The organism is Micromonospora sp. DT68 (assembly GCF_049847245.1).
In the GTDB taxonomy this organism is placed as follows: Bacteria; Actinomycetota; Actinomycetes; order Mycobacteriales; family Micromonosporaceae; genus Micromonospora; species Micromonospora profundi.
Map to the genome: position 1 here is coordinate 224,820 of NZ_JBNCNZ010000003.1, position 90,368 is coordinate 315,187.

A 90,368-nucleotide genomic window follows, 5' to 3' on the forward strand; every position below is an offset into this window, starting at 1 on the left:
CAGCAGCGGCGCCCCGGGCCGCGCTCAGGAATGCCGCCCGGGTGGCTCCGGTCAGCTCCAACGCTGCGGCGAGCAGCTCGACTGTGGTGCGCTGCGGCCGGACCGACCGACCGCGTTCCAGGTCGCGTACCGTCCGCACGCCCACCCCGGCTCGGGATGCCAGCTCCGCCTGGGTCAGTTCGGCAGCACGCCGGTGCGTGCGGAGCAGCTCCGGCAGCCGGGTACGACCAGCCGGGCTCCGCGACCAGTCCGGATCCGGAGTCATGGGCACGAAGAGTACGGTTCGACGCCGACTGATGGCAGTCGACCGTCTGGCTCCCGACGCCCGCTCGCCGATACCCGACAGCCGAACGGGCAACTCGGCCTGGACAGGTGGCCGAACTGGTCGCCTCCGGATGCCGGCGCGGGTCAGAGGCCCAGATCGCGAGCGATGATCATGCGCTGCACCTCGCTGGTGCCCTCACCGATCTCCAGGATCTTGGAGTCCCGCCAGAACCGGGCGACCGGGTACTCGTTCATGAAGCCGTAGCCGCCGTGGATCTGGGTGGCCTCGCGGGCGTTGTCCACGGCGATGGTGCTGGCGTGCAGCTTGGCGATTGCGGCCTGCCGCTTGAACGGCTCACCGGCAAGCATCCGCGCCGCGGCGTCGTAGTAGGCCAGCCGGGCGGTGTGCGCCTTCAACTCCATGTCAGCGATCTTGAACTGGATCGCCTGGTTGGCGCCGATCGGCCGGCCGAAGGCCTGCCGCTCCTTCGCGTACTTGATCGACTCGTCGACGCAGCCCTGCGCGAGCCCCACGGCCAGCGCTGCGATGGCGATCCGACCCTCGTCGAGGATCCGCAGGAACTGGGCGAAGCCCCGGCCCCGCGCACCGAGCAGGTTGGCGGCCGGGACCCGGCAGTCATCGAAGGTCAGCTCGTGGGTGTCCGAGGCGGTCCAGCCCACCTTGGAGTAGCCAGGCGCCACGCTGAAACCGGGCGTGCCGGTGGGCACGATGATCGTCGACAGCTCCTTCGAGCCGTCCGGGTTCGTGCCGGTCACGGCGGTGACTGTGACAAGCGCCGTGATGTCGGTGCCCGAGTTGGTGATGAACGCCTTCGACCCGTTGATTACCCACTCGTCGCCCTCCAGCACGGCGCGCGTCTGGGTGCCGGCGGCGTCGGAGCCGGTGCCGGGCTCGGTGAGCCCGAAGCCGGCCAGCGCCTCGCCGCTGAGCAGCTTGGGCAGCCAGGTCGCCTTCTGCTCCTCGGTGCCGAACCGGTAGATCGGCATCGCGCCGAGCGACACCGCCGCCTCCAGGGTGATCGCCACACTGGAGTCGACCCGCGCCAACTCCTCAAGGGCCAGGCAGAGCGCGAAATAGTCGCCGCCCATTCCGCCGTGCTCCTCGGCGAAGGGCAGGCCGAACAGGCCCATCTTGCCCATCTGCCGGATCACCTCGTACGGGAAGGTGTGCTGCTCGTAGTGCTCGGCGATGACAGGGGCGACCACCTCGCGCGCGAAATCCCGCACGCTGGACCGCAGCGCCGCTTGTTCGTCGGTGAGCCGGAAGTCCATCTCAGTCCTCCTGTGTGGACGGCCGCTGTGCGCTCGTGACGCCGGCGGTCGCTGTGCGGGTGGTCGGGGATCAGACCGGGGTGACGCCGTGCCGGCGCCGAGAGAACGTACGGTCCTTCGTGCGTGCCGCCGCGAAGCGACGGATCAGCTCGGCGCGCAGGTCGTGCGGCTCGACGATGGCGTCCACCACAAGCTCGCTGGCGAGCCGTACGACGTCGATGTCCTGCTCGTACTCGGCCCGCTTGGCGGCCACGAAGGCGGCCCGCTCGGCCTCGTCCCCGATCGCCGCGATCTTGTTGGCGTAGACGGCGTTCACCGCCGCCTCGGCCCCCATCACCGCGATCTTCGCGGTGGGCAGCGCGATTGTGGCGTCCGGCTCGAACCCGGGGCCGGCCATGGCGTAGAGGCCTGCGCCGTACGCCTTGCGGACCACCACGCAGATCTTCGGGACTGTCGCCTCGGAGATCGCCGTGATCATCTTTGCGCCGTGCCGGATGATGCCCTGCTTCTCCACGGCGCTGCCGACCATGAAGCCCGGCACGTCGCTGAGGAAGAGCAGCGGCACGTTGAACGCGTCGCAGAGCTGCACGAACCGGGTCGCCTTGTCGGCGGAGTCGACGAAGAGCACGCCGCCCTTGAACATCGAGTTGTTGCCGAGCACGCCGACAACCTCGCCGTTCAGCCGGCCGAAGCCGATTGTCAGCTCCTTGGCCCAGAGCGCCTGGATCTCGAAGAACGAGCCCTCGTCGAGCAGGCCCTTGACGTACCGGCGCATGTCGAAGGCCTGCCGCTCGCTTGCCGGCACCAGCGCGGCCAGGTCGGCCTTCGCGGGCGCGTCGACCGCCGGGGCGGTCGGCGGCTGCTGCGTCCAGTTGGCCGGCAGGTACGACAGATAGGTCTTCACCACGTCGAGCGCGTCGGCCTCGGTCTTGCAGAGGAAGTGCCCGACGCCGGATTCGGCGGTGTGCACCTTGGCCCCGCCCATCGCCTCCAGCGTGGTCTTCTCGCCGGTGACCATCTCGACCATCCGGTCGGAGCCGAGGTACATGCTGGCGTTGCCGTCGACCATGGCGACCACGTCGCAGAACGCCGGGATGTAGGCCCCACCGGCGGCGCTCGGGCCGAACAGCGCGCAGACCTGCGGGATCGAGCCGGAGGCACGCACCTGGTTCCAGAAGATCTTGCCGGCGCCGCGCCGCCCGGGGAAGAGATCGACCTGGTCGGTGATCCGCGCGCCGGCCGAGTCGACCAGATAGACCATCGGGACGCTTGTGGAGTACGCGCGCTCGATGATCCGGATGATCTTCTCGACGGTGCGGGCGCCCCAACTGCCGGCCTTGACAGTTGAGTCGTTGGCCATCAGGCAGACCTGCCGGCCGTCGATGGTGGCGGTGCCGGTGACGACGCCGTCGGCGGGCAGCCCGTCGGCGAGCGCGTTGGCGTAGAGGCCGTCCTCGACGAAGGAACCCTCGTCGACAAGCAGCGCGACCCGCTCGCGGGCGAACAGCTTGCCCTTGGCGGCGTTGGCCGCGTGGTACTTGTCCGCGCCGCCGGACCGGGCCCGCTTGCGCAGTTGCTCCAGTGCCTCACCGTCGAGCGTCACGCCGACTCCCTCGCCGTACCGACCTGAACGATCGTTAGGCTATCGCATCCGCGCGCCCCTCGGCGACCCTCGCCATGATCAGGCGTTCTCTTGGGGTCAGACATTGAAAAGCGTTAATCTCTGGGGCTAGGCTCCTGACACCCCCTTCCGGATAGGAGTCAGCGATGACCTCACGACTCAAGCGGCTCGCGGTCGCGTCGCTCGCGACGGCGCTCGCCACCCTCGGCATCACGGTCGCCAACCCATCGCCCGCGTCCGCCGCCATGACCATCTGCTACAACACCAGCCAAGCGGGAAGCTACGCCAGCGTCGCCAACCAGGCCGCCACGATCTGGAACAACGCCACAGTCAACCTGACGCTCTCGGCGAACTGCGGCTCGAACCTGCGGATCTACCGGATCACCGGTGGCGGCTCGTACGCCGTGCGGACCAGCCTCGGCAACGGCCGGGTCTACATCGACACCCAGCAGGCCGCCCAGTACAGCGTGCTGCGGATCATGACCCACGAGATCGGGCACATCCTCGGGCTTCCGGACAACTACAACGGCAATTGCGCCCTCCTGATGTCCGGCGGCAGCGCTGGCACCAGCTGCACCAACGCGTACCCGAGCACCGCCGAGGCGAACCGGGTGAGCAGCCTCTTCGCCGGCACCTTCGCCGCCACCGAGCGCAGCGCCGACCGCGCCGGAGCGGACGTCTTCCAGGACAGCTGGCCGAGCATGCTCACCTCGGTGAGCTGACCTACCGAAACGACGGAGGGGCCGGCATCCTGCCGGCCCCTCCACCCTGTCGCGGCCCGTCAGCCCGGCATCGGCGTCAGTCGGGTACGCGGACCCGCCCGCAACACACCGGACGGCAGCTTCTTGCCGAGCAGCTCCTCGGCAAGCTCAGCCGCCTCGATCAGGGCTGCCAGGTCGATGCCGGTGTCGATGCCCATGTCGTGAAGCATGTGCACGGCCTCCTCGGTGGCCAGGTTGCCGCTGGCGCCCGGCGCGTACGGGCAACCGCCCAGGCCACCAACGCTGGCGTCGAACTCGGTCACCCCCAGCTCCAGTGCGGTAAGCAGGTTGGCCAGCGCGGTGCCCCGGGTGTTGTGGAAGTGCAGCAGCACCGGCACGTGCGCGTTGCGGTCGCGTACCGCTGTCAGCAGCTCGCGGACCCGACGCGGAGTGGCCATGCCTGTGGTGTCGCCGAACGCCACCCGGTCCGCGCCGTCGCGGACCACCCGGTCGACGATGCCGGCGACCCGCTGCGGGTCGATGTCTCCCTCGTACGGGCAGCCGAAGCTCGTCGCCACGATCACCTCGACCTGCGCGGAAGCACCGTGCAGCAGGTCGATCAGCTCGGCGATGTCGTCGAGCGACTCGTCAGTGGAGCGGTTGACGTTGCGCCGGTTGTGCGTGTCGCTCGCCGACAGCACCACCTCGATCTCGGTGAACCCGGCGGCCAACGCCCGCTGGGCACCCCTGCTGTTCGGCACCAGCGCCGAATAGCGCACCCCGTCGGCCTTCGTGGCCTGCCGCCACACCTCGTCGGCGTCGGCCATCTGCGGGATCGCCTTCGGGTGCACGAACGACACCGCCTCGATCCGGCGTACGCCGGTGCCGGAGAGCGCGTCGAGCAGCCGCACCTTGGCGTCGGTGGGGATCGGATCCTCGTTCTGCAGACCGTCCCGCGGCCCGACCTCACGGATCGAGACGGATTCTGGCAACTGGCTCATCGGTCACCTCGCTGTGACATCGGATCGGGACGGAGGGGCGGGTGCCACGCCGCCCCTTTGCACTGCTTCAACTGACGCACCACCGATCGTCCGGTATCCAGACATCCGGTGGTGCGTCCAGGTAAGCAGAGCCAAGGGCGGGGATGCCAGTGCCGCCGCGCCGGGAGGAGACAGCGCGGCGACCGGCCGAGGGTTCAGCGCATGCGGGAGACGATGGCCGTGTCGTAGGCACCGGAGAGGAACTCGTCGTTCTCCAGCAAATCGGCGAAGAAGGGCAGGTTGTTCTTCGGGCCGACGATCTGGAACCCGGCAACAGCGTCCCGCGCGCGGGCGATCACCTCGTCACGGCTGGCACCGCTGATGATCAGCTTGGCCAACAGGCTGTCGTAGAACGGCGTGACGGTGTTGCCCTCGGCGTAGCCGGAGTCCACCCGGATGCCCTCGCCGGTGGGCTCCACCCAGGTCGTGACCTTGCCCGGGCCGGGCAGGAAACGCTTCGGGTCCTCGGCGTTGACCCGCAACTCGATGGCGTGCCCGCGTGGCGACAACGCGTCCGGGTCGAACGTCGGCGCCAGGCCGGCGGCCACCCGCAACTGCTCCTCGACCAGGTCGACGCCGTAGACGTACTCGGTCACCGGGTGCTCCACCTGAAGCCGCGTGTTCATCTCCAGGAAGAAGAAGTCTTCGGAGTCAGGAACAGGGCCAGCAGCGTCCCGCTCGCGCGGGACCAGCAGGCACTCCACAGTTCCCGCGTTGCGGTAGCCGACTGCCTCACCGGCCCGCACCGCCGCCGCCAGGAGGCGGTCACGCAGCTCAGGGGAGACCGCCGGGGACGGCGACTCCTCGACCAGCTTCTGGTTGCGCCGCTGCACCGAACACTCCCGCTCGCCGAGCGCCACCACCCGGCCGTCGGCGAGGCCGAGGATCTGCACCTCGACGTGGCGTACCCGGGGGAAGAACCGCTCGATCAGCACCGAGCCGTCGCCGAACATCCGCTCGGCGAACGCGCGCACCTTGTCGTACTCGGTGCGCAGCGCACCTTCGTCGGCGGCCACGCCCATGCCCATGCCGCCGCCACCGGCGGCGGCCTTGACCATCACCGGATAGCCGATCTCCGCGGCGGCGGTGACCGCCGCGTCCAGGTCGGCGGCCGGGTCGGTGGTCCCGGGCGCGACCGGCACCCCGGCCGCCGCCATCAGGTTCCGGGCGTTGATCTTGTCGCCCATCGCGGTGATCGCGTCCGCGCCGGGCCCGACCCAGATCAGCCCGGCCGACTCGACGGTACGGGCGAACTCGGCGTTCTCCGACAGGAACCCGTAGCCGGGGTGGATGGCCTGCGCACCTGTGGACTTCGCGGCGGCGAGGATCGCCTCGGTGTTGCGGTAGCTCTGCGTCGGGTTCGGCGGGCCGATGAGGACCGCCTCGTCCGCCTCGACGACGAAGGGCAGGTCGGCGTCGGCCTCCGAGTACACCGCGATCGCGCGGATGCCGAGCCGCTTGGCGGTCCGGATGATCCGGCGGGCGATCTCGCCCCGATTGGCGACCAGCAGTGACTCGATCATGTTTCCTCCAAGTGTCCGAATGTCGGGACGCCTGTCAGGGAACCATGACCGGGCCGCTTCTGACGAGTCCGCTCAGGCGAGCAGCGCGGCGAGGGCGGCGTCGCGCAGCAACTCGGCCCGACGCTGCCGATCGACCTCGCCACCGAGGAACGGCGTCGAATTCATCAGGCCGAAAGCGGCGTGCGCCAGCACCCGTGCCTCACCGTCGGGCATGCCCGGGTGCAGCGCGGTGAGCACTGTCACCCACTCCTCGACGTAGAGCCGCTGGAGCCGGCGGATGCGCCGGCGCGGCTCCTCCGGCAGGCGGTCCAGCTCGTGCAGATGCAGCGCGATCACCGCCGGGTTGGCGAGCGCGAACTCGACATGGAAGTCGATAAGCGACTCCAGCACGCCGCGCGGGTCGTCCGGGTGCCCGGCGGAGCGTTCCCGCCCGCCAGCCAGCAGCCCCTCGCTGACCGGGATCAGCGCGGCGGCCAGCATCGCCTCCTTGCCGGCGAAGTGGTGATAGAGCGCCGGACCGGTGACCCCCGCCGCCGCGCCGATGTCGTCCATCGACACACCGTGGTAACCACGGGCGGCGAACAGACCGACAGCGATCTCCAGGATCTCGTCCTTGCGGGACCGGCGCCGGCCCGCACCCACCGCGCCCCGCGCCTGCTGCTCCACCTTCACGGGGCAAGCGTAGACCGCGAACCGCGCCGGTTGGTTACCGGTCAGTTGCGCCCACCGGCCGCCAGCCGCCCCTCGCCCGGCAGGGGCGGCCGGCGACGGTCAGTCCTCGTCCAACTGGTGCTCCGCGCGCACCGCGGCGGCCTCCGTCGGCCGGTCCAGCAGGTCCAACGCACGCGCCAGCAGCCAGGCCGTCTGGCGCACCGGCCGCGAGTCGGCAGGGAGCCCACCGAGCACGCGGCGCAGGAGCGGTTCGGCCTCCGCCGGCCGGTCCAGGCGTAACAACAGCTCACCGGCCAGGATCTCCACCTGGACGGCCTCACCGAACGCCTCGATCGACCGCAACCGGTCGGGCACGCCCGCGATGCGCCGCAGCGCCTCGTCCGGTCGCCCCTCACCGGTCAGCACCCGGGCGCCGACCTCGGCCACCATCGCCAGCTCGTAGGTCGCCGCCGGCTCCGTCCGCCCGGCCAGCTCCGCCGCCAGCGCGTCCACCAGCTCGACCGTACGTAGCGCCGCCTGCCGATCATCGGACCAGAACCAGGCGTACGCCTCCCGTCTGCGGGCCCGCATCTCGTCCAACCGCAGGTCGGCCAGCCGGTACGCAGTGGCGGCTGCGGCGAACCGCTCGGCGGCTGCGGCGTCCCGGTCGGCGTCGTAGAGGATCCCACCGGCCTCCTCCAGCACCTGCCCCCGGTGCGGGAGATTGTCCGGCCCGTCCAGGTTGTCGGCCAACTGGCCGAGCAGCGCCAGCGCCGGCTCGATCTCACCGAGCCCGGCATAGACACCGGCCAGCAGGTGCCGGCAGCGGTCCGCCTCCGACTGGGCACCCATCCGGGCCAGACCGAGCACCGCCTCCTCGGCGACCTCGGCCGCCTCGGAGAGCCGACCCACCGTCCGGTACGCGATCGCCAACTCCCAGCGCAGGAACGCGTCGCCCTCGGCGCCCCGCTCCACGCAGAGCGTCACTGCCTCGACGAAGTCGTCCACAGCGTCGGCGGCCCGACCGGCGGCGAGCAGCGCCCGAGCCCTGGCGACCCGCACCGGCAGCTCCGCTTCCGGCGGCGCCCACCGCAGCGCCTCGTCGCAGGCGACCACCGCCTCCGCCGGATGGTCGACCGTCCGCGCGTACGCCAGGCAGGCAGCCGTCCGCAACTCACCGACGCCCAACTCCTCGGCGATCCGGCGGGCCGCGTCGGCGGCGGCACGGGCCTCCTCGATGCGGTCCAACTGCTCCAGCAGATGCGCCCGGTGCAGCGCGATCCGGGTCGCCAGATGCTTGTCGCCGCCCGCGTCGGCCGGTGCCCGGCCGAGTGCCGCGAGGGCGTCCTCCCACCGTTCCCGGTGCAGCAACGCCAACGCCAGCCGGTCGTACCCGGCCGCCCGCTGTCCGGCGTCACCGAGCCGGTCGAGCACCTCGACGGCCTCCCGGACCAGCGACAGCCCCTCCTCGGCGGTCTCGTCGGAGTGCGTCAACAGCACGCCGAGCCGCCCGGCCACCACCTGGGCGGGCACCTCCTCGGCCGCCTCCCGGTAGAGCTCGAGCGCGGCGCGGTTGATCTCGATGGCGCTGTCGATGTCGTCCTCGTCGCCGCGCTCGGCCGCGCGCAGCGCCAACCGGCGTGCGGTAGTACCCGCCGGCAGGTCGGCAGCGCCGAAGCGGTCGTCGAAGGCGGCCAGCGCCGCCCGGAACGTTGCCCGCTCGTGCCGTCCCCAGCTCAGCTCCGCGAGATCCAGCAGGTCGTCCGGGCCCGCGTCGGCGGGCGGGTGCACGGCCGGCGGTTCGCCGGCCCGTACCTCCCTGCCCTGCTCACCGGAGGACGACGCACCGGTCTCCGCGTCGACCCCGGCCGGGCGGGCCGGGCGGCGGCGGACGCTCGCGGACAGCGGCAGATGCTCGCCGCTCGGCCGCACCGCGAGCCTCCTGGTGATCCACTCCGACTGGTGGGTGGTGCCGTTGCGGGCGTCGAAGCGGGCGGCCAGCCCGGTCGCGGTCTCGGCCAGCTCGTCGGCCAACACCGATGCCGGTACCTCGGCCGCCGGCCGACCCTCGGCTGCCCGGCGGTACACCGTCGACCCGCCGGCCTGGCGCAGCGCCGCGGCGGCGGTCGCCGCGAAGTGCATGGCGGCGGCCGGGGACGGCGGCCGGTCCAGCCAGTCCAGGTGCCGCTCGATCAGCTCGACCGCCCGCGCCTCGTTGCCGGTCAACGTGCAGAACTCGACATGGTCGCCGATGTCCCACAGGTCCGCGAGGTTGCCCCGCAGCCGCCGGTACGCCTCGCGGTGCGCGTCCCGCGCCGCCTCACCCCGCCCGGTCCGCAGGTACGGCAGGAGCAGCGCGGTGAGGATCGCCTGTGGCTGCTCGGTGCAGGTGAGCCGGCCGGCGAGCACCGGCTCGGCAAGCGCCACCGCATCCGCGTCCCGCCCCGTGTCGGAGAGGTAGCCGACCTGACTCGTCGGGTCACAACCCGCGCAGTCGGAGAGGTCGTCGCGGGGAGTGGTCTGCCAGAGCCGGTACCAGTGCGCGGCAGCCTCCGCGTCGCCCACATGGTCGGCCACCCGGAACCGGTGCTTGTGGACGGTCTGCAGGCTGTGCCCGCCCGCCCGGTAGCGCCGCTCCATGTCGTCGAGCACCGCGTACGTGCGGTCCAGTGGCACCTCGGGGAACTTCAGCAGGCCGGCCACCATGTACTTGAAGTGCCACAGCAACTGGTGCAGGTGCCGCTGGTGGTAGGGCTGCGGGTCACGATCGAATTCCGACAGGCACCAGGAGAAGGTCACGAACGACTTCGCCGGCTCCCCGCCGTAGACGTACCCGGTGGTGGCCTGCATCCGGGTGACGAAGGCGAGATGCCTGTCGTCGGCGGCGTCCACCCGGCGTAGCAACTGCTCCAGGGCGGCGATCTGCCCCGCCCCGTACGGCATGTCGGCGATGCCGCGCAGCACCCGCCACAGATCCTCGTCGCTCATGCTCACTCCCGTCCCGGCACGGCCCGGCCGAGCAGGCCGAGGAAGGAATCGTTCAACAGGGCGGCGTCGGCCGCGCGGATCGGATGGTGGCCGAGCAGCAACGCCTGCCCGTACAGCGCCTCGACGGCGAGCCCCACAAGCTCCGGATCGCTGAGCATGGCAACCCGGCGTACCAGCGGGTTGCGATGGTTGAGCACCAGTTGCGGGCGGTCCGGCGGGGCGGTCGCGGCGAGCGCATCGAGCACGCCGCCCCACAACTCGTCGGCCCGGTCCCGGCTGGCGGCGAGCTGGTCGTTGAACGCCGCCGACCGGCTGACCAGATAGAGCGCGGGCAGCGAAACCGGGTCGTACGCCCGGATGACCACCTCGCAGCCGGAACGCTCGACGGCCCGCTGCGCGGCGGTGAGGAACGGCCGCAACGCCAACTCCACCTGCGGGTCCAGTGCCTCGAAACGCGTTGTGAGATCGCTCGGCTCCAACCGCTCGATCAACACCGTGCGGTCCACAACCGGCAACCGCTCGATCAGCTCGGTGTCGTACGTGTAGCCGGCGTTCACCACCGCCAGGTCCTGTGCAGCGGCCACCGCGGCGAGCTGGCGGAACTCGTCGAGGCTCGCCGCGTAGCGGACCACGCCGTAGCGCTCCCGGAACTCGGCGAGGGTGAGCGTGCCGACGTTGGTGTCCATCGGCCACCACCTGTCGACAAGCCGCAGCATCTCGTCGTCGTGCAACGCCAGCGCCTTCACCCCGAGGTGATGCACCTGGAGGAACTCGGCAAGCCGGCGCGGTTCGTGCCGCGCCAACCGGACCAGCCAACCCCGGACCTGGTCGCCGAGCGCCTCCCGGGTCGCCGTCAGCAGGGTGTCCTCGTAGAGGGCCTCCCGGCTGGCGGTGGGGCGCAGTTCGGTCGCGTCCACGACGCAGTGCGCGAAGAACGCCCAGTCCGGCAGCAGCCCGTCGGCGGTCTCGGTGAGCAGCATCCGCTTGAGGTAGACCCGGTGCCCGGCCCGGGCCGCCGGGTTCACCGGGGTGGGCAGGATGAAGGCGACACCTGTCAGCCCGGCCTCCGGCACGGCGAGTGGTAGCACGTCGAACGGGTCCACACCGAGCGTCTCCCGGGCGTACCCGACGAGCGCGGCGCGATCCAGTGGCGCGCCGGGCGTGGTCGACCACGGCGGTTCGCCGGTGGTGGTGACCACGTCGCCGACCCGGACGGTGACCGGCAGCAGCGAGCCGAAGAGCCGCGCGAGGTCGGTGACCGTCGGAGTGGTGAACCACTGGTCGGCGTCGTGGCGGGGCACAAGCGTGACAGTGGTGCCCGGCTCGGCGCGGGCGGCCTCGGTCGGCGCCACGGTAACCGCGTAGCGGCCGTCGGCGTATCCGGTCCAGCGGACCGTCGGGTTGTCGTCGTGCCGGGTGAGCACGTGGATCTCGTCGGCCACCAGGAAGCAGGAGAGCAGGCCGATGCCGAACTGGCCGAGGAACTCGTGCCGGGAGAAGCCCAGCTCGTCGCGCTTCGAGCTGCGGCCGATGGTGGCCAACAGTTCGTGCACCTGCGCCTCGGTCAGACCGATGCCTGTGTCGTGGATCCGCAGGGTGCCGTCACCGGTGTGCTCCGGTGGTTCGATGCGGATCAGCGCGGGCGCTTCCGGGTCTGCGGCACGTCGCGCGGTGATCGCGTCCACCGCGTTCTGCAGCAGCTCACGGACGTAGACCCGTGGGCTGCCGTAGAGGTGATGACTGAGCAGGTCGACCACGCCACGTAGGTCGACCTGGAAGGTGTGGTCCACGCCTGGTTTCTCCCCGATCCCGGTGCCGGCGCTCACCGTACCGACGTTCACGGGCCGGCGCGGCCCCCCTTTTCGCCACCGGCGGCTTGACCCTCGACCCTGTTGAACCGGCACGGTCGCCGGCATGACCTCCTCCGCTCTGGGCCGGGACTTTCGGCTCCTGTGGTGCGCCGCTGTCTCGTCCCGGTTCGGCGACGCGCTGCGTACACCCGCTCTGGCCCTGCTGGCCGCGACGGTGACCCGTGACCCCCGGGTCATCGCGGCGGTCGCACTGGCCGGGCTGTTGCCGCCGCTGCTGTTCGGCCTGCTCGGCGGCGTGTACGCGGACCGCTGGGACCGGCGTCGGACCATGGCGTTTGTCGACGGGGTACGCGCGGTGGTGGTCGCGGCGCTTACGGTGGCGGTCGCCCTCGAACGGTCGCCCATCGCGGTGCTGCTTGTGGCGGCGTTCCTCCTCGCCGCGCTGGGGACGCTCTTCGACTCGGCCTCGTTCGCGCTGCTGCCCGTTGTGGTGCCGACGGCCGCACTGCCCCGGGCGAACGGGCGTCTCCAGGCCGGGAGCGCGGTTGCCGGCGGCTTCCTCGGCGCGCCGGCCGCTGGCGTCCTGTTCGCCCTCGCCCCCGCGCTCCCGTTCGCCATCGACGCCGTCAGCTTCGCCGTGGCCGCCCTGCTCGTGCTGGCTCTCAGCCCGCCTCCCGCCGTGGCCGCGGCGACCACTCCACGGCGCGGCTCGGTGTGGAACGAGATCGTCGAGGGAGTGCGATGGCTGCGAGGTCATCGGACACTGTGGCGGGTCACCCTGCTCACTGCCGCGAGCAACCTGGCGATCAGCGGCCTCCTGGCAGTGCAGGTGCTCTACGCGCTGGACGTACTGCGGGTGCCGCCTGCCGGGTACGGATTGTTCGTGGCGGGTGCCATCGTCGGCGGCCTGTCGGGGGCGCTCGGGGCGGGCCGGCTCGCCGCCCGGCTCGGCACCGTGTCCGCGCTGCGCGTGGTGCTCGCCGCGGAGACCGTCGCGCTGGTCGGGTTCGCGTTGGCCCGGCATCCGGTGCCGGGCGGGATCGCGTTGGCCGCCTTCGCCGCCGGCACCGTGGTGTGGAACAGCCTGTGGGCGTCGTACGGGCAGCAGCAGGTGCCGATCGGGTTACTCGGTCGGGTGGGTGCCGCCCAGCGGATCGTCGGTCTGCTCACCGCTCCGGTCGGGGCGGCGCTGGCCGGGTTCGTGGCCGCCGCGTACGGAACGGTGCCGGTGGCGGGCGGTGCAGCCGCTGTGTTCGCACTTGTCACACTGGCGGCGTGGTGGGCACTGCGGTCGACCGCACCGACGCCGACGGTCGCGCCCACCAGCGGCGGGACAGCAGCCCAGCCAGTGCCGCACCCGTCGCGTTGAGCAGCACGTCGTCCACTGACGACACCCGACCGAGGTCCAGCGCGTACTGGAGGAACTCGATAGTCAGAGAGCCTGCGGCACCGAGCAGGAAGACCCTGCTGACGCTGGTGAGGGCGGCGAAGCGTACCGGGGCGAAGAAGCCCAGCGCGGCGAAGACCAGCAGGTTGCCGACCACCTGCACCACGGCGGTCGCCGGTGGTGCGGTGAGCAGGTCGGCCAGGTCGCGCAGCGGCACCAGGTGGACGTCGCGGGGCGCGGGGCGCGGGGCGAGGGTCATCCACACCCAGGGCAGGGTGCCGGCGACGGCGCCCACCTCGGCGATGCCGCGTCGCCGTGCCGCGCGGTCGGAGGGTTCCCGCCGCGCGCGGGCGAGCCGCACGATGACAAGGACCAGCAGCGCAAGGCCGGCCAGCACGGTGAACAGCACGGCGCACCAGTCCCGCCAGACCTGATCCATCGGCGCAGACTAGCCCGGTGTCCGTTCCCTGTGGGACAGCCCGGACAGGCGCAGTGCGACATTCCGGCGGACCGGCGGCACTGCGCCGATCAGCCGGAGCAGCACGTCGCGGGCCGGCCGGCGCACCGGGGAGGCGGTGGCAAGCCGGGTCAGGCCGGCCGCGAGGCTCAGCACGTCCTCGGCCATCGGGCGCTGGCGGGCGCTGTAGTCGTCGAGCAGCGTCTCCGGGCCCCCGGCGAGCACGTCGGCCAGCGCGCTACCGGCGGCGACCGCGTCGCAGATGCCGAGGTTCATGCCCTGCCCACCGGCAGGGCTGTGGACGTGTCCGGAGTCGCCGGCCAGCAGCACCGGCCCGGAGCGGAAGGTGTCGGCGATCCGGTGGTGCACCCGGAAGCGGGAGCCCCAGAGCACGTCGGTCACCCGGTCGGGCCGCCGCGCCGGGCCGCGTTCGTCGAGCAGTGCCTGGAGGTACGCCCGGTCCGGGTTTCTCGGCGGCGTCGGCACGGCAGCGACGAGCCGGACCACCCCGTCCGGGAGGGGCGCCCAGACCAGCGGTCCGGAACGGGCGAGGAAGAGGGCCACCTCGTCGCACGGCAGCGAGCTGTCCACCCGCACGTCGGCGAGCGCGAAGGACTCCATGTCGCTGGGGCCTGTGAAGCCGATGCCGGCGGCCTGCCGAACGGTGCTGTGCAGGCCGTCCGCGCCGACCACGTACCGGGCTCGCAGAGGCTCCCCGTCCACCTGCGCGAGCACTCCGTCGCCGGTCCGGGCAAGGCCGGTAAGCCTGCTCGGTCGCCGCACCCGCACGCCGAGGTCGGCCAACTGCCCGGCGAGCACCTCCTCGGTGACGGCCTGGGAGACCAGCAGCGCGTAGGGAAAGCGGGACGGCAGGTCGTGGAACGGAACTCTCAGGAGCACCCGGTCCCGGTCGCGCACCGTGAAGCCCAGCGACCGCACACCTTGGGCGACAAGCGGCGCTGCGGCGCCGACCAGGTCCAGCACCTCGAGGGTGTACGCGTGCACGACCGCCGCGCGGGAGGTCATGGGCGGCTCGGCCTGTTTCTCGATCACTGTCACGTCGACCCCGCGGCGGGCCAGGGTCAGTGCGGTGGCGAGGCCGGTGGGGCCGGCTCCCACCACCAGAACGTCGGTGCTCATGGTCACCTCCGGATCGATTTGCCAACGATCGTTGGCAAACACTTGTTGGCAACGTTAGGGCCGAGGCCCGTTGAGTGTCAACAAGCGTTGGCATACAGTCGTTGACATGACAGCGCCGGCACCCCGGACCCCACCCCGCCGCTCGGACACCACCCGCGCGTCGATCCTGCGAGCCGCCCGGGAGCGGTTCGCTGCCGACGGGTACGAGCGGGCCACGATCCGGGCCATCGCCGCCGACGCGAAGATCGACCCGTCGATGGTCATGCGCTACTACGGCAGCAAGGAGGGGCTGTTCGCGGCGGCTGCCGAATTCGACCTCCGGCTGCCCGACCTCACCGCCGTACCGGCCGGGCAACTGGGCGAGACGCTGGTCCGGCACTTCCTCACCCGCTGGGAGGGCGACGAGACACTTGTGGCGCTGCTGCGGGCCGCCAGCACCAACCCGGGCGCTGCCGAACGCATGCGCGGGATCTTCGCCGACCAGCTCACCGCGGCCGTGGCCACCTTCGGCACCGACCCGGCGACAACAGCCCGACGCGCCGGCCTGGTCGCCAGCCAGATCCTCGGGCTCGCCTTCACCCGCTACATCGTTCGCCTGCCGCCCATGGTGGACCTGGCACCGGAGGAACTGGTTTCCTGGATCGCACCGACCCTCCAGCGCTACCTGACCGGAAAGGTCGAGAACTGACCCAACCTTTTGCCCCTCGCCATGCGTCTGCCAGGTGACGCACAGCGACAGCCGGGAGGGGGGCGGATGGCACCGACGGCGAACGACGGCCGCGACGGCTACCTCGCCTTCGTGGAGAGCCACCAGCACCGGCTGCTCCGCGCGGCGTACCTGATCTGCGGCAATCGACACCAGGCCGAGGACCTCCTCCAGGACGCCCTGCTGAAGCTGGCGCTGCGCTGGACCTCGGTACGCGACGGCGACCCCGCCGCCTACGTGCGGGCCATCCTCTACCGCGACGCCGTGTCCTGGTGGCGTCGACGACGCCGGGAATGGCTGAGCGCCGCGCCACCGGACCAGGCGACCCGCGACCGCGACGGCGCGCTGCGGTTGGCGCTGCACGACGCGCTCGGACAACTCCCGCCCCGGCAGCGGGCTGTCCTGGTCCTGCGCTACTACGAGGACCTGACCGAGGTGGCCACTGCCGAAGCGCTCGGCGTGACAGTCGGCACCGTGAAGAGCCAGTGCCACAGCGCCCTGCGCCGACTCCGCGAGGTGGCACCGGACCTCGCCCCGCCCACCCGAGCGCGCTCGGGCGACCTGGCAACCGGTGTGGAGGTGAACCCGTGAACGAACAGGACCTGCGACAACTGCTCACCGTCAGCGTCGAGAACGTCCTACCCAGCCAACCGGCGTCGGCAGGCTGGGATCGGGCACGGCGTACCCGGCGTACCCGGCGGGCTGTCGGCGCGGTCGTCATGGCCGTGGCGCTCGTCGGCGGCGGCACAGTCGCCGCGCTGCGCCCGTCCGCCAGCCCACCGCCGGGACACCCTGTGGCACCGACCGGCGAGCCGACCCACGCCGGTCCCGTGCAGCACCCACCGGCGGAGCTGACCTACCCACCCGATCCGCTGGCGCGGCTCGGTGACCAGGCGACAGTGCGGCTGTCCGAGCGTCCCGTCCAGCGGGCGCTGGCGCTGTACCAACCCCTTGACGACCAGTACCGCGCGGACGGCCCGGTCCGGATTCTCGGCGACGACGGCGTGGTACGCAGTCTCGACGTGGTGACGTTGGCGCCAACCCGGGACCGGGACGGCAACGAGGCGCCCGCCGCGAAGCCGGGTGCGCTGTCGCCGGACGGCCGATGGGCCGCCTTCGCGCAGACCAACGAGCTGATCATGGTCGACCTCACCAAGGCGGGCGTACGTCGCGTCCCGCTCGACGGCTACCTGGAGTTGGTGGTCTGGGCGAGCGACCGGGTGCTTGTCGGCGGCGACGGCCGGACGTACGCGGTACAGCGCGACACCGAGGCGGCGAGCACCATCGACGTGTCGGCCTGGGACCTGGCGGTACCCGACCCGGAGGCGGGGCGCGAGGCCGCGCTGATCGAGACGGATGGCCAACGGGACGGCCTGACGCTGCGCAGCCGGACCGCCCGCGAGGGTGCCCTCCGCTCGGAAGAACGCGTCACTGGCGAACTACTGCCCGCGCCCTACCAGGTGAACGAGTTCTACGGCCGGGGCTGGCTGCACGGCGACCGGGTGGCCCGCGCCGCCTGGATCACCAACGACCGGATCGACGGCGCCGAGGGAGTGGCGGTGCTGGACGCCCGCACAGGCGCGGTGGCCCACGTGCTCGACCTCGGCCGGGACCGGGCGAAGGGCTGCTGCGAGGTGCTGGGCTGGGACAAGCAGGGTGCAGTGCTGCTCCGCCTCGAACCGGCGGGCCTGGCACGGTGGCACCCGGAGACCGGCGAGGTCACCGGCGTGCTCCGCGACCGCGCCGGCATCGTGGCACTGGCAGGCTGACCCGCTCGTCCGGCCGGCTGGCGCGTGACAGCGCTCAGCCGGCCGGGTCGTCCACGCGTCCGCCCGCGCGGCGGGCTTGTTCAGGCGGCGATACCGCCGGGCTGGTCACCCTTCACGACAGGTGCCCGGACCAGGTTGCCCCACTCGGTCCACGAGCCGTCGTAGTTGCGCACCTGCGGGTAGCCCAGCAGGTGCCGCAGCACGAACCAGGTGTGGCTGGACCGCTCGCCGATCCGGCAGTACGCGATCACGTCGTCGTCCGGGCTGAGCCCGAGCTGGTCGGCGTAGATGGCCTTCAGCTCGTCGGCGGACCGGAACGTGCCGTCCTCGTTCGCGGCGGACTTCCACGGCTTGTTGACAGCGCCGGGGATGTGCCCGCCGCGCAGCGCGCCCTCTTGCGGGTAGTCCGGCATGTGCAGCATCTCGCCCGTGTACTCGCCCGGGGACCGGACGTCGACAAGCGGCCGCCCGACGGCGATGTGCGCCATCACCTGCTCACGGAACGCCCGCAGCGGCGCGTCGTCGCGCAGCGGCACCGGGTAGTCGGCGCGCGGCCGGTTCGGCTTGTCACGGGTCAACTCCCGCCCCTCGGCGACCCACTTCTGCCGGCCGCCGTCGAGCAGTCGCACGTCGACGTGGCCGAAGAGCGAGAACACCCAGAGGGCGTACGCGGCCCACCAGTTGAAGTTGTCGCCGTAGAAGACGACAGTGTCGCCCCGACCGATGCCCTTGGCGGCGCACATCTCGGCGAAGCGCGTGGCATCGAGGTAGTCCCGGGTCACCTGGTCGTTCAGGTCGAGGTGCCAGTCGACCTTGACGGCGCCGGGAATGTGACCGGATTCGTAGAGCAGCACGTCCTCGTCGGACTCGACCACGACGAGGCCCTCGTCGCCCAGGTGCTCGGCCAGCCACTCGGTGGTGACCAGCCGCTGCGGGTCCGCGTACGACTGGAGGCGGGGATCAGGATCGTTCGGCACAGACATGATCCCCAAACTACGCCGCGATGCCGCTCGGCAGAGGGCCATCGGGTGCGACGCGGCACACGTCGGGCGGACTCAGGCGCGACGGCGCGCGTCGGGTGGGCTCAGGCGCGTCGGTGCACGATCCGACCGGCGACCACTGTCACCAGGCAGGTGCCGTCGGCGTCGTGCACCGCCAGGTCGGCCCGGCCGCCCGGAAGCAGGTGCGGCGGCACGGGTGCGGAAAGCACGAGCAGGTCGCCACGGTCGACGGCGGCCCGCAGCGCCGGGTCGGTCAGGTACTCGGCCAGCGCCGCCGTCACCCCGTGCCGCAGCAGCGCGTGCACCCGCTCGCGCGGGGTGGGCGCCACGGGCAGCGGTCCGTCGTGCGTAAGCCCTGGCCCCAGCGTGCCGGGCCAACGGCGAACCCGCACACCGGCGTACGCCTCGATCAACTCGGCCAGCGGACCCACCGCCTCGACCCGGTCGCCACCGACAAGCACGGCGTGGCCCGGCACCGCCTCGCCGTCCGGGGTACGCCGCAGCAGGGGCGCGGTGTGCAGGGTGCGCACGTTCAGTCGACGATCGGCCCGAGCAGCGGGCGCTTCGCGGTGACTGTGTCGCCGGACGAACGGCCGGTGAGCCGTCGCTTGACCCACGGGGCCAGGTGCTGCCCGGCCCAGCGCAGATCCGCGGCGCGCGCGGCGAGCCACGGCGACGGGGCAGGGTGCGGCGGCACCATCAGCCACTCCTCGTCGCAGCCCACGCCGAGCGCGTTCAACACCTGCCCGGCGACCCGCCGGTGCCCGACCTCGCTCAGGTGCAGCCGGTCGGTGCTCCAGAGCATCGGGTTGAGAAAGGTGTCGTCGGCGTACAGGTCGACGAGGATGGCGCCGTGCCGCTCGGCGGTCTCACCGACAGCCTGGTTGAGCAGTTCCACCCGGGGGGCCACGAGGCGCTGGCCGGGAAGCCGGGCCATCACGTCGGCGAACCGGAAGAGCAGGACGTCCGCGCCGCCCGAGCGCAGTTGGCGAACCACGTCGTCGAAGCGGGTGACGATCCTTTCCGGGTCGAAGGTGCGGCGCAACACGTCGTTTCCGCCGGCCGCGAAGCTGATCAGGTCGGGCTTCATCGCCACCGCGGCGGGCACCTGCTCGGCGACCACGCTGGGAAAGAGGCGGCCCCGGATGGCCAGGTTCGCGTAGCGGAAGTCGGGGCCGGCCTCGGCTGCCAGCCGGGTCGCCACCAGGTCCGCCCAACCCCGGTAGGTGCCATCGGGGTACGCGTCGTCCATTCCCTCGGTGAAGCTGTCCCCGACCGCGACATAACTGCGCCAGCGCACCCGCGTCTCCCTCACGCCACCCCGTTGCTTGCGGCGACCAGTCTGTCACCGCTGACGCGACGGACGATGCCCCGGAGGGGCGACGTGGCGGACGTCATCCGTTCTGAGGATCAATGCGATGCCGGTCGGTGCGATGCCGGTCGGTGCGACCCGCCGGGAGCGCACCGGATGTGAGTCGACAATCCGGCTCGCGTCGGGTCGCCCCGGCTCGCATCCAGGGCTCACAATGGAGGGCCGGTCACCAGGCCGCGCAGCGGGAGGCCTAACTTGAGTCAGGCAAGCGAACCGAACCCCGCCGGGCCGGCCCCGGCGGACACCACCTCGCCACGCACCGCCCGGAGTCGCCAGATCCGCCTCGTGGGGCTCATTGTCGCGCTGGCCGTCCTGGTGGCGGCCCTTGTCCCGATCGTGCTCGCCGCAGGCCCCCCGACCCGCGACGAACTGCTCGAACAGGCCGGCATGAAAGGTAAGCAGCAGCTCGTCATCGGGGTGAAGGACGACCAGCCCGGCATCTCCCAGCGCTTCGGCAACAACGTCTGGAAGGGCTTCGACGTCGACATCGCGTACATGATCGCCGGTTTCCTCGGCTTCGATCATTCCCAGGTGCGGTTCCTGCCGATCGAAAGCGAGGACCGGGCCCGTCGACAGGCCCGCGACAACGACGGCTTCGTCACCGTCGACCTGGTCATCGCGTCGTACAGCATCAACGACAAGCGCGCGGAGGAGGGCGCTGTCTTCTCCTCCTCGTACCTGCACACCGAGCAGTCGGTGGTGACCTTGAAGAGCTTCAAGGGACAGGTGAGCAGCCTGGAGGACCTGAGCGGGCGGACGGTGTGCTCGCTCACCACGTCGACGTCAATCCAGCGCCTCGGTGAGGCCGGCGCCAAGCCGACAGGCCGTAACCGGATCAGCGAATGCATCCAGATGCTGTACGACGGCACGATCGAGGCGGTCACCACCGACGCGGCGATCCTCGCCGGCTTTGTCACCGGCGACCAGCCCGACGACAGCGGTCAACGCTTCCCGGTCACGCTCCGCAACGTCAAGCCGCTGCAGCACTGGGACATCGGCTCGTCTCCCCAGGAGAGATGGGGTGTCAACACCGGCCCCAACAAGGCGCTGCGCGACCTGGTCGACCTCGCGCTCTACGTCTCGGCCCACGACAAGGAGGACTCGACCTGGGAGGACGCGTACAACACCAACCTCCGCTGGCAGCAGGGATACAACCTCCCGCAGCCGGTCGCGGAACAGCAGCAACCCGAGGCGAGGAAGGTGGAGGTGCGACAGTGGCCGTGGGAGAGGATCGCGCTACCCGCCCCGGCGCACCCCGGATCGCCGGCAACCCCGCCAACGCGGGCCGTCCGCGTCGGATGGCGGGGGCGCGGCAGGCGCAGCAGTGGCTGCTGACCCTCCTGCCCGCGTTCCCCGTCCTGCTCCTGGTCCTGCGGCTGTGGCAGCTCAGCCGACAGGACATGTCCACGATGCTGCTGCTTGTGCAGTACGTCAGCCCGCTCGGCCTGCTCAGCGCCCTGTTGATCGCCCTGGTGTGGGCGTTCCCAGTTGTCGTGTTGACGTTCGGGGTGCTCGGCCGCCTGCTCCGGCTCAGCGCCCCTGACCGTTTCGACCCGGAACGGTCGCTGCTGGCTTCCCTGACGGCGCGTACCCCTGGTTGGGTGCTCACCGCAGCGGTCGCGCTGGGGGCGCTCACCTGGCAGCTCCGTTTCCTACCTGCGCTGCTGATGCTCGGTTTGTGGCTGCTCGCGCTGCGCACCCGCTACCTGCACCCGCAGGAACCGACGCGGATCCTGCTGGTCAGCGTGGCGCTGCCGCTGGCGGCGGCGGTCCTGGCGTACAGCCTGCTGGGTCCGGCGATCTGGACGGCGGTCCGGGAGGGCGAGTGGGCAACCGCCGCGCTGCTGGCGGTGCCACCCGCCACCACCGTGCTGGTCACCGGCCCGATCCCCGGCTGGATCGCCCCGGCGCTGACCCACGGTCTGGCGTTCACTGTCGCCGCAGTGCTTCCGCTGGTGATGGGCGCGGTCTTCCTCCGGGTGCCGCTGCTGCCCACCGCCGCGATCGAGGTGGCGCCGAAGGACGCGGTCGGGACGCCGCGCACGGAGGCCCCGGACCGAGCGGCGAGCCCACCGCCGGACCTCACGGCTGCCCCGCCGCCGGCCGCTGGAGCCGGTTCGGAGGTGGTGCTCGGGGCGCTCATCACAGTCACCGACACGTCGACAATCGTGCTGGACCAGACCGCCGGCGTGCGGTTCCTGCCGAACGGCCAGGTCCAGTCGCAGGTTCTCTGCCCACAGGCGGCAGCGGCGCCCTACAGCCTGGTGTCGGTACGCGGCTGGCCGGTGGAGGAGACCGCCCTTGAGTGGATGATGCCCCGACGACCGCTCACCGACCCGGACATGCGCTGCGCGGGCCGCCTTCCCGGCACCGGGTGAGCTGAATCCGGGACGCCCGGCGGCGACAGGAGGGACCGGCCACCCCCGTGAGCGGCCGGTCCCTCGTCGTACCCGGTGACGTCGCACCGGTGGCTCAGCCCAGCAGGCCACCCCGCGGCCCGCCGGTGGGCACCGCCGCGTCGGCCCGCACCCGGCCATCGGCGGCGTACCGGACCAGCCGGTACGCCGGCGCGTCGTCGGACGGCGTCGCGGTGTTGATCTGGACCACCAGGTCGCCATTGGCCGGAACGACAGCGCCGACGGCCTGTCCGTGTCCGGTCGGCCTGGTCCAGGTCTGGTCGAGCGGCGCCAACTCGGTGGCCCTCCCGCCTGCGGTGTCGACCCGGTAGTTGCGGAACTGCCAGCCGCAGGCACACCCACCGACGCTGGGCACATGGGTGCTGATCACCACTGTGCGGCCGTTGCCGGAGATCCCCGCCACCCCGTCGATGACGAGGCCGGTCGGTACGCGCGGGCTGATCGCACGCCACGCACCACGTTCGCTGCGGATACGCACCGTCCGGTCGGTGAACTGGGCGATCCATCCACCGGCCGCCGTCGGGCAGCTCGCCTGCCGGGTGGCGAGCACCTTACGGCCGGTGCCGTCGGCGTTGACGGCGACAAGTGTCCAGTCCTTCTCCCGGCCCAGGCCGTAGAGCACCCGCCTCGAGTCCAGCCAACCTGGCGCGCAGGTCTGCTGGCCCTGCGTCGGGACAGCGCGCTGCTTCGTGCCGGCGAGGTCGCTGATCACCAGCCGCTTTGCGGACGCCTCCATCCAGGCGGCCCGTCGGCCGTCCGGCGAGACCGCGATCTGCCCGGCCGCCACGCCGTTGCCGGGACGACCCGCCCGGACCAACTGCCAACTCCCACCCGGGGTACGCCGCCAGATCCGAGCCGGGTCGTTCTGCTTCTTGCCGTACTCCTGGGCGGTGTACCAGGTCAGCTGCGGCCACTGCGCCGAGCCGGCGGCGGGGCGGGTCGGTGCGGCGACCGGGGCCGCATCCGCCACCGGGCCGCCCGCGCCGCCGGCCGAGGTGTCGGCGGTCACGGGTACGGCGGTGCCGGTCTCGGCCGGAGCGGCAGCGCCGTCCGTGCCAGCGGTGCCACAGGCCGCAGCACCGAATGCCAGGCACAGCAGCGCTGCCGTACCGACGAGCGCGCGGGAACGGGAGGTGGACTGGGTGAGCGGACCGAGGTTCATGACGATGCTCCTGTAAATGGTCTGACCGATCGGGACACCAGCCAAGACGAGTCCCCTGCGGTGGCGAGTTGCCGTGCTCAAGGGCTGCTATCCGACAGTCGGATCCGCCTGGACCGGCAACCATTTCCGGTGGTCGTCAGTCCACGACGGCGAGGATCTGCATGTCCTTCAAAGCTGCGGGCTCGGCGGTCTCGGAGAGCTTCTTGCCGTCCTCGGCCACAAGCAGCAGGGCGTATCCGCTGCCGGCCTGGACGCGTACGACCATCGAGCCGTCGGGTTGGAAGTAGACCTGCCGCAGAGTGCGCCCGCCCAGCGGCAACGCGACCTGCTTGCCGCTGCGGGTGTCGAGCACGGCGTTGACCCAGAGTTCACGAGCGATGTCGCCGGCGTCCTCGCTGGCCTTCCTCCGGTGCAGGGCGATCCGGGAGCCGTCCGGCGAGAGGCTGGCAATGTCGTTGCTACGCCAACCGTCCAATGTGAAGCCCGGGACTGTTCGCTTCTTCGCGCCATCCTTGTCGTAGAGCGTGACACCAGCGTCGACGGTCATGGCGATGCTTCGACCGTCCGCCGACCACAGGGCGTGACAGCCGCCCGGCTGCTCGGTCCACCAGTTGACCTTTCCGCTGTCACCGCGGGTGTCCAGCACGCCGTACCGGCCGCCGCCACCCATCGCCTCCACCGCGCGGAACAACAGGTGCCGGTCGTCCGGCGACCAGACCGGGGTGAGGCACTGGGCATCGACGTCCGAGCGCAGCTGCTGCTTGTCGGAGCCGTCCGCGTTGGCAACGAAGAGGGTGCCGCCCTGGCCGCTGTCGTTGCTGGTCACCCAGGCGATCCGGCGGCCGTCCTGCGAGACACTCGCGGTGTTCAACGCCGCGATCGTGGGCAGTGCCAGCAGTCGTACCGGGTTGTCGCCGGGGTGCCAGGACCGCAGGTTCGTCGTCTTCGCGTCGGTCACCTCCGCCGGGCCGTAGAAGAGCTTGCCGATCTCCGCCGTCGGCGCGTTCGTGCCGGACCCTCCGCTGGGCGGCGAGCCTGGCGCGTCGCTGGTGCTGGTGGACGGCGTCGTGCTGGGCGTCGGAGCCGGCGTCGCCGTGACCGACGGGGGGTCGGCGGGCATCGGCGCGGGGGACCGGTCCGGGCGGATGGCGAAGGCGGTACCGGTGGCCACCGCGACCAGCACCAGCGCGGCGGCCGAGGTGGCCACCGCCCGCTGGATGCCGAGCCGACGGGACGTGCGCAACGTACGGTCCCGCAGGTCGACCGCTGTGACCTCGTCGGCAAGTGCGGCCAGGTCGAGCCGGAGACGCTTGTCGTTCATCGGGCGTTTCCTTCCAGGACGTACAGCTCGGCGAGTTCGGGTGCGACCGCGCGCAACTTGGCCAGTGACTTGGCTGTCTGGCTCTTGACGGTGCCGACGGTGACGCCGAGCAGCTCCGCGGCCTCAAGCTCGGTGCGGTCCTCGAAGAACCGCAGCACCAGCACGGCCCGTTGCTTCGGCGAGAGCTTCGCGAGCGCCGCCCGGAGGGTGAGCCGCAGGCTGGTCTGGTGCGCGTGGTCCGAGGCCGAGTCGCCTCCGCGTGGCTCGGGCAGGTCGCCCGGCATCGACTCGGGTACCCGGCGTCGGCGCCACCAGGACACCTGCAGGTGGTACATGGTCTTGCGGGTGTACGCCTCGGCGTTGCCGCTGTGGTGCAGCCGGCTCCACGCTCGGTGCGTACGGGCCAGGGCCGACTGGACCAGGTCCTCGGCAAGGTGCTGGTCCCCGGTGAGGAGGTACGCCGAACGCAGCAGCGCTGGCGTGCGGGTACGGACAAACGAGTCGAACTCACTCAGCAGAGGGTCCACACGGGCCAATCCTTCGGGTAGTGGTGGTGGTACATGAAGGAGTGATGCCTCTCCAGACGTCGCCCCGGGCAACAGTGGTTGCCGTTCCCGACAGGCATTTTCGGCAGTGCTGCCCGCTCGGGCCGACCGGTCGGTGACGCACCGGCGAATAGGGTCGCCGGGCGTGCTGCCACCGCCCTACGCTGCGCCCATGCTGCTGCGTATGTCGACCCTGTTGTTGCGGACCCTGCGCGAGGATCCGGCCGACGCGGAAGTGCCGAGCCATCGGCTGCTGCTGCGCGCCGGTTACATCCGCCGCGCCGCATCGGGCGGCTACACGTGGTTGCCGCTGGGCAAGCTGGTGCTGGACCGGATCACCGAGGTGGTGCGGGGCGAACTGTTCGCGATCGGCGACCAGGAGGTGCACTTCCCGGCGCTGCTGCCCGCCGAGCCGTACCAGACCAGCGGCCGGTGGGCGGAGTACGGCGACGACATCTTCACCCTCGCCGACCGGCGCGGCGCCGAGCACCTGTTGGCGCCCACCCACGAGGAGATGGCGGCGCTGCTGGTCAAGGACCTGTTCACCTCGTACCGGGACTTCCCGGTGACGTTGTTCCAGGTGCAGACGAAGTTCCGCGACGAGGCACGGCCCCGGGCCGGTCTGCTGCGTGGCCGGGAGTTCCTGATGAAGGACGCGTACTCCTTCGACCTTGACGACGAAGGGCTGCGGGAGGCGTACGCACGGCATCGAGCGGCGTACCGGCGGATCTTCGACCGGCTGGGCCTGGACTACACGGTGGTGCACGCGATGTCCGGCGCGATGGGCGGCTCGGCGTCGGAGGAGTTCCTGGCTACGACACCGGTCGGCGAGGACACGTTCGTGGGCTGCGCGACCTGCGACTACGCGGCGAACACCGAGGCGGTCGTCACGCGGGCACCGGCGGCCGGTGATCCGGTCGCGCAGCCTGCCGTCGAGGTGCACGACACCCCCGAGACGCCTACGATCGCCAGCCTCGTGGAGTTGGCCAACGCTCGCCGGCTGGCCGGCCGGGACGACTGGACCGCCGCCGACACCCTCAAGAACGTCGTGCTGACCGTGCGGCAGCCGGGCGCCGAGCGGGCCGAACCGCTGGTGATCGGGTTGCCCGGTGACCGGGAGGTCGACCTGAAGCGGGTCGGTGCCGCCCTGCACCCGGCACAGGTCGCCGTCTTCGACGAGTGGGCCGACCATCCTGAGCTGGTACGCGGCTACATCGGCCCGCAGGGGCTCGACAAGCTGGGCGTCCGCTACCTGGTCGACCCGCGGGTGATGTCCGGCTCGGCGTGGCTGACCGGCGCGAACGAGCCGGGTCGACACGCGACCGGCGTGGTGTCCGGGCGGGACTTCACACCGGAGGGCACGATCGAGGCTGCCGAGGTACGCGCCGGTGACCCCTGCCCCGACTGCGCCGACGGCGAGCTGACCATCCGGCGGGGCATCGAGATCGGGCACATCTTCCAGCTCGGTCGCCGTTTCACCGACGCGTTCGCTGTCGACGTGCTCGGCCCGGCGGGCAAACCCGTCCGGCCCACAATGGGCTGCTACGGCATCGGGATCTCCCGGGCGGTGGCGGCGATCGCCGAGCAGCACCACGACGACCGGGGGCTTCGCTGGCCAGCGGCAATCGCGCCGTGCGACGTACACCTGGTGGTTGCGGGTAAGGGGCCGCAGCTCGACGCGGCGCTGGAGCTCGGCGGACGCCTCGCCGCGGCCGGCGTGCGCGTGCTTGTCGACGACCGGACGCACGTCTCGGCCGGTGTGAAGTTCACCGACGCGGAGCTGATCGGCATCACGCGCAGCGTCGTGGTCGGCCGCCGCCTGACCGACGGGTACGTCGAGTTGCGTGCGCGTGTCGGCGACGACCGCGTGGAATTGCCGTTGGACGGTCTGGTGGAGCGCATCGTCCACGAAGTACACAGCGAACGTGGGAACCTGGGTGTAGCCGCCAGGTGACGGGGGTACGGCAGTTCGATCGGGCGGAAAAGTCTTCGGAGGAGCTCATGGCCGGTTACCGGGTCAGTGATGTGATGACCAAGCAGGTGGTCTATCTGCCGGTGGAGACCACCCTGGACGAGGCGGCCAAGGTGATGAAGGAGGCGGACATCGGCGACGTGGTGGTCACCGAGGGCGCCACTCTCGCCGGCATGCTCACCGATCGCGACATCGTGGTCCGGGCTGTGGCCGAGAACAGTTCACCGGCGTCCACCACCATCGGCTCGATCATCACCCGCGAGGTGGTCATGATCGAGCAGCACTGCACGGCTGGTGAGGCGGCGACGCTCATGCGGGACCGGGGCATCCGGCGGGTGCTCGTCTGCGACAGCGACCGCAAGCTCGTCGGGATCGTGTCGCTCGGCGACCTGGCCATGCAGCTCGACCCGACGAGCGCTCTCAGCGAGATCAGCGAGCAAACCCCCACCGTGTAAGGAAGGGCCCCTTCTTAACGCCTCGGGTATAGGAAGGGGCCCCTCCTAACGGCGGTAGCCTCGACGCATGGCTGACATGCCGGCCCGACTGGCCGAGATCGTCGACGAGTTCGCCGCCGCGCCGCGCGACCTGGTGCTGGAGATGCTCCTGGAGTACGCGGACGTCGTCCCACCACTGCCGGACGACACCGTGCGTGAGGGCATGGAGCAGGTGCCGGAGTGCCAGACGGCGTTCTTCCTGCGCGCCCAGGTGACGCCGGACGGGGTCGTCGACACCCTCTTCGACTGCCCACCGGAGGCACCCACCACGAGGGCGTTCGCCGGGATCCTCGCCGAAGGGCTGGCCGGCGCGAGCGCCGAGGAGGTGCTGGCCGTGCCGGACGACCTCTACCAGCGGATGGGCCTGGCGCAGGCGATCAGCCCGCTACGCGTACGTGGTGGCACGGCGATCCTGGGCCGGCTCAAGCGGCAGGTGCGGGAACAACTCGGCTGACCTGGCGGTTACCACCGATCATGGAGATCGAGATCTACGCCGACGTCGTCTGCCCGTGGTGCTACATCGGCAAGCGGCGGCTGGATGAGGCTCTGGCCCAGTACGAGGGCGAGGTGACGGTCCGCTACCGACCGTTCCAGCTCGACCCGTCGCCGGTGCCCGAGCCGCGGCCGACTGTGGAGGCGATGGCCGCGAAGTTCGGCGGGCCGGAGCGGGCGCGGCAGATGTTCGACCATGTGACCCAGATCGCGGCCGCTGACGGGCTACGACTCGACTTCGACAGCGCGCTGATCGCCAACACCTTCGACGCGCACCGGCTGGTCTCGTACGCCACCGACCACGGTCGGGCCGCCGAGATGGTCGAGGCGCTCTACCAGGCGCACTTCCAACAGGGCGTCGACGTCGGCTCCCGGGAGGCGCTGGCCGCCATCGCCGGCGGTATCGGCCTGGACGCCGCCGACGCGCGCCGGTTCCTCGAATCCGACGAGCGCGTCGCCGACATCACCGCGCAGTTGGCCACCGCCCGGGACCTGGGCATCAGCAGCGTGCCGACATTCGTCCTGGCCGGGAAGTACGCGGTTTCCGGCGCGCAGGAGACGCAGACGCTGCTGGCCGCTCTCGCCGAGGTCGAGCAGCGGGAGTCCGCAGCGAACTGACCCCGCACGCGATGTTTCACGTGCAACAGTATCGACAGGGGTCGCTGCTCAGGCAGGCTTGGCCAGGCCCTCGACGACCTGCGCACCAGGCAGGGCGCCGAGCGCCGGCCCCGGCAGCGCGATCTTGCTGTGCCGTACGCCGGACCCGATGATCACGTGCGGCGTGGCGATCACCCGAGCGTCGACGAGGATCGGCCACTGGGCCGGCAGCCCGATCGGCGTGATGCCGCCGTACTCCATGCCTGTCAACTCGACCGCGTCGTCCATCGGGGCGAAGCTCGCCTTGCGTACGTCCAACGCCCGCCGGGCCACCCCGTTGACGTCGGCCCGGGTGGTGGCCAGGACGACGCAGGCCGCGTAGCGGACCACACCTTCACGCTTGCCGGCCACCACCACACAGTTGGCCGACACCTCCAGCCCCACCTCGTACGCGGCGCAGAAGGCCGCCGTGTCGGCGAGATCGGCGTCGATCGGCGCGACAAGGACGCTGTCGACGTCCACCGGCGCCTCGGCGGGCCACTGGGCGATGGCCTCCGCCACCGGCGCGGCGAGCAGGTCCAGGCGGGCACGGGCCTGTTCGGTCTTCAGCGTTCCCATCACGGGTGCGATCCTCGCACCTGCCGTGTCGGGTTGCCCGCCGACCTCCGAGCCGTCCCGCGACGCCACCTGGTCGGGCTGCACAGGACCGCGACTCAGCTGCCGGAGAGGAAGGCGTTTTCGCGCATGAAGGTGCGGTCGCGCGAGGCGGCCAGCTCCTCGGCGCGACGGGCCTTGGCCCGATACAACTCCAGATCCTCCAGTGCGTGCCGGACACCGACCCGGATCACGCCGTAGAGGAAGACGAAACCAGCGACGTAGAGCATCACGGTGATGACGACAGCGAACATGGCGTCACCGTAAGGCGAACGTGAACGGCTGTCGGTCTCATTTCCTGCCGGTTCCCCCGTACGTGTCGGCGAGATGGTCGGCCCAGGTGCGTACGCCGTGCGGCAGGGCGTCGGTGAGCAGACCACCGGCGCGCAGCTCACGACCGAGCCGGCCGGGAATCCGCACCGGCAGCAACGGTCGGCGTACGCCCCGGGCCTCCCGCCAGGCGCGGGCCGCCTCGTCGAAGCGGAGCACCTGCGGCCCGCCGTACTCCTCGATTCCACCGAGCGGGCCGGCGACCAGCCGGGCCGCGAGCCGGGCCGCCACCTCGCCCGGGTCGACCGGCTGGGCGAGGACCGCCCGGTCGCCGATCACCGGGCCCAGCCGCGAGCTGGACGCCAACAGGTCGTCCAGGAACTGGGGGAACTGGGTGGCCCGCAGCACCGACCACGGCACCGGACCGGCCGCGATCACCTGCTCGGCGGCGAGCTTGTTCCGGTAGTACGGGATCGGCACCCGATCGACGCCGACGATCGAGACGTAGACCAGGTGCCGGACGCCGGCCGCGGCGGCTGCCACCACCACCCGACGGGTGCCCAGCACGTCCACCTGGTGTGTCCTGCCCCGGGGCGAGGACGCCAGGTGCAGCACCGCGTCCACCCCCGCCACCGCCTCGGCCACGCCGTCCCCGGTGGCCAGGTCGGCGACCACCCACTCGACGTCGGAGCCCTGACGCGCCCGCCGGCCGGTGGCCCGTACATCCACCCCGTCCTCGCGTAGCCGAGCCAGCGTCGGCCGACCCAGATGACCACCCGCCCCGGTGACAAGCACCTTCATCGTCGTCTCCCGTCCCGCCGCCATCCACGGCCAACACCGAGCCACCCGGCCCACGGCAGATGACGGCAGTAGAGGGCGACACGTGACCGGGGTGTGCGCCGCCTCACCCCGGGCGTACCAGGTCCAGCACTGTGAACAGCGCGAAGAACGCGATAAGCGCCTCGTTCACCACCCAGGCGTGCCCCTCGGACCACCGCCGCACTGCCGTCAACACCCGGGTCGCGCGACGCCCGAGCAGCAGCAACGCCAGCAACGGCAACGCCAGCAGGAACACTGTGACAAGCACGAACGGCAACAGATGCCACCACGGCAGATCGTGTCGGGCAACGCTCGCTCCGACGGCGGCCATGGCCAGGTCGTCGGTGGGTGCCACCACGACGAGCACCACACCCGCTCGCAGCGCCCAGCGCGGGTCGCCGTGCCCGACGCTGCCCAGCCACCCGGGTGGGCCGGCCCGGTTCCGACGCACCCAGACCAGCACGGCCAGCACCACCAGCAGGACGAGCACCACCACGTCGATGACCCGTCCCCGGTCGACGCGGCCCGCGACGGCGCTGGCGTCGGCGGTCAGCCCACCCACCCAGCGGGTAAGCAGCCAGCTCGCCGTCACCCCGGCGGCCACCACCAGTCCCACACCGGCGAGGAAACCAAGCGACGCTGCCCGGGGCCGGTCCGAAGAGGCGAGGAAGACCGCCACGATCAGCTTCGTCCCGGCGGCCACCACCACGGCCAGTGGCAGGACGGTCAGGAAGCTCATCGCCCGCCATCCTCCCGGCCCGGCCGCCCGTCACAGCGTCGAATCCGCGCGGATCACCCGCTTGGCCGCGTACGTCCGACGACCACCCGGCCGGCCAGCAGCGCACCGACCAGCGCCAGGCCGCCGGCCACCACAAGGGTCACCGTGTAGCTACCCGCACCCGGCGCGCTTCCGGCGGCCAGCACGGCACCGGTGAGCGCCAGCACGGTCGCCGCGAAAAGCGCGTCGCCCAGTTGCAGAGAGGAGCTGTTGCGGCCCTGCTCACCGGGTGCGGACAACTCAAGGGTCAACACCGACAGCGACGGATAGAGCAGACCCATACCCACACCTGCCGCGGCCCAGCCCAGCACCAGCACTGCCACCGGCACATCAGGTTGGACAGCGACCGCCACCAACGCGATGCCGACAGTGATGAAGGTCAGCCCGGCCCGAGGCAGGCTCGCCCGGGAGGCCGGCACCGGGACACGTCCCTGCACCCAGGAACCCACCGACCACGCCAACGCCCCCACGGTGAGGACCAGCCCGGCAGCCGTCGGCGAGAAACCGCGCTCCCGGGAGAGCAGCAGCGGGATGACCACCTCGGCGCCGACGAAGGCCGCCGACGCCAGGCCCCGCAGACCGATCACCGTGGGCAGCCCTCGGGCGGCCCGCAGGAACCCGGCCGGCAGCAGGCGGGGAGCGCAGACCAGCAGACCGGCCAGGGCGATGATGACGAGCACCACGGCGGCCGCGCCGCGCTGCTGTCCCCCGATGTGCAACAGCGCGGCGCTCACCCCCGCCCCGCACGCCCAGGCGATCCGGGCCACCGCCCCCGCCGGCACCCGGCTCGCGGCCGTGGCGCCGAACGACCGCAGGCCCGGGTGGATCAGCAACACCGCGGGAAGAGCCAGCGCCGGCACCGCCAGGAACACCCAGCGCCAGCCCAGGTGCTCGACGATCAGGCCGGCCAGCACCGGGCCGACAAGCGACGGCACGACCCACGCGGCGGCGAACGCCGCGAAGATCCGCCGATGCAGATCCTCCGGGTACGCCCGAGCGACGATCACGTACAGCGCCACCGAGAGCAGGCCCGAGCCGAAGCCCTGCACCACCCGGCCGACGACAAGGAACCCCATGAGCGGGGCCGTTCCGGCCACCACCAACCCGACGACGAACCAGCCGACGCCGTGCCACAGAGGTGCCCGGGGTCCTCGGGCATCGCACCAGATGCCGGACACCACCATGCCGATCACGCTGGCGGCGAACGCACCGCCGAACGCGATCCCGTACAGGGCGAGACCGTCAAGGCTGCGCGCCACAGTCGGCATCGCCGTACCGACAGCGAGCGCCTCGAACGCGATGAGCGAGATCAGCGCGACGCTGCCCACTGTCATGGCCCGCAGCCGAGGTGCCCACAACCCGGGCTCCGGCGAAACAGCTGTGGCGGTCACCGCCGAGCCGCCGTCGGAGCGTCGATCAGGCACGGGCGCGGGTTCGTTCTGCTCGGCATGGTCCAAGCCTGCGACCTCAACCCGAATTCAGGTCAACCGGGAGTGACCCGACTCTCGCCCGCCATCCACGGCGAGATTCCCCTCCTCGCGGGGCATAACGGATGCGACGTCGGGAAGCCAGCCCTTCCGGATCCGAGGCAGCGGGAGGGCACGATGGCCGACGGCAGAACCAGCAGCGGCAGGGAGCCGGGCGGGCACCACTGCAGCCGTACGCCTCGATGACGGCGGTGGGTCGCGCCGCCGGCCGTCTGCTGCCGTCCGTCAACGTGCCGCAGCTGGTCGGCGCGGCTTCGCGCACCGTCGGCGCGGCTTCGCGCACCGTCGGTCCGACCGCGACCCGGCTGGCCCGGCTGACCGGCCTGACCCGCCGCAAGGTCCGCTCTCGGCCCGGCCGGCACCACATCGAGGTGCACGGCGTCTGCCAGCCCGGCGGCGACAAGCTGGCCCGGCAGGTGGAGAGTGCGTTGGAAAGGCTGCCCGGGGTCGTCTGGGCACGCGTGAACGCGCCCTCGGGTCGGGTGGTGGTCGCGGTGCAGGCACCGGAGCCGGACCTGGGCGACCTGATCACGACGATCGAGCGGACCGAGCGGACCTGCGATCACGACCCCGATCCGGACGTCCCACCGCCCCATCCGCCAGAGGAGGGGCCGCGTACGCCACGCACCCTCGGAGCGCTCGCCTCCGACGTGCTGGGCCTGACCATCTCAGCGGCGACCCGGATCCTGCCGCTCACACCAGTGCCCGGTGAGGTGGTCGGACTCATCGGCGCTGTCGACCTGCACCCGAAACTGCACGCGCTCGCCGACCGGGGACTCCGCTCGGACCCGCGCGCCGAACTGCTGTTTCCGCTCACCGAGGCAGTGGTGCAGGGCCTCACCGGAGGCTGGATCGGCATCGTCCTGGACGGCGCACAGCGGATCGTGCAATGGGGCGAAGCCCGGGCACAGCTACGCGCCTGGGAACAGGCCGAACCGCGGTTGACCGGCGCACCGGACCGGGCCAGCGCGCGGTGGCACCCCGACGAACGCCCCCGACCGAAGCCGGATGGTCCGATCGAGCGGTACGTCAACGGCATGCTGATCGCCGGCGCGGCGGGAGCGCTGGCGGCCGTACCGATAGTCGGGCACAAACGCGCCGGATCGGTGGGCCTCTCCGCGCTGCCCAAGGCCCCCGGCAGTGGCCGCGAGGGGTACGCCGCGCAGCTCGGCCGGATCCTGGCCCGCCGGGGCGTGATCGCCATGGACCGCAGCGTGTTGCGGGAGCTGGACCGCATCGACACGCTGGTGCTCGACGCCGCCGTACTCGGCTCCGACCGGGGGGTCCTCGCCGACCTGGCACCGCTGCCCGGAGCGGACGTCGACCAGGTGGCCGAGCGGGCGTTCGCGCTGTTCGACCCCAGCGCGCCGGGCGCGTCGCGGGAGGTCGACGGCTGGCGACTCGGCCCGCTGGAGCAGCTGCACGCCGAGGACCCAGGCGACACCGCCGACAGCGGCCGGTTGCGCTCGGCCGGCGGCCAGGTGCTCGGCCTCGCGCACGGTGACCGGCTGGCCGCGCTGCTGCGTGTCGAGCCGGAACCCGCACCGGGCGTCGACGGCCTGCCGACCGCCGCACGGCACGCCGGGCTGCGGCTGGTGGTCGCGGGAGCGGACGACGAACGGTACGGCTTCGCCGACGCCCTGCTGCCCGGCGGTGATCAGCTCGCCGAGTCGGTGCGGACACTGCAACGCGACGGCGCGGTGGTGATGCTGGTGTCCGGCAACCGGGCAGGGCTCGCCGCCGCCGACTGTGGCCTGGGTCTGAGCGGGCCGGACGACCTGCCACCGTGGGGCGCGCACCTGCTGGTCGGCACCGATCTGCGGGTGGTGGCCCTGCTCGTGGAAGCGGCCGGGGTGGCCCGCCGGATGGCCGGGCAGAACATCCGCCTGGCGATGGCCGGCACCGGTCTCGGCGCACTGGGCGCCTTCACCGCCCCACGGACCCAGCTCCCCCTACGCGCCCTGGCTTCAGTCAATGGCGCGGCGGCGCTCGCCTTCGCCCACGGCGTGTGGCGGGCCGGCCGCGTGCCGGACCAGACGGACACTCCGGCACCGGTGGCGACAGCCTGGCATCTGATGCCCGTCGACGCGGTCCTGGACCGGCTCCACACCGGCCCGGACGGTCTGAGCAGCGCGGAGGCGTCCCGCCGGCAGAGCGGACACGGTACGCACGACAACAACGCCCCGGCCGGCGGGCTGCTGCGCGCCTTCGTGGACGAACTGGCCAACCCGCTCACCCCGGTGCTCGCCGCCGGGGCGGTGCTCTCGGCCTCGTTCGGGTCGCTCGTCGACGCCGCCCTGGTGGGAGGCGTGGTGGGCGGCTCCGCGCTCGTCGGGGCGGTCCACGAACGCAACACCGAACGGTCACTTGCCGAACTGCTGTCCCGCTCGGCGGTGACCGCCCGGGTCCGCCGGGACGGCACCGAACGGGTGGTCGCCGCGGAGGACCTGGTGCCCGGGGACCTCATCGCCCTCGAATCCGGTGACTCGGTACCCGCCGACTGCCGGGTGCTCGAATCGGTGGGGCTGGAGGCCGACGAGTCGTCGCTGACCGGCGAATCGCTGCCGGTGGCCAAGACCGACCGACCGGTGGTCGCCACCGCCCTCGCCGACCGGCACTCGATGCTCTACGACGGCACCACTATCGCCGCCGGGCACGGCACCGCTGTGGTCGTGGCGACCGGCGCCGACACCGAGGCAGGGCGCAGCATGGCGCTCGCCCGGCAGGCACCTCCGACCAGTGGGGTGGAGGCTCGGCTCGGTTCACTGACCAAGGCCGCCATCCCGTTGGCAGCCGGTTCGGCGATCGCGGTCGCCGGCGCGGGACTGCTGCGGGGCGTACCCCTGCGGGAGACGGCGGCGACCGCCGCGAACCTGGCCGTCGCGTCGGTGCCGGAGGGGCTGCCGTTTCTGGTAAGCGCGGCGCAACTGGCCGCCGCCCGACGGCTGGCCGAGCACGGCGCCCTGGTCCGCAATCCGCGCACGATCGAGGCGCTGGGCCGGGTGGACGTGCTCTGCTTCGACAAGACCGGCACCCTCACCGAGGGCCGGTTGCTGCTCGCCGGGGTCGGCGACGGCGCCGGTGACCGGTACGCGTCGGTGGACCGGCTGGACGACCGGCTGCGGTTGACGCTGGCGACGGCGCTGCGGGCGACGCCCGCGGCGGCCGATCCGGAGGAGCTGGCGTTGCAGACCGACCGGGCGGTCCGGCGAGGTGCGACCACTGCCGAGGTGGTGGAGCAGATCGGCGCCCCCGGGTGGAGGGCTGCCGGCGGGCTGCCGTTCGAGCCGTCCCGCGGCTACCACGCGAGCGTCGGGGAGACCGACGGTCGCCTGTTGTTGAGCGTCAAGGGCGCACCGGAGACGGTGCTGCCGCGCTGCGCGACCCGCCGTGTCGACGGCCACCAGGAGCCGCTGGACGACGCCGGACGCGCCGAGCTGCACCGGATGCTTGCCGACCGTGCCGGCGCGGGACACCGGATCCTTGCCGTCGCTGAATGCACAGTGACCAGCCCGGACGTCACCGACGACCAGGTCCGGGAGTTGACCTTCGTCGGCTTCCTCGCCATGGCCGACGGTGTCCGGGAGAGCGCCGCGCCGGCCGTACGCCGGATCCGGCAGGCCGGCGTGCACGCCATCATGATCACCGGGGACCACCCGGCCACCGCCGAGGCGATCGCCGCCACCATCAGCGAGCACGACGAGCAGCGGGTCGTCACTGCCGGCGAGCTGGACCAACTTGACGACGAGGCACTCGCCGAACGGCTCGCCCGCACGGACGTGGTGGCCCGCTGCACTCCGGCGCACAAGGTACGGATCATCCAGGCCCTGCAGAAGTGCGGGCGGACCGTGGCCATGACCGGCGACGGCGCCAACGACGCGCCAGCGATCCGGCTCGCCGACGTCGGTATCGCGCTAGGCCAGCGGGGCACCCCGGCCGCCCGAGCCGCCGCCGACCTCGTGGTCACCGACGATCGACTGGAGACCATCATCGCCACCCTGGTCGAGGGTCGGGCCATGTGGTCGTCGGTACGCCACGCGCTCAGCATCCTCGTCGGCGGCAACCTCGGAGAGATCGCGTTCAGCGTCCTGAGCGCCGCCGCTACCGGCCGATCCGCCCTCACCGGGCGACAGCTCCTACTGGTCAACCTCCTCACCGACCTGGCACCGGCGCTGGCCATCGCCGTCCGCCCACCTGCCGCGGGCAGCACCGACAGCCTGCTCCGGGAGGGACCGGACGCGTCGCTCGGAGTGACCCTCACCCGGGAGATCGGGCTGCGTGCGGCAGCCACCACACTGGGCGCGACCACCGGATGGACGCTCGCCCGGTACACCGGCCGCCGGCGGCGGGCCGGAACTGTCGCCCTCGTCTCCCTGGTCGGCACCCAACTCGGCCAGACCGTTCTCGCCGGAGGCACCAGCCCCATGGTGCTGGCGTCCACGGCGGCGTCACTGGGTGTGCTGGTAGTAGTGGTACAGACACCAGGGCTCAGCCAGTTCTTCGGCTGCACGCCGCTCGGGCCGGTCGGCTGGACCATCGGGGCCGGATCGGCGCTCGGCGCCACCTTCGCCAACGGCGCACTCACCAGGCTGGTGGAGCGCCTGCCGTCCACCGGCGACCGGCAACCACCGAGCGAAGGCTCGGAGGACTGATCGCCGTTGCGCCGCTTGGGCGCAACCGGCTGGGGTACCGCAGTCGGAGGAGGTGGACACAGTGGCCGAGCATCCACAGGTGACGTTCATCGGAACCGCGACGACACTGCTGCGGATCGGCGGCTTCACCCTGCTTACCGACCCGAACTTCCTGCACCGGGGCCAGCGCGCGTACCTCGGAAAGGGTCTGTGGTCGCGCCGACGCACGGACCCGGCGCTGCGGATCGCCCAGCTTCCCGCGCTGGACGCCGTGGTCCTGTCCCACCTGCACGGCGACCACTTCGACCGGGTCGCCCGCCGCGAACTGGACCGCCAGCTGCCCATCGTCACGACGCCCGCAGCGGAGCGCAAGCTACGCCGCTGGGGCTTCCGGGCCGCCGAGGGCCTGCCCACCTGGTCGTCCCGGGAACTGCACCGCGACGGTACGACAGTGCGGCTGACGTCCATGCCCGGCAAGCACGGCCGGGTGCCCTGGACCTGCTGATGCCCGACGTGATGGGCACGATGATCGACGTGGAGCGGGCGGGGCGGCGCGAGTTCCGGCTCTACGTCACCGGGGACACGTTGAACCGGCCCCTGCTCACGACCATCCCCGAGCGCTACCCGGACATCGACGCGATGCTGATCCACCTCGGCGGCACGAAGGTCGCCGGGATCCTGCTCACCATGGACGCCCAGCAGGGCGCCGACCTGGTGGAGCTGATCCGGCCGAAGCTGACAGTGCCGATCCACTACGACGACTATCCGGTGTTCCGCTCCCCGCTACGGGACTTCGTCGACGAGGCCCGCCGTCGTGGCTGGGTCAAGCAGGTACGCACCGTCGCCCGTGGCGAGACCGCCCCGCTCAACGCGTCCGCCTGACGGACGGCTCCTTTATCCCGCTGCCCGAAACGGATCGCGGGCCGGCGCCTGCTCCGCCCAGCAGAGGCCGCCGCGGAACTCCACACCGGGGATGCCGTCGACGAGACCGCTGATGTCCACGACATCAGCCAGGGAACTGGCAAGGTCGGCCCGCAACTCCTCGACGGCGGATTCGAGGTCGTCTTCCTCAGTGGACCAGTCGATGTCGGCGGCCCGAAGCTCTCGCACGGCGAGAGCGCTGACCGCCGCGGGATCGGTCACGATCACCTCCAGCCGGCAGTACACCTGCATCGTCACTGGTTTCTCTGTCATCCATTGATCATGCACTCCGGGCCCACCGAGACCGGAGACGGGCCGGCTCAGGCGAGAAACCAGCCAAACACCGGTGCGTCGTCATAGGTGGATCGGGCATCCCACGCCTGCTCCCAGGTGTCGTCATCGGCCTGAGCCCCGAACTGGCTGGCCTCCGCACGCACCTGAGCTGCCTGCTCGGCGGTGCCCTGTCCTGCCATCTGCAGTCGCCCGTCAGGCTGCCTCAGCCATCGATCGGATTCTCGGCAACAGGAGACGGCGCGAGCGCTTGGCTGTGCTCGACACCGAGATCAACCAGGGAAAGTGCTTGTGGAGCCCCGGGGACTCGAACCCCTAACCCCTGCCTTGCAAAGATCGAGCCCGTTGTCGGCTGGCGTCGGCTGGTGCGACTGACCTGCTCAACTCGTCGGTTGCCGTCGCTCGTCACCCACGCCTGTCGGCCAGCTTGGCTGTACCAATGGCTGTACAGCCCAACGGACGTGCGGCCCCGCGGGCAGCGGCCATCACCGGGATGCGGCCGACTTAACGTTCATCAGCTCAAGCACCTCGTCGCTGAGTCCGTGGATCGCGATGTCGTCACGGTGGCTCTCCCACCGTTCGCGGTCGAGCACCAGGTTGATCTGCTCCTGGCGGGCACCGTCGAAAGCCCGGATTGTGGTGCCGTTCGACTGATAGCCAAGCGACCACGAGACTCCCAGCGACGGCGCGTTGGTGGACCAGGCGGCGGACTCGGCGCGATCCGCTCCCAGCCCGGCGAACGCGAGGTGCAGGATGGCGCCCCGCATCTCCTTGCCGTAACCACGCCGCTGGAACCGCCGCGCGATCCATGACCCCGTCGAGACGGTCTTAGTGATCCCGAATTCCTGCGCGCCGATCTCCTGCACCCCGACGCACGCGCCATCGGCCTTCACAGCCATTACCAGGTTCCATCTGCTCGGCCGCCAGTCCGCTAGGGACGCCCAGTAGTACCGCAGGAACGACCACTCGGCCTGGGGTGACGGTCCCGACTCCCATCCCGCTACGGGCGATCGCGCCAGAAAGCGGCTCTGCGGATCGTAGATGCCGGCTGCCGCAAGGATCGCCAGCTCGGCAAGCTCGCCCTCACCCGGTACAGCCAGCTCAAGCACGGACGTCGTCACCCGCAGACGGCGCACGGGCCAGATCTCGGCCAATGTCATCCGAGCATCATGCCCTGTCCTGCCGTCTGCCGTCGCCCGAAGGTGTTGGCGATCCTTCATGATCTGGCTCGCGATGGGAACGGGCTGAACCGCCCTTACGTCCTTCGCGAGCATCCTCGCTTCTGCTGCCACACGGTGGGCCTCAGAGCCATCTCCGCCGTGAGTCCCACACACCGTGGAGTGGGCCAGGGGCCAGGGTGTCAAGGTGGAGCGCCCTACCGGACGAACGACCTTGGCACCCTGGCCCCTGGTCTGCTCGGCTCTGCCTGGGACTCATGGTGGAGATGGCGACCCGCGCAACCATCGACTACCGCACCGTCCGGACGGGCCTCCCCCATCTCTGTCGAAGATCCCCCGCCCGGAGGGCAAACAGCTCTTGCAATCCGCCAGCGTGGCCGGCTGGCCCGGCCGATGCCGGCCGGAGGTCGCCAGCAGGCCGGGGCCGGGCCGGCGCGGCCCGCTTGCGGGCCGCCTTGATCTGATAGAGGCCAATTCGGCAACTAGACCGGCCCTTCATACCTCGTTCCGGCAAGGGTGGCCCAATTGAAGCTCGCGTTGCTGTTGAACGTCGCCCTGTCGAACCAGGCGTCGCCGCTGAACGTCGCCCTGTCGAACCAGGCGTCGCCGCTGAACGTCGCCCTGTCGAACCCGGCGACACTGCCGAACGTCGCCGTGGTGAACACGGCGATGCTGTCGAACGTCGCCTTGTCGAACCCAGCGTCGCCGCTGAACGTCGCCTTGTCGAACCTGGCGACACTGTTGAACGCCGCTTCGGCGAACCCGGCGCTATCGCCGAACGTCGCCTCGCCGAACCCGGCGGCGCCGCCGAACTTCGCCTCGCCGAACGCGGCGACACTGCCGAACGTCGCCGCGGTGAACACGGCGATGCTGTCGAACGTCGCCCCGCCGAACCAGGCGAGGCTGTTGAACGTCGCCTTGTCGAACCCGGCCTGGCCATCGAACGTCGCCTTATCGAACCCGGCGATGCCGCCGAACGTCACCTCGGCGAACCAGGCTTCGCCATCAAATGTCGCCTCTGCGAACCCGGCGATGCCGCCGAACGTCGCCTCGCCGAACCCGGCGAGGCCATTGAACGTCGCCTTGTCGAACTTGGCGTCGCCGCCGAACGTCGCCCTGTCGAACCTCACCCCGTCGCTGAACGTCGCCTTGTCGAACTTGGTGATGCCGACTAAGTGGGTGTTGGTGAAGGTGGCGTTGTGGAGGTGGCAGCCGGTGAAATCGAGATCGGTGAGGACGGCTTCGGTGAGGTCGAGGGTCACCTTTGGGCCCCAGTAAAGGGGATGGGGTTGCTCTTCGGAGGTTGTTGGTCGTAGGTGGCGGGCGAGGATGCGTTGGGCGGCGAGGCGGACTTGGCGTTCTTCTCGGGGGTCCACGGTGAGTTTGTCGTTGTCACCGGTGGCGTCCGTCGGCGCGGCGGGAGCGGGGCTGTCTGCGGGTGGTTGCTCGCCGGCGTCCTGGGTGGGTTGGTTGTCGGGTGGGGTGTAGGGCATGCGTAGGTAGGCGCAGATCACCTCGACGATGCTCGGTCGGTGGGCGGGGTTGTCTTGGGCAAGGCGCTCCAGGGCGTACAGGCCGGCGAGGCGGACAGGGGCCTTGTCGGAGCCGAGTTGGTCGGCGGCTTTGACATACAACTCGGTCACGCGCTTTTCTCCGGCGTCGTACTCGGTGGCCTGCTGGGTGCGTTCGGCCAACTGCTGGCGGCGGAACGCCAGCAGCAGCGCGAACGCGGCGGTCACCGATGCGCCGATGGTCAAGCCGGTGCGGATGGACTCCACCCGCAACTGCGCCCGCTGCACCTGATCGCCCACCGTCGGCACCGAACCCTGCAACCGACCGACCGCGACCCAGGTGACCACTCCCACCAAGACGGCGCCGGCCGGGATCACCCACGACCGTAAGGGCCGCACCTGCCGATCCGGCGGCATCGGCGCGGCAGACACCTCATGCTTCCTGCCGTCCCGCCGCCACAGCAGCACCCCCGCGACCAGCACCGTCAAGCCGCCCGCCACTGGCAGCAGCACCCGCCACCCGGATGCCAGGACGCCCCACCACGACTGGGGGACCATCACTAGCGCGACCGACAGCAGAACCAACCCGCCGACCGCCATCAAAGCGACACTCAACCGTCTCGTCACACTGCGAATCGTGCCCGTACACGACAACCCCGTCGCAGATCAGCTGACGGATCACAGCACCGCGCCGCAGCGGCGGTACGATGGCGCACATAGAGTGCGGGTCTTTCCTCGGGAGGTTGCGATGTTTGCGCTGGTAGTCCGGTTCGATCTCAAAGATGAAGATGCGGCGGCGGGCTTCGACCAACTCATGGCAGAGACGCTGCCAGGCATTCAATCTCTCGAACCAGGGACGCTGGTGTACGCCACGCACCGGGTGGAGGGTGAGCCGCTGGCGCGGGTCTTCTACGAGGTCTACCGGGATCGTGCGGCCTTCGACGAGCACGAGCGGCAGCCGCACACCCTGCGGGCTCTGGCTGAGCGTGAGCAGTACCTGTCGGGAGTACGTGTGGAGTTCTTGGAACCGATGGGCATCAAGGGTGTGGCCTCGTGAGCGAGGACCCGAGCGCCGAGCGTGCGCTGGGGCGGCGGATTGCACTGCACCGTCAGCGGCGAGGGCTGTCGCAGCGGGAGTTTGCCCGTCTGATCGATCGGTCCGAGACGTGGCTGTCCCAGGTTGAGCGGGGCGCTCGAAAGATCGACCGGATGACGGTCCTTGAGCGTCTCGCCCAGGTCCTCGATGTGCCGCTGTCAGAGCTGGCCCCTGAGGCTCCGGTGATCGCTGCCGTGCACGAAGAGCCACAAGCCGCAACGGAGCTGAGCCTGGCGTTGAGTTCAAGTCACGCCTTGGCCGCCGTCCTCAGGACAGAACCGCCTCCCGTCGATATCGACGAGCTGTCGGATCGGGTCGAGCGAGCGTGGAGCCATACGCACGCGTCGGAGGTCACTCAGGTCGGCGAGCTGCTTGTGCAGTTGCTGCCGGATCTAGAGAGCGCGGCTCGTTCCACCGAAGGGGAAGGGCAGCGGGCCGTCTATGCGGCGCTTGCTCGGGCGTACCACGCCTGCGCGGCGGTGCTTTCCACGATTGGCGACTCGGGGGCTGCTTGGGTCGCAGCGGACCGCGCGATCGCTGCCGCCGAGCGTGCGGAGGACGTGCTCCTCATGGGCGAGGGCGCGTTTCGGCTTACGTTGGTATTCCAGGCCGCGCGACGGCTAGACCGGGCGCACCAGACCGCCAGTACAGCCGCAGCGGCCCTAGAGGACCGCGCGGACGTTGGCGAACCAGGAGCCTTGTCGGTGTCGGGCGCGCTGCATCTCCAACTGGCAGTCGTGGCGGCCCGGCAGAACGACGCCGAGCGGGCGTACCGAGAAATTGAGGCAGCGCGACGAGCTGCGGAACGCCTTGGCGAGGACCGCAACGACTACAACACGGAGTTCGGTCCCACCAACGTCGCGCTTCACGAGGTGGCTGTCGCGGTCGAGTTGGGCGATGCCGGCCTTGCTCTGCGAACTGCCGCCACCCTCGACCCATCAGGGCTCTCGCCTGAACGGCGGAGCCGGTACCTCATCGACATCGCTCGCGCCCATGGTCAGCGTCGCAATCTGGCCGCCGCAGTGGAGGCGCTGACGCAGGCCGCCGATTTGACGCCCGAGCGGGTGGCGGCACACCCGCTGGCGCGTGGGCTTGTTGCAGATCTACTGCGGATGGACCAGTCAGAAGATTCGGACCTGCGCGCGCTCGCCGAGAGGTTCGGCATGCGCTGACATCGAGGCGCCGCCTCTGCTCATAGTCACCACCACAAGTCGCCCGCTGCTGGCCCCTGCGCCAACGGCGGGCGACTTGTCTGTTTTCCCGTTCTCCGCATCCACCCGCACTCTAAGTATTGAGCCACACTAAAAGTACGGGTACCGTCCTTTGTGTGCGGCAAGGCCACACGAAGCGCCAAGTGCCGGCGACTGGCCGGCGGCGACTGAGAGGACGTGGAACCGATGGCGATTCCCAACACGATCAAGGTCCCCGTGCCGTTCGAGTACGTGTTCCCGCAGGGTGCGCTGTGCCTGGGTGTGGAGCCGGTGACGGACTTCGACAAGCGCGGCCAGGGCGACGACCAGGCCCGCGATAAGGACACGGGCGAGCGGCTGTGGGTGGTCAAGGTCCTGGACCTGGACCCGGAGGCGGGGAAGTTCGGCGGAACCAAGGAAGTCAAGGTGAAGATCGCCGCCCCGGTGCAACCGGTGCCGCCGGCGTCGAAGATCCCCGGCTACCCGCCGGCGGTGACGTTCACCGACGTGACCCTGACGCCGTACGTGGACTCGCAGCGGTGCAAGGGCTCGGGGAAGTGCCGGGCGCGTCAGGCGTGGTCAGTCCGCGCCGGGGCCATGACCGAACCCGCCGCTGTGAAGCAGGCGGCCTGACCAGATCTGGACGCGCGGGGCGGGAATCGTCTTGGCGGAGGAAGCCCGCCCCGCGCATCACCCGTTCTCCATGGAAGGAGTTGGGCTGATGCCCACGCTAGCTGACGCTGCCCGCATCGTCGGGAACCCGCGCCCCGCCCCCCACCGCCGCACTCACCGCCGCACGGTGATGCGCCTCGCCGGTCCCGGTATCCAGGCCGCCCGCGAGGTCTACACCACCGTCCCCTCCGACGCGGTCCGCGTGGCCGCACTGGTGGAGATCGCCGCCGCCGCTGCCGCTCTTGCCCGCACGGTAGTGAAGCTGCGCCACCTCGACCCGGACCTGATCGCCCCGCACGTCTCCGACCGCGTCGACCTGCGCGCCGTCCTCGGTCGGGGCCGGTGGCTGCCGACCATGACCCGCCACGTCCCCGCCCCGGAATCCGGACCCGTGAACCTGGCCGCGCTGCTGCCGACCCGGACGCCGGTCCGCCGCCGGGTCGTTCGCCGCGGTCCCGGTACGCCGGGGCAAGCCGCCCTGTTCGCCGCTGCGGGTGGGGAGGGCTGAGCCGTGCCGCTGGTCAACGTGATCCGGGGCGACCGGATCGACTCCGCTCCGATCAACGTCCGTACCCCGTTCATCCGCATCCCCATGTGGCTGGCCCTGACCTGGTGGACGCTCAAGGCCCTGGCCCGGTTGGTGTTCGTGGCGGTGCGGTTCTGGTACGTCACCGTCCCGGCGGTGTTCTTCGCCTGGCTCTACGGCCGGTTCGGGTGGGCCGGTCCGGTCGGCTTCGTCGCCCTGGTCGCCGCCGTCGCCGCCGGTTGGGCGTTCGGGCACCGGCCGTCGTTCCTGCGGTTCGGGTGGTGGCCGGTGCTGTCCTGCTACCGCCGGATGCTCTACCGCCGTAAGTGGATGGCGGCGATGGTGACCGCCAAGCTCGCCGTGTCCTTCGACGGGCACACCGTCCTGCCGGTGCTGCGGCGGGTGCGCTGCGGCGGCGGTGTCGACGTGGTGGTCGTGCGGATGGTGACCGGGCAGATCCCCGACGACTTCGCCCGCGTCGCCGAGAGGTTGGCGCACACCTTCGGTGTCCGGCAGGTCAAGGCCGCGCCCGGCCCGCGCCCGGATGTGGTGCTGCTGCATCTGTTCCGCGGTGACCCCCTCGCCAAGCTCGTCCGCCCGCTGCCGGTGCCGGCGGTGCCCGAGTTCACCGCTCTGCCGGTGGGCAAGCGTGAGGACGGCGACGGCTACGAGCTGCGCCTGTTCGGCACGCAGGTCCTCGTGGTGGGCGCGACCGGGTCGGGGAAGGGCTCGGTGATCTGGTCGGTGGTCCGCTCCCTCGCCGCCGGGGTCACCTCCGGGCTCGTGCAGATCTGGGGCCTGGACCCCAAGGGCGGCATGGAGTTGGGCATGGGTGCGCCGATGTTCAGCCGGTTCGCCCGCAAGGACTACACGGCGATGTGTGAGCTGATCGAGGAGGCCGCCACCGTCGCCAAGGACCGCGCCGGGAAGCTCTACGGCCGCACCCGCCAGCACACCCCGACCCCGGATGAGCCGCTGATCGTCCTGGTGATCGATGAGCTGGCGAACCTGACCGCCTACCTCACCGACCGGCAACTCAAGGACCGCATCAAGGCCGCCCTGTCCATCCTGCTCAGCCAGGGTCGCGCGGTCGGCGTGCACGTGGTCGCCGCGATCCAGGACCCCCGCAAGGAGGTGCTGCCGTTCCGGGACCTGTTCCCAACCCGCATCGGCCTCCGTTTGGCTGAGGCGGCTCAGGTGGACCTGGTGCTTGGCGAGGGGATGCGCGATCGCGGGGCGCTGTGTGACCGCATTCCGCAGTCCCTGCCCGGTGTCGGGTTCGTGGTCATCGACGGTGACCCGACCCCGATGCGGGTCCGCTTCTCCTACCTCAGCGATGACGAGATCCGCGACATGGCCCAGACCTACGGCCGGCTTCGCGTGATTGACGGCGAGATCCTGGACGGTGCCGCATGAAACCCCACCCCACCAACACTCGCGCCGACCGCATCGAGGGCCTGGTCCTCGTCGTCATCCTGCTCATCGTCGCCGGCTTCGCCGGGGCCGCGTCGTTCACCCACGTCAAAGACTGGACCCTCGACAACTCCCCGGCAGGCACCGGCGAGTGGTTCGGCTGGGCCAACGCCGTCATCTCCGAACTCATCCCCGCCGCCGCGCTGCTGACCATCCGCCGCCGACGCCGCAGCGGCGGGCCGATCGGCTACCCGATGTTCCTACTCGTCGCCGCCGTCGCCCTGTCCTTAGCCGCGCAGCTCGCCGTGGCCAAGCCCGGCCTGTCCGGATGGCTGCTGTCCGCCGTGCCCGCGCTGGCGTTCATCGGCCTGTCCAAGCTCGTCCTGTCCACCGCCCCCACCCCGACCCCCGCCGACAACGTGCCGGCCGGACCGGTCGAGCAACCCGCCCCGCCGGCTTCTGCCCCCATCGCCGCGCCGCCCGCGCCCGAGCCCGTCGCCCTGGTGCCCGTCCAGCCGGTCCGCCCGGCACCGGTCGCCCCGGTGTCGCCGGCTGCGTTCACCCGCCGCAATGGCGCCTCTCTGACCGGAGAGGTGACCCGATGACCATCGCCCCGACGCTGCCCGGCCTCGCGCCTGCCACCATGGAGGGTCCGAGACCGGGCTCCCGAGCCGCCCGGATGCTCATGCCCCGCTCGGTCGACGTGGTCAAGGACCTCGCCACCGACTACGGCGTCTGCACCCGCCCCGTCTCCCTGCGCCGCACCGACCTCGACTCTGGACAGACCGAAGTCATCGACATGCCCTGCGGCGCCACCCAAGAGGCCAAATGCCCCGCCTGCGCCACCCGCGCCCGCCGGCTGCGCCAGCAGCAAATCCGGGAAGGCTGGCACCGCGACGAGGAACCCGACCCCGGCCCGCAACCCGCCACCGACGCGCAACGCGGCCTGATCGTCGCCCGCGCTCACCTCGAATTCGCCCGCGACGAAGCCGCCCGGATCTCGCAGTGGGATCAAGTCGCGGACCTGGACGACGCAATCGAGGAGCTGGAAAGCCAGATCACCACCGAAGGCATGCGCGGCCGGCCCGCCCCACCGCACGCCACCGAGGACCAGGAGGACGGCGACGGCAAGCGGCGGGTCCGCTCCACCAAGCGGCGGCAGGACGCCCCGGACCTGCCCCGCCTGCCGGTCGAGAACCGAACCGTTGGGCGGACCTTCGACGGGCGCGGCGGGATGGTGTTCCGGCCGTCGATGTTCCTGACCCTCACCCTCGGCTCCTACGGCCGTGTCCACTCCGACGGGACACCGGTCGACCCGAACAGCTACGACTACCGGCGTGCCGCCTGGGATGCGGTGCACTTCCCCCGGCTGCTCGATCGGTTCTGGCAGAACCTGCGCCGCGCGGTCGGCTGGAACGTCCAGTACGCCGGGGCCGTCGAGCCGCAACGCCGGTTGGCCCCGCACGCGCATTTCGCCATCCGGGGCACCATCCCTCGGGCGCTGGTGCGTCAGGTTGCCGCTGCGACGTATCACCAGGTGTGGTGGCCGTCCGTCGACGTGCGGGTCTACGAACCGGGGCAGGCGCCGCAGTGGGACGCCGATGCCGCCGGCTACACCGACCCGACCACCGGGCGGCTGCTGCCGTCGTGGGATGACGCCCTGGACCTGGTCGACGCCGACCCCGACGCCGAACCCGTGCACGTCGCCCGCTTCGGTGTGCAGGTCGACGCCAAAGGCGTGCTCGCCGGCACCAAGGACGCTGACCGGTGCGTCGGCTACATCACCAAGTACCTCACCAAGCAGGCCACCGACTGCCACGACGTGACCACCGGCCGGCAGCGGGCGCACCTGGAACGGCTCTGGCAAGAGCTGCGGCACACGCCGTGCTCGGAGCGGTGCGCCAACTGGCTGCTCTACGGCGTCCAGCCCAAGAGGGCAAAGCAGGGCCTGCGACCCGGCAACTGCAAGAACAAGGTCCACAAGCGGGAAACCCTCGGCATCGGCGGGCGCCGCGTCCTCATCTCCCGCCAGTGGTCCGGCAAGACGCTCACCGATCACCGGGCCGACCGCCGCGACTGGGTGAAAGCCCTTCTGGGTGTCACCACCGACGCCGACACCGCGCCGGCCGGTGGCGAGCAACGGCATGCGTGGGAACTCGCCAAGCCAACCGACCCGGACGTGGCGCCGCTAGGGCATCGGGTCCTGCGGGCGATCTCCGAACGCATTCAGTGGCGCGTCCAACTCGACGCCGCAAGACGCGCGGCCAACCCGCCCGATGTTTCGGCAATCACCTCACGTCAGTCCGCAGGGCAGGAAGGGACCGGAGCATGAGTGAGCGGAAGAGCGTTCGCCCGGCTGAGGCTGCGGCCCTGCTCAGCGTCTGTCGGGACACCGTGTACGTCCTGATGCGATCGGGGCGGCTGCGTTCGATCAAGGCGGGTCGTGCTCGGCTGATTCCACTGTCTGCGCTGGATGAGTTCTTGGCGGCGGATGAGGAGTTCGCGGCATGACGGGCCGGCGTCGGCGTTCTCATGGTGAGGGCTCGGTGTACGAGCAGCGGCCGGGCGTGTGGGCTGCCGTGGTCGACCTCGGTTGGATCGACGGCAAGCGGAAGCGGAAGTACGTCTACGCCAAGAGCGAGGCTGAGGCAGTCCGGAAGCGAGACGAGCTGCGGCGTCAACTTCAGCTCGGCGTCGACCTCAGCGCACAGCCTCGGACCCTCGAAGCCTGGTTGACCGAGTGGCTGCGAGACGTGAAGGCACACGATGGCACCCGGCCGTCAACGCTGGTGCGCTACCGCCTGGCCGTGAGCAAGCACCTCGTGCCGGGCCTGGGCCGGGTGAAACTCGACCGGCTGACGCCTCGCGATGTGCAGCGGTTCCTCACCGGGCTGCGCGGCAAGCTCGCACCGGCCAGCATCATCAAGGTGCACGCAGTGCTGCGCGTCGCCCTGGCCGATGCCGAGCGGATGGACTTGATCCCGCGCAACGTCGCCAAGGCAGCCAAGCCACCAGCCCTCGGCAGAACCGAGCGGCGCGCTCTGACCCCCGAGGAAGCCAAGACCCTGCTGTCGGTGCTGACCGGGGACCGGCTGGAATCGCTGTTCGTCCTGGCGCTGGCGACCGGGCTGCGGCGGGCTGAACTGCTGGGCCTGCGGTGGTCAGATGTCGACCTGCCGGGAAGGGCGCTGTTCGTTCGGCAGACGCTCCAGCGAACGGATCACGGGTTGGAGTTCGTGCCACCGAAGACGCACCGGTCGGCCCGTCCGCTGCCGCTGTCGACGCTGGCTGTCCGGGCGTTGGAGGCACAGCGTGTGCGCCAGGCTAAGGAACGGCTCGCGGCCGGCGAGGTGTGGTCGGATCTGGGCCTGGTCTTCGCCAGCACGATCGGCACGGCGATGGAGCCGCGGAACGTGAACCGGCGCTTCGAGCAGCTCCGCGCGGCGGCCGGGCTGGACTGGCTGCACCTGCACGACCTGCGGCACGCCTTCGCCACGTTCATGCTCGATCAGGGCGAGGAACTGCGGACGGTGATGGAGCTGCTTGGGCACTCCACGATCCGGATGACGGCCGACACCTACGGCCACGTTCTGCCGGCACGCGCTCGTCAGGCTGCCTCGGCCATTGACCGGATTCTCGGCCAGGAGGGGACGGCGTGACCGGCTTGGCTGTACGGATGGCTGTACTCGGACCGAGGTCAACCGGGGAAAGTGCTGGTGGAGCCCAGGGGACTCGAACCCCTAACCCCTGCCTTGCAAAGGCAGTGCTCTGCCAGTTGAGCTAGGGCCCCGCGGGTGGCCGTGACAATCGCTCGTCGCGGCCGGATGTCAGCGCAGGTCAGGCGAGGTGGTCGCCTCGTGCCACAGCGCGCGCTCGTCGTTGGAGGCCTTGACCTTGTTGTAGACGACGGCGGCCACGCCGACGACGCCAGCCAGGATCAGCAGCTTCTTGAACATGGGGCGACCCCTTGCGCTCGACTACCGTCGGACGACATGCGGTGGGGCTAGCTGGAATCGAACCAGCGACCTCAGAGTTATCAGCTCTGCGCTCTAACCGACTGAGCTATAGCCCCGCGTTGCGACGAGCAAGATTAACCCATCCGCTCAGCTGGCCCCAAATCGGGGTCCAGCCCCGCGAGCCGGGCCATCGACACCTGGAAACCTACCCGAGTACGAGACGCCGGAGCGACCGCAATTACGCAGCGCCCCGGCGTCCCGGTCACTCAGTCCCGCTCGGCGAGCGTCAGCTCGATGCCACCGACCAGGTCGGCGCAGACGTTGTAGACGAACGCTCCCAGCGTGGCCAGCGCGGTGAACAGCACCACGTTGACCAGGCCGATGAGCGCCGAGCTGAGGATCACGCCCTTGGCGTTGATCTGGAAGCCGCTGGTGCTCTGCCCACCGCCTGCGTTCACCAGGTCGCTGAGGCTGTCGTTGACGCTCTGGAACACGCCCATCGCGTCCAACGCCAGGTAGAGCACCGAGGTGGCGACCACCACCACGATGAAGAGCACCACCGAGACGGCGAACGCGAACTTCATCACCGACCAGGGGTCGATCCGCTTGAGGTTCAGCCGTGCCCGGCGCGGCCCGCGGGACGCCGCCGAGCTGACTGAGCTACGCGCGGCGCGTACCGCCTCACCGACGCGAGCGGCCCCGACGGCGGACGCGTTACCGATGCCCGGAGGCAGGCCGCCACCGCTCGCCGGGCGGCCACCAGCGGCGGTACGCCCCGGATCCGGCCGGGTCATCCCCGGGGTGATCCGGGGCTGGGTGCCGGTGGCGCCGGTCGAGGACGCCTGGCCGGGGCGGGTGCTGATCGGCTGAGTCGTCGTCGGGCGAGCCGAGTTCGCGGCAGACGCCGCCGGGGCTGAGCCGGCGGACGTCGGCGCCTCGGTGGTGGGTTTCTCCGCCTTGCTCTCGCCCGATCCACCGTCGTCGCCAGGCTGCTCCGGTGGCGGCGTCATACCGGGAGCCCTTGTGAATTTCGGGGCAGGCGCGTCGGCGGGAACCGTGGCCCGGCCCACGGCCGCGCGGCCGGTCGCTGGTGTGCCGCTCTTGGCGGCCTCCTCGTCGACCGGGTTGGCCGAGGTCCCCGTGTTCCCCGACTTCGCCTGTGTCTCCGTCATTCAACTAGTCCTGTTCGTCAGGCTCGTCGGCATTGCGAGCAATCGCCACGATAGTCACGCCGTCCGGGAGGTCCATCAACTTGACCCCCATTGTGTTCCGGTCACGTGTACGGCGTACAGGCTTCACCGGAGTCCGGATGACACCACCGTTGCTGGTGATCGCGAACAGCTCGTCGTCCGGGTCGATCACCACCGCACCGACCAGACCACCGCGCCGTTCGGTGATCTTCGCAGTCAGCACGCCCTTACCTCCCCGGCCCTGCACCGGGTATTCCTCGATCGGGGTACGTTTCGCGTATCCCCCGTTAGTGGCCACCAGGACGTCCAAACCGTCCCGAACGACCTCCATGGCCAGCAGGACGTCGTCGTCCGTGAAGCGCATGCCGATCACGCCCGAGGTGGCCCGACCCATCGGCCGCAGCGCCTCGTCGGAGGCGTTGAACCGGATCGCCTGTGCCTTCTTGGAGACCAGCAGCAGGTCGTTCTCCGGTGCCACAAGCGCAGCACCGACCAGCTCGTCCTCATCGCGCAGGTTGATCGCGATGATTCCGCCGGAACGGTTGGAGTCGAACTCCTCGAGCCGCGTCTTCTTCACCAGGCCGTTCTTCGTGGCCAGTACCAGATAGGGGGCTACCTGGTAGTTCGGGATTTCGATGATCTGCGCGATCTGCTCGTCGGGTAGGAAGGCGAGCAGATTGGCCACGTGCTGGCCCTTGGCTACCCTACTGGCCTCCGGCAGCTCGTACGCCTTGGCCCGGTAGACGCGGCCCTTGTTGGTGAAGAACAAAATCCAGTCGTGGGTGGAGCATACGAAGAAGTGGCTGACAATGTCGTCCTGCCGCAGCGTGGCGCCGCTGACGCCCTTGCCGCCACGCCGCTGTGAGCGGTAGAGATCGACCTTCGTCCGCTTCGCGTAACCCGTTCGGGTGATCGTGACGACCACGTCCTCCCGGGCGATGAGGTCCTCCATCGAGACCTCGCCGTCGAACGGAATGATCTGCGTACGCCGGTCGTCGCCCCACTTCGCGACGATCTCGCCCAGCTCCTCCGAGACGATCCTGCGCTGCCGCTCCGGCTTCGCGAGAATGTCCTTCAGGTCGGCGATCTCGATCTCGAGCTTGGCCAGATCGTCAACGATCCGCTGCCGCTCCAGGGCGGCGAGCCGGCGCAGCTGCATGTCGAGGATCGCGGTCGCCTGGATCTCGTCGATCTCCAGCAGCCGGATCAGGCCCTGGCGGGCGTCGTCCACGGTTGGCGAACGCCGGATCAGCGCGATGACCTCGTCCAGCGCGTCGAGGGCCTTGCCGAGACCGCGCAGGATGTGCGCCCGCTCCTCAGCCTTACGCAGCCGGTACGCGGTCCGCCGGCGGATCACGTCGATCTGGTGCTCGACGTAGTAGCGGATGAACTGGGCCAGGTTGAGCGTGCGCGGCACCCCGTCGACCAGGGCCAGCATGTTGGCGCCGAACGTCTCCTGAAGCTGGGTGTGCTTGTAGAGGTTGTTCAGCACGACCTTGGCGACCGCGTCGCGCTTGAGCACGAGCACGATCCGCATACCGGTACGCCCGGAGGACTCGTCACGGATGTCGGCGATACCGGCGAGCTTGCCCTCCTTGATCAGCTCGGCGATGCGCTCGGCCAGGTTGTCCGGGTTGACCTGGTAGGGCAGCTCGCTGACGACCAGACACGGCCGACCCCGCTTGTCTTCCTCGACCTCCACCACTGCGCGCATCCGGATCGAGCCACGACCCGTGCGGTAGGCGTCCTGGATGGCCGTCGTGCCGACGATCAGACCGTGGGTCGGGAAGTCCGGACCCTTGACGATGCCGAGCAGCGCCTCGAGGGTCGTCTCCTCATCCTCTTCCGGGTTTTCCAGACACCACTGGACCGCCGCGCCGATCTCCCGCAGGTTGTGCGGCGGAATCTTGGTGGCCATGCCGACCGCGATGCCCTCGGAGCCGTTCACAAGCAGGTTGGGGATCCGCGACGGCAGGATCGTGGGCTCCTTGGCCCGGCCGTCGTAGTTGTCCTGCAGGTCGACGGTGTCCTCGTCGATGTCCCGCAGCATCTCCATAGCGAGGGGGTCGAGCTTGCACTCGGTGTAGCGCATCGCGGCGGCCGGATCGTTACCCGGCGAGCCGAAGTTGCCGTTGCCGTCGACAAGCGGGTAGCGCAGCGACCAGGGCTGCGCCATCCGGACCAGCGCGTCGTAGATGGCCGAGTCGCCGTGCGGGTGGAACTGGCCCATCACGTCGCCGACGACGCGGGAACACTTCACGTAGCCGCGGTCCGGACGGTAGCCGGAGTCGAACATCGCGTAGAGGATCTTGCGGTGGACCGGCTTGAGCCCGTCCCGGACGTCCGGCAGCGCACGACCGACGATGACGCTCATCGCGTAGTCGAGGTAGGAGCGCTGCATCTCCACCTCGAGCCCGACCGGTTCGATCCGGTCGTGCGCGACCACCGCGGCGATGGCCTCGGCGGGGACCTCGGGCTCGTTCGGTGTGGACTCGGGAGAATCGGTCACTGTATACCCTTATCAGACTCAGAGTCGTTTTCGTGCTGTGGATAACCGCTGTGGATACCGGCCAAGCTGTGGATAACTCTGTGGACCGGCGGATCGGTCGGGTGCGCCCGGCCGATCCGCCGCAGTCCGTCAGATGTCCAGGAACCGCACGTCCTTGGCGTTGCGCTGGATGAACGACCGGCGGGCCTCGACGTCCTCACCCATCAGCACGCTGAACAACTCGTCGGCGGTCGCCGCGTCGTCGAGAGTGACCTGACGCAGGGTACGCGTTGCCGGGTTCATCGTGGTTTCCCACAGCTCGGGGTAGTTCATCTCGCCGAGGCCCTTGAAGCGCTGGATGTCGTCCGGCTTGGCGTTCGGCTTCTTCTGCTGGCGCAGCGCGATCAGCCCGTCCCGCTCACGGTCGGAGTACGCGTACTGGGCGTCGTCGCCCTTCTTGTTCCACTTGATCTTGTAGAGCGGCGGGGCGGCCAGGTAGACGTGGCCCATCTCCACAAGCGGACGCATGAAGCGGAACAGCAGCGTGAGCAGCAGCGTCTGGATGTGCTGGCCGTCGACGTCGGCGTCGGCCATCAGCACCACCTTGTGGTACCGCAGCTTCTCCATGTCGAAGTCGTCGTGGATGCCGGTGCCCAGCGCGGTGATCAGCGCCTGGACCTCGTTGTTCTTCAGCACCCTGTCGATCCGGGCCTTCTCCACGTTGAGGATCTTGCCGCGGATCGGCAGGATCGCCTGGGTGCGCGGGTCGCGGCCCTGCTTGGCCGAGCCACCCGCCGAGTCGCCCTCGACGATGAACACCTCGGACTCGCGGGGGTCCGTTGACTGGCAGTCGGCGAGCTTGCCCGGCATCGAGCCGGACTCCAGCAGAGACTTGCGCCGGGCCAGCTTGCGCGCCTGCTGCGCGGCGATCCGTGCCCGAGCCGCCTGGGAGGCCTTCGTAATGATCATCTTGGCCTCGGCCGGGTTGCGGTCGAACCAGTCGACCAGCCGGTCGTTGCAGACCCGCTGCACGAAGCTCTTCACAGGGGTGTTGCCCAGCTTGGTCTTGGTCTGACCCTCGAACTGCGGGTTGGCAAGCTTGACCGAGATGATCGCCGCAAGCCCCTCGCGGATGTCCTCGCCGGAGAGCTTCTCGTCGCCCTTGAGCAGCTTCTTGTCGGTGCCGTACCGGTTGACCACGCTGGTCAGCGCGGAGCGGAAGCCCTCCTCGTGGGTGCCGCCCTCGTGCGTGTTGATCGTGTTGGCGAAGGTGTAGACCGACTCGCCGTACGACTCGTTCCACTGCATGGCGATCTCGAGTGACATGCCCTCCTCTTCGGCCTCGAACTCGACCACGGTCTTGTGGATCGGGCTCTTCGAGGCGTTGAGGTGCCGGACGAAGTCGGCGATGCCACCCTCGTAGAAGAAGGTCACCTCGCGCTGCCGGCCGTCCTCCTCCTCGGCCACCCGCTCGTCGAGCAGGTGGATGCGCAGGGCCCGGTTGAGGAAGGCCATCTCCTGCAGGCGTCGGTAGATGGTCTGGAAGTCGAAGTCGACGGTCTCGAAGACGTCCGGGTCGGGCCAGAAGGAGACCGCCGAGCCGCTGCGGTCGGTGGTCTCGCCCTTCTCGAGCGGGCTGGGCTTGGAGTTCTGGTACTGCTGCCGCCACACGAAACCGGACTTGTGGATCTCCACAGCCATCCGGGTGGAGAGCGCGTTGACAACTGACACGCCGACGCCGTGCAGACCGCCGGAGACCGCGTACGCCTTGCCGTCGAACTTGCCGCCCGCGTGCAGCACGGTCAGGGCGACCTCGACGCCGGGCTTCTTGAGCTTCGGGTGGAGGTCGACCGGGAAGCCACGGCCGTTGTCGGTGACGCGTACGCCGCCGTCGGCGAGCAGCACGACGTCGATGGTGTCGCAGTATCCGGCCAGCGCCTCGTCCACCGCGTTGTCGACGACCTCCCACACGAGGTGGTGCAGACCGCGCTCGCCGGTGGACCCGATGTACATACCGGGCCGCTTGCGAACGGCCTCCAGCCCTTCGAGAACGGTGATCGACTCTGCGCCGTACTCCTGCTTGTCCTGCGCTGCCACCCTCGGCCACTTTCTCGCGTCGTCCACGCCGGAAAGGGGCGCGTCGGGCGCGGGTTCGGCGGACAGGACGCGACGTCGGCGCGCGGACCGATGCCGGAGATTTCCGGACAGTGGGTCGAACGCACCGGTCGCCGCGGTTGCCCGCGGATCGCGATCGGCTCGACCCGACGTGGAGAATGATCCTGGGCCACCGGCCCCGTCCCGCACTCCGCACCGGGTCTTCGTCTCACTGTCAATCCTACTGTGCGCGGGGGACAGAACCGCCACTCGGCACCCTCAACAGGGCGGCTCAGATGTCCATAGCCGGCAGAACCCCGTTACCCACGACTCCCCCCACACGCCAGGCTCCGATCGCACGCGCCGCCGCCGGACGGGTTGACCCGCGGGCGGGCGGGTCGGGGGTCGCGGTCGGATCTCGGGTGTCGTAGGTTTGCGGCGCTCCGGAAGCGGCCTTGATCTTTACCGGCCGGAACCGGGACGATCGACCCGATCGTCCCGACACGTGCTCTTTAAGAGGTGACAGATGGGGCTGGACAACGTCGCGGTGCACTGGCCGCGGACCGGCCGCTTCTACGATCCGGTCGCGCCGGCCGAGTTCGTCGACTTCGGCGAGATCGTCGACGTACCCGGGATCTCGGCGCCGACGGCGGCCCTGGCGGAGCTGATCGCGAAGACCGGCACCATCCGCGCGACCGCGTACACCGAATTGGTGGATCTCCTGCTCGGCCTTGAGGGTGTGTTGTATGCCACAGACGCTGCGGCCGAGGACGAGGACCCGGTGATCGATCCGGACGGGTGTGCCTGGATCGCGGCCGGCATCGAACGGTTCGTGGCCGGCCATCGCGCCTACGGCGAGGCGGTCACCTTCGAGTCGGTGAGCACCGTGCTGCGTTCGCTGCTCGGTGACGGTCGCCTCGCCGAGCAGCAACTGCGGTGGCTGGAGAGCCGGCTGGACGCGATGCGCGACGAGAGTGGCGATCCGCCGCAGTGGAACTTCACCTGCCCCGAGTTGGGGGTGTTGGCGGCGTTCTACAGGCGCTGCGCCGATCGCGGCTTCGCCGTCTACGCCGATGCCTGACCGGGCGCCTCCGAGGGCTGCTCGCCGCCGGGCCGGTTGGCCGCGGTGATCACCTGGGTGAGCATCGCGTGCAGGTGCTGGAGGTCCGAAACCGGCAGCCCGAGCCGCCGCACGATCTCGGCGGGGATCAGCTCGGCCTGGCTGCGCAGGGCGGCACCGCTGGCCGTCAGGGTGATGGCGAGGCTGCGCTCGTCGGCGGCGTCGCGCTCACGGCGCAGGTAGCCGGTGGCTTCCAGCCTCTTCAGCAGGGGTGACAGGGTGCCCGGGTCGAGCTGCAACAGCCGGCTCAGGTCGCGGCCGGACAGCGGGGAGTGCTGCCAGAGCGCCAGCATGACCAGGTACTGCGGATGGGTCAGTCCCATCGGCTCCAGCAGCGGCCGGTAGACGGCCACCACGCTGCGCGCCGCCACCGACAGGGCGAAACAAACCTGCTGCTCCAGGGCCAGCGGGTCGACGTCCTCCGGCCGCTCGCTCATCGGTTGCCCTCCCCACGCATGGTCATTATCGTAGCGATCATTGGTGCACCAACCATTGGTAGCCCAATTACCTGTCGGGCGCGGCGAGAGAAGGCGACAGATGGCTGAGAACGGTGCGGCCCCCAAGTCTCCGGGCGAGGGCGGCCGGTTCCTGCGCTGGACCTTCCGCAACCTCGCCGGCCCGGCCGACGGTGTGCAGGGTGCGGTCCAGGGCGGCTCGACCGAGGCCCGCGAAGCGTGGAAACGCGACCTGGCCGAGCGCAAGCGCTACACCCAGGAGCAGCGCGAACGGAAGCGGGCCGCCCGCGAGGCCGGCCGGAACCGGGGAGGGTCGGCTCAGCCGTAGGTGTCCCGTGGCCCCCGGCCGCGTACCCGCCGCGGGCCCTTCGACCAGGACGGCGCGGCCGGGCCGTGGATGTGCAGCTTGCGCACCACGTTGTGGCCCACCTCCTGGGCGATCTGCTTGAGCAGCGAGCCGGCCAGCAGGCGCAGCTGGGTCGCCCACGCTGTCGAGCGCGCCTCCACTGTCAGCTCGCCGTTCTCCAGCTTGACCGGCCGGCTGTGCTGGGCGACCTCCGCGCCGACCACCCGTTCCCACGCACCGAACACCGTGGCCTCGGCCGCCGGCTGCTGCCAGCCACGCGCCTTCACGAGCCGGTTCAGCACCGCGCTGAGCGGCTGCGGGTCACGCGGGTCGGGACCGGGACCGGAGTAGCCACGCAGCCGCCGCCCCGAGCCGCCAGCACCGTCGCCACCGCCGCCCGAGGGGGTACGTCGTGCGCGGGCCGCAGCCTGCCGCCGGGACAGCGCCGCGTCGAGGACCGCACGGGCCAGCTCCGGCCCGCTCGCGGCCTCCGCCTGGCCGCCGGCTCCGCCGTCCGCGGACACCCCCTGGGTACGCGCGTTCGTGGCGTCACCGGCGCGCCGGTCGGTCCGGCCCGTGTCGTCCCCGTTGGCGCGTGGCTCATTCGACACGGCGTACAGCCCCCTCGCCGACCTGGTAACGGGTGCCGCGCAGGGCGGCCGGTACGTCGTCGTCCACAGCACAGGTGACGAGCAGCTGACTCGCTCCGCCGACAAGCTCGGCCAGCCGCTCCCGGCGCCCGGTGTCCAACTCGGCGAAGACGTCATCGAGGATCAGCACCGGTTCGATGCCGTCGGCGCGCAGCAGATCGTAGCCGGCCAGCCGCAGCGCGAGGGCGAACGACCAGCACTCGCCGTGGCTGGCGTACCCCTTTGCGGGCAGCGGGCCGAGGGCGAGGGCCAACTCGTCGCGGTGCGGGCCGACGAGGGTCGTGCCCCGTTCGATCTCGGCGGACCGTGCGGCGGCCAGCGCTGTGGTCAGCGCCTCGGCCAACGCGGCCCGGTCCAGTGTCGGCTCGGTCAGCTCGATCGAGGGCCGGTAGGCGATGCTGGCCGCACCCCGGCCGGCGGCCACCGCGTCGTACGCCTTGGCGACGTGCGGGGTGAGTGCCGCGACCAGCTCCAGCCGGCCGGCGAGGAGTTCCGCGCCGTGCTGGGCCAGGTGGGTGTCCCAGACGGCGAGGGTGCCGAGGTCGCCGCCGCGGGACCCGCCGGTCTTGCGGGCCAGGTACGCGGTGCGCAGCAGGGCGTTGCGCTGCTTGACGACCCGCTCGTAGTCGGCACGTACGCCCGCGTAGCGGGGCTGCCTGGTGACCAGCAGGTCGTCCAGGTAGCGGCGACGCTCAGCCGGATCACCCCGGACCAGCTCCAGGTCCTCTGGGGCGAAGAGCACCAGACGCAGGGCGCCGAGCACGTCACGGGCACGTCGTGCCGGAGATCTGCCCAGCCGGGCACGGTTGGCCTTGCCGGGCACGATCTCCAGCTCGACCAGCAGTTCCCGCCCCTCGTGTGCGACAGCGCAGCGGATCACCGCCGAGGAGGCGCCCATCCGGACGAGCGGCGCGTCCGTGGCGACCCGGTGCGAGTCCAGGGTCGCCACGTAGCCGAGCGCCTCGACGAGGTTGGTCTTGCCGACGCCGTTGGCGCCGACCAGGACGTTCGCCCCCGGTTGGAGGTCGACGGCGACCCGCTCGTAAGAGCGGAAGTCGACAAGTTCCAGCCGCTGGACGTACACAGGGTGTGGATACCGCTCAGCGCTTGTGGACGGCGTGGCCGCCGAACTGCTGGCGCAGCGCGGAGACCGCCTTCATAGCCGGTGAGTCGTCCTGGCGGGACGAGAACCGGGCGAACAGGGAGGCGGTGATGACGTTCAGCGGCACGGCGAGGCGGACGGCCTCGTCGACAGTCCACCGGCCCTCGCCGGTGTCCTCGGTGTAGCCGCTCAGCTCGGCCAGCTCCGGGTCCTCGTCGAGGGCCCGGTCCAGCAGGTCGAGCAGCCAGGAGCGCACGACGGTGCCCTCCCGCCAGGACTTGATGACCCCCGGCACGTTGGTCACCAACTCGGAGGCGGCCATCAGCTCGTAGCCCTCGGCGTAGGCGTGCATGAGGCCGTACTCGATGCCGTTGTGCACCATCTTCGAGTAGTGCCCCGCGCCGACCGGGCCGGCGTGCACGAAGCCGAACTCACCCTCGGGCTTGAGCGCGTCGAAGATCGGCATGAGCCGGTCGACGTGCTCCTGGGAGCCGCCGACCATCAGGCCGTAGCCGTTCTGGCGGCCCCAGACGCCGCCGGAGACACCGACGTCGATGTAGCCGATGCCCTGCTCGTTGAGCCGCTCCGCACGCGGAGCGTCGTCGCTGAAGCGCGAGTTGCCGCCGTCGATGATGATGTCGCCCTCGCCGAGCACTGCGGCGAGCTCGTCGATGGTGGCGTCGGTGACGCCGGCGGGCACCATGACCCAGACAGCGCGCGGCGATTCGAGCTTCGCCGCCAGCTCGGCGAGGTCGGCGGCGTCGCTCAGCTGCGGGTTGTGGTCGAAGCCGACCACCTCGTGCCCAGCTGCCCGCAACCGCTCGCGCATGTTGCCGCCCATCCGGCCGAGTCCTACCAGGCCGAGCTGCATCTGTTCCTACCTCCGTGGATCTGGGTGTTGCTGGGCGCGATCAGCGGGACACGCGGATCGGCATGATGAGGTACCGGTACCCCGGAATGACCTCGCCATCCTCGCCAGCGGGCGAGATCACCGCGGGTTTGAAGGCGTCGACGAACGAGAGCATGGCGGTCTGGGAACCCAGGTTTGCCAGGCCGTCGATGAGGTACTGGGGGTTGAACCCGATGGTGAGTGCCTCACCGGTGAAGGTGGCCTCCATGGCCTCGCTGGCCCGGGCCTCCTCGGAGCCACCCGCCTCGACCACCAGACCGTCGGCGCTGAAGCTCAGCAGCACCGGGGTGGTGCGCTCGGCGACGAGCGCGACCCGCTTGACCACCTCGATCAGGGTGCTGACCGGCACCCGGGCCTCGGCGTTGTGGGTGGCGGGGAAGAGGGATCGCACCGGCGGGTAGTTGGCGCCGTCGAGCAGGCGGCTTGTGGTGCGTCGGGTGCCTCCGGCGAGACCGACCATGCCCTCGCCGGCTGCGCCCTGGGCGAGGGCGAGGGTGACCTCGCCACCGATCGGGCCGAGCGCCTTGGCGGTGTCGTTGAGGGTGCGGGCCGGCACCAGTGCGTTGATGCTGACGTCGGGGTCGTCGGGACGCCACTGGATCTCACGCAGCGCCAGCCGGTACCTGTCGGTGGCGAGCATGGAAAGGGTGCTGCCGGAGAGTTCGACGCGGACGCCGGTCATCATCGGCAGCGTCTCGTCACGGCCGGCGGCGACCGCCACCTGGGCGACGGCGGTGGCGAACGCGGCCGCGTCCACCGTCCCGGCGCTCTGCGGCATCTCGGGAAGCGCGGGGTAGTCCTCCACAGGCATGGTCGGCAGGGTGAACCGGGCGCTGCCGCAGACCAGCTCAAGGTGGGCACCGACCGCAGCGATGTCCACAGGCTTGGCCGGCAACGCCTTGGTGATCTCGGCGAGCAACCGGCCGGAGACCAGCGCGGCACCGTCGGCGTCACCCTGCACCTCGACGGTGACCTGGCTGGAGACCTCGTAGTCGAACCCGGAAACCCGCAGGTTGCCGTCGGTGACGCGCAGCATCACCCCGGCGAGCACCGGTACGGATGGCCGGTTGGGCAGGCTCTTCGCGGTCCACGCCACGGCCTCGGCGAGCGCGTCGCGCTCCACTCGGAACTTCATCAATGCCTCCGCGTCGACGTCAGCGACAACTCTCTCATGCCGACCGCTGCCTACCGTCCCGCCCGACCGTGCGGGTACCCATCGCACCTTAGGGCGCGGGGGCATCGGCTGTGCGCCCGACCCCATGGATCGTGTCGATGCTGACCGGCCTGTCCGGCAGCGTTCGGCCCGATCCACAGAAAGCCCAACGGTGATGATTGGTTTTTGTTCTCTTAGAAGAGATAACTCATCGTCTTCATCGCACCTGTGCAAACTGTGGAGAACTCAAGTTCGCGCAGCTCAGACCGGTTATCCACCGGTGATTTAGCTGTGGAGAACCCGGGGTACAACCGCCTCGTCTGTCCACAGCCCGGCGATGCCCACCGGTTGTCCACCGTTGTCCACCGGTTGTCCACCGGTAATCCACCGACTTTCTCCCCATGCCTGTGGACAGCCGGGAAGATCACCATTGTGGTTGTCCCCAGAACCTTCAACAGCCCGTACACAGGTCGACAGTCGCCGGTGGATAACCTCGTGGTTGTCCCCAGCCGTCCACAGCGTCGTACACAGGGTTTCTCCACAGCCTGTGGGTAACCGGCGGAGCGCGGACCGTAGTTATCCACCGACGGTGGATAACGAGCTGTGGACAACGAGTGAGCAACGAAGCGGACACGGCGTCGATCCTGTGGTCTGCACCATGTCGAGGGTCAACCCGAGGCCCCTCACGGGAGACGAAAAGCGCGCGAGGCGGGCGCCGCGGAGACGGGTCGGTGCCCCGGTGGGGACGAAAAAGAACGCCCGACCGGATCTCCGGCCGGGCGTGTCCCGGGTACGCGTGCCGCCGTACCCCTCAGGTGTTCTGCTTGATCCGGTTGGTCAGCTCGGCGATCTGGTTGTAGAGCGAGCGGCGCTCGGCCATCTGCTGCCGGATCTTGCGGTCCGCGTGCATGACCGTGGTGTGGTCCCGACCGCCGAACGCCTGCCCGATCCGGGGCAACGACAACTCGGTCAGCTCCCGACACAGATACATGGCCACCTGGCGGGCGTTGACGAGCACCCGGGATCGGGACTGGCCGCGCAGGTCCTCCAGGCTCACCCCGAAGTAGTCGGCAGTGGAGACCATGATCTGGTCGGCCGTGATCTCCGGGCCGGCGCCGTCCGGGATGAAGTCCCGCAGGACCTCCTCGGCCAGCGACAGCTCGACCGTCGACCGGGTCAGGCTGGCGAACGCGGTCACCCGGATCAGCGCGCCCTCCAGCTCCCGGATCGAGTTCGACACCCGGGAGGCGATGAACTCCAGCACGTCCGGCGGGGCGTAGAGCCGCTCCTGCGCCGCCTTCTTCTGAAGGATCGCGATCCGCGTCTCCAGGTCCGGAGGCTGGATGTCGGCGAGCAGGCCCCACTCGAAGCGGGTCCGCAGCCGGTCCTCGAGCGTCGCCAGCTGCTTCGGCGACCGGTCGGACGTGATCACGATCTGCTTGTTGGCGTTGTGCAGGGTGTTGAAGGTGTGGAAGAACTCCTCCTGCGTACGCTCGCGGTTCTCCAGGAACTGGATGTCGTCGATCAGCAGGATGTCGACGTCGCGGTAGCGGCGCTGGAACGCACTCGTCTTGTCGTCCCGGAGCGAGTTGATGAAGTCGTTCGTGAACTCCTCGGTCGACACGTACCGCACCGACCGCGCGTTGCCGAGCGTCGTGGCGTAGTGGCCGATGGCGTGTAGCAGGTGGGTCTTGCCCAACCCGGAGCTGCCGTAGATGAAGAGCGGGTTGTACGCCTTCGCCGGCGACTCCGCCACCGCGACGCTCGCCGCGTGGGCGAAGCGATTCGACGAGCCGATGACGAACGTCTCGAACATGTACTTCGGGTTCAGCCGGTTGCCGCCGGTGTCGGTCCCGGGCAGTCGACGGTCGTCGCGGCCGCCGGTGCGGTGATCCACCCCGCCGCGGCCGGGCCCGCTGTCGGTTCCGCCGTCGCGGGGCAGCGGCCGGATCACGTGCTGGTCCCGGGGCGACCCGGCGTCCTCGCGGTAGCGGGGTTCGTAGGGCCGGGTGTCCGGGCCTGGCTGATCCGGCCGGGCGGGCTGGTCGTCGTAGCCGCGCCGGTCCGACCCCGCCCGGGGCGGAGACCGCAACGGCTCCACGAACGCGGCGCTGAACAGCGCCTCCTGCCCGTCCCTGCTGGCCGGGATAAGCCCGGACCGGTGGCCGTCGACAGCCGTCGCGGGCGGCGGACCGGCCGGTGCCGGCGGTACGGCGGGGTCGTGCCCCGGCTGATGCTGTTCGGGAATGGCGTCGGCCGGGGGCCGTCCGGAGTGCCCGTCGTCGAACGGACCGGGCAGCGGAATCTCGCCATCGGTCGATCCCGGCTCGGGCGCGCTGCGGTAGACGGTGCCGGCCGGGCGTCCGGTGGCGTCCTCGGCCACCCGCACCGTCACCGCCACCTGGATGGGCCTGCCGAGCCGGCGGGTCAACGCCTCGGTGATCGCCGGGCGCAGCCGTGACTCGATCACGTCCCGGGTGAAGGCGTCCGGAACGGAGAGCAGCGCGGTGTCCTCGACGATCGCCCGTAGCCGGGTCAGCCGGAGGTATGCGCGCTGCTGGGCGGAGATGATCTCGTCGGCGAGCTCGTCGGTCGCCGCTAACCACACCGCGGCAAGGTCGGTCGTACCGGCCACCGTCGTGCCACCCCCTCGCCTCTGCTCCCGGCCGCCGCTGTCTGCCAGCCGGCCGTCCCGGGCCCGCCCCGTGCGCGGGTGGAACATCACCCACCCGGACGACTGACCAGTGGGTCGTCCACAGGTTATCCACAGCCTGTGTACCGACCGATTGTGGGCCGCCCGGCGGACGCGGGTGGGACCTGCCCCCTGCCTGGCCGGGCGCTGAAGCGGGTTCACCGTGCCGAACGATTCACCGGCGTGTCCGGTCTTGCCTGCGCGCGACGACCGGAGCTTCCGACGCTCACCGCAATCGGGCACGGTAACAGCGTTGTCCCTGCCCCATCAACCGGCGACGCGGCAGCGACCTTGTCGGCATCAGCGAAAACCGCCCCTTCGGTCCCGGGCGCGTCCTCGACGGCGCCGCTGGGGATGTTTGACGGTCATTGCACCCCTGCGTAGGCTGGAGCGGCTGCTCTCTCGTCCTCTGCTAGGGTGATGGGTGTTTGCTGCCCACGGTCGCATCCCCGCGTCGCCGAGGTCCCGTTCCGCAGGGCAGCACCGATCGGTGGTCACCGTCGAGGTGGCCTGGACCACCCCACGACCCCGGCGATTCCGTCGCGCGGGGCGCGTACGAAAACGGAGAGCCTGACGTGAGCAAGCGCACCTACCAGCCGAACAACCGCCGGCGCGCGAAGACCCACGGCTTCCGGCTGCGCATGCGCACCCGTGCCGGCCGTGCCATCCTGTCGAGCCGTCGCGCCAAGGGTCGCACCACCCTGTCGGCCTGAGCCGACCGGGCCGGTCCGGGGGACGTGGGCAGTCGTGCTGGCCGCTGCGCAGCGACTGCGGCGCAGCACTGACTTCGCCGCAGCGGTTCGCGGTGGCCGACGCGCCGGACGAGGTGCTGTCGTGGTCCACCTGACAGTGCCGGCAACCACCGACCCCACCACATCGACCTCGCCGAAGCCGGTGCGGGAAACCGGTGCGGAGCAACCCTCCGCGCCGGCCCGCGCCGGCTTCGTCGTGTCCAAGGCGGTGGGCAACGCTGTCGTCCGCAACAAGGTCCGGCGTCGACTGCGTGCGCTGGTCCGGGAACGACTGGCCGCCTTGCCCGCCGGCAGTACCCTGGTCGTCCGGGCGTTGCCCGCAGCAGCCGAGGCCTCATATCCCCGGCTCGCCGCCGACCTGGACGCCGCCGTCGCGGTTGCCCGGTCGCCCCGAGAGAGGCGGTCCCGTTGAGCAGCGACAAGACCGCCGCCGCGTCCCCGATGTCAACCGGTGCCAAGGTGCTGACAGCGCCTATCATCGCGTACCGTCGGTGGATAAGTCCGGCTCTGCCGGCCCGCTGCCGGTTCTACCCGTCGTGCAGTGCGTACGCCCAGGAGGCGGTGGCCACACACGGCGCGCTCCGGGGAGCCGCGCTGGCGGTCCGGCGGCTGTTGCGCTGCCACCCCTTCCACCCTGGTGGACATGACCCGGTGCCGGAGCCGGGCGGTCGCCGCCGTGTCGATGTGACTGGAGCACCGAATTGAGTCTCGACTGGATCTACTACGCGATTTCGTGGATCCTGCTGACCTGGCACTCGGCCTGGGACGCCGTCGGGGTGCCCGTCGGCGCGGTGATCGGCACCAACTTCGCCTGGATCCTGGCGATCGTCTTCCTGGTGGTCACCGTCCGGGTGATCCTGTTCCCGGTCTTCGTCAAGCAGATCAAGTCGCAGCGCGCGATGCAGGCTCTTCAGCCCAAGGTCAAGGAGCTGCAGGAGAAGCACAAGGGTGACCGGGAGACGCTCCAGAAAGAGATGATGGAGCTCTATCGGAAGGAAAAGGCCAACCCGCTGATGGGCTGCCTTCCGATGTTCCTCCAGATCCCCGTCTTCCTCGGGCTCTTCCACGTGCTGCGCCGTCTGGACCCGGCAAAGCAGAGCAAGGAGCTGTACGGCTGGACTGCCAGCCAGTTCGACAGCGCGTCGAACGCGAAGATCTTCACCGCACCGATCGCCGGCAAGTTCGGGTCCACCGCCGACGAGCTGGCCCGGCTCGGCGCCAACGGCACCACGGTCAAGGTCATCGCCGGTCTGCTGGTCCTGATCATGATCGCGACCACCTACCTGACCAGCCGTCAGATGATCCTCAAGACCGGCTGGGCCGAAGACCCGCAGCAGCGGATGATTCAGCGACTGATGCTCTACGGCATCCCGGCGTCGCTGCTGATCTCCGGCGCGATCTTCCCCATCGGTGTGATCATCTACTGGGTCACGAACAACCTCTTCACCCTCGGCCAGCAGCAGTGGGTGCTGCGCAAGTTTCCCCCGCCGGTGACCGCCAAGAAGACCACCGCTCCCGCCGCCGGCCGCAACCCGGTGCAGCCCACCAAGTCCGGTGGCCTGTTCGGCCGTGGCAAGTCGACCCCGCCCGCGCCGGTCAAGGCCGCCGCGCCCAAGGTGGCCGGTCCGAAGCCGGGCGCCAAGCCGGTCAACCCGAAGAAGAACCGCCCCGCCAAACGGCAGGGCTGACCCGTACGGGCCGTCGTCGGACCACCGGCGACGGCCCGATCCGCACCGTGCAGCCGCCGGATGGCCGGCGCCGGGCGGAACCGGCCGCGCACGACGCGGTCACGGGCGACACTGCCCGTACAGACGTGCCCGCGGGCACCGGCGACCTCCCGCCGGCCCCGGGAAACCAGCGGACCCGACGGTCCAGCCGAGCGAGTACGGAGATGAGACCGTGACCGAGACCAGCATCCCCCGCGTCGAGCAGCACCTGGACGAGGAGGACACCGCGCCTCTCGCAGCAGACGGGGACACCGAGGCCGACGAGTCGGAGGCGGACGACGACACCCCCACCGCGGGTGGCCGCGAGAAGAAGGCCGCGGGCGAAGGCGAACTGTTCCGGCAGAGCGAGATCGCGGCGGACTACGTCGAGGGACTGCTTGACATCCTCGACTACGACGGCGACATCGACGAACTGGTCGCCGGCGGCCGTCCGGTCGTCGAGGTGGTCGGTGCCCGACTGCAGAACCTGGTGGGTCAGCGCGGTGCCACCCTGGAGGCGCTTCAGGAGTTGACCCGGCTGGCCATTTTCCGGCAGACCGGGACCCCGAGCCGCCTGCTGCTCGACGTCGGCGGCTACCGGGCGACCCGACGCAAGGAACTCGCCGCCGTCGCCAAGAACGCGGTCGAGAAGGTCAAGGAGTACGGCGAGCCGGTCCGCCTGGAGGCGATGTCCGCCTTCGAGCGCAAGTGCGTCCACGACGTCGTCAACGCCATGTCCGGAGTGGCGAGCGAGTCCGAGGGCGTCGAGCCGAACCGCCGCATCGTCGTACGGCCGGTGGACTGACCGGGTGACCCACGACGACCCTGCGGCTGACGCCGTGACCGGCCCGGGCGGTACGCCGCCCGGGCCGTCCGCTGTCCGGCCCGACACCGATCCGAAGAGGTACGACGAAGACGGCGGCACCCCCGCACCGGACGCGCATGTCGACGGCCCGTCGCCTGCCGACGCCGCACTGCCGCCCGAGTTGGCTCCGGCCGCGCTCACCCTCTTCGGTGATCGGCTCGACCTGGCCGCCGCGTACGCCGAACTGCTGGTGACCGACGGCGTGGTCCGCGGTCTGATCGGCCCCCGGGAGGCGCCCCGGATCTGGGAGCGCCACCTGCTCAACTGCGCGGCGGTGGCGGAGTTGATCCCGGCCAACGCGACGGTGCTCGACGTCGGCTCCGGCGCCGGCCTGCCCGGGATGGTCCTGGCCATCGCACGCCCCGACCTGACCGTCACCCTGATCGAACCGCTCGCCCGGCGGACGTCGTTCCTGATCGAGGCCGTCGAACAACTCGGCCTGACCAGGTCGGTGCGGGTGTTCAGGGGCCGGGCCGACGAGGCCGCCAGCGGATCGGCCGATCGGTACCCGATAAGCGGAGACGTGGTGACCGCCCGTGCGGTCGCACCTCTGGACCGGTTGGCGACCTGGTGCCTTCCCCTGGCGGTACGCGGTGGACGGCTGCTCGCGCTCAAGGGATCGTCCGCCGCGGCGGAGGTGGAGGAGCACGCCGACGTCGTGACGCGGCTCGGTGGCGGCGAGGCGACAGTGCGCCTGTGCGGCGTCGAGGTGATCGACCCGCCGACCACCGTCGTCGAGATCGTCCGTGAACGCGTTGTCGGCGCACCCCGCCCGGCCGCCAGTAAGCGCGCCCGTGCCGGACGCGCACGCCGCCGCTGATCGTTGCGCCATCGGGCGTCCGGTCAGTGGGTTGCCTCGTTGTACCCGTACGGATGGAACGAGGGAATGAGAACCCGACGTGGACCGGCCGCGCCCGTCCGCCGTAGGCTGACCGCGCGTCGATAGTGTGGAGCGGCCGACGGACGTCGCGGACTCCGACCGCTCCCAAGGGGCCGTACGCCCCGGGGTGCGAGCGCGGGTGCGGGCCAAGTTGACCGAGGCGCGGACCGACCATCCGAAGCGGGCAGGGATGACAGGTGCATGACGACGGCAGGTACGACGATCCACGCGTGACCGGGTCAACCAGCGACCCTGTTTCACGTGAAACCGACTACCCGAGCTGGTCGCCCGGTGCGCCCGGGTCATCCGCTCCCGTGGAGGGCGGCGACCCGCCGGTATCGCGGGACGAGCCGGCGGGCCAGCCGGCCCCGGTCGAGCCTCCGACGGCTGGTCGTCGGACACCGGAAGGGCCGACCCGACCGGTGAACGCCCCCGAGGTGCGGCCGACGTCCGGACGGCGGAACACTGCTGCGGCGGTGCGCTTCGAGCCCGCGGTCCCGCATCAACCCACCGCTGCGGCACCTCGGGACGCCACTGTGGTCCCCGAGGTGCCGGCTGAGTCGCTGACTGCGGCCACGTCCGATCCCACGTACGTTTCACGTGAAACCCCGACGCGCGAAGAGGATGACCCACCCTTGGCTATGGAGGCGATGCGCGCCGTGCAGATCCTGAATCCCAGTGGCGAGGTGACAATGCCTCGGCCGGACCGGACCCGGGTCATGTGCGTCGCCAACCAGAAGGGCGGCGTGGGCAAGACCACGACCACTGTCAACCTGGCGGTGGCGCTCGCCCTGCACGGCAACCGGGTGCTCGTGGTCGATCTCGACCCGCAGGGCAACGCCTCTACCGGCCTCAACGTCCCGCACCACACCGGCGTCCCCGACGTCTACGACTGCCTCATCAACAGCGTGCCGCTGTCCGAGGTGGCGCAGGCGGTCGAGGGGATCCCGAACCTCTGGTGCGTACCGGCCACCATCGACCTCGCCGGTGCGGAGATCGAGCTGGTGTCGGTGGTGGCGCGGGAGTCGCGCCTCGACCGGGCCATTACCGCCTACCCCGGCCAGTTCGACTACGTCTTCATCGACTGCCCGCCATCGCTCGGGCTGCTCACTGTCAACGCCCTGGTCGCCGCGCAGGAGGTGCTGATCCCGATCCAGTGCGAGTACTACGCCCTGGAAGGGCTCAACCAGCTGATCAACAACATCAACCTGGTACGCCAACACCTCAACCCGAAGCTCGACGTCTCCACGATCCTGCTGACCATGTACGACCGGCGTACCCGGCTGGCGGACGCGGTGGAGCAGGATGTGCGCAACCACTTCGGCGACAAGGTTCTCCAGGCCGTCATTCCCCGCAACGTCCGGGTCTCCGAGGCGCCCAGCTACGGCCAGTCGGTGATGACCTACGATCCCGGTTCGCGGGGCGCGACGAGTTACTTCGAGGCAGCCCAGGAGATCGCCGAGCGGGGCGTCAAGGAGCCGGTGGGCCGGAATGCGTAGTGCGGACAAGTTGCTGGGAGGCTTGGCATGAAGAACCGTCCTCGGGGCGGTCTGGGACGGGGCCTGGGGGCGCTCATCCCGACCGGGCCGGTGCCAGGTGCCGCCGGCACCGTGACGGCCGAGCCGGAGAACGGGCATGTGGACGTCAACGTTGACGACGGCCCGGCGAACTCCGCCGTGCCGGTTGCGCCCGTCAGCGCGCCGCCCCACCAAGCGGAGCCCGCCCTCAGTCCGGTGCCGGGCGCCCGGTTCGCCGAGATCCCGGTCGACGCGATCCTGCCGAACCCGAAGCAGCCCCGCCAGGTCTTCGACGAGGAGGCGCTGGAGGAGCTGAAGACCTCGATCCAGGAGGTCGGTTTCCTCCAGCCCATCGTCGTCCGGCAGCTCGACGGCGAGAAGTACGAGCTCGTGATGGGCGAGCGGCGCTGGCGTGCCGCCCAGGCCGTCGGGCGGGACAACATCCCGGCGATCGTCCGGGACACCCGCGACGACGCCATGCTCCGCGACGCGCTGTTGGAGAACATCCACCGGGCCAACCTGAACCCGCTGGAAGAGGCCGCCGCCTACCAACAGTTGCTTGAGGAGTTCGGGGCCACCCACGAGGAGTTGGCTCGCCGGATCGGCCGCAGCCGTCCACAGATCTCCAACACCATCCGACTGCTGAACCTGCCGGCGCCGGTGCAGCGTCGGGTAGCGGCGGGCGTCCTCTCTGCCGGCCACGCCCGCGCACTCCTGAGCCTCGACGACCCGGAGGCACAGGAGCAGTTGGCACTGCGAATTGTGGCCGAAGGGCTGTCGGTGCGAGCCACCGAAGAGGTTGTCGCGCTGGCGCTGAACGACGGGCCCGCAAAGACCCAGGCAGCGAAGCGCCGAGCGAAGCCGCACGCACCTGCCCTGTCGGATCTGGCCGACCGGCTGTCGGACCGCTTCGACACCCGGGTAAAGGTCGACATAGGTCGGAGCAAGGGCAAGATCACGATCGAGTTCGCCACCGTGGACGACCTCGAACGGATCGTCGGGATCATCGGAGTGCAGCAGGAAGGCTCCGACGACTGATCGCCCTTCGCCTACGGCCGCGCTCCCTCGGGTAGCGCGGCCGTTCTGCGTCTGGCCCCGTTTCACGTGAAACAGACGAGCGGCCTCTCTGCGCGGACCTTGCCGGGCGCAGCGTCGCTCGACAGCTCGGCCCGTTCCGCGTCCCGCTTGCCGGCTGGTTGCGGCCTTGGCGGCCGTGCCGTCCTACACCTTGCGCACCGTCCCGACTCGACGCGCTGTCTTGTCGTGTCGTGTCGCGTAGCTCTGCCCGCGCCTCGCGCCTCGTGCCCGCGCCTCGTCGCGCCTCGTGCCTCGCGCCCGCGCCCCGCGCCCCGTGCCCCATGCCCGCGCCCGTGCCCCGCGGCCCCACCCCATGCCCCGTGCCCGCGCCCCGTGCCCGCGCCCCGTGCCCGCGCCCGCGCTGCATCACTCCGGGGACGCCCACGCCGCCCTGCAACGGCCCCGGCCCTATGCCGCCTCGCAAGTCCCTAGCGTCCTGACCGCGACGACACTGCGGCACAACGGGGAGGTCCGCCGGGGTGAAGCTCAGGGCGGAGTTGACCTCTGCGGCTCTAAGGGCGCTCACGGACGACGTGCCGTACCCGGAGGCGCCTGGCGAGGCCGAGATGCCGGCAGCGGCCCGCTGAGAGGGCGCGCGAGGCACCCGGTTGCCGCCCCGGGAACTACTTGTGGGCCAGATGACTCCTTGGCGCGGCCGTTTCACGTGAAACGCCGCCACCTAGAGTCGGAGATCGACTCGGCTTCCTGGAAATTGGGGTGTCCCGCTGCCAGTGACACCCCGATTTCCAGGAACCCGTGTGGATCAAGCTGGCGCTCGACCATCCGCCTCACCGGGAGGCAGCTCGTGCCGCAGGGAGTCCGTCATCGAGGGCTTCTGCTCTGCGCCGACCGGCACCGGTCCGCGCAGAGCACGTAGCCAGAGGCTCACGTACCTGGACGAGGTCACCGTCGCCACAAAGAGCCACGGGTGTGCCGGCCCAGCCGGGTGGCGGGGCACATGGATTAGCGACAGGCCGACCTGTGGACGGCAACCCGTCGACCCGGCCGGCCTTGACGGCAGAGCTGAGCGCGACTCGGCACCCCTTCAGCGGCTTGGCGTGACCGCCATCCACCACTCCACAGAAACGTCATCTGCGCCGGCTCGCCACAGCCCGATCGCAACGACCGAGCGGCGGAAAAGTTATCCACACCCTTTGTCCACAGGCACCCCCCGTTTCACGTGAAACACCGCGTGGACGTGGGTGCTGGCCTGTGGATGACGGCCTGTGTTCGTCGTCTCGGCAGCCTGTGGATATCGCTTCGGAGGGGTGTCGGCGACGCATCCGCCGATCGACGCGAGGTACTGATCTGGAGGTTCCGGAACGATCAAACAGGTAGGGACATGGGTGCCAGACTCGGTTAGGGTCAGCGTCGTGCACGACACCCCTCCCTCAGTCCCGGACTTCACCCAGTGGCCCTCGTTTCCCTTCGAGGGTGACCTCCGTGTGAAGCAGCTCGACGACCCGGTCCCGGTCGAACCGCCACGCAAGGGCGAGGGCCTCCGGGAATGCACCGCCTGCAACGCTCCCGACGACGCGTACATCTGGGTGGGAGAGCGCTGGCGGGTACGCGCCATGGATCGCCCCACCGGTCTGCCCATGGTGCTCATCCTGGAATCGCGGACCCACCTCGATCTAGGTGATCTACCGAACCTGCTCGCCGCCGAACTCGGCGTGATGACAGTTCGCCTGGAACGCGCCATCCGGTCGCTGGACGGGGTGGCGCGGGTGCACGTCAACCGTTGGGGCGACGGCTCCGCTCACCTGCACATGTGGTTCCTGGCTCGCCCGTACGGTCGGCTGCAGCTGCGGGGAACCTTCCTGTCGCTGTGGGATTCGATCCTGCCGCCGATCTCCGAAGATCAGTGGCGGGAAAACCTGGCGCTCGTCGCCGCCTGGCTCGCTGAGTTCGGCGGTCGGCCGCTGGCGGAGCCGCCACGCATCCAGTGGCAGGCGCCATCGAGTCTGCTTGCCCAGTCCGAAGCTGCGCACGCCGCTGCGGCCCAAGAGGAGGCCGTCTCGGTGATCGAGGCGGCAGAGGAGATCCCCGAGCCGGCAGTCGAGGACAGCTCGAACGCCGACCTTACCGACGGCGATGGGGAGGACGGGGCACCCTCCGTCACCGCTCCGGCCGCGATCGACATCGAGCCGCCACCCGCGTCCACTGTCACCGCCGACCACTCGGCCGGCGAGCAAGTAACCGGCCCAGCCGAGCGAGTGGTCCGCCCAGCCGAGCAAGCAGCCGGTCCAGCCGCGCACGCACTCCGCCCAACCGAGCAAGTAACCGGCCCAGCAGGCGAACAAAACGTCGAGAAGAACGCCGGGCAGGACGCCGAGTCAGCACCCGGTCCCGGCCCGGGAGCCACGCCCGCGACCACTTGAGCCCCACCCGCGACCGCACGAACCACGCCGCGACCACTTGAACCACGCCCGCGACCGTGCCAGACGCCGCCGCCCCGACAACGACACCTCACTTGACGTACGACCCGCCCGCTGATCATCGACCTGTCAGGCGGGCGTCGGCACCACACCCGTACACCCTCACGGGCAGCTCGGCAGCTCGGCAGTTCGTCGTTCGCGATACCCGCATCGGTCCGGGTGGCCGGGTACGTAGCCGCGCTACTTGGCGGCCATCGCCCTCGCCAAGCTCACCGCTGCTCACCCTGGACCGGGTCCGCCACGTGCCGTGTCGCGGGTCAGGTCGCGCGCTGGGCAGCGGTGCGGGTCACCATCGAGCCGAGGAGTCGACCGAAGTCCAGACCGGCGGCCTGGACGGCGAGCGGCAGCAGTGACGTCTCCGTCATGCCGGGCGAGACGTTGACCTCCAGCACGTGTGGCTGGCCGGCGGCGTCCACGATCACGTCGACCCGGGACAGGTCCCGTAGGCCGAGCGCGGTGTGCGCGGCGAGGGCCACGTCGGCCACCGCGGCGGCCACCTCCGGCTCCAGGCGGGCCGGGGCGTGCCAGGTGGTCCGTCCGGCGGTGTAACGGGCGGCGTAGTCGTAGACACCGTTACGCGGCACGATCTCGACCGGCGGCAGCGCCTGCGGCCCGTCACCCAGATCGACAACGGAAACCGCCACGTCCTTGCCGGCCACGTACCGTTCGACGAGCGCCGTCGAGTGGTACGCGAAGCAACCGACCATCGCGGCCGGGAGTGACGCGGCGTCCCGGACCACGGCGGCGCCCAGACCCGACCCGCCCTGCGCCGGCTTGACCATCAGAGGCAGGCCCAACCGGTCGACGATGCGGTCCAGGACGGCGACCGCGCCCAACTCGGAGAAGCGGTCGTGCGGCAGTGCCACCCAGTCGGGGGTGGGGATGCCGGCTTCGCGGAGCACCGTCTTGGCGGAGGGCTTGTCCCAGGCGAGTCGGGAGGCGCGGGCGTCGCAGCCGACGTACGGGATGCCGCACAGGTCGAGCACTCCCCGCAGGGAGCCGTCTTCGCCGCTCGCCCCGTGCAGGGCGATCACGACGGCGTCCGGTGGGTCGGCGGCGAGGGCGGGCAGGAGCGCCACGTCGGCGTCCCGCAGCTCGGCCTCGACCCCGACGGCACGCAGGGCGTCGATCACCCGGCGGCCGGAGCGCAGTGAAACGTCACGTTCGTAGGAGAGGCCCCCGGCGAGTACGAGCACCCGCAGGTCGGCCGCGACAGCGGAGTTGGTCACGGCGAGGCGCTCGACAGCGGTCGTACCCATTGCGGCATCATGCCAAGTCGGGCCCCGGCACGTCGGAGCCGGGCCGGCCACGACGGCCCGCAGTGCCGCTTACTGCGCCGAAGACGCGTCGCGTCGCGATCTCCTGCTCCATGACGCCGGCGAGGCGGCGGACGCCCTCACGGATGCGCTCCGGCGGCGGGAAGCTGAAGTTGAGCCGCATGGCGTCGGTGCCCGTGCCGTCGGCGTAGAAGCCGGTGCCGGGCACGTAGGCGACCCGCGCGGCGATCGCGCGCGGCATCATGGCCTTCGAGTCGAGCCCGTCGGGCAGGCTGGTCCAGACGAAGAGGCCGCCGGCCGGCGTCGTCCAGCTCGTGCCCTCGGGCATCAGGTCGGCAAGCGCGTCGAGCAGGGCGTCCCGGCGCTCGCGGTAGACCTCGCGGTAGACCTTCAGCTGCTCCCGCCACGGCATCGTGCTCAGGTAGGTGGCGACGGCGGCCTGGGCGTAGCCGCTGGGACAGAGGATCTGCGCCTCACTGGCGATGACCAGCTTGTCGCGGACCGCGTGCGGGGCCAGGATCCAGCCGACCCGCAGCCCTGGGGCGAAGGTCTTGGAGAACGTACTGAGGTAGAAGACACCGTCGCGGCGGCGGGCCCGCAGGGGCGCGGGCGCCTCACCTTCGAAACCCAGTTGGCCGTACGGGTCGTCCTCGATGACGAGCAGGCCGGCCCGTTCGCAGATGTCGAGGACGCGTTCCCGGCGCTCCTCGCTGAGCGTCACGCCTGTCGGGTTCTGGTAGGTGGGGATGGTGTAGAGGAACTTCACCCGCCGGCCGGCGCGGGCCAGGTCGGCGATGGCTGTCTCCAGGGCCTCGGGGATCAGCCCGTCGGCGTCCATCGGCACGTGCGCCACCTGCGCCTGCGCGGCCTGGAAGACCCCGAGCGCGCCCACGTACGTGGGGCCTTCGGCGAGCACCACGTCACCGGGGTCGAGGAAGAGCCGGGCCACCAGGTCGAGAGCCTGCTGCCCGCCAACGGTGACCACCACGTCCTCGGGTGAGGCGCCACACGCGGCGTCGATCCCGGAGAGGGACATCACCTCGCAGATCCGCTCGCGCAGCTCGAGGGTGCCCTGGCCGATGCCGTACTGGAGGGTGGTCACGCCGTGCTCGGAGCCGAGCCGGCCCAGCATCTCGCCCACGGCGTCGAGGGGCAGCGCGGCGATGTAGGGAGCGCCACCGGCGAGTGAGACGACCTCCGGCCGGCTGGCCACTGCGAAGAGTGCTCGGATCTCCGAGGCGGTCATGCCGCGTACACGCCGGGCGTACCGGTCGGTGTAGTCGTCGAGCGTCGTGCCGGTCATGACCTCACCTCGATCGCTGCTCGGGTGGCTCCCGCCCCGGGTACCCCGCCCACTCGTGACCATGGGGGCTGGAGGCACCGATTGTCGATCGTAGCCCGCCTGGGCCCGCATGTCGGCCTGCAGTGACGGACCGACCACATCCCGGACGCCCGCTGCCGTCCCCCGGGGCGGTGGGTATCTGCGCGTCCCCTCCCGTACGGTCGATCAGCGGCGTACGATCGCTCGTCGGGGGCAGGAAGGCGGCGCTGTCGTTCCGTGCCGGTCTCACCACCGAGCCTATTGTGGGGATGCGCCATATGTCGCGACGTCTGGTCAGCCTGACCCTCGACACGCTTGAAGATCTTCCTCGTCCCTGCCGGCAGTGCGTCTACTGGGAGCTGGATCCGGTCTCCGCCGACCGGGCCTGCGCCGCCGGTGACCCCGGCTTGGAGAAGGAGGCGTGGGTCTCCCAGACGCTGCTTGAGTGGGGTTCCTGCGGCAAGCTCGCGTACGTCGACGGCATGCCTGCGGGTTTCGTGATGTACGCGCCGCCCGCCTACGTACCCCGCTCGATGGCCTTCCCGACCTCTCCGGTCTCGGCCGACGCGGCGCTTCTGATGACCGCCAACGTGGTCGCCTCGTTCTCCGGCGGCGGGTTGGGCCGGATGCTCGTGCAGGGTGTCGCACGGGATCTGACCAAGCGGGGGATCAAGGCGATCGAGGCGTTCGGCGATGCCAAGTTCGGTGACGCGGACGACCCGGCCGGTGGTTGCGTGGCGCCGGCCGATTTCTTCCTGTCGGTCGGCTTCAAGACCGTACGTCCGCATCCCCGCTTCCCCCGCCTGCGGCTTGAGCTGCGTACCGCGCTGAGCTGGAAGTCCGACGTCGAGTACGCGCTGGAGAAGCTCCTCGGCTCGATGAGCCCGGAAACCCTGCTGCGTCCGGTTCGACCGGCACCGGCCACCCGCTCCACCGCCGGCAACTGAGGGGTCAGTCGACGACGGTGCCGGCGGTGACCACCGCCCGCAGTTCGCTGACGTCGATCGAGCCGGTCGGCACGTCCCGTTCGATCGGGAAGTACATGCGCTGCACCGCGGCCACGATCGCCTCTACCACCCGGTCCCGGAAACGGGGGTCGACGAGCCGGGCGCGGTCCGTCGGCGAGGTGAGGTAGCCGACCTCCACCCGTACCGCAGGCATTCGCGTGAGCCGCAGCAGGTCCCACGTCTTGGCGTGGGTGCGGCAGTCCCGCAGCCCCGTCCGGGCGACGATCTCCCGCTGCACCAGCCCGGCCAGCCGCTCGCCGGTCGACGAGGTGACCCCGTTGTCGGTGCCGTAGTGGTAGGTCGCCACTCCTTCCGCCTCCGGGTTGGCGTGCCCGTCCAGGTGCAGCGACACGAACACGTCGGCGCCGAGCGAGTTGGCGAGCATCGCCCGCTCGGTGTCCGGCAGGCACTTGTCAGGCGCGGGACCTCGGGTGAGCTGCACCCGTACACCGGATGCGGCTAACCGTCCCTCCAGCCGACTCGCCAGGTCGTGGACCAGATCCGCCTCCGTCCAGCGCAGCGGGCCGTCCGGCACCACCATGCCCGGGTCGGTGCCGCCGTGCCCGGGGTCGATGACCACCGTCTTGCCGACGAGCGCCGGCCCGGACTGGCGGATCGCGTCGGACTCGCGGAGCCACTGCGGGCGCCCGCCGACGACCTTGCGGCCGATCCGGCGCAGGGCGTTCATCGTGTGCGGGCCGCAGGAGCCGTCGGGGGTGAGCCCGACCTCCCGCTGGAACTGCGCCACGGCGCGGGAGGTCCGGATGCCGTAGATGGCGTCGGCGCGGCCGACGTCGTACCCCATCTCCAGCAGCCGTTCCTGGAGCGAGCGGACGTCCTCGCCGGTGAGCGGGTCGGGCACCGCGTGGTAGAGGGTGCGGGCGCCGAGCCGCCACCGTGCGGCTTCGAGGGCACCCCAGGTCTCCGTGCCGACCCGGCCGTCGACGCTGAGCCCACGGGACTGCTGGAATGCCCGCACCGCGCGCTCGGCGTCGAGGTCGAACTCGTCGGTCTGCGGACCGGCGGCGAGCAGGTCGAGACCATGCAGGATGGTACGGATCTCCGTGACCGCTGGTCCCCGGTCACCGGGTCGGATCGGACGCACGCTCGACCCCCTCTGCAGGAAGCTGGCTGGCCGGGCGGCCCAGGCTTGAGGTTATGCGTTCCGGGGCGGCAAGGTGGCTCGGGCCGGAAAAACGTGGGCCGCGAAGACAGCGAACCCCGCACCCAACGATCGGGTACGGGGTTCGGTGGCTTTTCTACTGGTCAGAGGGCCGATTCGATGAGCCGAACCAGCTCGCCCTTCGGCTTGGCGCCAGCGATCGACTGCACGGGCTGGCCGTTCTTGAAGACGGTGAGCGTCGGCACGGACATGACCCGGTAGGCGCGTGCCGTCTCCGGGTTCTCGTCGATGTTGAGCTTGACGATGCTGACCCGGTCGCCCATCTCGCCGGCGATCTCCTCGAGCAGCGGCGACACCTTGCGGCACGGACCGCACCACTCGGCCCAGAAGTCCACCAGAACCGGCTTGTCTGCCTGCAACACGTCAGCGACGAAGCTCTTGTCGGTGACCGCCTTGGTATTTCCCACTATGCCCTCCTCCGGGATGTATTTCCTGTTTCAGCTGAGCGTCGCGATGAACCGCTCGGCGTCGAGCGCGGCGGCACAGCCGGTGCCGGCCGCGGTGATCGCCTGACGGTAGGTGTGGTCGACCAGGTCGCCTGCGGCGAAGACGCCGGGCACGCTCGTCCGGGTGCTTGGCGCCTGGACCTTCACGTACCCCTCGTCGTCCATCTCGACCTGGCCCCGGAAGAGTTCACTGCGGGGGTCGTGACCGATGGCCACGAAGACGCCGGTGACGTCCAGCACCTTGGTCTCGCCGGTGTGCACGTTGCGGACCCGTACGCCGGTGACCTTGCCGTCGGCGCCCAGGATCTCCTCGACGGTGCTGTTCCACTCGACCTTGATCTTCTCGTTGCCCAGCGCCCGGTCCGCCATGATCTTGCTGGCCCGGAACGAGTCGCGCCGGTGGATGATCGTGACCGAGTCGGCGAAGCGCGTGAGGAAGCTGGCCTCCTCCATCGCCGAGTCACCACCGCCGACGACAACGATGTGCTGGTTGCGGAAGAAGAACCCGTCGCAGGTGGCACACGAGGAGACGCCGTGGCCGAGGTATTCCTGTTCGCCCGGCACGCCCAGCGGACGCCAGGCCGAACCGGTGGAGAGGATCACCGCGCGGGCCCGGTAGGCGGTTTCGCCTACCCAGACGGTGCTCACGGCGCCAGCGCCGGCATCGCCGGTGTCCGCCAGCTCGACGCGGGTCACGTCGTCGGTGAGGAACTCGGCACCGAAGCGCTCGGCCTGCTTACGCATGTTGTCCATCAGCTCGGGGCCGAGGATGCCGTCGGCGAACCCGGGGAAGTTCTCCACCTCGGTGGTGGTCATCAGCGCGCCGCCGGACTGCACGCCCTCGATGATCAGCGGCTTCAGGTTGGCGCGGGCCGCGTAGACCGCCGCCGTGTAGCCGGCCGGGCCGGAGCCGATGATGATCAGGTTGCGGACCTCGTCCACTGCCGTCTCCCGAGTTGTGTGTGTTCGGCGTCGGCGCGCGCACCGATGCTGATCCAAGTGCCGACGGGTGGCGCGTGCCGGCAACTGACTTCCAGAACGTCATCGTACGAAGTGGGGATTCCCGAGCCGGGCATCCGGTGGGTCAGGTCACGTGGACGGTTATCGCACCGATGACCGCGGATTCACCCTACCCGCGCTGAATACCTGCCGTCCGAGCCGGACCCGGGGACGCCGCACTCCGGGCCGCTCACCCAGGCCCAGCGGGCACCGGCAGTGTCGGTGAACCGGATGACCAGCGCCTGCTCGCCCTGGAACTTGGCGTAGTCGAGCACCTCGACCACCAGCGGAGCCGACCCGTGTTCGGCCGCCACGTCCGCCAGGCAGGCCGTGAGCGCGGCCTGGTCGGTGAGCCGGGCCAGCTGGTCCGTGCCGTCCGGAGCGGGCCGGCGCCCTTCCTCGGCGTCCACACCTGGCTGCGCGCCGGGCCCCCCGGAGGGCTCCTTGAACGGACGGGCGGTCACGGCGCTGCCCGTGGACTGTCCGAGGGTCTGCGGGGTGTAGTCGGTGCCGCTGCGCAGCGGCGGCCCGGTGGTGCGCGCCGCCCCGGCCCCCGCCGCGGCTTCGGGCGCGCTGGCAGGGCGGTCCATGGCGCTGGTGTCGGCGGTGTCGCCGCCGTTCCCCGACAGCTGGGTGAGACCCAGTCCGACCGCGACGACGGCGACCGCCGCGACGGCCACCGGAGCGGCACCTCGGACCCACCGCCGCTGTCGACGCTGTCGACGCCCCGGCCCGGTGGGAGTGCTCCGCCCCGGCTCGGCCGGCGCGGAGCCGGCGGGCCGGCGACCGCCCTGCGCCGGCAGAAGCACCGGCGTCGCGGAGCCGGCAGCGGGCTCCGGCGTGCTTGTGGGGTGCTCGATCTCGTACGGCAGGGGACCTGCCGCCGCCAGCGCCGCGGTGAGTCGATCGGCGACGGCTGGCGGCATCTCCGGGGCTGGCTCGGCCCACCGGGCCAGGTCCGCGTGGACCTGCGTGATCGCGGGCGCCAGCAGCGCGTACGCCTGTGCCCAGGCCGGGTCCGCGGCCACCAGTCGGGCGACCTCCGCCTCCTGCGGAGTGCCGTCCAACGCCCCGCCGAGGTAGTCGGCGAGCAGGTCGTTGTCGACCTCCCTGAACCCCTCGGTCGTCACGAATCCTCCTGGTTGGCGTCCCGCCGGTACCGGCCCGACCCCGATCCGACGCCCTCGGACGGGCGTGGGTTCCCCGCCGTGACGCCCGGCACGTCCGTGTTCGGGTCTGCCGAAGTCCGAGGCACCGTCGACGCGGCCGGTCGGAGATGCCCGAGCAGCACCGCCAGGCGCGCCCGACCGCGAGCGCACCGGCTCTTCACAGTCCCCTCGGCGACACCGAGGATGCGGGCGACCTCCGCCACGGGGTAGCCCTGCACGTCGACGAGCACCAGCGCGGCGCGCTGCTCGACGGGCAGCGCGGCGAGCGCCTCGCGGACGACCAGCGCGGTGTCGTGATCGTGTGCCGGTGCGGCCGGCTCGACGCCGCCGGTGCCCGACCCGTCCACGGACCTGATGCCGTCGGGCAGTGGCACTGTGGGGTGCGCCTGTCGGCGTCGGATCCGGTCCAGGCACGCGTTCACGACGATCCGGTGCAGCCAGGTCGTGACGGCGGAGTCGCCACGGAAACGCGCGGCGGCACGGTGGGCCGACAGCAGGGCGTCCTGAAGAGCGTCGGCGGCCTCCTCGCGGTCGCCGATCGTCCGCAGAGCCACCGCCCAGAGACGGTCGCGGTGCCTGTGGAACAGTTCGGCGAAGGCGTCCCGGTCGCCTGCGACATGGGCGCGCAGCAGCTCAAGGTCCGTCGCCGCGTCGCGCCCGTCCATCACCACCGCCGGCGGAGACGGTACCGGGCTCGTGCTGCCCGGCTCACGAACCCTGGACCGTAATCTCCTGCACCCCGAGTCGGAAACCGTCCTCATCGCCGCTGGGCGGCAACTCGGTGAACCAGAGCAGCAGGTAGCGGTACTTTTCGTCGGCGTTGAAGCCGTTGAACGTCATCGTGGTGCCGTCGTGTTCCTTCAACACACCGATCTCGGTCTTGTAGTTCGCCACCATCTGCTTGTCACCGTTGGAGCTGGAGGGGTAGCCGGCGGTGCCGGCGAGCAGTTGGGCGGTGGCGCCTCGACCGGAGAGCACGGCCTGCACCGACTTCACAGTGTGCGGCGAGCCCAGGTCCAGCCAGACACCCATGCCGGACTTCAGGTTGCCGTACGTGGCGTTCGGGTAGCGGTCGGTCTCCCAACCCTTGTCGTTGTCGCCGTCGATGATCTTGTCAGCGCCGCCGAGCTCGTCCCGCTTGGTGCTGTCCGGGTCGACGATCCGGATGCCCTGTACGGCGAGGTTGCGTACGGTGGCGGCGGCCGGGGTGGCGTCACCTGCCGGCGCGCTCGCGGAGGGCGTGGCACCGGCGGTGTTCTGCGGATCCTCGTCCTTGTCGCCGAGCGCGCTGATGCCGATGAGCAGACCCACAAGGGCGACCGCCAGCAGGCCGGCGATGCCGATGGCCACCTTGCGACCACCCGCAGCGGCCAGCGGGGACGGCTCTTCCCCGGTGTCGGCGGCGAACCGCAACGGCCCGCTGGTGTCGAGGTAGTGCTCGTCCTCGGCAGGTACGTCCAGTCGGGCCAACTCGGCGGCGAGCACATCGGACGAGGGCGGGGCGATCTCGGCGTCGAGAAGATCCATCGTCAGGTCGTCCAGGTACGCGGGCACTCCGGCCCGGACCTGGCGGGGGGCCGCGATCGTGCCGGCGGCGTCCCGGACGGCGTCGGAGATGGCGGCACGGCCATGGCCTGCTGTCGCGCCGCGCAGCGGTGCCTCGGCGTGCGGCCAGTGACCGGTCAGGGCGAAGTAGAGGACGCCGCCGACCGCCCGGATGTCGCTCTCCTGGCTGTCGTCGCCGTCGGTGCGCGCGTCGGCAAGGACCACGCGACCCTCGTCGCTGATCATGACGGTGCCGGGGTGCACGTTTCCGTGCACCATCCCGGTGGCGTGCACGGCGGCGAGCGCGCTGGCGACGGCGTTGCCGATGGCTGTGGCGCGGGCCGGGTCCAGAGGGCCCTCGGCCGCGAGGTCACGCAGCGACTGCCCGTCGACCCACTCCCGGACCACGTACGCCCGGTCGGCCTCGTCGATGGCGTCGTACACGCCGACAAGGTTGGGGTGGATGACCCGGCTGGCCGCGACGGCGGCCTGGAGCATTTCGGTGGCGGAGTCGCCACCCGGGTAGCGGAGCACCACCGCGACGGGGCGGCGCAGGATGACGTCGACCCCGCGCCAGACCAGCCGACCCGCGCTGTCGTTGTTGATGTGCTCGACGAGTTCGTACCGCTCGGCGAGGATCTCACCGGCCGTGGGAGCACCGAAGGTCATTACCGGCGGAGCGCTCTCGTCCGCCTCCTGACCTTCGCCGACCTGGGTCACCCGTCCTCCCTCGGTGATCGTGTCGATCGATGGACCCGCACTGCTGGGCATGTGGCTTCCCGCTCTGCCGTCGAAGGAACCGGCCGACCGGTGTCGACGCCCAGCGTCGGCGCCGCCGCACCCGTCGAGAGCGACCTTACCCGGGTTGCCCGTCTCTCCGACATGTCATCTTCCCGCCGTACCCAGCGGGGTGCCGGGAGTCGGAGAAGTAGTCCGGTTACGACCGTTGTCAGCCACGTTGCTGGCACATGTACTAACCAATCTACGGCTTCACCGCAAGTGATCGACGGTGGGGCCAGGCCCGGTCGGCGCGTCCCGCAGGGGGTCGGGTTCCCCCCGATCGGGCGACCACGCTCATCCGTACGGTTGGTTATCCACAGGACTATCTGGTTGCTGGCCGGCGAATCGCGGAGTTATCCACAGGTGCATCCCCAGGCTGGTGATCCGCAGTCACGGTCGGTATGTCACCAACTTGTTGTGATCGTCGGCTGACCTTCAGCGACCGAGGCGGCGGCGGACCATGCCGACCACCTCGGTGATCTCCCCGATCCGCAGCACCATCGCCAACCCGAGGTACGTCCCGCCGATCACCGCGCCGCCGACAACGAGCTGGACGATCGCCTCCAGGCGGGTCGGCGTGTCATCACCGGGCAGCAGCTTGACCACCAGCAGGCCGACAAGTGCCGAACCGAGTGCCGCCGCCGCGACCCGGCCGCCGGTCCGCATGATCTCGCCGAGACCGATCCGACCGACGCGCGGCCGGAGCAGCCACGCCGAGCCGATCGCGGCAGCCAGATACGAGATCGCGTTACCGATCATCATTCCGGCCCCGGCGAAGCTCGCCGAGAAGGCCACGAAGAGCACGATCTGCACCCCGATCCGGAGCGCCACGATCGGAATGTTGATCAGAGCCGGGGTCCGGGTGTCGGGCAGCGCGTAGAACGCGAAGGTGAAGAGCTGGCTCACAGCGAACGGAACCAGCGCCAGCGCCGCGGCGAGCAGCACGATCGAGGTGGCGGTGGCGTTGTCCTCGTTGAACGCGCCGAACCGGAACAGCGTGAACGCGATAGGCGTGGCCAGGACGGCGTAGCAGACCGCGATCGGGGCCAGCACAGCGGTGACAGTGCGGGTGCCCCGGGAGAGGTCGGCCGCGAGATCGGCGTACCGGCCGTCGGCGGCCGCCGCGCTCATCCGGGGCATCAGCGCGGTGATGATCGAGACGGCGATGATGCCGTGTGCCGTCATCAGCAGGAGGAAGACGTTGTTGTAGATCAGCGGGCCGGCCGCGTTCTCCTTGCCGGCCCGGTTCAGCAGGTTGAACAGCACGATCAGGCCGATCTGGCTCACCGCGACGTAGCAGATCATCCACGCGCCGAGCCGGCCCAGCTCGCGCAGCCCGAGCGCACGGAAGTCGAAGCGCAGCTTCCAGCGGAAACCGACCTTGCGCAGCGCCGGCAGCAGACCCGCCGCCTGGATGGCGACGCCGAGCAGGGTGCCACCGCCGATCAGCAGCACCCGGCCGGTGGTCATGTCCCCCGGCTGGACGATCTCCGCACCGAACACGGCGATGTAGAGGCCTGCGGTGCCGATCACCACCAGGTTGTTGAGGATCGGCGCCCACATCGGGGCGGCGAAGTGCCCCCGGGTGTTGAGCACCGCGCTGATCAACGCGCTCAGCCCCGAGAAGAAGATCATCGGCAGCATGAGGCGGGCCAGCGCCGTGACCAGCTGCGAATAGTCGCCCGTCGACTCGCCGCTGCCGTAGAGCCAGGTCAGCGGCGAGGCCAACGCGACAGCGAGCACGGCGGCCACGCCGAGGGCGAGCACCGCGAGGGTCAACAGCCTCTGCGCGTACGCCTGGCCGCCGTCGGCGTCGGACTTGCGGCGGCGTACCAGCACCGGAATCAGCACGCTCGTGAGAACGCCGCCGAGCAGGAACTCGTAGACCATCCCGGGCAGGATCTGCGCGGTCGTGTACGCGTCGCCGACCAGCGCGCCACCGAGCGCCGCCGCGATGACGAGGTTGCGCAGGAAGCCCGTACCCCGACTCACCAGGCTGCCGATTGCCATCACCGCGCTGTTTGTCGCGGCGCTCGCCTCGGCCACCTGCTCCTGCGGCGGGGCTGTCGATTCCATGGCCGGCTGGTTCAGCGGCTCGGCGGAGATGAAGGTGGCGCCGTCGTGCGGGCGCCCACCGGCTCCGGGCCCGCCGTCGCGCGCGGCGTTCGCGCTGCGGTAGAGCCCGCCGCTCATCTCCAGCCTCCCAGGGGTACGTCGAGCCGGGCACCGACCCGCACGCCACAGACCTTAGTCAACCCCCGCCCATTACCCGCGCCCGGCGGATCGGATCGCACGTCGGCCCGATAGTCTGGCGATCCCATGTCCGAAGCCTCCGCTCCCCACACCGCTGACCGCCGCGAACTCACCGCCGCGCAGCGCAACGCCGTCGCCGAACTGCTGCGGGTCTCCCCGGTCGCCGACGAGTTGGGCCGCCGGTTCGTCCGCGCCGGTCACGAGCTGCACCTGGTGGGCGGTTCGGTGCGGGACGCCCTGCTCGGGCGGCTCGGCGACGACCTGGACTTCTGCACGGACGCGCACCCCGACGAGACGCTGCGGATCATCAAGGGCTGGGCCGAGTCGATCTGGGAGACCGGCCGGGAATTCGGCACCATCGGCGCCCAGCGCGGCGGCCTCCGGCTGGAGATCACCACCTTCCGCGCCGAGTCGTACGACCAGGTCAGCCGCAACCCGGTGGTGGTCTACGGCACGAGCCTCGACGAGGATCTGCGGCGGCGTGACTTCACCATCAACGCGATGGCTGTCAGCCTGCCGGAGCACCGGTTCACCGACCCGCACGGCGGGCTTGGCGATCTCGCGGCCAAGGTGATCCGTACTCCCAGCACCCCGCGCGAGTCGTTCGGCGACGATCCGCTGCGGATGCTGCGGGCAGCCCGGTTCGCCGCCCAGCTGGGCTTCGCCGTACATCCGGACGCGTACGTGGCGATGACCGAGATGGCCGCCGACCTGGACCGGATCACCGCCGAGCGGATCCGTGACGAGTTCACAAAGCTGCTCTGCGGCGTCGACCCGATCGCTGGGCTGCGGCTGCTTGTCGACACCGGGCTTGCCGAGCGGTTCCTGCCGGAGCTGACCGGTCTGAAGCTGGAGATCGACGAGCACGCCCAGCACAAGGACGTCTACGAGCACACGCTGACTGTCGTCGAGAACGCGGTCTCGTTCGAGGAGGAGGGCTGCGACTTCATCCTGCGGATGGCCGCCCTCATGCACGACGTGGGCAAGCCGGCGACCAAGGCGGTCGGGTCCGACGGCCGGGTCAGCTTCCACCATCACGAGGTGGTCGGCGCCCGGCTGACAAAGGCCCGGATGAAGGCGATGCGCTACCCCAAGGAGATCACCGCGAAGGTGACCGCGCTTGTCGCGCTGCACCTGCGCTTCTACGGGTACGGGCGCGGCGAGTGGACCGACTCGGCGGTGCGCCGCTACGTGGCGGACGCCGGTGACCTGCTGCCTCGGCTGCACAAGCTGACCCGCTCGGACTGCACCACCCGCAACCGCCGCAAGGCTGCCCAGCTCGCCGCCGACTACGACGCGCTGGAGGACCGGATCGGCCGGATCGCCGCCGAGGAGGACCTGGCCCGGGTCCGCCCCGACCTGGACGGCAACGCGATCATGGAGTTGCTCGGCGTACCGCCGGGGCCGGTGGTCGGTAGGGCCTGGAAGCACCTCAAGGAACAGCGCCTGGAGCACGGCCCGCTGGACCGCGACGCCGCCGAGGCGGAGTTGCTGCGTTGGGCCCGCGCCGAAGGCCTGATCAACTAGCCGGCTCTCGCCGCCCTACCGCGCAGGAAGACCTTGGAGGGAAGCCGCCCCTCCGGGGGCAGTTTCCTTCCAAGATCTCTCAGGTACGCAGGCGGGCGCCGCCCCCGAACCAGGAGCGGCGCCCGTCGGCGTACGTCGTCAGCGGGTCTCGACGGCCGACCCGTCCACCGCTGCGGAGCCCTTGCCGGCTGCGGTGCCGTTGGCGACAGCGCTGGACGCCGAGCCGAGCCGCGCCAGCAGGCCAGGCAGGTCGATGCCGGTCAGGTCGCTGCCGAGCTGAAGACCCTGCGCCACGTTTCCGGCCACCGACTTCGTCAGCGACGACGCGCCGTCGGTGGAGATGACTGTCATCTTGTCGATCGCACTGATCGGGGCGCTGGCCGCCTCGACCACCTGCGGAAGCACCTTGACCAGCAGGTCCAGCACCGCCGCCTCGCCGTACGCCGCGAACGCCTCGGCCTTGCGCGCCATCGCGTCCGCCTCGGCCTGCCCACGGGCCAGGATGGCCGCGGCCTCGGCCGTACCCTCCCGCTCGACCGCCTCGGCGATCGCGGTACGTCGCCGCTGCTCTGCCTCACCTTCCTTGGCGCCCTCGATCGCGTTGGCCTCGGCCAGCGCGGCCCGGCGGGCCCGCTCACCTTCACCGGTGAGCCGGGCCTGCTCGGCGGATGCCTGCGCGGCGGCGATTACCGCCTGCCGCTGCGCGTCCGCATTGAACACCGCCGCGTTGCGGGCCGCCTCGGCCTCCTGCTCCACCTTGTACCGGGCGGCGTCGGCCGGCTTGCGCACCTCGGTGTCCAGTTGACGCTGCTTGAGTTCGGCGTTGCGCTCGGCCACCTTCTGCTGCTCGGTGAGGATTGCCTGGTCCCGTTCCGCCTGGGCGAGCGGCCCGGACGCCGCCGACTTCGCCTTCGCCGCGTCGATCTCCGCCTGGATGCCAGCCTGCTTCAGCGCCAGGTTCCGGTTCGCCTCGGCGATGGCCTCCTCGGCGAGCAGCCGCTCCTGCTCGGCCTGCTGCCGCGCCCGCGCCTCGGCGATCGCCGCGTCCTTGAGCACCCGGGCCGCCTCCGGCCGACCCAGGTCCTGCAGGTACGAGCCCTCGGCCAGGATGTCCTGAAGCTGGAAGGTGTCCAGCACCAGCCCCTGGTTGGTCATCGAGTGCTCGGCCTCCTCGGCCACCGCGTTGGCGAACGCCGCCCGGTCCCGGATGACCTCCTCGACGGTGAGCCGGCCGACGATCGACCGCAGCGCGCCGGCCAGCACCTCCCGGGTGAAGTTGTCGATCTCGTCCTGCTGGTGCAGGAACCGCTGTGCCGCCGCCCGGATCGCGTCCTCGGTCCCGCCTACCTTGACGATCGCCACGCCGTTCAGGTCGGCGCGGATGCCCTGCTTGCTCACCGCGCCCCGGATGCCGACGTCGATCCGCCGGCTGGACAGGTCGAGCGACTGGAGCTTCTGCACCACCGGCAGCACGAACACCGAGGCACCCAGCACGACCTTCTGCCCGGAGTTGTCGGTGGACCGGCCACCGTCGGCGGTCTGGGTGGTGCGGCCCTTACGGCCGGTGACGATGAACGCTTCGTTCGGCCCAGCCACCTTGATCCGGGAGAGGACGAAGAACACCAGGACGAGAACGAGAAGAACGGCACCGCCAACGGCGATCAGCAAGGGCATGAAGAAGTCCTGTCTTCGAGGAGGAGTCAGTAGGTCTCGACGTGCACGCTGGTCTCGCTGAGCGCCTGCACGACGAAGACCTGGGCGCCGACCGGGATCGGCTGGTCGGCGCGGGCGTTGAGTTTGACCGGCTGGCCGGCGACGCGTACGCGGACCTCGCCGTACCCGTCGACCGGCACCGGAGTCACCACCAGGCCGAGCGCGCCGACCATGTCGTTGCGGGTGGGAGTGGGGTCGGTGCGCATGTTGCGCGCCGCTCGACTCAGCCGGGACGCCAGCCACGCGGTGGGCACGGCGGCGACCAGGCCTGCGGCCGCCGCGCCAGCGATCATGCCCGGTGTACGTGCACCGAGCAGTTCGTTGGCGATGGCCCCGCCGAACCCGAACGCGCCGGCGAAGCCCGCCACCGCCTCGGTCGAGGCCGGCCCATCCACGTCAGCGTGCCCGAAATGCCACAGTTCGGTGCCGAGCAGGGCGAGCACCAGCACCCCGACACCTGCCGCGCCGATGAGGAGAAAGATGAGCGTCCCGGTGGCCACGACCTGCACAGTATCGATGGTGTGCAAGGTCGACTCTGGTCCGGGACGAGGTCAGCCGGAGACGGGGGGACAATGGGCGGATGCGCTGGACCGTGCTCGACTCTCCGATCGGCGAGTTCTCCGTGGCCACCGACGGCACGAGCGTGTGCGGCACGCACTTCGGCCGGGTCGACGCTGCGGCCGACGAGCCCGCCGACGCGGTGTCCCGGCAGGCTGTCGCCGAGTTGCGGGCGTACTTCGCCGGTGAGCTGACCGCCTTCACCGTCCCGGTGACGGTTCCGCGTGGCTCGGAGTTCGAGCGGGCGGTGTGGCGGGAGATGACAGACATTCCGTACGGCGAGACGTCGACGTACGGCGACGTGGCGCGTCTGGTCGGCGATCCCGGGGCGGCACGGGCGGTCGGGGTCGCCTGCAACCGCAACCCGGTCCCGGTGATCGTGCCGTGTCACCGGATCGTCGGCGCCGGCGGCAAGCTTGTCGGTTTCGGTGGTGGCCTGCCCCGCAAGGTCAAGCTGCTGGAGTTGGAGGCCGGCGTCGCGCTGCGACACACCTGGGCTATTGGCTGACGCTCACCGAACAAGGGCTATACAGCTTCGGTATGGCCTTCACGCTGACCCTCCAGCCCGAAGTCGAACAGCGCCTCAAGGAGCTTGCCGAGGCCGAGCAGCGTTCGATGCACAAGACTGTGGAAGTGGCGATCCAGGCATACCTGGACCGTCAAGACCGCGACGACTGGACCCGCCAGGCGACTCGGAAGGTGTTCGCTGAGGACGCCACGTTGTTCGAAATGCTTGGCGATCGGTGACCCAGGCTTGGCCGGACGCCGAAGATCTACGGACCCTTCTCGCGGAGTGGACCGGGCCGGAGAGCCGAGTACGTGACGCGGGGATCCTCGTCGCGGCGGCGCGCTGGTCAGTGGCGAGGTCGATTCCGTCCACGAGTTGGCGCTGAGGCTTTCGCCGTACCTGGAGATGTCGAGCTGAACGCGTCGAGGGCCGGGTCCGTGCGGACCCCGCCCGCCACCGTGCTGTGTGTCAGCCGGCTGTGTCTTATAAACAAAACGCACGGGATAGTCAAATTTCGCTGCCGACCAATG

General features: G+C 70.7%; 83 protein-coding genes, 2 tRNA genes and 1 pseudogene (1 of these 86 only partly in view). 38 read left to right on the forward strand and 48 right to left on the reverse strand.

Annotation, left to right across the window (positions count from 1 at the left end; all coding sequences use genetic code 11):
* The 3 genes from ACPXB1_RS07230 to ACPXB1_RS07240 form a co-directional block, all read right to left on the reverse strand.
* A protein-coding gene (locus ACPXB1_RS07230; RefSeq protein ID WP_355587585.1) for an ATP-binding protein crosses the window boundary here: on the reverse strand, positions 1-265 show its 5' portion. It extends 2,402 nt beyond the left edge of the window; the window shows 265 of its 2,667 coding nt (coding positions 1-265); it begins with the start codon at positions 263-265; its stop codon lies beyond the left edge, outside the window.
* Positions 266-408: 143 nt separating this feature from the next.
* Entirely contained in the window at positions 409-1,557 is a 1,149-nt protein-coding gene (locus tag ACPXB1_RS07235) for an acyl-CoA dehydrogenase family protein (protein WP_355587583.1), read from the reverse strand.
* Positions 1,558-1,627: 70 nt separating this feature from the next.
* Positions 1,628-3,160 (reverse strand): acyl-CoA carboxylase subunit beta, encoded by a 1,533-nt coding sequence (locus tag ACPXB1_RS07240; protein WP_053651762.1) that lies wholly within the window; start codon positions 3,158-3,160, stop codon positions 1,628-1,630.
* Positions 3,161-3,324: 164 nt separating this feature from the next.
* Between ACPXB1_RS07240 and ACPXB1_RS07245 the strand changes: the two genes are divergently transcribed.
* A complete protein-coding gene (locus ACPXB1_RS07245) occupies positions 3,325-3,900 on the forward strand; it encodes a snapalysin family zinc-dependent metalloprotease (RefSeq protein WP_355587579.1) in 576 nt (191 codons plus the stop codon).
* A 59-nt stretch (positions 3,901-3,959) separates the two neighbouring features.
* Here ACPXB1_RS07245 and ACPXB1_RS07250 read toward each other — a convergent pair whose 3' ends face one another.
* The 5 genes from ACPXB1_RS07250 to ACPXB1_RS07270 form a co-directional block, all read right to left on the reverse strand.
* The gene (locus ACPXB1_RS07250) at positions 3,960-4,871 is read right to left on the reverse strand and encodes a hydroxymethylglutaryl-CoA lyase (RefSeq protein WP_355588456.1); all 912 of its coding nucleotides are present in this window, start codon (positions 4,869-4,871) and stop codon (positions 3,960-3,962) included.
* A gap of 203 nt (positions 4,872-5,074) precedes the next feature.
* A complete protein-coding gene (locus ACPXB1_RS07255) occupies positions 5,075-6,442 on the reverse strand; it encodes an acetyl-CoA carboxylase biotin carboxylase subunit (protein ID WP_355587576.1) in 1,368 nt (455 codons plus the stop codon).
* A 72-nt stretch (positions 6,443-6,514) separates the two neighbouring features.
* Positions 6,515-7,084, reverse strand: a complete 570-nt coding sequence (locus ACPXB1_RS07260) for a TetR/AcrR family transcriptional regulator (protein ID WP_355588454.1) — start codon at positions 7,082-7,084, stop codon at positions 6,515-6,517.
* 129 nt (positions 7,085-7,213) lie between these two features.
* A complete protein-coding gene (locus ACPXB1_RS07265) occupies positions 7,214-10,081 on the reverse strand; it encodes a hypothetical protein (protein WP_355628573.1) in 2,868 nt (955 codons plus the stop codon).
* A 2-nt stretch (positions 10,082-10,083) separates the two neighbouring features.
* A complete protein-coding gene (locus tag ACPXB1_RS07270; protein WP_425735023.1) occupies positions 10,084-11,871 on the reverse strand; it encodes an HSP90 family protein in 1,788 nt (595 codons plus the stop codon).
* Positions 11,872-11,995: 124 nt separating this feature from the next.
* On the opposite strand from ACPXB1_RS07270, the gene ACPXB1_RS07275 reads away from it, so the two are divergent.
* Positions 11,996-13,261: an MFS transporter gene (locus ACPXB1_RS07275; protein ID WP_355587571.1), complete on the forward strand. Its 1,266-nt coding sequence runs from the start codon at positions 11,996-11,998 to the stop codon at positions 13,259-13,261.
* Here ACPXB1_RS07275 and ACPXB1_RS07280 read toward each other — a convergent pair.
* Together ACPXB1_RS07280 and ACPXB1_RS07285 are read right to left on the reverse strand one after the other, a co-directional pair.
* Positions 13,155-13,718, reverse strand: a complete 564-nt coding sequence (locus ACPXB1_RS07280; RefSeq protein ID WP_355587568.1) for a VanZ family protein — start codon at positions 13,716-13,718, stop codon at positions 13,155-13,157. The genes ACPXB1_RS07275 and ACPXB1_RS07280 overlap by 107 nt on opposite strands.
* Positions 13,719-13,727: 9 nt before the next feature.
* Positions 13,728-14,876 (reverse strand): FAD-dependent oxidoreductase, encoded by a 1,149-nt coding sequence (locus tag ACPXB1_RS07285; protein WP_355587565.1) that lies wholly within the window; start codon positions 14,874-14,876, stop codon positions 13,728-13,730.
* Positions 14,877-14,982: 106 nt separating this feature from the next.
* Between ACPXB1_RS07285 and ACPXB1_RS07290 the strand changes: the two genes are divergently transcribed.
* The 3 genes from ACPXB1_RS07290 (at position 14,983) to ACPXB1_RS07300 (ending at position 17,351) form a co-directional block, all read left to right on the forward strand.
* A complete protein-coding gene (locus ACPXB1_RS07290; protein WP_425734975.1) occupies positions 14,983-15,564 on the forward strand; it encodes a TetR family transcriptional regulator in 582 nt (193 codons plus the stop codon).
* A gap of 66 nt (positions 15,565-15,630) precedes the next feature.
* A complete protein-coding gene (locus ACPXB1_RS07295) occupies positions 15,631-16,173 on the forward strand; it encodes a SigE family RNA polymerase sigma factor (protein ID WP_355587561.1) in 543 nt (180 codons plus the stop codon).
* Positions 16,170-17,351, forward strand: coding sequence for a hypothetical protein (locus ACPXB1_RS07300; RefSeq protein ID WP_425734976.1), 1,182 nt, complete (start codon positions 16,170-16,172; stop codon positions 17,349-17,351). The genes ACPXB1_RS07295 and ACPXB1_RS07300 overlap by 4 nt, the downstream gene beginning before the upstream one ends.
* Positions 17,352-17,431: 80 nt before the next feature.
* Here the strand turns inward: ACPXB1_RS07300 and ACPXB1_RS07305 are convergent, their stop codons facing one another.
* The 3 genes from ACPXB1_RS07305 to ACPXB1_RS07315 all read right to left on the reverse strand — a co-directional run bounded on the left by ACPXB1_RS07305 (position 17,432) and on the right by ACPXB1_RS07315 (position 19,652).
* Positions 17,432-18,334, reverse strand: a complete 903-nt coding sequence (locus tag ACPXB1_RS07305; RefSeq protein WP_425734977.1) for a sulfurtransferase — start codon at positions 18,332-18,334, stop codon at positions 17,432-17,434.
* Positions 18,335-18,435: 101 nt separating this feature from the next.
* Positions 18,436-18,882, reverse strand: a complete 447-nt coding sequence (locus tag ACPXB1_RS07310; RefSeq protein WP_355587554.1) for a hypothetical protein — start codon at positions 18,880-18,882, stop codon at positions 18,436-18,438.
* Positions 18,883-18,884: 2 nt separating this feature from the next.
* Positions 18,885-19,652, reverse strand: coding sequence for an SGNH/GDSL hydrolase family protein (locus tag ACPXB1_RS07315; RefSeq protein ID WP_355587552.1), 768 nt, complete (start codon positions 19,650-19,652; stop codon positions 18,885-18,887).
* A gap of 357 nt (positions 19,653-20,009) precedes the next feature.
* Here ACPXB1_RS07315 and ACPXB1_RS07320 point away from each other — a divergent pair, with 357 nt between their 5' ends.
* Together ACPXB1_RS07320 and ACPXB1_RS07325 are read left to right on the forward strand one after the other, a co-directional pair.
* Positions 20,010-21,059, forward strand: a complete 1,050-nt coding sequence (locus tag ACPXB1_RS07320) for a transporter substrate-binding domain-containing protein (RefSeq protein WP_355628579.1) — start codon at positions 20,010-20,012, stop codon at positions 21,057-21,059.
* Positions 20,945-22,102: a hypothetical protein gene (locus ACPXB1_RS07325; RefSeq protein WP_425734978.1), complete on the forward strand. Its 1,158-nt coding sequence runs from the start codon at positions 20,945-20,947 to the stop codon at positions 22,100-22,102. The genes ACPXB1_RS07320 and ACPXB1_RS07325 overlap by 115 nt, the downstream gene beginning before the upstream one ends.
* Positions 22,103-22,196: 94 nt before the next feature.
* Here ACPXB1_RS07325 and ACPXB1_RS07330 read toward each other — a convergent pair whose 3' ends face one another.
* The 3 genes from ACPXB1_RS07330 to ACPXB1_RS07340 all read right to left on the reverse strand — a co-directional run bounded on the left by ACPXB1_RS07330 (position 22,197) and on the right by ACPXB1_RS07340 (position 25,151).
* Positions 22,197-23,303, reverse strand: coding sequence for a hypothetical protein (locus tag ACPXB1_RS07330; protein ID WP_355587545.1), 1,107 nt, complete (start codon positions 23,301-23,303; stop codon positions 22,197-22,199).
* A gap of 136 nt (positions 23,304-23,439) precedes the next feature.
* Positions 23,440-24,624 (reverse strand): TolB family protein, encoded by a 1,185-nt coding sequence (locus ACPXB1_RS07335; protein ID WP_355587542.1) that lies wholly within the window; start codon positions 24,622-24,624, stop codon positions 23,440-23,442.
* Positions 24,621-25,151, reverse strand: a complete 531-nt coding sequence (locus ACPXB1_RS07340) for a SigE family RNA polymerase sigma factor (protein ID WP_355587539.1) — start codon at positions 25,149-25,151, stop codon at positions 24,621-24,623. The genes ACPXB1_RS07335 and ACPXB1_RS07340 overlap by 4 nt, the downstream gene beginning before the upstream one ends.
* A 190-nt stretch (positions 25,152-25,341) precedes the next feature.
* Between ACPXB1_RS07340 and ACPXB1_RS07345 the strand changes: the two genes are divergently transcribed.
* The 4 genes from ACPXB1_RS07345 to ACPXB1_RS07360 all read left to right on the forward strand — a co-directional run bounded on the left by ACPXB1_RS07345 (position 25,342) and on the right by ACPXB1_RS07360 (position 28,745).
* Positions 25,342-27,123 (forward strand): proline--tRNA ligase, encoded by a 1,782-nt coding sequence (locus ACPXB1_RS07345; RefSeq protein WP_425734979.1) that lies wholly within the window; start codon positions 25,342-25,344, stop codon positions 27,121-27,123.
* A gap of 47 nt (positions 27,124-27,170) precedes the next feature.
* Positions 27,171-27,596, forward strand: coding sequence for a CBS domain-containing protein (locus ACPXB1_RS07350; RefSeq protein WP_053651731.1), 426 nt, complete (start codon positions 27,171-27,173; stop codon positions 27,594-27,596).
* Between the two features lie 67 nt (positions 27,597-27,663).
* The gene (locus ACPXB1_RS07355) at positions 27,664-28,089 is read left to right on the forward strand and encodes a SufE family protein (protein ID WP_053651729.1); all 426 of its coding nucleotides are present in this window, start codon (positions 27,664-27,666) and stop codon (positions 28,087-28,089) included.
* A 20-nt stretch (positions 28,090-28,109) separates the two neighbouring features.
* On the forward strand, positions 28,110-28,745 hold the full coding sequence (locus ACPXB1_RS07360) for a DsbA family oxidoreductase (protein ID WP_355587532.1): 636 nt from the start codon (positions 28,110-28,112) through the stop codon (positions 28,743-28,745).
* 48 nt (positions 28,746-28,793) lie between these two features.
* Here the strand turns inward: ACPXB1_RS07360 and ACPXB1_RS07365 are convergent, their stop codons facing one another.
* From ACPXB1_RS07365 to ACPXB1_RS07385, 5 genes are all read right to left on the reverse strand, one after another.
* The gene (locus tag ACPXB1_RS07365; protein ID WP_355588450.1) at positions 28,794-29,342 is read right to left on the reverse strand and encodes a YbaK/EbsC family protein; all 549 of its coding nucleotides are present in this window, start codon (positions 29,340-29,342) and stop codon (positions 28,794-28,796) included.
* A 95-nt stretch (positions 29,343-29,437) separates the two neighbouring features.
* Positions 29,438-29,632: a hypothetical protein gene (locus tag ACPXB1_RS07370; protein ID WP_355587530.1), complete on the reverse strand. Its 195-nt coding sequence runs from the start codon at positions 29,630-29,632 to the stop codon at positions 29,438-29,440.
* Between the two features lie 37 nt (positions 29,633-29,669).
* Positions 29,670-30,449 carry an SDR family oxidoreductase gene (locus ACPXB1_RS07375; protein WP_425734980.1) on the reverse strand — a complete coding sequence of 260 codons (780 nt, stop codon included), beginning with the start codon at positions 30,447-30,449 and terminating at the stop codon, positions 29,670-29,672.
* Between the two features lie 103 nt (positions 30,450-30,552).
* Positions 30,553-31,206 carry a GAP family protein gene (locus ACPXB1_RS07380; RefSeq protein ID WP_355587525.1) on the reverse strand — a complete coding sequence of 218 codons (654 nt, stop codon included), beginning with the start codon at positions 31,204-31,206 and terminating at the stop codon, positions 30,553-30,555.
* Between the two features lie 53 nt (positions 31,207-31,259).
* Positions 31,260-32,669, reverse strand: coding sequence for an MFS transporter (locus tag ACPXB1_RS07385; RefSeq protein WP_355628585.1), 1,410 nt, complete (start codon positions 32,667-32,669; stop codon positions 31,260-31,262).
* Positions 32,670-32,914: 245 nt separating this feature from the next.
* Here ACPXB1_RS07385 and ACPXB1_RS07390 point away from each other — a divergent pair, with 245 nt between their 5' ends.
* The 3 genes from ACPXB1_RS07390 (at position 32,915) to ACPXB1_RS07400 (ending at position 38,245) form a co-directional block, all read left to right on the forward strand.
* Complete coding sequence (locus ACPXB1_RS07390; RefSeq protein ID WP_355628621.1) at positions 32,915-37,384, forward strand: cation-translocating P-type ATPase; 4,470 nt, start codon at positions 32,915-32,917, stop codon at positions 37,382-37,384.
* 79 nt (positions 37,385-37,463) lie between these two features.
* Positions 37,464-37,868: an MBL fold metallo-hydrolase gene (locus ACPXB1_RS07395; RefSeq protein ID WP_355587521.1), complete on the forward strand. Its 405-nt coding sequence runs from the start codon at positions 37,464-37,466 to the stop codon at positions 37,866-37,868.
* A complete protein-coding gene (locus ACPXB1_RS07400; protein WP_355587519.1) occupies positions 37,868-38,245 on the forward strand; it encodes an MBL fold metallo-hydrolase in 378 nt (125 codons plus the stop codon). The genes ACPXB1_RS07395 and ACPXB1_RS07400 overlap by 1 nt, the downstream gene beginning before the upstream one ends.
* 12 nt (positions 38,246-38,257) lie before the next feature.
* On the opposite strand, the gene ACPXB1_RS07405 is transcribed toward ACPXB1_RS07400, so the two are convergent.
* From ACPXB1_RS07405 to ACPXB1_RS07420, 4 genes are all read right to left on the reverse strand, one after another.
* On the reverse strand, positions 38,258-38,557 hold the full coding sequence (locus ACPXB1_RS07405) for a hypothetical protein (protein ID WP_355587517.1): 300 nt from the start codon (positions 38,555-38,557) through the stop codon (positions 38,258-38,260).
* A gap of 47 nt (positions 38,558-38,604) precedes the next feature.
* Complete coding sequence (locus ACPXB1_RS07410) at positions 38,605-38,757, reverse strand: hypothetical protein (protein WP_355587515.1); 153 nt, start codon at positions 38,755-38,757, stop codon at positions 38,605-38,607.
* 303 nt (positions 38,758-39,060) lie between these two features.
* Positions 39,061-39,849 carry a GNAT family N-acetyltransferase gene (locus ACPXB1_RS07415; protein ID WP_355628588.1) on the reverse strand — a complete coding sequence of 263 codons (789 nt, stop codon included), beginning with the start codon at positions 39,847-39,849 and terminating at the stop codon, positions 39,061-39,063.
* Positions 39,850-40,235: 386 nt separating this feature from the next.
* Entirely contained in the window at positions 40,236-41,564 is a 1,329-nt protein-coding gene (locus tag ACPXB1_RS07420; protein WP_355628591.1) for a pentapeptide repeat-containing protein, read from the reverse strand.
* Between the two features lie 40 nt (positions 41,565-41,604).
* Between ACPXB1_RS07420 and ACPXB1_RS07425 the strand changes: the two genes are divergently transcribed.
* The 9 genes from ACPXB1_RS07425 (at position 41,605) to ACPXB1_RS07465 (ending at position 49,820) form a co-directional block, all read left to right on the forward strand.
* On the forward strand, positions 41,605-42,321 hold the full coding sequence (locus tag ACPXB1_RS07425; RefSeq protein WP_355628594.1) for a putative quinol monooxygenase: 717 nt from the start codon (positions 41,605-41,607) through the stop codon (positions 42,319-42,321).
* A complete protein-coding gene (locus ACPXB1_RS07430; protein ID WP_355628597.1) occupies positions 42,318-43,532 on the forward strand; it encodes a helix-turn-helix transcriptional regulator in 1,215 nt (404 codons plus the stop codon). The genes ACPXB1_RS07425 and ACPXB1_RS07430 overlap by 4 nt, the downstream gene beginning before the upstream one ends.
* A 225-nt stretch (positions 43,533-43,757) precedes the next feature.
* The gene (locus ACPXB1_RS07435; protein WP_355628600.1) at positions 43,758-44,183 is read left to right on the forward strand and encodes a hypothetical protein; all 426 of its coding nucleotides are present in this window, start codon (positions 43,758-43,760) and stop codon (positions 44,181-44,183) included.
* Positions 44,184-44,271: 88 nt separating this feature from the next.
* Positions 44,272-44,730 carry a hypothetical protein gene (locus ACPXB1_RS07440; RefSeq protein ID WP_355628603.1) on the forward strand — a complete coding sequence of 153 codons (459 nt, stop codon included), beginning with the start codon at positions 44,272-44,274 and terminating at the stop codon, positions 44,728-44,730.
* Between the two features lie 3 nt (positions 44,731-44,733).
* A complete protein-coding gene (locus tag ACPXB1_RS07445; RefSeq protein ID WP_355628606.1) occupies positions 44,734-46,164 on the forward strand; it encodes an FtsK/SpoIIIE domain-containing protein in 1,431 nt (476 codons plus the stop codon).
* The gene (locus ACPXB1_RS07450) at positions 46,161-46,766 is read left to right on the forward strand and encodes a DUF2637 domain-containing protein (RefSeq protein ID WP_355628609.1); all 606 of its coding nucleotides are present in this window, start codon (positions 46,161-46,163) and stop codon (positions 46,764-46,766) included. The genes ACPXB1_RS07445 and ACPXB1_RS07450 overlap by 4 nt, the downstream gene beginning before the upstream one ends.
* Positions 46,763-48,493, forward strand: a complete 1,731-nt coding sequence (locus tag ACPXB1_RS07455; protein WP_355628612.1) for a replication initiator — start codon at positions 46,763-46,765, stop codon at positions 48,491-48,493. The genes ACPXB1_RS07450 and ACPXB1_RS07455 overlap by 4 nt, the downstream gene beginning before the upstream one ends.
* The gene (locus ACPXB1_RS07460; RefSeq protein ID WP_355628615.1) at positions 48,490-48,672 is read left to right on the forward strand and encodes a helix-turn-helix domain-containing protein; all 183 of its coding nucleotides are present in this window, start codon (positions 48,490-48,492) and stop codon (positions 48,670-48,672) included. The genes ACPXB1_RS07455 and ACPXB1_RS07460 overlap by 4 nt, the downstream gene beginning before the upstream one ends.
* A complete protein-coding gene (locus tag ACPXB1_RS07465; protein ID WP_355628618.1) occupies positions 48,669-49,820 on the forward strand; it encodes a tyrosine-type recombinase/integrase in 1,152 nt (383 codons plus the stop codon). Before ACPXB1_RS07460 ends, ACPXB1_RS07465 begins: the two co-directional genes overlap by 4 nt.
* Before the next feature lie 55 nt (positions 49,821-49,875).
* Here ACPXB1_RS07465 and ACPXB1_RS07470 read toward each other — a convergent pair.
* The 6 genes from ACPXB1_RS07470 to gyrB form a co-directional block, all read right to left on the reverse strand.
* Positions 49,876-49,951, reverse strand: a tRNA-Ala gene (locus ACPXB1_RS07470).
* A gap of 37 nt (positions 49,952-49,988) precedes the next feature.
* The gene (locus ACPXB1_RS07475; RefSeq protein WP_354815166.1) at positions 49,989-50,117 is read right to left on the reverse strand and encodes a DLW-39 family protein; all 129 of its coding nucleotides are present in this window, start codon (positions 50,115-50,117) and stop codon (positions 49,989-49,991) included.
* Between the two features lie 42 nt (positions 50,118-50,159).
* A tRNA-Ile gene (locus ACPXB1_RS07480) sits at positions 50,160-50,233 on the reverse strand.
* Positions 50,234-50,383: 150 nt separating this feature from the next.
* Positions 50,384-51,289, reverse strand: coding sequence for a DUF3566 domain-containing protein (locus ACPXB1_RS07485; protein ID WP_355587492.1), 906 nt, complete (start codon positions 51,287-51,289; stop codon positions 50,384-50,386).
* A 4-nt stretch (positions 51,290-51,293) separates the two neighbouring features.
* Positions 51,294-53,816 carry a DNA gyrase subunit A gene (gene gyrA / locus ACPXB1_RS07490; protein ID WP_053651710.1) on the reverse strand — a complete coding sequence of 841 codons (2,523 nt, stop codon included), beginning with the start codon at positions 53,814-53,816 and terminating at the stop codon, positions 51,294-51,296.
* A gap of 129 nt (positions 53,817-53,945) precedes the next feature.
* The gene (gene gyrB, locus ACPXB1_RS07495; RefSeq protein WP_355587487.1) at positions 53,946-55,892 is read right to left on the reverse strand and encodes a DNA topoisomerase (ATP-hydrolyzing) subunit B; all 1,947 of its coding nucleotides are present in this window, start codon (positions 55,890-55,892) and stop codon (positions 53,946-53,948) included.
* A 523-nt stretch (positions 55,893-56,415) separates the two neighbouring features.
* Here gyrB and ACPXB1_RS07500 point away from each other — a divergent pair.
* The gene (locus ACPXB1_RS07500) at positions 56,416-56,970 is read left to right on the forward strand and encodes a hypothetical protein (protein WP_053651707.1); all 555 of its coding nucleotides are present in this window, start codon (positions 56,416-56,418) and stop codon (positions 56,968-56,970) included.
* Here ACPXB1_RS07500 and ACPXB1_RS07505 read toward each other — a convergent pair.
* A complete protein-coding gene (locus ACPXB1_RS07505) occupies positions 56,955-57,446 on the reverse strand; it encodes a MarR family winged helix-turn-helix transcriptional regulator (protein ID WP_355587483.1) in 492 nt (163 codons plus the stop codon). The two genes, ACPXB1_RS07500 and ACPXB1_RS07505, sit on opposite strands and share 16 nt — an antisense overlap.
* Before the next feature lie 100 nt (positions 57,447-57,546).
* Here ACPXB1_RS07505 and ACPXB1_RS07510 point away from each other — a divergent pair, with 100 nt between their 5' ends.
* Complete coding sequence (locus tag ACPXB1_RS07510) at positions 57,547-57,792, forward strand: hypothetical protein (protein ID WP_355587481.1); 246 nt, start codon at positions 57,547-57,549, stop codon at positions 57,790-57,792.
* Here the strand turns inward: ACPXB1_RS07510 and ACPXB1_RS07515 are convergent.
* From ACPXB1_RS07515 to dnaA, 5 genes are all read right to left on the reverse strand, one after another.
* On the reverse strand, positions 57,783-58,334 hold the full coding sequence (locus ACPXB1_RS07515; RefSeq protein WP_355588446.1) for a DUF721 domain-containing protein: 552 nt from the start codon (positions 58,332-58,334) through the stop codon (positions 57,783-57,785). The two genes, ACPXB1_RS07510 and ACPXB1_RS07515, sit on opposite strands and share 10 nt — an antisense overlap.
* Before the next feature lie 76 nt (positions 58,335-58,410).
* The gene (gene recF, locus ACPXB1_RS07520; RefSeq protein ID WP_355587478.1) at positions 58,411-59,544 is read right to left on the reverse strand and encodes a DNA replication/repair protein RecF; all 1,134 of its coding nucleotides are present in this window, start codon (positions 59,542-59,544) and stop codon (positions 58,411-58,413) included.
* Between the two features lie 16 nt (positions 59,545-59,560).
* Entirely contained in the window at positions 59,561-60,433 is an 873-nt protein-coding gene (gene gnd, locus ACPXB1_RS07525; RefSeq protein ID WP_355587476.1) for a phosphogluconate dehydrogenase (NAD(+)-dependent, decarboxylating), read from the reverse strand.
* Between the two features lie 40 nt (positions 60,434-60,473).
* Positions 60,474-61,607, reverse strand: coding sequence for a DNA polymerase III subunit beta (dnaN, locus tag ACPXB1_RS07530; protein WP_053651697.1), 1,134 nt, complete (start codon positions 61,605-61,607; stop codon positions 60,474-60,476).
* A gap of 829 nt (positions 61,608-62,436) precedes the next feature.
* Positions 62,437-64,260, reverse strand: a complete 1,824-nt coding sequence (gene dnaA, locus ACPXB1_RS07535) for a chromosomal replication initiator protein DnaA (RefSeq protein ID WP_355587472.1) — start codon at positions 64,258-64,260, stop codon at positions 62,437-62,439.
* A 632-nt stretch (positions 64,261-64,892) separates the two neighbouring features.
* Here dnaA and rpmH point away from each other — a divergent pair.
* From rpmH to ACPXB1_RS07580, 9 genes and pseudogenes are all read left to right on the forward strand, one after another.
* The gene (gene rpmH / locus ACPXB1_RS07540) at positions 64,893-65,030 is read left to right on the forward strand and encodes a 50S ribosomal protein L34 (protein ID WP_007453904.1); all 138 of its coding nucleotides are present in this window, start codon (positions 64,893-64,895) and stop codon (positions 65,028-65,030) included.
* A 34-nt stretch (positions 65,031-65,064) separates the two neighbouring features.
* Positions 65,065-65,481 (forward strand): ribonuclease P protein component, encoded by a 417-nt coding sequence (rnpA, locus tag ACPXB1_RS07545; RefSeq protein ID WP_355587471.1) that lies wholly within the window; start codon positions 65,065-65,067, stop codon positions 65,479-65,481.
* Between the two features lie 29 nt (positions 65,482-65,510).
* Positions 65,511-65,774: a membrane protein insertion efficiency factor YidD gene (gene yidD, locus ACPXB1_RS07550; protein WP_355588444.1), complete on the forward strand. Its 264-nt coding sequence runs from the start codon at positions 65,511-65,513 to the stop codon at positions 65,772-65,774.
* A complete protein-coding gene (yidC, locus tag ACPXB1_RS07555) occupies positions 65,771-66,757 on the forward strand; it encodes a membrane protein insertase YidC (RefSeq protein WP_355587469.1) in 987 nt (328 codons plus the stop codon). The genes yidD and yidC overlap by 4 nt, the downstream gene beginning before the upstream one ends.
* 211 nt (positions 66,758-66,968) lie before the next feature.
* The gene (locus tag ACPXB1_RS07560; protein WP_355587467.1) at positions 66,969-67,580 is read left to right on the forward strand and encodes a protein jag; all 612 of its coding nucleotides are present in this window, start codon (positions 66,969-66,971) and stop codon (positions 67,578-67,580) included.
* Positions 67,581-67,749: 169 nt separating this feature from the next.
* Entirely contained in the window at positions 67,750-68,460 is a 711-nt protein-coding gene (gene rsmG, locus ACPXB1_RS07565) for a 16S rRNA (guanine(527)-N(7))-methyltransferase RsmG (RefSeq protein ID WP_355588442.1), read from the forward strand.
* A gap of 257 nt (positions 68,461-68,717) precedes the next feature.
* Positions 68,718-70,019, forward strand: coding sequence for a ParA family protein (locus ACPXB1_RS07570; RefSeq protein WP_355587464.1), 1,302 nt, complete (start codon positions 68,718-68,720; stop codon positions 70,017-70,019).
* 222 nt (positions 70,020-70,241) lie between these two features.
* A pseudogene (locus ACPXB1_RS07575) lies at positions 70,242-71,075 on the forward strand (ParB/RepB/Spo0J family partition protein); the annotation flags it as partial.
* A 1,637-nt stretch (positions 71,076-72,712) separates the two neighbouring features.
* On the forward strand, positions 72,713-73,495 hold the full coding sequence (locus ACPXB1_RS07580) for a hypothetical protein (RefSeq protein ID WP_425735024.1): 783 nt from the start codon (positions 72,713-72,715) through the stop codon (positions 73,493-73,495).
* Positions 73,496-73,809: 314 nt separating this feature from the next.
* Here the strand turns inward: ACPXB1_RS07580 and ACPXB1_RS07585 are convergent, their stop codons facing one another.
* Complete coding sequence (locus ACPXB1_RS07585) at positions 73,810-74,811, reverse strand: D-alanine--D-alanine ligase family protein (RefSeq protein WP_355587455.1); 1,002 nt, start codon at positions 74,809-74,811, stop codon at positions 73,810-73,812.
* 7 nt (positions 74,812-74,818) lie between these two features.
* Entirely contained in the window at positions 74,819-76,132 is a 1,314-nt protein-coding gene (locus ACPXB1_RS07590; RefSeq protein WP_355587453.1) for a PLP-dependent aminotransferase family protein, read from the reverse strand.
* 296 nt (positions 76,133-76,428) lie between these two features.
* On the opposite strand from ACPXB1_RS07590, the gene ACPXB1_RS07595 reads away from it, so the two are divergent.
* On the forward strand, positions 76,429-77,097 hold the full coding sequence (locus ACPXB1_RS07595; RefSeq protein ID WP_355587450.1) for a GNAT family N-acetyltransferase: 669 nt from the start codon (positions 76,429-76,431) through the stop codon (positions 77,095-77,097).
* A gap of 4 nt (positions 77,098-77,101) precedes the next feature.
* On the opposite strand, the gene ACPXB1_RS07600 is transcribed toward ACPXB1_RS07595, so the two are convergent.
* The 7 genes from ACPXB1_RS07600 to murJ form a co-directional block, all read right to left on the reverse strand.
* Positions 77,102-78,262: an N-acetylmuramoyl-L-alanine amidase gene (locus ACPXB1_RS07600; protein ID WP_355587448.1), complete on the reverse strand. Its 1,161-nt coding sequence runs from the start codon at positions 78,260-78,262 to the stop codon at positions 77,102-77,104.
* Between the two features lie 161 nt (positions 78,263-78,423).
* On the reverse strand, positions 78,424-78,747 hold the full coding sequence (gene trxA, locus ACPXB1_RS07605) for a thioredoxin (RefSeq protein ID WP_053651673.1): 324 nt from the start codon (positions 78,745-78,747) through the stop codon (positions 78,424-78,426).
* A gap of 30 nt (positions 78,748-78,777) precedes the next feature.
* Entirely contained in the window at positions 78,778-79,728 is a 951-nt protein-coding gene (gene trxB / locus ACPXB1_RS07610) for a thioredoxin-disulfide reductase (RefSeq protein ID WP_355587446.1), read from the reverse strand.
* A 182-nt stretch (positions 79,729-79,910) separates the two neighbouring features.
* Positions 79,911-80,915, reverse strand: coding sequence for a hypothetical protein (locus ACPXB1_RS07615; RefSeq protein WP_355629284.1), 1,005 nt, complete (start codon positions 80,913-80,915; stop codon positions 79,911-79,913).
* A complete protein-coding gene (sigM, locus tag ACPXB1_RS07620; RefSeq protein ID WP_355629345.1) occupies positions 80,912-81,619 on the reverse strand; it encodes an RNA polymerase sigma factor SigM in 708 nt (235 codons plus the stop codon). The genes ACPXB1_RS07615 and sigM overlap by 4 nt, the downstream gene beginning before the upstream one ends.
* A gap of 43 nt (positions 81,620-81,662) precedes the next feature.
* Positions 81,663-83,270 carry a protein kinase family protein gene (locus ACPXB1_RS07625; protein WP_355587442.1) on the reverse strand — a complete coding sequence of 536 codons (1,608 nt, stop codon included), beginning with the start codon at positions 83,268-83,270 and terminating at the stop codon, positions 81,663-81,665.
* Between the two features lie 444 nt (positions 83,271-83,714).
* Positions 83,715-85,472, reverse strand: coding sequence for a murein biosynthesis integral membrane protein MurJ (murJ, locus tag ACPXB1_RS07630; protein ID WP_355629287.1), 1,758 nt, complete (start codon positions 85,470-85,472; stop codon positions 83,715-83,717).
* A 126-nt stretch (positions 85,473-85,598) separates the two neighbouring features.
* Between murJ and ACPXB1_RS07635 the strand changes: the two genes are divergently transcribed.
* Positions 85,599-87,059, forward strand: coding sequence for a CCA tRNA nucleotidyltransferase (locus ACPXB1_RS07635; protein WP_355587437.1), 1,461 nt, complete (start codon positions 85,599-85,601; stop codon positions 87,057-87,059).
* Positions 87,060-87,197: 138 nt separating this feature from the next.
* Here ACPXB1_RS07635 and ACPXB1_RS07640 read toward each other — a convergent pair whose 3' ends face one another.
* Both ACPXB1_RS07640 and ACPXB1_RS07645 read right to left on the reverse strand, forming a co-directional pair.
* Complete coding sequence (locus ACPXB1_RS07640; protein WP_355629290.1) at positions 87,198-88,733, reverse strand: flotillin family protein; 1,536 nt, start codon at positions 88,731-88,733, stop codon at positions 87,198-87,200.
* 26 nt (positions 88,734-88,759) lie between these two features.
* Positions 88,760-89,281: a hypothetical protein gene (locus tag ACPXB1_RS07645; protein ID WP_355629292.1), complete on the reverse strand. Its 522-nt coding sequence runs from the start codon at positions 89,279-89,281 to the stop codon at positions 88,760-88,762.
* A 71-nt stretch (positions 89,282-89,352) separates the two neighbouring features.
* On the opposite strand from ACPXB1_RS07645, the gene ACPXB1_RS07650 reads away from it, so the two are divergent.
* Positions 89,353-89,838 (forward strand): methylated-DNA--[protein]-cysteine S-methyltransferase, encoded by a 486-nt coding sequence (locus ACPXB1_RS07650; RefSeq protein ID WP_355629294.1) that lies wholly within the window; start codon positions 89,353-89,355, stop codon positions 89,836-89,838.
* A gap of 32 nt (positions 89,839-89,870) precedes the next feature.
* Positions 89,871-90,077 (forward strand): ribbon-helix-helix protein, CopG family, encoded by a 207-nt coding sequence (locus ACPXB1_RS07655; RefSeq protein ID WP_425734981.1) that lies wholly within the window; start codon positions 89,871-89,873, stop codon positions 90,075-90,077.
* The last annotated feature ends 291 nt before the right edge of the window (positions 90,078-90,368 follow it).

Bases quoted from the DNA above. Each gene is read 5' to 3' on its own strand.
- ACPXB1_RS07235 (WP_355587583.1), bottom strand. From the start codon at position 1,557: ATGGACTTCCGGCTCACCGACGAACAAGCGGCGCTGCGGTCCAGCGTG.
- ACPXB1_RS07245 (WP_355587579.1), top strand. From the start codon at position 3,325: ATGACCTCACGACTCAAGCGGCTCGCGGTCGCGTCGCTCGCGACGGCG.
- ACPXB1_RS07255 (WP_355587576.1), bottom strand. From the start codon at position 6,442: ATGATCGAGTCACTGCTGGTCGCCAATCGGGGCGAGATCGCCCGCCGG.
- ACPXB1_RS07265 (WP_355628573.1), bottom strand. From the start codon at position 10,081: ATGAGCGACGAGGATCTGTGGCGGGTGCTGCGCGGCATCGCCGACATG.
- ACPXB1_RS07275 (WP_355587571.1), top strand. From the start codon at position 11,996: ATGACCTCCTCCGCTCTGGGCCGGGACTTTCGGCTCCTGTGGTGCGCC.
- ACPXB1_RS07280 (WP_355587568.1), bottom strand. From the start codon at position 13,718: ATGGATCAGGTCTGGCGGGACTGGTGCGCCGTGCTGTTCACCGTGCTG.
- ACPXB1_RS07285 (WP_355587565.1), bottom strand. From the start codon at position 14,876: ATGAGCACCGACGTTCTGGTGGTGGGAGCCGGCCCCACCGGCCTCGCC.
- ACPXB1_RS07290 (WP_425734975.1), top strand. From the start codon at position 14,983: ATGACAGCGCCGGCACCCCGGACCCCACCCCGCCGCTCGGACACCACC.
- ACPXB1_RS07295 (WP_355587561.1), top strand. From the start codon at position 15,631: ATGGCACCGACGGCGAACGACGGCCGCGACGGCTACCTCGCCTTCGTG.
- ACPXB1_RS07305 (WP_425734977.1), bottom strand. From the start codon at position 18,334: ATGTCTGTGCCGAACGATCCTGATCCCCGCCTCCAGTCGTACGCGGAC.
- ACPXB1_RS07330 (WP_355587545.1), bottom strand. From the start codon at position 23,303: ATGAACCTCGGTCCGCTCACCCAGTCCACCTCCCGTTCCCGCGCGCTC.
- ACPXB1_RS07335 (WP_355587542.1), bottom strand. From the start codon at position 24,624: ATGAACGACAAGCGTCTCCGGCTCGACCTGGCCGCACTTGCCGACGAG.
- ACPXB1_RS07345 (WP_425734979.1), top strand. From the start codon at position 25,342: ATGCTGCTGCGTATGTCGACCCTGTTGTTGCGGACCCTGCGCGAGGAT.
- ACPXB1_RS07350 (WP_053651731.1), top strand. From the start codon at position 27,171: ATGGCCGGTTACCGGGTCAGTGATGTGATGACCAAGCAGGTGGTCTAT.
- ACPXB1_RS07355 (WP_053651729.1), top strand. From the start codon at position 27,664: ATGGCTGACATGCCGGCCCGACTGGCCGAGATCGTCGACGAGTTCGCC.
- ACPXB1_RS07360 (WP_355587532.1), top strand. From the start codon at position 28,110: ATGGAGATCGAGATCTACGCCGACGTCGTCTGCCCGTGGTGCTACATC.
- ACPXB1_RS07365 (WP_355588450.1), bottom strand. From the start codon at position 29,342: ATGGGAACGCTGAAGACCGAACAGGCCCGTGCCCGCCTGGACCTGCTC.
- ACPXB1_RS07370 (WP_355587530.1), bottom strand. From the start codon at position 29,632: ATGTTCGCTGTCGTCATCACCGTGATGCTCTACGTCGCTGGTTTCGTC.
- ACPXB1_RS07375 (WP_425734980.1), bottom strand. From the start codon at position 30,449: ATGAAGGTGCTTGTCACCGGGGCGGGTGGTCATCTGGGTCGGCCGACG.
- ACPXB1_RS07380 (WP_355587525.1), bottom strand. From the start codon at position 31,206: ATGAGCTTCCTGACCGTCCTGCCACTGGCCGTGGTGGTGGCCGCCGGG.
- ACPXB1_RS07390 (WP_355628621.1), top strand. From the start codon at position 32,915: ATGACGGCGGTGGGTCGCGCCGCCGGCCGTCTGCTGCCGTCCGTCAAC.
- ACPXB1_RS07400 (WP_355587519.1), top strand. From the start codon at position 37,868: ATGCCCGACGTGATGGGCACGATGATCGACGTGGAGCGGGCGGGGCGG.
- ACPXB1_RS07405 (WP_355587517.1), bottom strand. From the start codon at position 38,557: ATGACAGAGAAACCAGTGACGATGCAGGTGTACTGCCGGCTGGAGGTG.
- ACPXB1_RS07410 (WP_355587515.1), bottom strand. From the start codon at position 38,757: ATGGCAGGACAGGGCACCGCCGAGCAGGCAGCTCAGGTGCGTGCGGAG.
- ACPXB1_RS07415 (WP_355628588.1), bottom strand. From the start codon at position 39,849: ATGCTCGCGAAGGACGTAAGGGCGGTTCAGCCCGTTCCCATCGCGAGC.
- ACPXB1_RS07435 (WP_355628600.1), top strand. From the start codon at position 43,758: ATGGCGATTCCCAACACGATCAAGGTCCCCGTGCCGTTCGAGTACGTG.
- ACPXB1_RS07440 (WP_355628603.1), top strand. From the start codon at position 44,272: ATGCCCACGCTAGCTGACGCTGCCCGCATCGTCGGGAACCCGCGCCCC.
- ACPXB1_RS07450 (WP_355628609.1), top strand. From the start codon at position 46,161: ATGAAACCCCACCCCACCAACACTCGCGCCGACCGCATCGAGGGCCTG.
- ACPXB1_RS07455 (WP_355628612.1), top strand. From the start codon at position 46,763: ATGACCATCGCCCCGACGCTGCCCGGCCTCGCGCCTGCCACCATGGAG.
- ACPXB1_RS07460 (WP_355628615.1), top strand. From the start codon at position 48,490: ATGAGTGAGCGGAAGAGCGTTCGCCCGGCTGAGGCTGCGGCCCTGCTC.
- ACPXB1_RS07465 (WP_355628618.1), top strand. From the start codon at position 48,669: ATGACGGGCCGGCGTCGGCGTTCTCATGGTGAGGGCTCGGTGTACGAG.
- ACPXB1_RS07475 (WP_354815166.1), bottom strand. From the start codon at position 50,117: ATGTTCAAGAAGCTGCTGATCCTGGCTGGCGTCGTCGGCGTGGCCGCC.
- ACPXB1_RS07485 (WP_355587492.1), bottom strand. From the start codon at position 51,289: ATGACGGAGACACAGGCGAAGTCGGGGAACACGGGGACCTCGGCCAAC.
- ACPXB1_RS07500 (WP_053651707.1), top strand. From the start codon at position 56,416: ATGGGGCTGGACAACGTCGCGGTGCACTGGCCGCGGACCGGCCGCTTC.
- ACPXB1_RS07505 (WP_355587483.1), bottom strand. From the start codon at position 57,446: ATGAGCGAGCGGCCGGAGGACGTCGACCCGCTGGCCCTGGAGCAGCAG.
- ACPXB1_RS07510 (WP_355587481.1), top strand. From the start codon at position 57,547: ATGGCTGAGAACGGTGCGGCCCCCAAGTCTCCGGGCGAGGGCGGCCGG.
- gnd (WP_355587476.1), bottom strand. From the start codon at position 60,433: ATGCAGCTCGGCCTGGTAGGACTCGGCCGGATGGGCGGCAACATGCGC.
- dnaN (WP_053651697.1), bottom strand. From the start codon at position 61,607: ATGAAGTTCCGAGTGGAGCGCGACGCGCTCGCCGAGGCCGTGGCGTGG.
- yidD (WP_355588444.1), top strand. From the start codon at position 65,511: ATGTCAACCGGTGCCAAGGTGCTGACAGCGCCTATCATCGCGTACCGT.
- ACPXB1_RS07580 (WP_425735024.1), top strand. From the start codon at position 72,713: ATGGTGCTCATCCTGGAATCGCGGACCCACCTCGATCTAGGTGATCTA.
- ACPXB1_RS07585 (WP_355587455.1), bottom strand. From the start codon at position 74,811: ATGGGTACGACCGCTGTCGAGCGCCTCGCCGTGACCAACTCCGCTGTC.
- ACPXB1_RS07590 (WP_355587453.1), bottom strand. From the start codon at position 76,132: ATGACCGGCACGACGCTCGACGACTACACCGACCGGTACGCCCGGCGT.
- ACPXB1_RS07595 (WP_355587450.1), top strand. From the start codon at position 76,429: ATGTCGCGACGTCTGGTCAGCCTGACCCTCGACACGCTTGAAGATCTT.
- sigM (WP_355629345.1), bottom strand. From the start codon at position 81,619: ATGGACGGGCGCGACGCGGCGACGGACCTTGAGCTGCTGCGCGCCCAT.
- ACPXB1_RS07625 (WP_355587442.1), bottom strand. From the start codon at position 83,270: ATGCCCAGCAGTGCGGGTCCATCGATCGACACGATCACCGAGGGAGGA.
- murJ (WP_355629287.1), bottom strand. From the start codon at position 85,472: ATGAGCGGCGGGCTCTACCGCAGCGCGAACGCCGCGCGCGACGGCGGG.
- ACPXB1_RS07635 (WP_355587437.1), top strand. From the start codon at position 85,599: ATGTCCGAAGCCTCCGCTCCCCACACCGCTGACCGCCGCGAACTCACC.
- ACPXB1_RS07640 (WP_355629290.1), bottom strand. From the start codon at position 88,733: ATGCCCTTGCTGATCGCCGTTGGCGGTGCCGTTCTTCTCGTTCTCGTC.
- ACPXB1_RS07650 (WP_355629294.1), top strand. From the start codon at position 89,353: ATGCGCTGGACCGTGCTCGACTCTCCGATCGGCGAGTTCTCCGTGGCC.
- ACPXB1_RS07655 (WP_425734981.1), top strand. From the start codon at position 89,871: ATGGCCTTCACGCTGACCCTCCAGCCCGAAGTCGAACAGCGCCTCAAG.